The sequence below is a fragment of the Rhodococcus spongiicola genome (genome assembly GCF_004011835.1).
GTDB lineage: Bacteria > Actinomycetota > Actinomycetes > Mycobacteriales > Mycobacteriaceae > Prescottella > Prescottella spongiicola.
In genome coordinates this window covers 1-113,335 of sequence record NZ_RKLN01000006.1, presented here as the reverse complement: position 1 = coordinate 113,335, position 113,335 = coordinate 1, and the positions used below count along the sequence as shown (strand labels likewise).

Sequence of the window (113,335 nt, the reverse complement as noted above, 5' to 3'; positions counted from 1 at the left end):
CGAACCAGAACCCCGAGGACGGCAACGGCAACGACGTGCCGCAGGCGGGAGGCACTCCGCCCCCGCCGCCGGGTGCTTACCCGCCGCCTCCGCCGGGTGGATATCCCCCGCCGCCGGGTGCCTACCCGCCCCCGCCACCGGGTGGATATCCCCCGCCGCCGGGAAACTACCCGCCGCCTCCGCCGGCGTTCGATTCCGGCTACGGCCAGGCGGGCCCCGGAAGCGCCCTCCGCGTCGGCGACGCGATCAAGTACGCCTGGCGCAAGTTCTCAGGCAACCCCGTCCCCTGGGTCGGTCTCTTCGTGATCTTCGTAGTCGTCGAGATCCTGCTCAACGTGGCATTCAGCGGGAATACCTCGGCCGCGGTCGGCCTGGCCGGCTTTCTGATCACCGGGATCGTCGGCATCCTGTTCCAGGCCGCGTTCGTTTCGGGAGCGCTGCAGGAGACGGAGGGCACCAAGCCGTCCATCGGATCGTTCTTCCAGTTCCCCAACGTCGTGGCCGTCATCGTGGCGGCCTTCCTCGTGAGCGTGCTCACCTGGATCGGCTTCTTCTTGTTGATCATCCCTGGCGTGATCGCAGCGTTCCTGACCTGGTGGACGTTGCAGTTCGTCATCGACGGGCACCTGGATCCGATCAAGGCCATCGGGTCCAGCGTCCGCGCGATCGTCTCCAACTTGGGAACGCTGCTGCTGCTCGCCCTCGCACTGGTGGGCCTGAACATCCTGGGTGCTATCCCGCTCGGACTCGGGCTCTTCATCACCATGCCGATCACGATCATCGCGTCCACCTACGCCTACCGCGTCACAGTCGGCGGCCCGACCGCCTAGTCGACCGCTCACTCTCGCGCGATGACCGCTACCGGGCCCTCCCCGGTAGCGGTCATTTCGTGCGAAACGGGCAGAACAGGGTGGCGGGTCAGCGTCACAATGGCGGGAATGCTTGGATGTCGCGGTGACCCAGTCAGTACAGTCTCCGCCCCAGGCGTCCGATCCGGCGTCCTTCGCACACGTCAGCCGCAGCTACTACCCCATGCTGGTGGCGCTGTTCACGGCGACGCTGCTGATCTCCAATATCGCCGCGACCAAGGGTGTCGCATTCCTCGGCGACCAGGATCTCTCACTCGGACCGATCCAGATCCTGCCGCTCTACCTCGACGGGGCCTTCTTCCTCTTCCCCCTCGCGTACATCATCGGGGACATCCTCAGTGAGGTCTACGGCTTCAAGGCCACCCGGCGCGCGATCTACGTCGGTTTCAGCGCACTGCTGCTGGCGGCGCTGAGCTTCTGGATTGCCGGGCAGCTACCGGCGGCCGACTTCTACGAGAACGAGGCCGCGTTCGACGCCGTCACCGGGGTCGTTCCGCGTCTGCTGCTCGCCGGGGTGGCCGGCTACCTCGTCGGCCAGCTCCTCAACTCCGCGGTACTGGTCCGTATCAAGGAACGCACCCGCGAGAAGCACCTGTGGGCTCGTCTCATCGGCTCGACCGTGGTCGGCGAGTTCGCCGACACCCTGATCTTCTGCTCCATCGCCGCCGGCGCGATCGGGATTTCCACCTGGGACGACTTCATCAACTTCGTGATCGTCGGCTTCCTGTGGAAGACGCTCGTAGAAATCCTGGTCCTGCCGGTGACGTATCGGGTGATCGCCTTCGTGAAGAAGCGCGAGCCCAGCTACGCGCCGGTGGAGAACGGCTTGCTGCCGTAGAACCTGCCGAGGGTCTCGAGCTTGTACTCGTCGAAGTAGCCGCCCTCGATGCTCTCACGGATGCGGTCGACGAGACGGATGGTGAACCGCTCGTTGTGGATCGTGCAGAGCGTCGAGGCGAGCATCTCCTTCGCCTTGAACAGGTGGTGGATGTAGGCGCGGCTGTAGTTGGCGCACGTGTAGCAGTCGCACTCGCCGTCGATCGGATCGAAGTCCCTTCGGAACCTCGAGGTGTTGATGTTGAACCGTCCGTCCGGGTGGTAGATCGCGGCGTTGCGGGCCACCCGTGACGGGTTGACGCAGTCGAACGTGTCCGCACCGTTCTCGATCGCTACGAACAAGTCGTCAGGCTCGCTTATGCCGAGCATGTGGCGCGGCTTGTGCTCGGGCAACTCCTCGTTGACCCAACGGACGATGGTCCCGAGGTTCTGCTTCTCGAGCGCACCGCCGATCCCGTAGCCGTCGAAGCCACGTCCACTGACGCCACGGATGGACTCGAGGCCCTTCGCCGCCTGTCGACGCAGGTCTTCGTACTGCGCGCCCTGTACCACCCCGAACAGCGCCTGGTATGGCCGATGCGCACGCTCGGCGGTCAGCTTCTCGTGCTCGGCGATGCACCGCACCGCCCACGCGTGCGTCCGGTCGACGGACTGCTCCTGATATGCGCGGGTGTTGAGGAGGGTGGTCAGTTCGTCGAACGCAAACATGATGTCGGCACCCAACTGGTGCTGGATCTGCATCGACACTTCCGGCGTGAACCGGTGCGGCGAGCCGTCGAGATGCGACTTGAAGGTGACACCGTCGGCATCGACGTGGGCTAGGCGCTGCTTGCCGTCGGCGATGACGTCGTCGGACTGGACGCCGACGGCGTCCATCGCGAGTACCTTCTTGAATCCGACGCCGAGCGACATGACCTGAAAGCCGCCGCTGTCGGTGAAGGTGGGGCCGTCCCAGTTCATGAACTTGCCCAGCCCGCCGGCCTCGTCGACGATGTCCGGTCCCGGCTGTAGATACAGGTGGTACGCATTGGCGAGCACAGCCTGTGCGCCCAGCTCCTTCATCGCTTCGGGCAGCACCGCCTTGACGGTCGCCTTGGTGCCGACGGCGATGAAGGCGGGGGTGCGGATGTCGCCGTGCGGGGTGTGGACGATGCCCGTGCGACCCAAGCGGTCGGGCAGGCGGGTGCCCACCGTGAAGAACGGGTCGGGCGGGGTCGGTACAACATCGCTCACGTGGCCATCGTGTCACACGGGTTTGTCGGCGACGCCGACGCCGGCCTAGCCCCGCTTGCGCGCGGTGAACAGCAGATACTCCCAGTCCATCGCGAACGAACCCGCACCGACATCGTGTTGCCGGGCCAGGTCGACGAGTTCCGCGTCGAGAGCCGCGGCCTTGTCTGCGGCGTCGGCCGTGCCCGCGGCACCCTCGGTGTCGTTCAGGGCCTTGTAGACCGCGATCGTCGGCCCGTAGTTGGTCTTGAAGTAGTCGCGGAACTCCCCCGGGCCGTCGAAGCGGTCCACCCGGACCACATCACGGCGCGCGACGACGTCGGTGACGCGGTCTCCCAGCAGGTCGCGCACATGCGCTTCGTCGCCCCACAGCGGCGGCGGCTGTGCCCCGGGTGGAGGCTGCGGAGCGTACGGTTTCATCACCGCGAGCATTCGGCCGATGAACCCGGTCGGCGTCCAGTTGATCAAACCGATCGTGCCGTTCGGTGCGCAGACTCGCACCATCTCGTCGGCGCTGTCCTGGTGGTGCGGCGCGAACATCACCCCGACACAGGAGGTCACGACGTCGAACTCACCGTCAGCGAATGGCAGCGACTCGGCGTCCGCTTCCCACCATTCGAGGTCGACACCACGCGCGTTGGCCATCTGGCGGCCGACGTCGAAGAGTTCGGGCGTGAGGTCGGAGGCGACCACGTGGGCGCCGGTGAGCGCGGCAGGAATCGCAACGTTGCCGCTCCCGGCGCCCACGTCGAGGACCCTCTGGCCGGCGTGAATCCCGCAGGCTTGGGTCAGGACCGCCCCCAGGTTCGGGATGACATGGGCGGCGACGGCCGGGTAGTCACCCGACGCCCACATGGCGCGCTGTGTGGCCTTGAGGGCGCGGTCGGCCTCACTGGGTGGCACTGGGGTGGGTGGCACTGGTTCCGTCATCTTTCGAGGGTCCGCCGAGGCGGAAGCCGGAACAAGGCACCCCAGGGTGAGCCTCGACGCCCCCGCCTAGTCGCGGGCCAGGTTCGCCGGGAAACCGCCGGTCGCGATGGGCCCCCAGGCATCGATGGTGATGCGGATGAGGCTCTTGTTCTGCCTGCGCATGGCGTCGCGGTATTCGTCCCAGTCGGGGTGCTCACCCGAAATGCAGCGGAAGTACTCGACGAGCGGCTCGAGTGCGTCGGGCATGTCGAGGACTTCCGCCGTGCCGTCGACCTGCACGTAGGCCCCGCCGAAGTCGTCGGAGAGCACGCACACGCTGGCATGAGGATCGCGGCGCGCGTTGACGGCCTTGGCCCGCTCCGGATACGTGGAGACGACGATGCGCCCGTCAGTGTCGAGTCCCGACGTGACCGGAGACATCTGCAGTCCACCGGAGTGTTTTCGGGTGACGAGAATGCTGTGGTGGCGCGGCCGGATGAAGTCGAGCAACCGCTCGCGGGTGACTTGTTCGGCGGTGGCGACAGCCATGGCGCACTCCCATGATCGAGTCGGTACGTGTGCGTCTCCAGCCTATAGACGCGGCGAACCGAGGAAAGCCGACCAACCACGAGACACGCTGGGTTCGACCTTTCCGGACAAACAACGCAATTGCCCTTAGGTTGTTCGGGTGAGGACACTGAGCCACCGAACCCGAACTTTGTTGGTCGCCGTCGCGATTGCGGCAGGAACCACCACCGCCGCGACGCCGGCACAGGCCACATCATCCCTGGCCACATCATCCCTGGCCCCAGCGGAATGCGGCGACTGGCAGGTCGAGACCGTAGCGCAAGGGTTGGAACAGCTCGAGAACCTCGAACCCGACGGTGAGGGCGGGTTCTACCTGTCCGGGGACACGAAGGTCTATCACGTCGACGCCGCGGGACAGGTCCGAACGGTGCTCGACGGAGTGTTCGCCCCGGGTGGCCTGCAGCTGGACGGTTCGACCCTGTTCTTCCTCACCCGGCAGGACGGGAAGTTGTGGAGCCTCGACACCACAACGGATGAGCCGCCGGAGCCGCTGGGCTCCTTCCCGGGGAACGGACTACTGCGTCTGCCCGACGGTGACCTGCTGACGACGTGGGTGGGAACGGAGGGCGGCCCATCGCTCGGGCTGTCCCGTTACGAATCCGGAAAGGTCACGGAAAACTGGGCGACGGTGCCGCGTTCGGAAGGGCTGGCACTCAGCCCTGATCACCAGGCCGTGTACACCGACGATCTGTTCACCGGCCAGATCGTGCGTGTCCCCCTGGACAATCCGAACGAATGGACGGTGGTCGGCAGGCTGCCCGGCTTCCTCCCGGGACCGGACGACCTGACCATGTCGCAGGATGGGATGCTCTACGTCACCGCTCACATCGAGGGTGCGGTCTACCGCTTCGACCCGAATACCGGGGCGTCGTGCGTCGTCGCATCGGGTCTGTCGGGCGGGTGGACCGGGCCGAGTTCGGTGCGCATCGGCCCGAACGGCGATGACTGGGCCCTCTACGTCACCGCCTTCGACGGCACCCTGCGTCGCCTGGTCCCTCCCGCCGGCGTCGACCTTTCTCCCGTAGAGCGCTGACGTCGAAGGATCGTCTGTGCGGAAACCGCCGTGGCTCAGTTGATTTCAGAGTGTGATCACTGTGAAGTTCAATCTCGGCGTCACCACAGTGATCGCAGTCGTGACCGTTGTGACGGTCGGTCAACTGGTGGCGGACGCATCGAATCAAGAAATCAGGGTCGCACTGCTGCTGTGTATTCCATTCGCAGCGGCGGTCATGGTTTGGCGTGCGCAGAACCTGAGTCAGGAACCAGCCGTCTTCGCGGCCGTGACTTACCTAGCGTTCCTCCCGATTCAGGTGATCGCAGTCGCAATCGCAGGCGACTACACCCGGGCGGCAATCGGCGCGGTCGTGTCGCCGATCCTCGCGGCCTTCCTGGTCGGAGATCCGCGAACACGGCGGTGGCTCAATCAGAAGGCTCGATACCCCGGGAACAACCAGCGTGACGCCCAGAAATAGATCGGAGTAGGACGACCAGACCCCATCCAACCCCGATCGAGTGGGCGCAGCCTCGCTCTGCGGTCTCGACCTAGCGGTCATTGCCTAGCGTGGACCGCGTTCGATAGCTTCGAACTGGGGTGTCATCTCTTGGCTACCGCCCGATCTCACCGGTTCTCGTTCGACGCGCACCGGCGTCGGGCGGAGGGCAACTCGCGAACATTTGACTCGCGTCAGTACGTGAAAACTCCGACCAACAAGGGTGGGTGTTCACCATGAACAAAGTCGTAGTGATCAGCGGCGCGTCGTCCGGGATTGGGTTTGCCACACTCGAGAAGCTCATTTCTGAGGGGCATACAGTCTACGGTTCCGGGCGAGCCAAAGAGGATCTGGACAAGATCGAGAAAGCTGGTGGTAGACCACTGGAAATGGAGATGACTGACTATCCGACTCTCGAGAAGGCGGTCGATTCGGTCGTCGAGAATGAAGGCCGTATCGACGTGCTCTTCAACAATGCGGGCTATGGCCTGTACGGAACCGTCGAAGAAACCTCGATCGACAGAGCCAAACATCAGTTCGATGTGAATCTCTTCGGCCTCGCCCGGCTCACGCAGCTGGTTCTGCCCCACATGCGGCGACAGCAATCCGGAACGATCGTCAACACCTCCTCGATGGGCGGGAAGGTATACACGCCGCTTGGCGCTTGGTATCACGCCACCAAGCACGCCGTCGAGGGCTGGTCGGACTGCCTACGTCTGGAACTGAAGCAGTTCGGCATCAATGTCGTCGTTGTCGAACCGGGTGGCATCCAGACAGCGTGGGGCACGGTCGCCGCAGACAATCTTCAGGAGATATCGAGTAAGGGACCGTACAAGGACTTTGGGAAGAAGGTCGCTGACGGCATGCGTGGCAGGTATGAACGACGAGGAGCACTGTCCCCGCCATCCGTTATTGCAGACGTCGTGTCGAAGGCCATCTCTTCCAGCCGACCACGAACGAGATACGTAGCGGGCAAGTACGCAAGGCCGCTGCTGTTTATTCGCAAATACCTTGGCGACAGGGTCTATGACCGCGTAGCCATGTCGGCAGCCTGAGATCGGTGCCAACCTGTACCGGCCGACCGGCGTGCCATCAGCGGAAGGCCGCGTGTCCCGTCAACGCGCGACCGATCGACAGCAGGTGCATCTCGCTGGTGCCCTCGTAGGTGAGCACCGACTCGAGGTTGTTGGCGTGCCGCAGCGGCGAGTATTCGAGCGTGATGCCGTTGGCGCCGAGGATCGTTCGGCACTCCCGCGCGATCGCGATGGCCTCACGCACATTGTTGAGCTTGCCGACGCTGACCTGATCGGGGGTGATCTCGCCGCGGTCCTTGATCCGGCCCAGCTGGATCGCCAGCAGCATGCCCTTGCCGAGCTCGAGGGTCATGTCGGCGAGCTTCTCCTGGGTCAGCTGGTAGCCGGCGAGCGGGCGGTCGAACACCTCGCGGGTCCCGGCGTACTCGATCGCCGTCTCGAGGCTGTCGCGGGCCGCGCCGAGCGCACCGAACACGATGCCGAACCGGGCCTCGTTGAGGCACGACAGCGGCGCGCCGAGCCCGCGCGCCTCCGGAAGTTGCGCCGAGGCCGGTAGCCGGACGCCGTCGAGCACGAGTTCCGACGTCACCGACGCCCGCATCGACAGCTTCCCGTGTACGTTGTTGGCGGTGAATCCCGTTGTGTCCGTGGGGACGAGGAAGCCGCGAATCCCGTCGTCGGTCTGCGCCCACACGGTCGCGACGTCGGCCGTGCTGCCGTTGGTGATCCACATCTTGGTGCCGTCGAGGATCCAGTCGGATCCGTCGCGGCGGGCGCGGGTGCGCATCCCTGCCGGGTTGGAACCGAAGTCCGGTTCAGTGAGTCCGAAGCAGCCGAGCGCCTCACCGGTCGCCAGGCGCGGCAGCCACTCCTGCTTCTGTTCCTCGGACCCGTACCGGTAGATCGAGAACATCGACAGCGACCCCTGCACGGAGACGAAGCTGCGCAAGCCGCTGTCACCAGCCTCGAGTTCGAGGCACGCGAGCCCGTAGCTGACGGCGTTGGTACCTGCGCAGCCGTAACCCTCGAGATGCATCCCGAACAGACCGAGTTCGCCTAGTTCCCGGGCGATCTCGCGGGGCAACGTCGCCGACTCGAACCATTCGGGTAGACGGGGCCGCAGCCGCTGGTCCACCAGCTGCCGAACCGTGCCCTGGATGTCGCGTTCCTGCTCGTCGAGGAGAGCATCGATCCCGAACAGGTCCAACGGATGCATCGTCATCTACTCCACCGCTCCTGCGAATTGGCTGTTGTACAGCTCGAAGTAGGCGCCGCGCCGCTCGAGCAGTTCCTCGTGGTCGCCCTGCTCGACGATCCGGCCGTCCTCCATGACGACGATCAGGTCGGCGTCACGGATCGTGGACAGCCGGTGCGCGATCACGAAGCTCGTGCGGTCACTGCGCAGCACCGCCGTCGCGTGCTGCACCAGCGACTCGGTGCGAGTGTCGACGGAGCTGGTGGCCTCGTCGAGGATCAGGATCGACGGCTGCGCGATGAAGGCGCGTGCAATCGTGATCAGCTGCTTCTCACCGGCACTGACGTTGCTGCCCTCTTCGTCGATGACCGTGTCGTAGCCGTCGGGCAGCATGTGCACGAAGCGGTCGACGTAACTCATCCGGGCGGCCTCGAGCACCTGCTCGTCAGTGGCGTTCGGGTGACCGTAGGCGATGTTGTCCCGGATTGTGCCGCCGAACAGCCACGTGTCCTGCAGGACCATGCCGATGCGCGAGCGCAGATCGTCGCGCGTCATCTGGGAGATGTCGGTGCCGTCGAGGGTGATCCGGCCGCCGTCGACCTCGTAGAAACGCATGATGAGGTTCACCAGCGTGGTCTTGCCGGCACCCGTTGGGCCGACGATCGCGACCATCTGGCCCGGCTCGGCGGTGAGCGAGAGCCCCTCGATGAGCGGGTTCTCCTTGTCGTAGCTGAACTCGACGTCCTCGAACTCGACCCGGCCGCGTGCCTGCGACGGGGTGGCGGCAGGCTCGGGATCCTGCGACTGCTCTTCCTCGTCGAGAACCGCGAATACGCGTTCGGCGGAGGCGATGCCGGACTGCAGCAGGTTCACCATCGAACCGATCTGCGTCAGGGGCTGCGTGAACTGCCGCGAGTACTGGATGAACGCCTGCACGTCGCCAAGGGTCATCGTGCCCGACGCGACCCGCATGCCGCCGATGACGGCGATCGCGACGTAGTTGAGGTTGCCGAGGAACATGATCGTCGGCATCACCGTGCCGGAGATGAACTGGGCCTTGAACCCGGACCGGTACAGCTGCTCGTTCTTCTCCTGGAACGCGGCCTCGACCTCACGGTGACGGCCGTAAGCGGTAACCAGCTGGTGACCGGTGAGGGATTCCTCGACCTGCCCGTTGAGCTCGCCGGTGGTCTTCCACACCATCGCGAAGTGGGGCTTGGACCGCTTCGCGATCTGGGCACCGACCAACGCCGACAGCGGCACCGTGAGCACCGCGATGAGCGCCAACAGCGGCGAGATGGAGATCATCATCGCCAGGATGCCGATGACGCTCAGTACGGCGATCACCAACTGGCTCAGAGTCTGCTGCAGGCTCTGCGAGATGTTGTCGATGTCGTTGGTGACCCGGCTGAGCAGGTCGCCTCGCGAGTTGGAGTCGAAGTAGCGCAGCGGAAGCCGGTGAATCTTGCGTTCGACGTCGTTGCGGAGCTGCCGAACGACCCCCTGCACGATCTTGTTGAGCATGTAGGCCGCCGCCCACGACACCATCGATGACGTGACGTACAGCGCCAGCACCAGCGCGAGCACCTGTCCGATCGCCGAGAAGTCGATTCCGACGCCGGGCACGACGTTCATGCCCGAGACCATGTCGGCGAACTGCGACTGCCCGTCCGCCCGAAGCGCGGCGACCGCCTCGTCCTTCGTGAGCCCCTCGGGCAACTGGCGACCGATGGCGCCGTCGAAAATGATGTTGGTGGCGTGACCGAGCAGCCGTGGGCCGATCACCGAGAGCACGACGCTCGTCGCGGCGAGAACCAGGACGAACACGACGGCCGGGCGGTGCGGGCGCAGGCGTCCGAGCAGACGCTTCATCGACGCGCGGAAGTTCTCGGCCTTGGCGACCGGCGCCGCCGCCCCGCCCGGGATCCGGGGCGCGGTCACAGTGCCTCCTGAACCGAACGCTGGGACTCGACGATCTCGACGTACGTCGGGCACGTTTCGAGGAGCTGTTCGTGGGTTCCGATGCCGACCGTCTGGCCCTCCTCGAGGACCACGATCTGGTCGGCGTCGACGATCGTCGACACCCGCTGGGCCACGATGATCACGCAGGCATCCTCGGTTTCGGGTCGCAGCGCCGCGCGCAGCCGGGCGTCGGTGCTCAGGTCGAGCGCCGAGAAGGAGTCGTCGAACAGGTAGATCGAGGGCCGCCGCACGAGCGCCCGCGCGATCGCCAGCCGCTGCCGCTGACCGCCGGACACCGTCGTACCGCCCTGGGAGACCGGGGTGGCGAGGCCCTCGGGCATGGCGCGGACGAAGTCGGCGGCCTGAGCGATCTCGAGCGCCCGCCACAGCTCCTCGTCGGTGGCATCCGGATTGCCGTAGCGCAGGTTGCTCGCGACGGTTCCGGAGAACAGGAAGGGTGTCTGCGGGACCAGGCCGATGTGCGAGCGCAGCAGTTCGGGATCGAGGGTGCGGACGTCGACCTCGGACACCCTGACGCTTCCGGCGGTGACGTCGATCAGCCGTGGGACGAGTCCGAGCAAGGTGGTCTTGCCCGACCCGGTGGCGCCGATGATCGCGGTGGTCTGGCCGGGTTCCGCGGTGAGTGTGATGCCCCGCAGGACCGGTTCCTCTGCCCCCGGGTACTTGAACTCCACGTCCCGCAGCTCGACGAGCGCAGGACGTTCCATGACGGTCGCCGGCAAGATCGGGCGAAGCACGGACGGCTCGGTGTCGAGAACCTCGGTGATGCGCTCGGCGGACACCGCGGCGCGGGGAGCGAGCATGGCAATCACCGACGCCATCATCACCGACATGAGGATCTGCATGATGTAGCTGAGAATCGCGGTCAGCGAGCCGACGCCCATGTTGCCGGCGTCGATCTCGTGGCCGCCGAACCAGATCACCGCGACACTGGTGAGGTTCGCGATACCCATGACGACCGGGATCATCAGGGCCATCGTGCGTCCGACGCGCAACGCGGTGTCGGTTAGGGCACCGTTGACGGAGTCGAATCGCTGGGCCTCCGAACGCTCCCGGACGAACGCGCGGACCACCCGGATGCCGGTGATCTGCTCGCGCAGGACCCGGTTGACGGCGTCGATTCGGGTCTGCATCGTCCGGAAGAGGGGCACGAGCCTCGCGATGATCAGGGTCATCGCCAGGGCGAGCAGCGGGACACTCACCGCGAGAACCCACGACAGCCCGGCGTCCTGACGGATCGCCATAATGACGCCGCCGATGCACATGATCGGTGCCATCACCAGGATGGTGGCGCTGAGCACCACCATCATCTGCACCTGCTGGACGTCGTTCGTACTGCGGGTGATGAGCGTCGGCGCGCCGAAGCGGCCGAACTCCCGAGACGAGAAGGAGCGCGCACGACCCACGACGGCGCTGCGCACGTCCCGGCCGAAGCCCATCGCGGCGCGAGCGCCGAAGTACACCGAGCCGACGGAGCAGGCGATCTGCACCAACGTCACGAGCAGCATCTTGGCGCCCGCCGCCATGATGTAGCCGGTGTCGCCGACCGCCACGCCGTTGTCGATCAGATCGGCATTGACGCTCGGCAGATACAGCGCTGCGCCGGTGGCCACAAACTGGAGGAGGACAACGCCGGCGAGTTCACGCTTGTATGGCCCCAGATAGGTGCCGAGGAGTCTAATGAGCATCGTTTGCGAAGGTTACCAATCCGAAGAGCGAAACGGAGTGGTCGAGGCCACGACACGGGCCTCGACCACTCCGTTTTCACTGGGTGTTCACTGTCGCGTTCGGGCAGGTGTCACGACACGGTCGCGGGTTCGACTTCGCGCGGCTCCCGCGGCAGCGCCTTGGCCAGCTTCTCGCCTTCGATGTCGACGTTCGGCAGGATCTTGTCGAGCCACCTGGGCAGCCACCACGCCTTGTCCCCCATCAGCGCCATCACCGACGGGATGATCACCATGCGGACGATGAAGGCGTCGAAGAACACGGCGGCCGCGAGCGCGAAGCCCATCGACTTGATGAACGAGTTCGGTTCCGCCATGAAGGCCGCAAACACAGAGATCATGATGATCGCCGCTGCGGTCACGACGCGAGCGCCGTGGCGGAAGCCGATCGCCACCGCGTCCTTGGCGGAAGCTCCGTGGACGTACTCCTCGCGCATGCGGGTCACCAGGAACACCTGGTAGTCCATCGCCAGGCCGAACACCACGCCGATGAGGAAGATCGGCATGAAGCTGACGATCGGCTGCGTGTTGGAGATCAGTCCGCCCCAGCCCTCCTGGAACACGGCGACGGTCGCACCGAACGTCGCGGCGACACTGAGCAGGAAGCCGAGGGTGGCGGTCAGCGGCACCAGCACCGAGCGGAACACCAGCATCAGCAGAACGAACGCGAGCCCGACTACCACCGCGAGATACGGGACGAGTGCCTCCAGCAGACGCTCGGAGACGTCGCCCTCGATCGCGGTCTGGCCCGTCACCCCGTAGTTGACGCCGATCTGATCGTGCAGATCCGCCTCTCCCCCGCGGATGTCGTCGACCAGAGCCATCGTCGACGGGTCGCTCGGGCCGCTGGCTGGAGTGACCAGGATCTGTGCGGTGTCGCCCACCTCGTTGGTCCCGATGACCTGCGCGTTGAGTACGTCGGGCTGTTCGGAAATCTTGGCGACCACCTCACCGAACGCCTCACCCGCGGGCACCGTCGCATCCCGCGCGTCGGCGACGACGAGCAGCGGTCCGTTCTTGCCGGGCCCGAAGCCCTCGCTCACCAGGTCGTACGCCTGACGGGCGCTGGTAGCCGGATCGCCGCTGCCCTCGTTCGGCAGGGCCAGCTCCAACTTTGCCGCGGGGATCGCGAGCACGCCGAGCAACAGCACGCCCACAATGAGACCGATCGCGGGACGGCGAACGATGCCACCGACGTACCGGCGGGCGAACGTCATCCTGTCGTCGTCCCCCTCGGCGTCACGCTGGCTCAACCCGCGGACCCGACCGGCGAAGGCCTTGCGCCCGAACAGGCCCAGAATGCCAGGCAGCAGGGTGAGCGCGATGAGAACCGCGATGAACACTGTGAACGCGGCGGCAGCACCCATGTCGGACAGGAACGGGATGCCGACGACGCGCAGCGCGACGAGCGCGATGATGACCGTCAGGCCGGCGAACACCACTGCCGAGCCCGCGGTCCCGACCGCGCGGCCTGCGGCCTCGGAGCGGTCGTCGGTGAGTGTCAGTTCGTGCTTGAAGCGGGAGACGATGAACAGCGAGTAGTCGATCGCGACGGCGAGACCGATCATGATCGCCAGCGTCGGGGTCATCGAACTGAGGTCCATGAAGCCGGTGGCGAGGGTGATGCCGAGGCTGCCGATCATGATGCCGATGATCGCGGTGATGAGCGGCAGGCCCGCGGCGACGAGCGAACCGAACGTGATCACGAGGACGACCGCGGCGACGCCGATACCGATGAGTTCGGTGACACCGCCCGGCATCTCGGCCTCGCTCGCGGCCGATCCGCTGATCTGAACGTTCAGTCCGGCATCACGGCCGATGTCGGCGGCGGCCTTGATCTGGTCGCGCAGAGCTTGGTCGACGTCGCTGAACTCACCGTCGAAGGGAACCTCGACGTAGCCGACGGTGCGGTCGGCGCTGAGTGGAGACAGCGCCTTCGCGTTTGCGAGCGCGACATCCTCCGGGATGCCCTGCTCCGCCGCGGACTGGGCCGCCATCTGCTGCAGACCCGCGTCGGCGGCGACGGGATCGGTCAGCGCACCAGGCGTTCCCGGTTCACCCTTGGCGCTGGCGCTGACCTTGTCGATGCCGCGGATCTCCGCGATGACCGCGTCCATCGCGGCCTGGTTCTCGGGGGAGTCGAGCGTCTGGCCCTCCGGCGCGGCGAACACGAACCGCGCCGACAGTGAATCCATCGCGCTCTTCTGGTCTGGGAAACGCTCGGTCATCAGGTCCTGCGCCTGCTGCGCCGGTGTACCCGGAATGGAGAAAGTGTCCTTCGTCGGCCCCGACAGGGTGGCCGCGCCGACGCCCATCAGGACCAGGATGGCCAACCAGATGGACAGGACCGTGCCTTTTCGCCGGTAGGCGAATCGACCGATCCGGTAGAGATAGGTGGCCATTTTGGCTCCTTCTTGATCGGGTGGGGTCTAGCGCTGGGGGACTGCGAGGCCTGACCGCAGGTGGTCGAAGGCCTCGTGTACGAGTTGTTCGGGGTTGGCTGCGGTTGATCGGCCGCTCGTCCACAGCTCGAGCGACGCCCTGCAGGCCGCGCCGACGACCATCTGCAGCAGGCTCGGGTAGAGCCCGGAGGCGCCGGTCCGCTCGGCGATGACCTCGTCGAGCATCGGTGTGAGCCGTACGTGCATCTCCACCTTCTTGGCCAGCAGGGTGGGGCTCGATTCGATGAGGTCGGCGAGCGCCTGTATTTCCTCGAGTTGCTGCTCGGAGTCGGTGAGGGCGCGCAGAACGACGTGTTCGAGCGAATCGAGGATGGGCTCGTCGGCAGGACGTTGCCGCAGCGCGTCGGCCCACTCGAGGACCTGAGTCTCGAGATAGTGCAGGACCGCTTCTTCCTTGCTCGAAAAGTAGTTGTGGAAGGTGCGCGTCGAGACCCCTGCCTCGGAGGCGATCAGGTCTGCAGTGACGGACTCGATGCCTCGCTCCTTGGCGAGACGGGCGGCAGCCTCGCTGAGCGCGATGCGCGTCGCCGCCTTCTTACGGTCCCGCAGACCGGGGGTTTCACTCACCCCAACGACGGTACCGAAAGTGCACAGCTCTGCAATCTTGCAGCCGAGTGCATCGTTGTGGGTTTTGCCACATACCGGGAAGGACGTGATGCGCGCCACCGTCAGCGCCGACGCCACGCTCCCGGATCGGCGGTCAATTCGGAGACGAACTCCGGCAGGGCGCCGGCGGCGATGTCGGAGACGGTGACACCCTCGAGCACGGATCGAAGGTTCACGCGGACCGCGATCCACACCTGTTGCAACGACTCAGCCGGGCCGCCGTAGCTGACGTCCTCCGGCCGCTCGCCACGCACCGACGCGAGCGGGCCCTCGACGGTGCGGATGACATCGGCGACGGTGATCTCGTCGGCCGGTCGAGTAAGCCAGTAGCCACCATCCGGACCACGCCTGCTGCTCACGAGTCCTCCGCGGCGTAGATCGGCGAGGACCGACTCGAGGAACTTGTAGGGGATCGACTGTGCGGTCGAGAGCGCCTCCGCCTTGACCAGCGCGGGACCGGCGGCCGCCAACTCGACGAGGGCACGCACTGCGCAGTCCACACGCGCCGTGATGTGCATCCCGCCCCCTCACCGATCCATTGCCGTCTCGCCGAAGACGTTACCGACAGCCGGTTGGTGGGTAGCCCAGGCCAGGCTTCCCGACACCGCGAGGGCGCGGTGGTCAGTGAGTCTGAGTCCTCAGCGGTGCTGGTTCGCTCGTTTGTCCGAGCCCGGGTCAGCCGGGATTCCAGCGAACTCGTCCGAGCGCAATTCGTCGCGCCGTTCCTCGCTGTAGACCATGAGCGTCGAACCGACGAGAGCCAGCACCATGCCGATGGCTCCGTAGATGTTGGGAAGGGTCTGGTAGACGAGCAGGGAGACGACGATGGTCAGTGCCGGCGCCAAGGCATTCGTCGTCGGTGCCACGATCGAGGCCTTACCCCTGCTGAGGGCCATCACGAGGAACAGTGCACCGCAGGCATTGAGCACCTGAGTGACGGCTGTCAAAGCTGGTGCCTGCCAGGGGAATCCGGACGGAATCCCTCCCATGAACGCAATCGCGACCGGGACCAGCATCAACCCGGTGATGGCCATCCATCCGAAGGTTGTGGCGTCGTTGACTCCGATGGTCGCGGCCTTGCGCATGAAGTAGGCCTGCACACCCCAGGCCACACAGATCAGGATGGCGAGGAGGAGCCACGGCCCCGATTCGGCCTCTCCGGTGCCACCGGTGATGCTGAAGAGCACGATGGCCGTCAACGCCGCTACCAGGCCGACGGCGGCGAGCCTCGTGATGCGCTCCCGAAGGAACACCATGGCCATGAACACGGTGACCGCGGGCGAGATGGCGATGATCGGGAAGATCAAGTACGCCGGGCCGTACGAGAGGGCCTTGAACAATATGAGCTGGCCCCCAGCTCCGGTCAGGCCGATGATCAATCCGTACATGGCCGCCGTGCGGCTCGGATCGAACCGTTGACTGCGTAACGCGAAGGCGGCGGGGATGATCATGGTGAAAGCCCAGACCACATAGATCATCTCGTCCGGGTAGCCGTACCTGGTTACCGGAAGCTCGGCGAAGCCGCCCCACAATCCCCAGAACAGGACAAGGAGCGCGGCGTAGAAGATCCAGCTCTGTTGTTTCTTCATCTCAATGTCTTCTCGAACTCGATGTCTTTCTCGATGTCGTCTTTCTCGACGTCGTTCATCCGGTTCGTGCCGAGCCGCGCGAGTGCGCTCCCCGACAGCGGAGCGCCCGCCTGCTTAGCCGCGTACAGAGCCGCACCGACGCCCGGACCGAACAGCGGCTCACGGAGGTCGTACATCGGGTGCAGCTCGTCCAGTGCGTATTCGAATTCCTCACGTATGGCCTCTGCGGTGAATACGCCCCCCGAGTAGGACACGGGTACGAGATCGTCCGCGTCGAAGCCGAGCGCGACGCGTGTGGCATCGACCAGGAGGGCCAGCTCGTCGCAGGCATCGAGCAGAATGTCGCCGGCGACCCGATCTCCCATCGAGTTCGCTTCGACGACGGTCTTCGCCAGGTCGGCGATCGGAGCCCGCCGTCCCTGCCAGCGGTTGAACACGACATCGACCAGTTCGAGATCGCGCTCGATGTGAGCCCGCGCCTTCATAAGGTCGTAGAGCGGTCCGCGTGGGAGCCGCCCGTCGCTCATCCGGGTGAAGGCGTTCAGTCCACGGACTGCTATCCAGTAGGCCGATCCCTCATCGCCGAAGAGCTCTCCCCAGCCGCCGACGCGGTATCCGCGACCGAGCCGTTCCCCGTAGGTCATCGAGCCGGTTCCGCTGATGACGTTGATGCCGTCGGCGCAGGCTAGTGAACCGGCCCAGCCGCAGATCATGTCGTTGTGGCACGAGAAGCGGTCGTGTCCGAGGATCTCTGCCGGCAATGAGTCGAGCCGTTTGATGTCGGAACTGACTTCGCCATAGCTGGGCAGTCCGAAGAAGGCCTGGGAGATATCGCGGGTTTCGATGCCGGCCCTGCGGCAGACGTCGGTGATCCCGTTCGCGAGGACCCGGGAGACCAGCTCGATGCCTTCGGTGAAGTAATAGCATGTCGACGTTTGCGTTTCGGCCAGCAGCAGACCCGTGTCGTCGAGCAGGACGAAGGCGGTCTTGGAGCCACCGCCGTCGACACCCAGATACACCGACTCCATCATCGGATCGCTTTCGCTGAGGCGTTGGCCACGGCCAACGGGTGGATGGTCACACCCTTCACGACCCGGTTGACGTCCCCGGCGGGAAACGGGTTGTCGGGGGTTGTTCCGATGTGCAGGGCGAAGGACAGCCCCAGGAGTTGTGCGACGACCACGTACGCTGCTGCCAGGAAGGAGTCCCCGACACCGGCAACACCTCCCAGGACCCACGCGTCGCCGAGCACGGGCGGGATCGGCTCTGCGGCAACGGCGATCACGTTGTCGGCGCCGCGATCCGCACGCAGTTCGGCGACGATATCGAGGTCGTACTGCCGGGTGTACGGGTCCGACGAGATATAGACGACGACGAGGGTGTGGTCGTCGACAACGGCCTTGGGGCCGTGACGAAACCCGAGTGCGGAATCGTGGTAAGTCACGATCCTTCCAGCAGTGAGCTCGAGCAGCTTGAGGGCCGATTCACGAGCGAGCCCGGCCAGCGGGCCGCTACCGAGGTAGACGACGCGCTCGTACCCGCGTTCCGTGAGCGCAGCGATCCTCCCCTGCCATGTTGTGAGGATGTCTTCCGCGGCGCCGCCGAGTGCCTCGACGAGCGACCGATCGTCGTGGCCCAGAATCAACAGGCACGACAACAACATCGAGGAAAAACTCGATGTCATCGCGAAGCCCTCATCGTTAGCACGGTCGGGCATCAGCACCACCATCGACTGCTCTCGCGTCTGGTGGTCCAGGTAGAGGTCTCCTGTCGGATCGCAGGTCAGGATCAGATGTCTTACCTCACTGAGGCGTTCGTCGGCCAGCCGTGTCGCGGCCACACTCTCGGGGCTCCTGCCGGATCTGGCAATCGAAACCAACAGTGTCGGAACGTCTTCTGCGAAGTACTCCCGTGGGTTCGAGACGATATCCGTCGTCGCCACAGCGTAGACGCGCCGATTGAGTACTCGGGCCAGAGTGGGTGCGGCGATCTGGCCGACGAAGGCCGATGTGCCTGCGCCGGTGATGATCACGCGAAGATCGGCACGCGCGAGCAGTGGGCCGACGAAACCGTCCACGGCTTCGCGGAGCTGCACGGCATCGGCCGCCACCTGCCGCCAAATCTCGGGCTGTTGGACGATTTCGCGGGCCGTTGCCTCCGATCCGGGGACCGCAGGAAGAGCGACGGGTGAGATCGGTGAGCTAGACGGTGAGCTAGACAAGGGCTTCTCCGGTTGTTACGAGTTGGGCGCGGTCGTCGACCGCGGTCGGGAGACATGCGGCGGCGTAGGGCCGCAGCGCGTCGCGGATCTTGTCGCGGACGAGTTCGTGGGGTTCCGGTGCCAGGACACCGGCATGGACTCGGGCGTACTGGTCAGGGAGGAACTGGCTGATCAACGGGAGGGGGATAGAGACGCGCGCGAGGTTCTCGTACAGGCGGTCCACTGCGGCTTCGATCTCCGGATCCGGCCAGTAGTAGCGCAACCGGTCACTGAAGCTGAATCGGCGCGCGATCCGCTGCTCTTCCGGATCGCCGTCGTAGTAGCCCTCCCAGTACTCGGGCCGGGCAAGCATCCGGCGTTCGATGACGTCGATCAGGTGCGACCGGACGTCGGTGGGGACCAGCTCATCCTCAATGAGGGCCAACGCGAAGAGCGCTTCTCTCATCGCGAAGGTCAAGCCGGGTCCGACCTTGAGAATGGCCCAGTGGTCTCCGACGAGTTCGTCGAGCCGTTCGCTGCTCTGATAGTCGGTCGAGTGCGCCTCGAAGACCAGGTTGGGCTGGTCGTCGAGCACGGTGCGCAGCTCGGTGGTCCGGTCGTGGCGGTAGTCGACGACCTGCAAGTGGTCGAATTCGACACCCGGCTGGACGACCATGGCGATGATTCGCGGCCAGACGTGGTCGAGTCCGAATTCACTGAACGCAGCCCGGTGCCGCTCGAGCGTACGACGAGCCGCCTGCGGGCAGGTGGCGGTCAACCCGCCGAGGGTTTCGGCCGACCCTCCCGGGACGGGAACCTCGGTGCCGATGACGTAGAGGATGTCGTCGGTGATCCCTTCTCGCTTCGCGGCGTCCTCGGCGACCCGAAGCAACCGGGCCGTCCGCTCGGCCACCAGGTCGTCGCCGGCGGGCACCGGATCCCCAGCGCAGGACATGCTGCAGTCGAGATGGATCTTCGTGTAACCGGCCGCCACGTATGCCTCGACAAGATCTTCTGCCTTGGCCATGGCCGCCTCCGCCGGCTCTTTCCGCCAGCGGTTCGGTCCGAGATGGTCGCCGCCCAGCACGATTCGATCCCGCGCGAACTCGTTCGCGTCCGCGATCGCGAACACCTTCTCCCGGAAGTCGGCGGGCCGCATTCCGGTGTAGCCGCCGAACTGGTCGACCTGGTTCGACGTGGCCTCGATCAGAACGTAGGTGTCGTCGTCGATCGCCTGTCGAATCGCCGCTTCGAGCACCATCGGGTGCGCCGAGCACACCGAGTAGGTGCCGACCGGCTCTCCCGATTTGTGGCGGCTAACGGTGTTCCACAGATGACCAACCATCATTCCTCCGTGTCCGGGCTGGCTTAGTTGGGCTCGACCGGTGCGCCCACGGAGGACCGACCACCGGTAGCCCACTGTGCAAGCGCCTGCGGGCTCGAGGTTGCTTCGTCCACGACGGCGCACAGGTGTGCGACCGAGTCGCTTATGCTCGACCGGGCGCCATCCAAGTACTTGCGCGGATCCGTGATGTCTGGGTGACCCCCCAGAAACTCCCGAATCTGTTGCGTGAAGCCAATATTCAGTGCAGTACCAACATTGACTTTGCGTATTCCCGCGCGTACGGCCTCGGCGAGCCGGCTGTCGTCGACCCCGGAGGAACCGTGCAGGACGAGCGGAACGGGGACCGACTCGCGTAATTTCTCGATCAGACCGATGTCGATCTGCGCGTCCTTGGTCGTCATCGCGTGCGAACTTCCGACTGCGACCGCCAGTCCGTCCACACAAGTTCTCTCGACGAAGTCACGGGCCTCGATCGGATCGGTGCGAACGCCGGGCGCATGGGCGCCGTCCTTACCGCCGATCTCGCCTAGTTCGGCTTCCACCCAGAGACCGTGTAGATGGGCGTGCTTCGCTGATTCCCTGGTCTGCGCGACGTTGTGGTCGTGGTCGAGACGTGCCGCATCGACCATGATCGAACTGGCACCCAAGTCACGGGCGACGTCGATGGCTCGTTCGGTGAGCGCGAGGTCCTCGAAGTGATCCAGGTGGATCGACAGTTTGGCCGAGGACTGCTCCGCAACCTGGGCGCAGCCGGCCAGGATCGGCTCGATCCGCCCACGGTGGAATCTGACCGCGTTCTCGCTGATCTGGAGTATGGCCCGGGCGCCTGCTCGTTCGACTCCCTCTGCAATCCCCTCCGCGTGCTCGAGGGTGATCACATTGAACCCGACTACCGCGCCACTCGCAGAGACCGCCGATCGGACCAACTCGCTGGTTCTTACAAGGGTCATCGACGATCCGACGTTGACATACGCCTTCCGCTCATATCCGTGGAAGTGAGATGGGCCATGCCACGATGATCGGCCCGACGCGCGTATCGCGCAATATTTCGAGCCATTTGCGTTAAGAATGTGCAAAAATAGTGAGCGTTTTATGATCGTTCGAACTGGAGGGCGGATGTCCAAGCGCAGCTACGCCCAGGCGGACCCTCGCGCCGTCTCGGCGAAACGGTCCGACCGCATGAGAGCAGTGCTGTCCATCATTCACGACAGCGAAAGTGTGTCTCTGCCTGCTCTCGCCCGGGATCTGGGAGTGTCCTCGGCGACGCTGCGCCGAGACCTGGCCGCGCTGGAAGAACAAGGCTTGCTCGTCCGTACCCACGGTGGTGCCCGCGCCCTGGATACGGAAAGCGAACTACCCGTCCGGCTTCGTGATACTCAGTTTCACGAAGCAAAGCGCAGCATCGGCCAACAAGCTGCCGCCATGGTCCCTCCGGGGCCGTACGCGATAGCGCTGAGCGGCGGCACCACCACGGCCGAGCTGGCAAGGGCACTCCGCGGCCGAGCGGAACTGACGATCGTGACGAATGCGCTCACCATCGCCATGGAATGCGCCACGAGCCCGCAGAGCAAGGTGATCATGGCCGGCGGTCTTGTGCGCTCGAAGTCGTTCGAGGCCGTCGGGCCGATCGCAGAGAGCATCTTCCACTCGATAACCGTCGGCACTGCGTTCATCGGTGTGGACGGAATCAGCGCTGACGGCGGCACCACCACTCATGACGAGACCGAGGCCCGAACGAACAATGCGATGGTCACGAACGCACGCCGAGTCGTCGTCGTAGCCGACGGTTCCAAGATCGGGCAGGTCAGGTTCGCGAAGGTGGCAGACCTCGACCAGGTCGACGACCTGATCACCGACCCGAGCGCCGACGCGACGGAGCTCGAACTCATCGAACGGGCGGGGGTCAAGATCCATGTCGTCGAACCCGTCTCGGAACGATGACCGTCCCGGCGGGAGGTCTCGGCTACGCGTCCGGACACCGCCCGGGTCGAGGCGTGTCGTCAGGCACGGGCAAGATTCACCAGGAAATCGACTGTACCGCTGTCGTCGACGGTCACGAATCCCAGTGACGGTGGAGTGATTCCGTAGTCGGTCCAGGTCACGGGAATACTGCCGGACGCGATCAGCGAGTCACCGGAATGCAATACCGTTACGTCCACACTCGCCGGACGCGTCTGCCCCTTGAGGGTCAGCGATCCGTTCGCCGTCACGGTCGTGGCGGTGCCGTCGGCGGGCAGCGCCGTGAGGTCGACCGGGCTGTCGATGGTGAACGACGCGGTCGGGAACGCGGTCACATCCATGACGTTGTTGCGGAACTGACCGTCACGAAGCCCGTTGTCGGTGGCGATGCCGGCGACCTGTACGACGACCTCGGCCGAGGTCATCTTCTGACCGGAGATGTCCACCGACCCGGTGACTTGGTCGGTGCTGCCGACGACATGGACCCGGGCGCCGTTGAGGACCTCGGAGACTCGGTATCCGGCGGCGGTCACGTTCGCCTCAGAACCCGGTGTGACCGTCCACTGCCCGTCCACCGGCCCCGACGCGGCCTGTGCGCCCTCGGTCGAGACGGTTGCTGCTGGGGCGTCGTCCTTGGCGATGAACGTGCCCCAGGCCCAGGGACCCGCGAGCACACCCACAAACACAACGACTACCGCGACACCGATGATCCACCATTTTTTCATCAGCTCAGGGTATGAGCACGCATCCGAAGGCGCCACAATTCACACGATTCGTACAGCAAAGACACAGCGGGCAGTGCGCCCGGTAGCCCAGACGGCAGTGCGCCCGGTAGTGGAACCTAGCCCTGGTCGAAGGTCACGCCGCCCTGCTGCGCGCGTCCACCTCGGTCACCGCGGGATCCTCGGAGATCGCCGGGTCCTCGACCATCAACTCCTCCGGGTCCTCGGCGATCGGATGGGTATGCGCGGCGACCTGTTTGCCACGCCCGAGCACGAGCACGGCGCCCAGGGCCACGACCAGACAGGTGATCGCGCCGAGCAGCAGGCCGGCCCGTCCACCCCACTCCTGGCTGACCCAACCGGCGATGGGGCCTCCGACGGCCGTCGAGCCCAGAAAACCGGTGGACCACAGCGCCATGACGCGGCCACGCATGTGAGGTGCGGCCTCGAGCTGGAGTGTGCTGTTGGAAATCGAGTTGAAGGCAATGCTCACCACTCCGACCACAGCGAGGGCAATCATCTCGAGCCCCAGTGTGGGTGCCGCGGACGCCGCGACAAGTGCGAGACCGAATGCGGCTGCAGTTACGATCAGCGCCCGCGTGCCGGTTCTTCCCCACGTGGCGACGAGCAGTCCGCCGCACACCGCCCCGACACCCATCGCCGCGGTCATGAAGCCGTAAGCCTCGGACCCGGCATTGAAGGTCTGCTCGGCGACGATCGGCAACACCACCTGGAACTCAAAGGCCAGGCAGCCGATCAAGGCCATCATCAGCAGCGGCACAGCGAGGTTCCGATTGCCGCGCACATAGCGCAGCCCCTCGCGCAGCTGACCGCGGGTCCGTTCCGCCGGCGCGGACCGATGCAGCGCAGTGACATCCAGCCGGAGCAGTGACACCACCACCGCCACGAAACTCGCGGCGTTGAGCAGGAAGCAAACCCCCAGGCCACCGGCCGCGATCGTCATACCGGCCACCGCCGGTCCGATGATGCGGGACGCACTCACCAGAGTGGACTGCAGGCTGACGGCGTTGCGCAAATCGTTCGGGCCGACCATCTCGAGCAGGAACGATTGCCGAGCAGGGTTTTCGAAGCACTGGTTGAGGCCGAGCAGGAACGCGAGGACATACACCTGCCACAACTCGACGGTGCCGGTGATCGTCAGCACACCGAGAACCAGCGCCTGCACACCCATGATCGACTGCAGACCGATCATCAAGCGACGCTTGTCCGATCGATCGGCGATCACGCCGCCGTATGGTCCGAGAAGCAGGATCGGCAGGGTCTGCAGGGCGACGACGATACCGATATCGGTGCCCGACCCGGTCAACTCCAGGACGAGCCACGACTGGGCGACTATCTGCATCCAGGTGCCGATGAGCGAGACCGCCTGGCCGCCGATGAACCTCCGGAAGTTGCGATTGGCCAGCGCTGCAAACGTCTGGCGCCCGATAGCCGTCACCGCCATCACGAACGGGCCATGGCCCCGGCCTGACACATCCGATCGGCGAGCGACTCGAGGGCCGGGAGGGCGTCGAGTAGGGCCTGCGTCTTCGTTTCGGGGAGCTGGGTGAGGTATTCGGCAAACAGGCGAGTTCGCTTCTCGCTCAGTTCCGCGTGTAGTGCGATTCCCGCGGAAGTCGCCGAAACGACGACTGCGCGACCGTCCTCAGGGTCCTCGGAACGCTGCAGCAGTCCCGCACCCTCCATCTTGCCGATAGCCCGCGACAGCATCGTCGGGTTGACCGTCTCGATCTCGGCCATCTCACTGGCCCGGATCGGCCCGCGCCGCACTGCCGTCGTGAGGATCGAGAACTGCGTCTTGGTGAGTTCACCGTCGGAGGTCTGCCTGTCGACCTGGCGGGAGATACGGCCGAGCGTGACCCGCAGCCGGGACACCTCGTCGTCGTCGAAGAGGCTCGTCACATCCACCTCCACTCGTGGAAATTAATTGCTTATCGGCAAGCATATACCTAGCGCTATAGGAAGGCGCTAGCGCCCGTTCAGCCGGGCGCGCGTATCAGGTCAGCTTGCCGGCCTTCGAAATCGGCAGCACGCGCTGTTGATTGTCCACCCATTCACGCATGACGACCATCTCCTGTCGGCGCTGCACCGAGTCCCAAGTAGCCATCTCGATGTTGCCGACGAGGTTCTGGCTCTCCTGGACCACCCGTTGACGCTTGGCCAGCATTACCCGGTCTCGAAATCGCCTGACGGAGATCCGCAGATCCTGGACCGCGTCGATCTCGCTCTTGATGACCTCGATCGGCCGCGACACGTCCTCGTCGAGTTCGGCCGGGTCCTCGACGCCGGCCGCGACGAGCCGTTGCTTGAACAGGTGGACTCGGTAGAGGTCGTCGTGGATCCTGCGAGCCACGTCGTCGAGCCTGTCGGGCGTGATCCGTATCGCGCTGACGTCCGTCCCGGCCCATTCGAGGAAGGCTTTGAACAGTGCCACCTCGGTTGCCAAATACACCAGGAGCGCCACCTCGGTGAGCACCTTCGGGTCATCCGGGTACGGCCGGCTCTTCACGCTGAGGAGCTCCCCCTTGATCAGCACCTCGTGCCTGGGGAAGACCCGGAACAACATTTCCAGGTAGACCCAGGGGCTCACCTTCTTGGCGCGGATGCGTCTGATCCCGGACTCGTAGTAGGCGGTCCACTTGCCGTCCTTCGGGATGTCGTACAGGAATACCCGAATCGAATCGCCGTGGGAGAAGGAGACTTCGGACTCCGGTTCGTGGTCGGCGTCCTCCGCCGCGCCGCCCTGGGAGAGATCCTCGACGGCGTCGTCCACCTCGGGATCGGACAGCTCCAACTCCGCCGATGCCGGCACGATCTCGCCCCCTGTGCGCTTGCTCACGGTCGTCATGGCTAGTGCGCTGCCGCGAATGCCTTGACGGGGGCAACCCCGACGCGGCCACGGGTCACCTCGACCGCGAGAATGCTCGTTCCGCTGCCGAAGTCGATACGCCCGCCATCAAGATCATCGATGAATTCGACAACTACCTTCTGCGCCACGTCTTACTCCCGAGGGTCGCCATCCAAGCTGTATCGGAAGCCTACGGGACAACTCTTCACACAATCCGCTACGGATCATCGTTTCCGCGTCGTGAGGTCCTCCGGTTGGCGCACAGGGACGCGCGTCACCGAGGTTCGCGCCGCGCGGCTGCCGGCACCGGCAGCCCCAACGTGTCTCGCAGTGTGTGGCCCGGGTAGGCCGGGCGGAACAGGCCACGCCGCTGCAGCTCCGGCACGACCAGGTCGACGAAGTCGTCGAGCGAATCCGGATACGCCGGGCACATCAGATTGAATCCGCCGCAGGCGCCGGCGACGAACCACTCCTCGATATGGTCGGCGATCGATTCGGGTGTGCCGATCAGGGTGGCGTGGCCGCCTCCGGCGGCTAGGTAGCCGAGCAACTCACGCAAAGTTGGCCGTCGCGTTTCGATGATCCGCTGCACAGTGGTGTAGCGGCCCTGCGGGCCGGTGAACTGCTCGGCGGGTGGCAGGTCGGCGACGACCGCGTCGAGGTCGTGCGCGGTGTAGTCCTGGCCAGTGAAAACGCCGAGTTGAGCGATCGCGGCGTCGGTATCGAGCAGGGAGTCGAGTTCCGCCTTCTTGGCGCGGGCTTCGTCTTCGGTCCGGCCGACGTACGTGACCAGGCCCGGCAGGATCGCGACCGATCGCGGCTCTCGCCCCGCCGCGGCGACGCGGCCGCGTAGGTCGGTGGCGTAGCCGAGCGCCGCGGGCAGGTCCCACGCCACGGAATAGACGGCCTCGGCGTACCGCGCAGCGAGGTTGCGGCCCACCTCGGAGGCGCCCGCCTGGAACAACACGGGCCGACCCTGCGGGCAACGCGGCACCGTGAGCGGGCCGTCCACCCGGAAGTGGGTGCCGCGGTGGTCGATCCGCCGAACGGCATCGGCGTCGAGGAAGCGGCCGCCGGCCCGGTCGACGACGAGCGCACCCTCACCCCAGGAGTCCCACAATGCGATGAGGACCTCGATGAACTCCTCGGCTCGCGCGTATCGCTCGGCGTGAGCTGGCAGGGCGTCGAATCCGTGGTTGCGAGCCTCGTCGTCGAACATCGACGTCACGATGTTCGCCCCCGCGCGTCCGCCGCTGATGTGATCGAGCGAGGCGAGCATGCGAGCGGCATGGAACGGCGTGAAGAAGCTCGCGGAGACCGTGGTGACCAACCCGATCCGCGTGGTGGCACGCGCCATTGCGGACAACGCGGTCAGCGGCTCGAGGAACCAGGTCGTCCCGGCGGTGTACTTCGGATTGACACTGTGCCCATCGGCAAAGAACACCGCGTCGAGGCAGCCCCGCTCGGCGGTGCGCGCCAGTTCCTCGAAAAAGGCGATGTCGCCGATCCGCTCCGCAGGCGAGCCCGGGTGACGCCATGCCGCCGAGTGGTGGCCGACTCCGTAGAGGAACGCGTTGAGGTGAAGGGTGCGCGGAGCCGACATCAGTTCATGACCAACCCGCCGTCGACCACCAGATTCTGTCCGGTCACGGCCCGCGACCAATCGGAAGCGAAGAACAGCACCGCCGCGGCGAACTCCTCGGGGGTGGTGACCTTGCGCAGCGGGGTGGATGCGGCGACCACATCGAACACCGCGTCCGGAGTCGCCGCCGAGGCATCCGTGGTGCGCAGCAGCCCACCGGAGACCATGTTCACGCGGATCCCGTCCGGTCCGAGGTCCGCCGCGAAGGTACGCGTCAGCGACAGCAGCGCCGCCTTGGACGCGGTGTAGTCGTGATATGGAACCACCGGATGCTGGAACAGGTTGGTGCCGATGTTGACGACGGTGCCACCGCCGGCGTCGCGCATACCGGGAAGTGCCGCCTGGATCGTATTCACCGCGCCACCGACGACGCCCTCCAGTTGGGTGGCGAAGTCGCCGTAGCCAATCTCGCCCGCCTTCGCACGCGCGTCGCCGTTGAATGAGTAGTCGGGCAACGCGTTGTTGACCACCGTGGTGATCGGCCGACCGAAGTGCTCCCGGGCCTGAGTGAACAAGGCGGCGACTTGGGTTCGGTCGGTCACGTCGGCCCCGAGAGCGACGGCACGATCCCCGCCGATGTTCTCGGCGAGGGCGTGCGCAGCCTCGCCGCTACGCCGATAGTTGAGAACGACGGCCGCGCCTTCGTCCCCGAACGCGCGCGCAATGTGACGACCGAGACCGCGCCCGGCCCCCGTGACGAGCACAAGCTGGTTCTGCAGTGACATCCTCGTTGACATCCTCGTTCCTTCCCAAATCCGGGAAGGGCGCACGACAGCGACGGGCCGCAGGTCCGTCGCCGGCTCGGCATCCCTTCGCTCGCATGATCGAGATCAGGTTCGACGGGTGTTCTTTCAGCCGCTACCGACACCCCGTGTCGAGTGCTTGCGCCAGGCTACCGGCCCGGACAGGTTGCGTAGCTCGATGAGGGGCAGCGGAAGCTTGCCCCGGCCGGAATCTGGGGGTTGAGGGCACTCCCTACCGACTGGTCCAATCGAATGTCGGCGTGAATGCGTCGAAGTGCACATACGAGACGTCCCAGCGAATGCCGCAGTTCGGTTCACGCACAGTCTTGTTGAGGCTGAGGAGCACCGCGTGAAGCAAGAGCAGCGCGACTAGCGCGCTCGAGCACGCGCTGGTCGCTTCCGACGTTGGGAGGGTTGTGTGAAGAACGCTCTTGTTTGGATCGGCGCGTTGGTGGTTCTGGCGTTCGTGCTGTCGTACTGGAAGTGGATGGTGGCCGCGGCAGTGATCACCGGCCTCGCCTTGGCTTGGTCCAAGTTCGTCGCCTCGTTCCGGCGGCGCCGGCAGAAGGCAGCGTTGGATCGGTGGAACGGGGAAGTTGCCCTCCGGTCAACGTTGGCGGCCCGCGCCAATGCTCAGCATCAGCAATAGTTCACAGATTGGGGACGGCGGCATCCACGGAGAGTTTCGGCCGTCACGAGCGTGCCAGGGCCCGAAGGGGCGCACTCAACTCAGTGGAGAAGAACTCGAAGAACGCGTCCACGTCCGGACCAGCGTTCTGCAGTGTCAGATGATCGACTCCGGCATCGACGTACGCGCGCGCCGCCTCGACGTGTTGCTGCACCTCCGGCCCGCAGGTTATCGCCTCACTGACATCCTCGGGACGAACGAAGGACAACACCGACTCGTAGTCGGCGGTGTTCTTCAGTTCGGTCAGGACGTTCCACCCCAACACGCCGAACTTGAGTAATCGGTGCGCCGATTCGACGGCGGTGTGCTCGTCGCGCGCCCATGACATCGCCAGCGATGCATACTTCGGCCCCGATCCACCGGCTTTCGCGTAGCCCCTCAGCAGTTCGAGTTTCGGTCTTGTCGTGAAGAGACCGTCGCCGAGTTCCGCGGCGAGTCTGACGGATGCCGGACCGCCGGCCGCCACCGCGATCGCCGGAGGCACATCGGGAAGGTCGAAGACGCGCGCCTCATCGAGAGTGAGGTACTTGCCCTCATAGGACTGATTCCCACCAGACCACAGCAGGCGGATGATCTCGATCGATTCGCGCAACATCCGATGCCGGACACGCACCGCCGGCCAGGCTCCACCGACCACGTGCTCGTTGAGCCGCTCTCCCGACCCGACTCCCAGAGTGAAGCGGCCCTCGCTGAGAATGGCCGTGGTCGCCGCGGCCTGCGCGATGATCGCGGGGTGGATTCGGATCGAAGGACAGGTGACGCCCGTGACCAGCCCGATCGTGTTGGTCTTGGCCGCTGCGGCACCCAGCATCGACCACACGAACCCCGAATGTCCGAGGCTGTACAGCCACGGGTGGTAGTGGTCGCTCATATCCACAAAGTCGAAACCGGCTCGCTCCGCCTCCACGGCCTGACGCACAATCTCCTTCGGCTCGAACGCCTCGGTCACCAACTTGTAGCCCACTTGCATGTCGTCATCCCCATCGCTTCATGAGTCGATCGAGTAGCCCACGATCCGTCCAGAGCGGACGTCGGTGATCGCGCGCAGGTACATCCCGATTATCGGCGCGGTGTTCACCGGGGTTTGGTCCACGCGTCAGATGGCGACGACGCCGTGGACGCGATCGAAGACGACCACTCGGCGGCAAGCGATCGCAGCTCTGGATGTCTGTCTCGGCGGATAGTCTCCGTCGAAGGCCGTTGTGCGCCCACCCATTCCGACGAACCTCAGATCCCGGACCCTTTGCCCGACAGGCCGTCGATGAACCGGCGCCGGATCACCGAATGATCGTGGCTGCGTCGTACTGCTGGAGGTCGTACTCAGGTACGTTCGAGAGAGGCGTCTCCCGTGGCGAGGAGACCGTGAACTGCCCCGATGGGTCGAAGTAAGGATCTTCGGATGCCGGATTTCAAGCCCTATTTCAAGCAAGTGCAGTCCCACTACGACCTGTCCGATGACTTCTTCCAGCTGTTCCTCGATCCGAGCATGACCTACAGCTGCGCCTACTTCGAGCGTGAAGACATGACACTCGAGCAAGCGCAGCTGGCCAAGATCGATCTCTCGCTCGGCAAGTGCGACCTGCATCCGGGCATGACGCTGCTCGACATCGGCTGCGGCTGGGGCTCGACGATGCTGCGCGCCCTCGAAAAATACGATGTCAACGTCATCGGTCTCACCCTCAGCGAAAACCAGTACCAACACGCAACCACTCTCCTCCGCTCGAACCCGCGACCTCAGCGGACCGCAGAGGTCCGCCTACAGGGCTGGGAGGATTTCAACGAGCCGGTGGACCGCATCGTCAGCATCGGTGCATTCGAGCACTTCCGCCGTCACCGCTACGACACGTTCTTCGGCAGGTGCCGGGATCTCCTTCCCCCGAATGGACGTATGTTGCTGCACTCGATCGTCGCCTACCAGCGAGGATCCCTGGAGAAGATGGGCATCCCCGTCACCGAGGACTACATTCGCTTTGCCGTTTTCATCGTTCGAGAGATTTTCAGGGGCGCTCAGCTACCCGAACCGCAATGGGTTACCACCCCGGCCGAGCAAGCGGGGTTCGGTGTCGAGCGGATTCAGCCGCTGCAGCCGCACTATGCCCGCACATTGGACCTGTGGGCCGCTGCGCTCGCGGCCCATCATGACGACGCCGTCCGGATCGCCTCGGAAGAGACCTATGAGCGGTACATGAAATACCTGACAGGCGCCGCGGAACAGTTCCGCAGCGGACGTATTGACGTTATGCAGTTCTCCTTGGTCAAGAAGGGGTAAGCGTGAGGCGTGACCACCCTCGATCGTTCGAGGTTCGGCTAGTCGGGCGTGGCACAAGAAAAGCCTCCCACCTGTAATGCAGATGGGAGGCTTTGGCGGTGGCGGAGGGATTCGAACCCTCGGACGGGGGTTACCCGTCACACGCTTTCGAGGCGTGCTCCTTAGGCCGCTCGGACACGCCACCGCCAAAGACTGTACCTAACGTGCCACTGAGACCGAAATCGGCAGGTAGGAGAGTATTTTCCGGTTCGGGATCGTCAGCGCTGATCTTGGAAGAAGCTCTCGAGAAGTCCCGCGCATTCGTCTTCGAGCACCCCGCCGCGCACCTGCGGACGGTGTGTCAGACGCCGATCGCGGACCACGTCCCACAGTGAACCGACGGCACCGGTCTTGGGTTCCCACGCCCCGAACACCACTCGCTTGACGCGGGCGAGTACCAGCGCACCCGCGCACATCGTGCACGGCTCGAGCGTCACCGCGAGTGTGGCGCCCTCGAGCCGCCACCCGTCGCCGTGGATCCGGGCCGCCTCACGCAGGGCCAGGATCTCCGCGTGTGCGGTGGGGTCACCGGAGGCCTCGCGAGCATTCGCGGCACGCGCCAACTCCACTCCGTCCGCATCGAACAAGACCGCGCCGACGGGCACGTCGGCGTCCGAGGCGGCGGCCGCGGCATCCAAAGCGGCGCGGATCATCCGCTCGTCGTCCTGCAGAGTCATGAGTGGTTACCTGACTGTGCCATCGGGGCAGGTCATCGGGGAAGCTTGTCGACCGTGGCCGCGAGCTCCGATTCGAAGCCGCAGCGCTGCGCGATCATAGTCAGCTGCTCGTCCGGGTAGAGGTCGGTCTCGGCCACGATGACCCCCAGCACGGCGTCCGGCAGCCCCAGGTCGGCGAGGACACCGAGGTCGCCCTCCTCCCACGGTTCGATGTCGTCGAGTTCGTCCGGGTCGATGTCGGGGATCTCGATATTCAGGGCTTCGAGGACGTCGGCGGCGATGTCGTAGTCGACGGCGGCGGTCGCGTCGGAGATCAGCAGATGGGTGCCCGTCGGGGCGGGTCGGACGATGACGAAGAACTCGTCGTCGACGTCGAGCAGACCGAACACGGCACCGGAGCTACGCAGCTCGAGCAGTTCCTTCTCGGCAGTTCGCAAGCTCGTCAGTGCCCCATCGGTCAGCGGCGAGCACTTCCAGCGACCGTCCTCACGGACGACGGCGACACCGAAGCCGTCGAGCTTCTCCATCGAACTTGCGGAAGCGCTGTTGTTGTTCGCGCGCTGTGAACCCATGGGCGCAACGGTAGCCCGCTCAGTGCCACTAAAAGAAGTCCCGCGGTCAATGTGCCAAGCTGTTCAGGTGGCTGCCTCCGTTTCCACACCTGACGTCTGCGTTCTCGGCCTGGGCCTGATCGGCGGGTCGCTGCTCCGCGCGGCCGTCGCTGCCGGCCGAAAGGCGTGGGGCTGGAACCGCTCAGCATCGACGGTGGACGCCGCCCGCGCCGAGGGATTCGACGCCGACACCGACCTTTCCGCCGTGCTGCGCCGCGCCGCCGAATCGGAGGCGCTGATCGTCATTGCGGTGCCGATGCCGGCGGTCGACGCGACGCTCGCCGTGATCGCCGAGCACGCGCCCGGCTGCCCGGTCACCGACGTGGTCAGCGTCAAGGCCGAGATGGCCGCGGCCGCCACCAGACACGGTCTGCGAGACCGGTTCGTGGGTGGGCATCCGATGGCGGGGACGTCGGAGTCCGGCTGGCAGGCCGGGGACGTCGATCTGTTCCGGGAAGCGGTGTGGGTCGTGAGCGCGGACGACGGCGTCGACCCCCAGATCTGGTCGCAGGTGGCGCAGCTCGCGCTGGACTGCGGTTCGCTGGTGGTGCCCGCCGAGTCCGCCGAGCACGATGCAGCCGTCGCGCGCATCTCGCACCTCCCGCACTTGCTCGCCGAGGCCCTCGCCCTGTCCGGTGCCGCGGGAGGCGATCTGGCACTGGGCCTCGCGGCGGGCTCGTTCCGCGACGGCACCCGTGTCGCAAGCAGCGCGCCGGACTTGGTGCGAGCGATGTGCGAGGGCAACCGCGACGCCCTGCTGTCGACACTGGACGAGACCCTCGAGGTGCTGAACCGGGCCAGGGCCGATCTCGCCAAGAAGGGCACCCTCGCCGACCTCGTCGAGCCTGGCTACCAGGCTCGACTGCGCTACGAGAACCGCGAGCGCTGGACGATCACCGGCATCGAGCCCGGCTCGGAGAACTGGCTCGAGCGGATGCGCGACGCCGGACGACGCGGAGGAGTGTGGCGACCGTGAACCTGCGCGACATCGCCCGGCAACTGGCCACGAAGGAGACGACGGCCGTCGAGCACGTGCGCGCGACGCTCGATGCTCTCGACGGGCTACGGGGGACGCCGTGGGAGAACCTGGTTGCCGCTCGCGACGATTCCGCGGCACTCGAGGCTGCTGCCCGCGCGGACGAGGCGATCGGCGCCCGTGACTGGATCGGCCCGCTGCACGGGGTCGCGGTGGCGGTGAAGGACAACATCGACGTGGCCGGGATGCCTACACGCTGTGGCAGCGCCGTCCTCGCCGACGCCCCGCCCGCCACGGACGATGCCGGCATCACTACGCAATTGCGGAAGGCCGGTGCGATCGTCGTCGCCAAGACCCACATGCACGAGTTCGGCTACGGGCCAACGGGTGCGGTCAATGCGTGGGGGCCCGCAGCCCATCCACACGACCCGACCCTGATCCCCGGCGGCTCGTCTTCCGGGTCGGCGGCACTGGTCGCGAAGGGCGTCGTACCGCTCGCGTTGGGCACCGACACCGGCTGCAGCGTAAGGACTCCCGCATCCCTGTGCGGCATCCTCGGCATGAAACCGAGCTTCGGTGCGCTACCGACGTCGGGCGTGTTCCCGGGGTCGACGACGTACGACCACGTGGGCCTGCTGGCCGCCGACGTCGTCGACGTGTCGTTGGCGTGGGGTGCGATCCCCGGCATCGCGCACGTGAATACGCCCGTCGCCGGTCTGCGGGTGGGGCGACTACGCGGCGACAACTGGGACATCGCCGATGCGGCCATCGCGGCGGCCGTCGACGCCGCGTGCCGGTCGCTGACCGACGCCGGCGCCGAGGTGATCGACGTCGAACTTCCGGAAACGGAGGAGCTGCTCGCGGCCTACCCGCTCATCACCGGCTCGGAGGCGTACGAGACGCACCGGCAGTGGTTCGAGACCGAACCCGAGCGTTACCAAACACTGACCGCGGCGCTGCTGGCGGCCCAGAAGGACCGTCTCGCCGTCGACTATGTGCATGCCGTCCGCGCGCTCGAACGTTCTCGCCATCGCGCACTTTCGCGGCTACGTGGCGAGCTGGGCTTGGACGCACTGCTCACCGCAACCACGCCCCTGCGCTCGATGACCCAGGAACGGGCCCTGTCGCCGGACCCGGCGGTGGCCCGCACCCCACTGCTGCGGATGTGCATTCCCTTCAACGGTCTCCGCGTCCCGGCGATCTCGGTCCCCGTCACGGTCGACGACCGCGCCCCGGCGGGGGTTCAGGTGGTCGGGCTGCCGACCACCGCGAGCGGGCACGGATCGCATCCGGCCGAATCCGTGGCACTCGCGTGCGCGCTCGCGGTGAGCTGAGGTTTTCCAGGCCGAACCAGGTCCTCGTGCCCTATTGGGCGCTCGAGCCCGCCACTAGGCTCCGACATGGCACAGCGAAGCGACATCGCATGAAGCGATACGGCACAGCGAAGTCGTTTCGGGTTCTGCATGGCCATCGCCGCGACGGCGGGAGGTAGCTGCCGCCGCGCGGCCACACCGACGGATGCGATCGGGGAATGTGCGCTGCATTCACCTCCACGACCACTCACCATGAGCTGACACCACACGAGGTCGTCGAGCTCCTGTCGACCGACGCCCGAAATGGTCTCGGCGATAAGACGGCCCACGAACGATTGGCCCAGTTCGGACCGAACACCTTGCCGAGACCTGCTCGTGCCGGCCTGCTGATGCGGTGGCTGCGACAGTTCCACAACCCGCTGATCTACGTGCTGCTGGTGTGCGGGGCCGTGACCATGGCGATCGGAGAGGTCGTGGACTCGAGCGTCATCTTCGCCGTCGTGATCGTCAATGCGGTAGTCGGCTTCGTCCAGGAGTCGCGGGCCGAGGCGGCACTCGAGGGACTGCGGGCTCTCATTCGCACCGAAGCCCGGGTCGTCCGTGACGGCGAGGTACGGTCCGTGCCCTCCGAGCGGTTGGTGCCCGGCGACCTGGTAGTCGTCGAGGCCGGCGACAGGGTCCCCGCAGACCTGCGGATGGTCACCCTGACCGAGCTCAGCGCCGACGAATCGTCGCTGACCGGTGAATCGGCGCCGGTTTCCAAGAACGAAGTGGCGCTCCCACCGGACACCGCCGTCGCCGACCGCCGCAACATGCTCTACTCGGGCACCCTGGTCACCTCGGGGACAGGTTCCGGTATTGCAGTCGCGACGGGCGCGAACACCGAGCTCGGTGAGATCCACCGTCTCGTCGGTGCCGCCGACACCCTGGCCACACCACTGACTCGAAAGTTGGCGTGGTTCAGTCGAGTTCTCACCGTCGCCATCGTCGCTCTGGCTGCGGTCACCTTCGTGGCCGGGCTGCTGCGCGCTACCGAGGGAACCAACACGTTCACGGCAGCAGTCGCACTCGCGGTTAGTGCCATCCCGGAGGGACTGCCGGCGGCGGTCACCGTGACCCTCGCGATCGGCGTCGGCCGGATGGCGCGGCGACGCGCTGTGGTCCGGCGTCTGCCGGCGGTGGAGACTCTCGGTAGCACGACGGTGGTCTGTTCGGACAAGACCGGCACGCTCACCGAGAACCAGATGACCGTGCAAACGGTGTGGACACCGGGTCTCGCCGTCGATGTGCACGGCTCCGGGTTCGCGCCGGTAGGAGAGATCGTCGACGCCTCCGGGACCCCCGTGGACCCGGATCAGCACCCGGCCCTGCGGTGGACGCTACTGGCCGGATTGCTGTGCAACGACGCCTCCCTACGACGCTCGAAGGACGGGCAATGGTCGGTGGTCGGAGACCCCACGGAGGGGGCGATGGTCGCCGTCGCCGCGAAGGCGGGCTACGACCAGAACCGGACCCTCGCGGACATGCCGCGCACGGGGTCGATTCCGTTCAGCTCGGACCGCTGCTACATGGCGACGCGGCACACCCGCCCCGACGGCCCACCCGTCGTCGTCGTCAAGGGGGCGGTCGAGCAGGTCTTGGCCCTGTGTCGCGGTCGGATGTCAGGGGCCGGCGAAGTGGACCCCCTCGCCGCGGAAGAGATCCTCCAGGCCACCTCGGACCTCGCCGACCAGGGGTTACGTGTGCTCGCGACCGCTGTCCGGGATGACGACCCGACCGATCCCGCCGACCCGGATCCCGACCAGCTGCCCGGAACCTTGGCGTTCACCGGTTTGCAAGCGATGGTCGATCCGCCCCGCGCCTCGGCCGCCGACGCGGTGCGCGCGTGCCAGCGCGCCGGCATCGCGGTGAAGATGATCACGGGCGACCATGCCGCCACTGCCAAGGCGATTGCCGCGCGCATCGGTCTGGCCCCTGCATCCCCCGAAACCGACACGGCATCCCCGAAGGACAACGCGGCATCCCCGAAGGACAACGCGACACTGACCGGCCGCGATCTGGCCGGCATGACGGACGAGGAGTTACCCGAGGCCGCCAACTGGGCATCGGTGTTCGCGCGAGTGTCGCCGCAGCAGAAACTGAGGCTCGTCGAGGCACTGCAGCGCCAGGGGCACGTAACGGCAATGACCGGCGACGGGGTCAACGACGCGCCCGCATTGCGGCGCGCCGACATCGGCATAGCGATGGGGCGCAGCGGGACGGAGGTAGCCAAGGACTCCGCCGACATGGTGCTCACCGACGACGACTTCGCCACGATCGAGGCGGCAGTGGAGGAGGGTCGCGGTGTTTTCGACAACCTCACGAAGTTCATCGCCTGGACCCTTCCGACGAACGTCGGTCAGGGTGGGGTGATCCTGGTCGCGATTCTCGGCGGGCTGACGTTGCCGATCCTGCCGGTGCAGATCCTGTGGATCAACATGACGACCGCGCTCGTGCTGGGCCTCATGCTGGCGTTCGAGCCGAAGGAGCGCGACATCATGGAACGGCCGCCGCGCGATCCGGACCGTCCCCTGTTGACCTCGGCGTTGACGCTGCGGATCCTGCTGGTCTCGACGGTGATGGTGGTCGGGACCTGGTGGCTGTTCCAGTGGGAGCTGTCGATGGGGGCCGAACTCGCCGAGGCACGCACCGCGGCCGTCAACCTCGTCGTGGCCGTGGAGATCGTGTACCTGTTCAGCTGCCGGTCGTTGACCCAGTCGCCGTGGCGGCTGGGATTCCTGACGAATCGGTGGGTGTTGATCGGGGTCGCCGTCCAAGTGGTCGCGCAGGCCGCGATCACCTATCTGCCCAGCGCCAACCTGATATTCGACACGGCGCCGGTCGGGTGGGAGACCTGGATTCGGGTGGCGGCTATCGCCGCTGTAGCCACGGCCATCGTCGCCGTCGACAAGCGTCTGCGGCGCGGCTCGGCAGTGTGACCGGGGCCGGCCCGCCCAGGCTCAGATCCGCTCCGCCAGCCCCTGGTAATCGAGGACGAAGCCGTCCTCGTCGACGGTGATGGACGACGACGACACCGGAGAGAGCACGTGCACACCGTCGGCGCCGCTGCTGTAAGTCAGCGACGCCTCCTGCACCGCCAGGTTGGGCAGGTTGACGTAGACGACGGGCACCTGGAAGTCCTCGGACTCGTTCTGCATACCGAACCGCCGGATCGGCAGGGTGTTGAAGAACGGGCTCAGCACGACGTCGACATCCTTCGCCCCCGCGAACCCGGAGCGCAGGTGGGTGGTGCCGGTCTCGACCATCCAGATGCCTTCCTCGTCTCGGCTGATCGACATGTGCCGCTCCCCCGCCGCCAACGCGGTGCGCAACGACAAGCGCCGGGTCACCCCGACCTCGTCGGTGACGAGGTCATAGGACGCACTGAACGCGGGATGGTCGGAGCACTTGCCACCGATGATGCGTCCGGCCGCCTTGATGCGGTTGCCGTTGAGCTGGACGCGCACGGACTCCATGCGCGGCACAGAACGGGCCCGCCACGTCAGAACGGCAGGCCAGGACGACGCGGTGCTCGGGATGGTCACGGTCTCTACGGTAGGCGACGAACGACGACGAGTCGTGTGGGGGCGGGCGGGACCTGTGCTCGGGAGACGCTCGGACATTTCGGCAGGCTCCGCTGCACGATGCGCCCGAGCCTGCCACGCGACGAGTCCGAGGCTCTGGGTCGACCCTGGGGTCCGACTATTGCGTCCAACTATGGCGTCCGACTATGGGGTCCGAGGACCCTTTACTTCCCCCGACCGCCGTCGCAAGGTTGAGACGTCCCACTCGAGCGGCGCCGCCCGACTCGAGCAGCGCGGACCAGTCCGAACCAGATTGCTGGAACCAGACATTTGGAGGTCGCGACATGACCGAAGGCTGGGGTCGCATCGACAGCCCCTTCGATGACATTTTCGCGAGGTTCTTCGGGTCGGGGCTGTCGTCCCAGCCCCCCGTGCAACGGGTCGACCTCGGACGGCTCCTCGACGACGGTGCCCGGAAGCTGATCGCCACCGCCCGCGACGAAGCCATCGAGTGGGGAAACAGCGAGATCACCCCCGAGCACCTGCTCTATGCCGCGGCGCAGAACGATCCCACCCGCGGCGTGCTGAGCGGCATCAATCTGGATCCGGACGAGATCGCCGCGAAGATGGCCTCACACCTGGACAAGCACGGGACCCCGAAGACCACCCCGGGGGCACCGAGCCTGAGTCCGGCCGCGAAGCTGGCGCTACGGACCGCGCAGCAGCAGGCCAGCGAGTCGGGCCGCAGCTACATCGGCCCGGAACACATCCTCATCGGCATCGCCGCGAACCCCGAGAGCCCGGCCGGCAAGGCCCTGCTGGGCGCGACCCTCGAGGGCGAGAAGGCGGCGATGCCGCCCAGTTCGACGCCCACGCTCGACGAGTACGGGCGTGATCTGACCGCGGAGGCCCGCGCGGGCAATGTCGACCCGGTCGTCGGCCGCGCGCAGGAGGTGGAGCAGACCATCGAGATCCTGTCGCGCCGCCGCAAGAACAACCCGGTGCTGATCGGCGACCCCGGCGTCGGCAAGACCGCCATCGTCGAGGGCCTCGCGCAGCGCATCGTCAACAAGGACGTCCCGTCGACGCTGGCCGATCGTCGCGTCGTCGCGCTCGACCTCGGTTCGCTCGTGGCGGGCACGAAGTACCGCGGCGAGTTCGAGGAACGGCTGACGAAGATCCTCGACGAGATCAAGGCCCACTCCGACGAGCTGATCCTGTTCATCGACGAGTTGCACACCATCGTCGGTGCCGGTGCCGGCGGCGAGGGCGCGATGGACGCCGGGAACCTGCTCAAGCCGGCCCTCGCCCGCGGCGACCTGCACGCGATCGGTGCGACCACGATCGACGAGTACCGCAAGCACATCGAGAAGGACGCCGCCCTCGAGCGGCGCTTCCAGCCGGTGCTGGTCGCGGAACCGTCCGTGGACGAGACCATCGAGATCCTGCGTGGCCTGGTCGACAGCTACGAGGCGCACCACCAGGTCCACTACACCGACGAGGCGCTGGTCGCCGCCGCCGAGCTGTCGGACCGCTACATCACCGACCGATTCATGCCTGACAAGGCGATCGATCTCGTCGACCAGGCGGGCGCCCGTGTGCGGCTGCGGACCCACACCCCCGACGTCGACACCCGTACCGCCGAGGAGCAGCTCGCACGACTCAAGCGGGAGAAGGACTCCGCTGTCGAGCAGGAGGACTACGAGCGCGCCAACGAACTCAAGCGTCAGGTCACCGAGGCCGAGGAACGCCTCGGCGAAACTCCTGACGAGAGCACTCCCGAGGTGACCGTCCTCGACATCGCGCACATCGTTTCGCGCCAGACCGGAATTCCGGTCGCGGAGTTGACGTCCGAGGAACGCGATCGACTCATGCGCCTCGAGGACGTGCTGCATGCCCGCGTCATCGGACAGGACGAGGCCGTCACCGCGGTGGCAGAGGCGGTGCGTCGTTCGCGGGCCGGTCTGTCGGATCCGAACCGTCCAATCGGATCGTTCCTGTTCCTCGGCCCCACCGGCGTCGGCAAGACCGAGACCGCGAAAGCGTTGGCGGAAGCCGTGTTCGGAGACGAGGACCGGATGATCCGGTTCGACATGAGCGAGTTCCAGGAAAAGCACACCGTCTCCAGGCTCGTCGGCGCCCCGCCCGGCTACGTCGGGTACGAGGAGGCCGGACAACTCACCGACAAGGTGCGCCGACAGCCGTACTCGGTGGTGCTGTTCGACGAGGTCGAGAAGGCACACCCGGACGTATTCAACGTCCTCCTCCAGCTACTCGACGACGGCCGTGTCACCGACGCGCAGGGACGCACGGTCGACTTCAAGAACACCATCGTGATCCTCACCAGCAATATCGGCTCCGACCTGATCCTCGGCTCCAAGGCCCAGGACATCGACGAGCTGGTGCCGACGCTCATGGAACGACTGCGGGTGCATTTCCGGCCCGAGTTCCTCAACCGGATCGACGAGACCATCGTGTTCCACCGGCTCGACCAGACGGAGCTGCGGCAGATCATCGAGCTCATCCTCGACGGCACCCGCCGCCAGCTGCGTGCCCAGCACGTCGAGCTCGACATCACCGACGACGCCGTCGACTGGCTCGCCGAGAAGGGCTACCAGCCGGAGTTCGGGGCGCGGCCGCTGCGCCGGACCATCCAGAAGGAGCTCGACAACCGGCTCGCCGGGCTGTTGTTGTCCGGTGAGCTCGAGCCCGACGACACCGTGCGGGTGGCGGCCGACAATGCGGGACTCGAACTCGGCGTGGTGCACCACAACGGCGCCGAGGGATCGCTGCCCAGCGAGCCGTAAGCGACCACACGACCGAACTACGAGCACCCCGGTCGCCGCGGCCGGGGTGTTCGTTCGTGCCGGAACACCGACTTCGCGGAGGACTCGAGTAACGTGCTCGTGTATCTGCGTGAGGAAGGGTGCCGTGACTTCGACCGGGAACATGGTGGGGCTGTTCGCCGGTATCGGCGGGGTGGAGTTGGGCCTGCGCAGCCACGGTTGGGAAACCGAACTGCTGTGCGAGATCGACCCTGGCGCCCAGCAGGTGCTGCGCACCCGGTTCTCCGGCGTCGAACTGCACGGCGACGTCACCCAGCTGCGGTCGTTGCCGCAACGCATCGAACTCGTCGCGGCCGGCTTCCCGTGCCAGGACCTGTCGCAGGCCGGCCGCACCGCCGGGATCACCGGCGCCCGTTCGGGCCTGGTCGACGAGGTGTTCCGTCTGGTCAAACGCAAGAAGGGCCCACGCTGGCTACTGATCGAGAATGTCCCCTTCATGCTGCAACTCGGACGCGGCGCGGCGATGCGGCACATCACGGACGCACTCGAAGATCTCGGCTACACCTGGGCCTACCGCGTGGTGGACGCCCGCGCGTTCGGGCTGCCGCAGCGCCGCCAGCGCGTACTGATGCTCGCCTCGCGCAGTGACGACCCCCGCGAGGTGCTGTTCGGTCAGGACGCCGGCACACCCGACGAGGGCGACCCGTCGCAGTACCCATGTGGCTTCTACTGGACCGAGGGTGTCCGCGGGCTCGGATGGGCCGTCAACGCGGTGCCGACGCTCAAGGGCGGCTCGACCGTCGGCATCGCGTCGCCGCCGGCGGTCCGGCTGCCGTCGGGTGAAATCGTCACCCCCGGCCTGATCGACGCCGAACGCTTGCAAGGCTTCGACCCCGACTGGACCGCCCCCGCCACCGAGGTCACAGGGGTCCGCAACGGCCATCGCTGGAGGCTGGTCGGCAACGCTGTGAGCGTGCGCATGGCCGAGTGGGCGGGCGGGCGCCTCCTCGACCGCATCCCCTACAGCCCCGACCACGAAACCCCGCTCGAGCCCGGCGACCCCTGGCCGAGCGCCGCGTGGGGACGGAACAGACGGGCGTTCCGGGTGCACGAGTCCCACTGGCCGGTCCAAGACGAGTACGAGGACCTCGGCGGCTTCCTCGAGCACTCCCAGCTGCTGTCCGCCCGCGCCACCGCCGGGTTCCTCAGGCGCGCCCGCACCGGCAGCCTGCGCTTCGTCCCCGGCTTCCTCGAGGACGTCGAGAGCCACCTCGACCGGATGGGCGGCCACCCCGAAGCGGTCGCCTGAATCCGGTGCGAGGATGGGGTCGATGCCGTCCACCGATCCTCTGACCAGCGCCCGCATGCGGGCACAGCGCCGACGCGACACCGCACCGGAGATCGCACTGCGCCGTGAACTGCACAGGCGCGGGGCTCGGTTCTTCGTCGACCGCGCACCTCTGCCGGGATTGCGGCGCCGCGCCGATCTCGTCTTCCCGCGACGGCGGGTCGCGGTGTACGTCGACGGCTGCTTCTGGCACAGCTGCCCGCAGCACGCGACGTTCCCCCGGAACAATGCGCAGTGGTGGGCGGACAAACTGGCGGCCAACGTCGCCCGCGACCGTGACACCGACTCCAGACTGGCCGCTGCGGGCTGGCACGTCGTCCGGGTGTGGGAGCACGAGGACCCGGCGGAAGCAGCGGGTCGAGTACAGGCGGCGCTGGCCGCGACCTGAACGGTCTCGAATCGGCTGCTTCGCAGGCGGCGCCGGTGCGCGTTCCCTAGGCTCATTTTCATGAGAATCCTCGTCGCGGGAGCCGGGGGTCTCGTGGGGCTGCCGCTCACCAGAGAACTGATCGCCCGGGGGCACGAGGTGATCGGAACCTCGCGCAACCCCGACACGCGCCCCGAACTACGCCACGCGGGTGCCACCGTCGTGCGGATGGACGCCTTCGACCTCGCGTCGGTCGAACACGCGGTCGTCGAGGCGCGACCGGACGCAGTCATCCATCAACTGACGGATCTGTCGGGGATCGACTTCGAGGCCAACGCGGAACTGCGCATCGTCGGCACCCGCAACCTCGTCGACGCGATGCTCCGCTACGGCGTGCAGCGTCTGATCACTCAGAGCGTCGCATGGCTATACACGGACGGGCGAGGTCCCGCCGATGAGACGGTGCCGCTGCGGGAGGCCACGGGTCCGGGTGCCCGGACCGTCGAGGGCGTCGTCGCGATGGAGCACGCGTCCGCCCAGATCCCGAACCACGTGATTCTCCGCTACGGGAAGCTGTACGGCCCCGGCACTTGGTACTCCCCCGACGGCGACTTCGGTCGTGCCGCCCGCGACGGAGTACTCGCCGGCAACGGCATCGAGAGTTTCCTGCACATCGAGGACGCCATCGCGCCCACCGTCGCCGCTCTCGGCTGGCCCACCGACACCGTCAACGTCGTCGACGACGAGCCTGCGGGCCCCGCCGACTGGCTCCCGGTGTTTTGTCGGTGGGTCGGCGCCCCACAGCCGAAAGGACTCGGTCCTGGAAGGGGCCGCGGGGCGTCGAACGCGAAGGCCCGAGCGCTCGGATGGGTGCCGAGGTACCCGTCCTGGCGGGCGGGCATGTCGGGCTAGCTGCACTGCCCAGGGCCACGAAGCCCGAGCCGCGCTCACAGCACGCAATCCGACCGTGCCGCGATTGTGGCTACCATTGGAGGGAACCTTGCGCATTGTGCCGTCCAGGGAGATGGTCGCCGTGGATCACTCGTCGGAGTCGGAGAAAATCTCGACGCGCGCCAGCGTGGAGCGGCTGGAGAAGCTGCTGCGACGCGACGTGACATGGGTCCCGACGTCGAGCGGGTATCTCGACACCATGGCCGGCGAAACCGTTCCTCCACCGGGGCGGGCTCAGGCCGCGTGGCAGTCCTCTCTCGGTGCAGCCATGTACCAGCGGGCACAACGGGTGATGGCGTCGTTGCAGCGCTTCGGCTCGGTCGCCGACCAGTTGCAGCTGCGGCCGGGGCAAACGGTCGTCGACGTGGGATGTGGGCCCGGCAACGTCACCACCGGCCTGGCTGACGCGGTCGGCCCGCACGGGCTCGCCGTCGGGGTGGATCTCTCGGCGCCCATGTTGACACGGGCAGCCCAGCAGGCTCGCCCGAACATGGGACTCCTCCGCGGCAACGCGACAAACCTGCCCCTACGCGACCACTGCGCCGACGCCACCTGCGCCACGCTGGTGATCATGCTCGTGCCCGAACCGGTCGACGCTCTGAGGGAAATGATCCGGATCGTGGCACCCGGCGGACGGCTACTGGTGATGGTCCCGGCCCTCTCCGTCGGGTCGGGCAATGCGGTCACCGGCCCGATAACGGATCGATTCGTGAGGTTCGCCGGAGCACGGCCATTCACCCCGGACGGGTTGTCCCTCCTGCTCGACCGCCTGGGGTGCGATCACATCCACAGCCACCAGCAGTGCAACATGCTCACCGTGCGGGCCCGGACGGCCTCGGCTCGTGATTCGAAGTCCTCATCGTCGGGGAAGTCGTCATCTTCGGGGAAGTCGTCATCATCGGAACAGGGCAGCAAGTGAACGCGAACGCGTCCCAACCGACTACGCCTCCGAGCCCGAACGACTTCGAAGCGCTCTATCGGGGCGACTACGACGCTCTCAACCTCGCGCTTCAGGCGTCGAGCGGCGCGCCGCATGCCGAGTTTCAGATCGATCGGATTCCGTGGGACATCGGCGAGGTGCAGCCGGTCGTGCGGGACCTCGAGGCCGACGGTCAGATCACGGACGAGGTTCTCGACATCGGCTGCGGGACCGGTGAGAACGCGATGTTCCTCGCGGGGCGCGGATACCGGGTGTGCGGACTCGACGCCGCGCCCGCAGCGATCGAAATCGCTCGTGAACGTGCCCGGCTGCAAGAACTGGACGAGGCCGTCGAATTCGACGTGGCCGATGCCACCGACCTGACCGGATACGCCGACCGGTTCGCGACTGTCATCGACAGCGCTCTCTACCACTGTTTCCCCGAGGAACAGCGCCCCCGCTACGTGGCCGAGGTGTACCGCGCCTGCCGACCCGGCGCTCGGCTTCACGTGGCATGTTTCTCGGACCAGGTTCCCGACGAGTTGCCCGGCCCGTACCGCATCAGCGAAGGCAACCTCCGGAACACGCTCACGAACGCAGGGTGGTCGATCGCACGTCTGGAACGCACCACCTACACGACCGCGACCACCAGACGCGACATCGAACGGCAGCCGGCCACCGCGCTGTCGGCCATCGCCGACCGACTCAGTTTCGACTCCCACGACCGCCTGCTCGCCCCGGCCTGGTTGGCGACGGCCGAACGTCGTTGAACACCATGAACACGGTGGCCCTGGAATTGGTGCCGCCGGAACTGGCAGAGGGCACGGAACGGGCCCTCGAGGAGGGCTGCTCGGCAGCCGAGTTGTGCCGCCTACATGGATTGGTCGAGCATGTCGGGCATGTGATGATCCCGGGGATCATCCCCGAGGACGCGGATCGGCCCGTGCCGATTACCCCCCGAATGGACGTGCTGGACTTCTGGAAAACGATCCGGTCGTCGCTCGGTGCCGTCTCGGGCTTGTGCACCCAGGTGACGGTCTTCCACGACGAACAGCGACTCGACGATCGGGTGCACCGGCTCCGTGATGCCGGCATGGACGGGATCACGTTCGTCGGCAAGCCCCACGGGTTGCCGGCCACCGACGCTCCGGGGGTCACACCCCAGGAGGCGTTGGCACGCTACCGGGAGTCGATTCCGCACCGAGGGGTGGTGTTGATCCCCACCCGCAGGGGCGAACTCGGCAGGTTCGACGCCAAATGCGAACGCGGCGCGAACTTCGCTCTGACCCAGTTGCTGTACTCCGATCGGATCGTGGGCTTCCTGCGGGAATTCGCCGTGCGCACCGATCAGCGACCGGAGATCCTGCTGTCGTTCGGTTTCGTTCCCGGCATGGAGCAGCGTGTGCGCCTGATCGACTGGCTCCTCCACGACGACGGAAACGACCTCGTGGTGCGGGAGCAGGAATTCGTCGCCGGGATCGCGGACGGGTCCTTCCGGCAGCGTCGCGATGCCCTGGTCGACGTGTACCGGCGCGTCCTCGATGGCGTCCACGATCTCGGATTCCCGTTGAGCGTTCATCTCGAGGCTCCCTACGGCGTCTCCGCTGCCGCATGCGAGACCTTCGCCGCGATGCTCGACTACTGGTCACCGCGTACCGAAGGCACCGGCATGCGACCATCGAGCGGAACCCGCCCGCACGCCCCCACCGAGGAGATTCCGTGAGCAGCACCAACGCGCCGCTCGACGTCGAGTTCGCGCGCACCCATCTCGCGTCCCAGCCCTTCAGTGTCCTGCTGGGCGCCCGCCTGGTCACGTTCGACCCATCCGCCGGTGCCGTCCTCGAGATCGACGCCCGCCCGGACCTGCTGCAGCAGAACGGCTTTCTGCACGGTGGCGTGCTCGCCTACGCCGCCGACAATGCGCTCACTTACGCGGCCGGAACCGTCCTGGGCCCGGCGGTCCTCACTGGCGGCATGAGCATCGAGTACCTGCGACCGGCGCAGGGCCACACACTGCGCGCCATCGCGCGGGTCGTGCACTCGGGACGACGCCGCGCCGTGTGCGAGTGCACGTTGGAGATGGTCGCCAACGACGGCAGCACGAGCCTGTGCGCTGTCGCGCAGGGAACCGTTCTCCCCGTGACCGCTTCCTGATCAGATGTCGAAGAACACCGTCTCCGCACCGCCGTCGGGGGTGTTCTGCAGTCGGATGTCGAAGGTGTAGAACGTCTTTCCGCCCCGCTCCGAGCGCGTCGCGACGAGCGTCCGGCGACGGGTTTCCCACTCGATGCTCGCCAAGACCGGGTCGGCCGCGTTGCGCTCGGCCTCGTCGTCGAAGTAGAGGCGGGTGTGCAGGCCGACGTTGATGCCACGCGCGAAGACGACGACGCAGATGTGCGGAGCCTGCACGCGCCCGCCGTCGGCCTCGACCGGCCCCGGCTTGACGGTATGGAACTCGAATACGCCGGAGTCGAAGTCGGCGCCGGTGCGGCCCCACCCGCGGAACGCCGGGTCGACGGCCTTGTCCTGCGGGTCGAGGCGATGGGCGTACTTGCCGGCGGCGTTGGCCTGCCAGATCTCGAGCAAGGCGTCGCGCACGAGGGTGCCGCTGCCGTCGAACACGCTGCCGACGATCGTGATCCGCTCGCCGACGGTGGCGTCGGAGGCGAGGTCGTTTCCGAAGGTGTTCTCGAAGATGTCGAAACCCGCCTGATGCGGTGCGAGCCCGATGTGGACGTACGGCCCACCGGTCTGGGACGGCGTCTCGACCAACCGTGTCACCATCGGGCGCGGAGTGAAGGAGTTGTTGCGTTCGTCGATTCGGCTCATCGCGAAGATCCTGGGACGGTGTTCTCGAAGAAGGTGGCGCGACGTCCGCGGAGGGTGACGTCGAAACGATAGGTGCGGGCGTCGAACGGCACGTGATTGGCCGGGTCCTCCTGCGCGATCAGGCTCCGGACCTGCTCGACGGTGGGGACCGTCCGCACGATGGGGCACCGCTCGATCAGCGGGTCACCCTCGAAGTACAACTGCGTGATCAGGCGCTGGGCCCACCCGTCCGCACTCAGGGACATGTGAATATGCGCCGGACGCCACGAGTTGGTGTTGTTGGGCCACGGGTATGGACCCGGCTTGATCGTGCGGAAGACGTAGTAGCCGTTCCTGTCGGTGAGCATCCGGCCGCAGCCACCGAAGTTGGGGTCGATCGGCGCGAGGTACTGGTCCTTCTTGTGGCGGTAGCGGCCGCCGGAATTGGCCTGCCACACCTCCACCAGGGCGCCGGAGACCGGGTTACCGAACTCGTCGCGCACGTAGCCGTGGACGATGAGGCGTTCACCGATCGGCAGTCCGTCGGTGGCGAAGTTGAGGATCAGGTCGTTGTCCTTGTCCCCCAACTCGTTCGCACCGAATACTGGTCCGGTTACTTCGGAGAGCGTGTTCCGGGGCGAGATCAGGGCACTGCGCGGCGAACGCAGCACGCTGGTCTTGTAGTCGGGGGTCAGCGCCGGCGGGTGCACCGTGAAATCGCGTTCGACAAATTCGCCGATGGTCATGGGGTTCTCCTCGAGCCGATCTCCCGCCACCCTATTTCTGACCTTGGCTTATGTAAATTGACATCTTGTGCCACTTTCCATAACTTGAGGAAATGTCAGAAGGTTTCGTTCCCCCTCCCCCACCGGGGACCGGGGCCCCGGCCCGCTTCCTGCAGCGGATCCGACTGCGTCACCTCACATGCTTCGTCGCGGTGGCGCAGGAACGTCACCTCGGACGTGCAGCGCAACGCCTACACCTGACGCAGCCCGCAGTGACGAAGACCCTCAACGAGCTCGAGGCCCTCGCGAACGTGCGCCTGGTCGACCGCGGACGGCACGGCGCACGCCTGACCCCCGCCGGGGAACGGTTTCTGCGACGCGCGGTCGCGGTCACGGACGCGATGGAGTCCGCGGCAGCGACACTGTCCGGAGTGGGCGCTCCAAGTGCGCCGATCCGGGTCGGCGCGCTACCCACCGTCGCGAGCGTAATACTGCCCAAAGCGATCTCACGGCTGCAGAGCACGCACAAGGACATGGGCGTACGAGTGACCACCGGCTCGAACGCTGTTCTGCTCACCACGCTCCGCGCCGGCGAACTCGACCTCGCAGTCGGACGGATGGCCGAACCCGATGCGCTGCAAGACGTGACCTTCGAACTGCTCTACACCGAGTCGCTGGCACTCGTCGTACGGCCCGGACACCCCCTGACCGCATACGCCGGAACCGCTCCGATGCCTGCCGTTCTCGAGTATCCGATGGTCGTGGCGACTGCGGGGACCGTCCCGCACCACCACACCGAGGTCCTCCTGCAACGGCACGGGTTGTCCCTACCCTCCGGCCGCATCGAGACGCTGGACATCACCCTCGCCCGCACACTGGCCCGAGACGGAGACGCGGTCTGGTTCACGCCGGAACGCGCACCCCAGAGCGATCTCGACGACGGCGCGCTCGTCCGGCTGCCACAACCGACGCCGGGCACCGCGGAACCGGTGGGCGTGTTCCGGCGGGCAACGCCGGATTCGGGCACTGCTGTAGAGGAATTCGCCGGGATCCTGCGGGAACTGGCCGCCACCTGAACCCATCACGGGGCCGTCGATCGCACGGCGTGACACGAGCCGTGGACGCGGGCCGAGATGTCCGAATCCGCCGATGAATCTGTTTCGCGCTACTCTCCATCGACGACAAGGGTGATGCGTGCCGGCGTCCGGCACTGTGCCGAAGGGAATGACGTATGCAGTTCAATCTCGCCGATGTCTTCGAGTCCGTCGCCGAGTCCGTACCCGACCGCGTTGCACTGACGTACGAGGGCCGGAGCCTGACGTACGCGGAATTGAACGCCGAGGCGAACAGGGTCGCGCACCTTCTGACGCAGGCCGGCATCACCCCGGGCGACCATGTTTCGCTGTTCCTGAAGAACAGCATCGAGCACGTCACGTCGATCCTCGGGTCGATCAAGATTCGGGCCGTGCCGGTCAACGTCAACTACCGGTACACGCCTTCCGAGCTCGAGTACATCTTCACCAACTCGGACTCGGTCGCCGTCGTCGTCGAACTTCCTGAGCACCAGCGGGCCCTGGCAGGACTTCTCGACAATTGCCCGCTGATCAGGTCGGTGATCGTCGTCGGTGATCCGGTCGCGGAACTGCTCGACGCCGCGGCCGCGCGATCCATCACAGTGGTGCCGTTCGCGGTTTCTCGTGAACAGACCAGCACCGCGAACTTTCCCGCGCGATCGGGCGACGACCTGTACGTGTTGTACACGGGTGGCACCACCGGGTACCCGAAGGGCGTCATGTGGCGCCATGACGACTTCTTCCGCAAGCCGCTATCCGGCGGCAACCCGTACGGTGAGGAGAAGCGGCAGGATCTCGCGGAAGTCGCGGCTGCGGCAAAGGAATTCCCGGACATGGCCTTCCTCATTGCCGCACCGCTGATGCACGGGGCCGCGTTGTACTCGCTGTTCACCTTCTTCACGCTCGGCGCACGTGTCGTCCTGATGCGCGACTTCGACCCGAGGAAGGTCGTCGAAGGAATCGAGAAGGAATCGCTGCAGGTGATCCTGATCGTCGGCGACGGTATGGGGCTGCCACTCGTGGACGAGATGGAACGCCGCAAGAGCGAGGTCGATTTCAGTTCGCTCTACTCGATCACGTCGGGCGGGGCGATCTGGTCGGTCGGCGTCCGGGAACGGATGCTCGCGGTCAAGTCGGACCTGGTATTGCGGGACAATTTCGGCGCCTCGGAGTCCGGGAACGACGGCTCCTTCACAGTCGACCAGGACGGCAACCTCCGCATGCCGCCCTCCCCCAACATGGTTCTCGTCGACGAAACCCTGAACGAGATCGAACCCGGCTCCGACGAGATCGGGTACATCGCCCGCATCGGCAATGTCCCGCTCGGGTACTACAAGGACGCGGAGAAGACCGCCCGCACCTTCCCGACCCGCGCCGACGGCACCCGCCTGTCGGTTCTCGGTGACATGGGCCGGGTGGAGGCGGATGGCACGATCGTCTTCCTCGGACGCGGTTCGCAGTGCATCAACACCGGAGGCGAGAAGGTCTTCGCGGAGGAGGTCGAGGCGGCGCTGCACGCGCACCCAGCGATCGCCGATGCGCTGGTCGTGCCACGACCTGACGAGCGCATGGGTCAGCAGGTCGCGGCCGTTGTGGCCACCTACGCCGAGGCTCCGGAACTCACCCTGGACGAAATCCAGGAGCACTGCCGGAAGACGTTGGCCGGCTACAAGATTCCGCGGGCAATGGTCGTGGTCGATGCGGTCAAGCGCACCCCGGCAGGCAAGGCGGACTACCGTTGGGCCACCGAGATGGCCTCCGCCTAGGCGGTCACCGCGGGGAAACCCGCGGTCCGGGAGGGCCCGAGTCGGGGCGGTGACTACACGCGTTCGAGCTCCTTTTCGAGAGTGGAGGCGAGACGCATGATCTCACCGGCCGCCGCGATGTTGGCGGCCTTGTCACTCGTGTCGGCGATGCGTTCGGCGAGCCGGCGGATGCGTGCCGCATCGCTCGGTCCCGTCGTGATTCCGTCTGTGTGCGGTCCGTGGTGTTGCACCGGAAATCCTTAGTCGAGTTGGACGTTCGCTCGCTAGGTTAGGCATTCGGGCATTCCACGTAAACCCCGGGTCCAGTATTCGCTTCGGAACTCATCCACAAGCGCGGTGATTCGGGTGCCGATCAGTAGCCGGCGACGGGGTCGATCCGCGCCATGAGGTCTTCGCCGGCAACGAACCGACGCACGTTCTCGGCGACGTGCGCGGCGTAGGCGGGCAAGCGCAGTGCCGGCAGGTTGGAGTCGTGCGGCGTGACGATTGCGTTCGGCAATCCCCACAGCGGATGCCCGTCCGGCAGCGGCTCGGGATCGGTCACGTCGAGACCTGCTCCACCGATGCGGCGGTCACGCAGCACCTCCACCAGGGCCTCTGTGTCGACGAGGGAACCACGAGCGACGTTGATCACCCAGGACTTCGATCCCAGCCGGGACAATTGCTCCCGCCCAACCAAATGCCGGGTCTCCTCCGTGGCCGGCGCCGCGATCACCACGTGGTCCACCGTCGAGAACACCTCGTCGACCCGGTCTGCGGGGACGGCCTCGTCGGCGCCGTCGACGGGACGACCCGAGCGGTTCACGGCCACCGTCGTGGCACCGACCGAAGCGAGCATCGGAATCAGTGCTCGTCCGATCCCGCCGGCGCCGACGATCCCGACGCGCGAGCCGCGCAGGGTTCCGACCAGGCCGAAGAGCTCCCGCTGTCGCCACGTGGTGGCCGCGAGGTGCTCGGGCAGCCCACGAACCCCGGCGAGCAGCATCGCGAACGCGTGCTCGGCAACGGTCGCCGCGTAGGCCCCGGCCGCCGACGTCCACACGATCTCCGGGTGACGTTGGATGACCCCGGCGGCGAACCATTCCTCGACACCCGCCGACGGCAGCTGCACCCATCGGATCGTCTCGGGAACATCGCCGGGAAACGCCGCCGGGTCGTTGCCCGCCCATACGAGGGCGTGGGCATCGGCCAGTGCCGCGGCGTTCGCGCCACCCCGAGTAACGGCCTCCAGCAGCACCGGATGGTTCCTCGGGCCGAGTGCAACAGGGACGAGGGTCATCTCACGCTCTCCTTCTGTAGCGCCGGTCGGCCAGGACACACGGCCTGGCGTGGTCATCGGCCAGGACACACAGCCTGGCTTAGTCACATGATCGTTCTAGGTACGAAGCATGGCCCACACGTTCGGGCCGTCGTCGGGAAGCGTCAGGGTCCCGGTGACCTCGACCCCAGGTGCTGGTAGAACTCGACATTCGCCGGCTTGCAGGTTTCCAGGTATGCCGGACAGCTCTGCGCCTCCGCCGCCTCGATGCCCGGCTGGAGCACGGCTCGTCCCAGGCCCCGGCCTTGCGAGGCAGGGTCGACGCCGACAGAAGCCAAGTACCAGACAGGATCCGACGGGTGCAGCACGACAGTCGCTTCATCAGCGCGTGCATCGATTTCCGCTCGGTCGCCGTGCAGTTCGGCGGCCTTGCCTGCGACCGCCTCGAGTACCAGATCCAACCCGTTCGCTGCCGGGGTGGCCCAAACGGCCACCGCGCTCACGTCGTCCGAGACCCACACTTTTCCGCAGCGCATTCCGACCTCGGTCAGATAGAGACTGTGCAACGAGTGCACGCGATTCCGGTGATCGCGCACATCAACGGTATGTCGGAAGAACGGATAATCGACGAAGGCATGCCCGAGGGTCTCGACGGCCCGGACGATGTCGCACGGTGTTGCTGGCCGGATAGTCGAATCGCTTCTCACGTGCCGCCACGGTACCCCGGCCACGAGCAGATCCCCATCCGATAAATCCCATCCGTCAGCACCGGGAACACCAGTCGATCTCACCGGGTTCCCTGGGTATCCCCCGTGGATCGCCAGGAGTACCCGCGGCCCTTTCGAAAGAGTTCAGTTGATGCCCCGTATACCAGTTCACACGGTCGACAGCGCCCCCGAAGCCAGCGCGGCTACCTTGCAGGCGCTGGCGAACCGCACCGGCAAAGTCCTCAACATTCACGGCGAAATGGCGCACTCCCCGGTCGTGCTCGCCGCCTACTCCGGGATCAGCGACGCCATCGCCAAGCACGGCAGTTTCGACGCGCGCACCCGTGAGGCCATCGCCCTCGCCGTCGGTGCAGTCGACTCGTGCGACTACTGCCAATCCGCCCACACCGTGATGGGAATCGGTGCCGGGCTCAGCGAAGAGCAGACCATCTCAATCCGGCGCGGCGACGACGGTGGCGACAGCAAGCTCGGGCCGTTGCTGGCCGTGGTCCGCGAGGCCACCAGCAACGTCGGCGAGGTCGACGACGCGACCTGGAAGACCGCGCTGGACGCCGGGTGGACCGAAACCGAACTCACCGAAGCGTTCGCCCACATCGCGGTGAATCTGTTCACCAACTACTTCAACCACTACGTGGGCACCGAACTCGACCTTCCCCCAGCTCCCGGCCTGTCGGCGACGTGACCACACGGATTCGGCCGGACGTCGTCGTGTTCGACGTCGTCGAGACGCTCGCATCACTCGATGCGGTGCAGTCACGGCTGAGCCGGCTGCAGCAGCCCACGTGGCTGCTGCAGCGGTGGTTCACCCGGTTGGTGCGCGACGCCATGGCGATCACCGCGGCACACGGCTACCGCACCTTTCTCGACGTCGCCGCCTCCTCGCTGCAGGCCGAGACGCGTGGGACCCTCACCCCCGCCCAGATCGACTTCGCGGTCGCCGGATTCGGCGAACTCACCGCCCAACCGGACGCGGCGGACGCGGTCGACACGGCGAAGCGCGCAGGATTCCGTGTCTTCACCCTCTCCAACGGATCCGAAGCGACAACCCGAGCGTTCCTCGACCGCGCCGGGCTCACACCACAGATCGAAGAAGTTCTCTCAGTCGACGAGGTCAAGGCGTGGAAGCCTGCACCCCCGCCATACGAACTGGCGGTCAGCAGGGCACGGGTACCCGCCGAGCGAGTCGCCCTCGTCGCCGTGCACTCCTGGGACATCCACGGCGCACACCGTGCCGGGTTGACCACAGGCTGGTGCCCGCGACTCGAGACCGTTGCGACCCCCGCGTTCACCGGGGCAGACGTCAGCTCGGACACCCTGCCCGGTGTCATCGACGCCCTGGCCGCCCTACCGCGGTGACCCAGCCACCGGCAACCGGCAACTCGCCCACGATCGAAAGCCAGTCCTGAATCAGCGACGGTTGATTTACGGCAATTGGCCGGGAAGCGGTTCTGCAGGTAGGACTTCCCCCGGGGTGACGGTCCCGGTAGCCGAGAACAATGACAGCCCGAGAATCACTGCGGTGACCAAAGTGATCGCGCCGACCACGACCACATCCCGATCGACCGTGAGAACCATACTGAAGACCGCCAGCGGCACAGCAATGAAGGGATTGAGAAATAGCAGCGGGACGCTCGCCACTGCCGCAATTTGCGTGACCGCGGGCATCCAGGAGGGCGCGGCAGCGGGTGAATCATGCTGCGGATGTTGAGTTTTGGACATCAGACTCCCCCATCACAGCATCGGCGTCGGCGCTTAACGGACCCCCAGTCGCGTACGAACACCCCCAGTCGCGATGAACAAGACCGAGACCGAACAGCCCTCTGAACCTTAAAGGAGAAGATACTAACCGTTTGGACTGCCTTGTGTAGGTTGATACTCGACTTGCACCGGTCCCGATGGCAGGGCCTGGGTAGCTACTTCGAAGGGGAGAAACCTGAAGGTCAAAGGACGGACCGCACTTCTCGGTGCGCTCGTGGTATCCGGGGCTCTTCTGGCAGGTGGCGGGCTGGCGCTGGATGGAGGCGTCAGTACCGAGCTCGAGCGTACGCAGCTCCTGAGCGCAGTCGTCTACGAAGAAAAGGTGCAGGTTCCGGTCGATTCCGCCGCACATGCCAGTCAACGGATGGCCGAATCGGCTGGCCGCACAGTGAGCCCCACAGCCACCGGATGCTGGACAATGCGAGCCGACTACCACGCGAGAGCGGCAGCCGGGAACACCCTCTACACCGCCTGGCATGTCGGGTATTGGTGCTCTGATGGAAACACCATCACCGATGCCCGCACCCTCGACTCTGGAGGGGAGACTCGCACTCCGTACTGGAGCTACGAAGGCCCGATCGATGGCGGTGCGGGCGTATGGCAAAACGAGGCACGCTCGTTCACCAAGCTCCGCTTCGTCCACGGCATCCCAGGGAAATGGCAAATCCAGAGCCCGACGCCGTGTATCCGGGTCATCGGATCGGTGAATGGATCCGGCAAAGGCGACGATCGCTGTTCGGTCGAGTTCTGATCGCACGTGCGTCGATAGCAGTTCGACTCGTAACGACCTCACGCCCTTTGCCGGTACACAAGATGCAGATGCAGCCGGGGGGGTATTGATCGACCGTCCCCTCGGCACGTAGCCAACCAGGAGGGGATATGAGAATCGGCGAAGCGACGAAGCGTGCACTTGTGGGGGCCATCGCTGCGGTCGCGCTCGGTAGTGCAGTGACGGCACCAGCGGGCGCGGCTACAGATCCGCCGGGCTCGAGCGCCGCGGGTGGTTCTCTCGGTAGCGTCGCACCGCCCGAGGCGATGACCACGCAGACTCTGATCGCAGCCCGGAACGCCGGGCTCCCGATCTACGAAGCGGTCGTCACCAACGAGTACTCCGCCCCGAAATCGATGTTCGAACTGACCGAGTACCGGCGGGTGTACGACATCGACGCACTTAGTTCGCCCACGGTGAAGTTCGTGGGCCTTGGTGCCGTCGCCCCGGACACCTTCTGGGTGATACCCCGCGGCTTCCGCAGCACTTCGATCCTCGTCAACCTGCACGAGACCTGGCAGGACAACGTCTCATTCCCGTTGATGAGGTGGGACGAAACGACGCTGAAGTTCGTCAACAGTCCGCTCGTGCAACTGCCGGACGGCGGCCCCAGCATCGGCATCGCACGGATCACGGACGCGGACGAGAGCGACTCGGGTTCCAGCTGACTGAGGTTCCGGGATGGGGGTTCCGGGATGGGGGTCCCGGGACGGGCTGACCCCAGTGCCGGAGCCAATTGCTTCGCCCACCCGAAGCTGCTCCGGCCCTTCTTCGTTCGGCGTGTGCTCGACCGATCCCGTCGCGATCCGCGGCGAGGACACCGGGCGGCCAGCGTCGCGTTCTTCACCGCGATTGTTTTCCAGTCACCACTGACCGATTTACGACCGGAATACCAACCATTAGCAAATAGAGACTGGAATACACGCAGATAGCACCATATTGTGACTGATATGACATCATGGGCGAACGAAGCTGCCAGGCGGATCGGCAAGGCGATCAAGGACGCGCGCGGCGATGAACGCACCGCGCAATGGCTGGCAGATCGAACGCGAGACCTCGGACACCCGATCTCCCGCACGGCGTTCTCCGAGTACGAAACGGGGAAGCGGAAGACGATGCCCGTCACCGACCTCGTTGTCATTGCGCGTGCGCTGAACGTGCCACCGATACAGCTCCTGTACCCGGCACTGCCGGATGGTCAGGTGGAGGCTTGGCCGGGCCACGAGACCCGCTCGATACTTGCGGCCCGGTGGTTCTCGGGAGAAATTCGAGCCAACGAGACGAGCGACTACCTCACGGGCAACTCGCCCAGCGAGGACGAGGCGCAGGCCGCGAACAGTGAACTGATCCAACGGTCAAGACAGCTGGAGGAGTATCGTTCGCGGCTGGTCGGATGGGCCACGTCCAACGCTGGGTACGAACTGGAACAAGCTCGGAGATCTCGAGACGAGGCGGCTGTCCAACTCGCTGAGGGCATGCTCGAACGCGCCAAGGCGGCAGATCGAGATATGCGCGAGTATGTCGTTCAGCTCATGGCCGCAATGATCAGCCGCGGAATGAAGGTCGAGCCCCAGGAAGGCTATGACTCGATCTACTGGGAGGCTTCAGAACGTGCTCGTGCTGCCAGGCAGGGTGGCGACGCCTGAGCAGCGGCTTCCCTCGGCACAGAGGCGCGCACTCGCGAGATACAAAAAGCCCCAGGCGATTCGACCGTCGACAACGGTGCAGCACCTGGGGCTTTGCGTGCGCCCGAAGGGATTCGAACCCCTAACCTTCTGATCCGTAGTCAGATGCTCTATCCGTTGAGCTACGGGCGCATGTTCAAACGATGTTCAATTGTCGCTGGACTAGTGAGAACCAGCTTGGCGGAGGCGAGAGGATTTGAACCTCCGGTCCCCTATAAAGGGACAACTCATTAGCAGTGAGTCCCATTCGGCCGCTCTGGCACGCCTCCTTGGGGGGCCGGCCCTTTCGAACCGCCGAGCGAAACAGTACACAGAGTTGGCCGAGAAACGCAAAACTACTGTTCAGCGTCTCATGTCCGGCGAGTCACCGGAGGTTCGCGTCGAACCAGTTGAAGATCCGGCGCTGCGCATCAAGGATGGCGATGACGAGCGGATCGTCGTCTGCGGCGCCCGGCTCCGGCACCGGCGGCTCGTCGGCCCGGTGCGCAAGTCCGGCGTAGCTGACGATGTTTGTGGCGACCTCGGCGTGCGCGACCGCCTCTCGGAGCAAGTCGACGTGCGCGGGCGGAGTGCGGGGGTCGTCGGCTCCGTATAGCGCGAGCCAGGGTGCTTTCAGCGCCGGGGCCGCCTCGACGAGGGTTGGGGTATCGGCGGTGAGCTTGTGGACGATGCCGTGTGCAGAGACACTCACTACCGCCCCGACCGGCCGGTTGGTGGCGACGAGCATCGCAGCACTGCCCGCGTCGTCGAATCCGAGGACGCCGACGCAGTCGGGATAGATGCCACGGTCGACGAGCCAGTCGAAGGTGGCGTCGAAGTCGTCGAAGAGGTTCTGACCGAACACTTCGGCGTCGCTGTGCGCAGGTTCGCGATGGAACAAGTGTGGCGCGACTACTAGCCATCCCTCCGCGGCGAGCGAGCCCATCAACTCGATCAGGGCGTCGGTGAACACGCGTGACTCGTGCAACACCACGATCCCGCCGCGCGCATGCCGCTCCGGCTCGACGGCGGTGAGCGGCACCCGTGGTCGCGCCTGGGGGTCGGAGCCATCAGCGCGCAGAGTCACACTGGCCCGGAGGATTCCCGGCATGCATCAACCTTGTCACGACCACGTCGTGAACGCACGTGCTCACAGGGCGCATAATCGCAATCGTGACCCCTGTGACCCGTGTGACCCGCGCAGACCTCGATTCCATCCCGACCTACGTGCCCGGCCGCAGTTCTCCGCGGGCGATCAAGTTGGCGAGCAACGAATCGACGCAGGGGCCGCTGCCCGGTGTCGCGCAGGCCATCGCCGACGCCGCCGCGACCGCGAACCGCTATCCCGACAACACCTCGGCCGCGCTGGTCCGGGCGCTGTCCGAGTCATTGAATGTGCCGTCGGAGAACATCGCGACCGGCTGCGGGTCTGTGGGTCTCTGCCAGGAACTGGTGCAGATCGCCTGTAAGGACGGAGACGAGGTGATCTATGCGTGGCGCTCGTTCGAGGCCTACCCGGTCGTGACGAAGGTCGCCGGGGCGACACCCATCCCGGTTCCACTGACCGCCGAGCACCGTCACGACCTGGATGCGATGCTGGCGGCGATCACCGACCGCACCCGACTGATCTTCGTATGCACCCCCAACAACCCCACGGGAACTGCACTGGGTAGCGAGGAACTCGAGCGGTTCCTCAACGCGGTGCCCGCGAACATCGTTGTCGCACTAGACGAGGCGTACTTCGAGTACAACCGCTCCGGTGTCGACGGCATCGAACTGGCGCGCACTCGTCCGAACGTGGTCGTACTTCGCACGTTCTCCAAGGCATACGGACTGGCGGGGATCCGAGTCGGCTACGCGGTGGCCGATCCGGCGATCATCACGGCATTGGCGAAGGTGCACACGACGTTCAGTGTCAACGCGGTGGCACAGGCGGCGGCAATCGCCTGCCTGAGCGCTCGCGACGAGCTGTTGCAGCGCACGCATGGCGTCGTCGCCGAGCGTGACCGCGTCCGCGATGCTCTGCTCGCCGCCGGCTACGACGTTCCGGTCACCGAGGCCAACTTCGTGTGGTTGCCGCTGCGGGACCGGTCCGGCGCGTACGGCCAGGCGAGCGCCGACGCCGGAGTGCTGATCCGCCCCTACGGCGCCGATGGCGTCCGCGTCACGATCGGCGACCCGCACGAGAACGATGCATTCTTGGCGTTCGCGACGTCTCAGGCGGCGCTTCAGTTGGCCGGGATCCCCACCCCGTAGCCGAACCACTGCCGACCGCCCCGCGCGTGCGCCCGGACCGCGTCACACCCCGAGCGAGCGCGCGAGGGTCGGCCACGCCTCGTGCAGATCGTCCTGCCAGTACGGCCACGAGTGCGTTCCATACGGGCGGTACAGATAGGTCGCCGGGATGCCGAGCTGGTCGAGGCGCTGCTGAAACAGCTGCGTGCACCAGTTGGACACAATCTCGAGCGGCCCGCCGATGACGACCTTCTCGATCATGTCCGGTGCCCCGACCTCGTAGGGACCGGGAAGGCCATTGCCAGTGGACACGAAAATGTCCTTGCCGCGCAGGCTCTCCGCGTTCACGGTTGGATCGTGTTCCAGCCAGGCCGGACCACCGGGCGGTCCCCACATGTTGTCGGGGTTGCCGCCTCTCGACGCGACCGTGCCTCGCACCGCGAGCTCGGATTCGAGTCGCGTGGTGTCCATGCAGCCGCTGAAGGCGGCGACCCCGGTGTAGAGGTCAGGGTTGCGGGTGATGAGCGTCATCGCGCCCTGTGCCCCCATGGACAGTCCGGCGATCGCGTTCACCCCGTTGCCGTGGAACTGGCCATCGATGATCGGGGGCAGCTCACGCGTCAGGAAGGTTTCCCACTGGTTCTCGCCGAGAACCGGGTCGGCTTGGACCCAATCGGTGTAGTAACTCGCGAGCCCGCCGATCGGCAGCACCACGTTGACGCTCTTGTCGGCGAAGAACTCGACGACGTCGGTCATCTGCGTCCAGGTGCTCTCCTGGTAGTCGGACTCGGACCCGGCGTTGACGCCGTCGAGCAGGTACAGGGACGGTCGGGGCCCGTTGCCCTTCGGGTGCAGGATCTGCACTTGCACCACCCTGCCCATCGCGGGCGAATCCACGAACACGGCGGTGCGCTGCTCGGTCAACTCGACCACACGGTCGACAACGGCCGCGTTCTCCTCGACCTGCTGCGTGACCACCCACGGCGCCGATTGCGCCACAGCCGCGGGTCCAAGTATCGCCAGTGCGGACACTAGTCCCGCGACAACGGCCGATCGCCGCCCCATTTACTCCTCCGGTCTCCCCCCGAATATCGGTTCGAGCCCACTGTGTTCGAGCCCACATCGAGAACACAGTACGGAAGGTTCGATGCAAACGGAGGGAACTGGACAAATTTCAAGCGAGCGACCGTTCAAGACTGTCCTATACCCGCTGGCAGGAGCGTTTCTGAGACGTCGGTGTGAGTTTGTCTACCATCTGCCCGCGCGCGTCGGGTTCGGCGGCTCTCGCCGCTGCCCTGTTCGCAGCGCTGACGCGATGACCGCCGGGGGTCCTGTCCTACCCGAGTGGTAGGACTGTCAGGTTCTGCACGCCGTGGTCAGAGCGCGGCGTGCAGCGGGAGCAGAAGCGATACCGGGGGGAAGGAAACATGCGGGTGGAATCATCGGCCACAACACAGGCATGGGCGGACAAGCACGGGTTCGGACCCGTGACGGCGTGGGATCCGAAATGGCTATCGAGCCCCGCACGCTCGGGCGGTCCGGCAGAACTGCGGGGGCTGTACTTGGTGCAGTTCTCCACGGGTGCGGTGTACATCGGGATCTCCACGGTCGACTGCGCGAGCCGCCTGCGCACACACGGCCAACGGTGGGAGGACATCGCCGCAGTGCGGCTCATGCCGCTCGACGGAACCAGCACCGAACTGCGGCGCCGGGAGCGAGGCTTGGTACACGCCGCCGAGAAGAACGGGATCGTGGTCCGTAACCGTGAACACGCGCTCAGGTTCGAGGGAGTCTCCTCGCTCGACCGCATCGTCGACGTCGAACAGCAAGCAGATTGGGTCGAGGACCCCGCCGGCATGAACGCCGCCGACGACGGCGAACCGGTGCAGCTTCCGGCCTCGCAAATTGAGGCATACGCCGACCGCTACGCGCGATTGATGAAGCGGCCCGACCACCACCGACTTACCGACGCGCTGGGCACCTACCTTCGCCACACCATGCCCTTCCCGGCCAGGACCGAAGCTTCGTTCTGGTCCGTCAGCTGCTACCCGACCACCGACAAGACCCGGATCATGTGCGTCACGGTCAACTGGATGGAGACGTTCGTCCTGCTCGACCGCGGCGACGACATCGAGGCGTGGATTTTCGTCGACAGGAACGAACTGCCCTCCAACCCGATCGCCCGCCGCTGGTTCCTGCGTCGGCGCGGGATCCGCCGTGGCTATCGCCGGCACCCGACCGGCGGTGTGCACCAGATGCACCTGCGGGTGCGAGGACACGACACCCTCGCCAACATGCTGGCCGACACGGCGCTCACCCGGGCCGCGGCCTCGTTCAACCTCGACCTGATGCGCAAGGGAACCTGCTCGCAAACCCGTTCTCACTGTGCGCAATTGGCGGACGCAGCCCTGTCCGGGAGCCAGGCATGACGACCGAACCCTGGCTCGACCCACAGCCCCGAGCCTGGGTCCGCGCCACCCACCGCACCAGCAGTGGCGACACCCTGGCCTGTGAGGTCGTCGAGGACACATTCGCCCTCGACGGCGGTGGCGTGATCAGCATCGACGACAGGATCGACGAGCAGAGTGAACCGTTGTTCACGCCGCTGCCCGACGACACCCCTGACACCTGGTTCCCGGCGAAATGGCTTCAAATGCACCAGGTCAGTGCGCACGCCCAGGTCACCTTTCTGATCGAAGGCCCCGAGCGCCGGTGGATCAATGAACAGACGTGCGGCACACGCCTCGCAACCACGGAACCGGGCGCCGACGACGGCTGAGACGCCCTGCTGAGGCGCGCTGCCAGTCTCGTCCGCCCTGGGCTTGAGACCTCGTCGGTGCTGGGGCGTAAATCGTTGCGCAGGTTGATCTGCGGCTGCCCGTATCTCCGCAAGTAGTGTGAGTGGGTGAGCTTCGTCCACCGAACCAGATGAGTGGAGTCACCCCGAATGCCCACGAAGATCATTCTCGACTGCGACCCGGGACACGACGACGCCGTCGCGATCTTGCTCGCTCACGGCAACCCCGAGATCGAGCTACTCGCCGTCACTACCGTCGCCGGTAACCAGACCCTGCCGAAGGTCACGAGGAACGCGCTCGTCGTTGCCCGCGTCGCCGGGATCGCGGACGTCCCGTTCGCCGCCGGTGCCGAGCGGCCACTGATTCGTGAGCCTGCGACTGCCCCGAACATTCACGGCGAATCCGGCCTCGACGGCCCGGCACTCCCCGAGCCGACGATCGAACTCGACACGCGTCACGCCGTCGACCTGATCATCGAGACGATCATGACCCACGAGCACGGCACGGTGACCCTGGTGGCGACGGCGTGCTTGACGAACCTCGCGCTCGCCGCGCGCAAGGAACCGAGAATCGTCGACCGGGTCCAGAGGGTCGTCCTGATGGGCGGCGGCGTCCATGTCGGCAACCGGACCCCGGTCGCCGAGTTCAACATCCTCGTCGACCCCGAGGCCGCGCACATCGTCTTCAGCGCCGGATGGCCGGTCGTCATGGTCGGCCTCGACCTCACCCATCAAGCCCTCGCCACCCCGGAGGTTCGACACGCGATCGCCGCCGTCGGTACCGGACCAGCACGGTTCGTCGGTGCGCTCCTCGACTTCTACGGACAGAGATACAGGGACACGCAGGGTTTCGGGGCTCCCCCCGTGCACGACCCGTGCGCCGTGGCGCATGTCATCGACCCGACGATCGTCCGCGCCGTGCCGGTCCCGATCTCGATCGAAACCACCGGCACCCTCACCCTCGGCATGACGGTCGCGGACTTCCGCGCCCCGGCGCCCGACGACTGTCGAACATCCGCCGCCCTCGAACTAGACCATGAGCGCTTCTGGGGGCTGGTCGTCGACGCGCTCGAGCGGATCGGCGACCCGGAGAGCTGAGCGTCAGGCCTGAAGGCCGGCCTCGACCTCGAGGATGATGTTGATCTGGTCGCCGACGACGGCTCCGCCGCCCTCGAGCGGCATGTCGAGGCTGATACCGAAGTCCTTGCGGTTGAGAGTGGTCTTGGCCTCGAAGCCGGCGACTGGGCCGTGCCCCATACCAGGGTTGACACCGTAGAACTCGGCGGCGAGCTCGACCGGCTTGGTCACCCCGTGCAGCGTGAACTCGCCCTCGACGACATAGTTCGGACCGGCGGCACGCACACCGGTGGAGACGAACGTGGCCGTCGGGAACTGCTCGACGTCGAAGAAGTCGGCGGACCTGATGTGGCCGTCGCGCTGCTCGCTGTTGGTGTCGATGGACGCCACCTGGATCTCGGCCCGCACGGAGGGGGTGCCGTCCTCGGCGACCGTGATCGTGCCCGAGAAGTCGTCGAAGCGGCCGCGCACCTTGCTCACCACCAGGTGCCGGACCACGAAGCCGACGGTCGAGTGAACGGGATCGATGGCCCAGGTGCCGGAAGTAAAACCAGGAAGGCCGAGAACGGTGGTCATGTGAACTCCCTGAGGGAAACAGTCGAATGTTCGTCTGCAACGCTCACACCGCCGCCGCCGTTCCGCAAGGTGACGCCGACGTCGGTCGCATAACGTTCCCGGCTTGTGTCCCGCACACGGAGCGAGTTCCTTCAGATGTGCACGGCCACACGGGTTGCAAGACGGCGAAGTCCTTCTGCAGTCGTGCTGTCGGTTTCGACGGTGTACGCGATCGGTTCCGGAATCCAGCTCAGCCTGATCATCAGGTCCTGAAGAGACTGCGCACCAATAGGCCAACGGGTAGTTACGTCGTCGACCGCGTAACTCCCCTGCGCCCACCCCTTGGCGTAGTCGACCCACTCCCGCAGGCCGACCGTGAGCACGACCTCTGCTTTGCACACGTAGTTGATACGCGAAAGAGATTCTCTGACGAAATCCGCCGGTGAGTCCGCCGGGAGGTCGCGCTGCCGGAAGGTTTCACCGGTTGCTCGCACCTCGGTCATTCTGTCGGCACGAAACGTGCGCCAACCCTCCTTGTGACGGTCCCAGCAAACGACGAACCACGCGCGTTCCGAGGGCACCAGCGCGACCGGTTCGACGCTTCGCTCCTCTGCTGGGCGATCCGGCGTGGTGTATGCGAAGTTCACCACCTCACGATCCCGGCAGGCCAGCGCCAGAGCACCGACGGCATCTGCGGTCGGAGCGACTCTCCCCGGATTGAGCGGAGTCACGTGCTCGGCGACAGCAGATACCCTGGCTCGTAGCCGTGCAGGCAGTATCTGTTCGAACTTTGCAATTGCAGTCGTCGTTGTGGTCTGTCCGTCGACCAGCCCCTCCGCAGCCGCCACGCGAAGGCTCGCGGCAATCGCGACAGCCTCCAAGTCGTTGAAGACGAGGGGCGGCAACGAACTGCCCGCGACCAGCCTGTAGCCGCCGTACCGACCCCTGACAGCCTCGACCTGGTAACCCATCTCGCGGACACGCTCCACGTAACGACGGAGGGTTCGCGGCGTCATGTCGAGACGTTTTGCCAACTCTGGACCGGCCCACTGCCGATGTGTCTGCAGCAAACCGAGCAGCTCGAGTACGAGCTCGCTTGTTGTCTTCGCCGACATTCCGCAGCCATACCCCCTCTACCTGAATCCACAGACGAAAGTGCCGATCGTCGAGTGTCGAACTGGAAACAGCACCTTCACCTAGGATGACTTGTGTTTACACACAAGACTTTTACCAGCTCGACCTGGTAGTTCGGATCGCATGGCAGCTACGTGAGCGCCTCCGTCGTCGTGCTCGACGAGTGCTCGACCTCGAGTGCGACGTTGCCACGGTACTTACCGCAGATGAGATCCTTCAGCGCTGTCGGGGCATCCGTGATGGGACCCTTCAAGCTGGTATGCGGGAAGACGAGCTTTCCTTCTGAGAGCCACATTCCGAAATGAGTCGCCCAGTTCTGAATCTGCTCCGGCGTATGGAGTGTGGCGAACGGAAAGATACTGAGATTCTTGGTGATTGCGGTCATCAGATTCAGTCGCGGCCAAGCATCTGCGTCCTTGGATACCTGGCTCGACAGTGCTCCGCACAGTGCAAAACGTGCGTTCGGCTTCGCCGCGCGGATCGCTGCCTCGAACTGATCCCCGCCTACGTTGTCGAAGAAGACATCTATGCCGTCCGGCGCTAAGGCATTGATGTTCTCGACCAAATCTCCGGTCTTGTAGTTGAAGGCCCCATCGAAGTGCAGTTCCTCCACTAGATAGCGAACCTTCTCGTCTGTGCCTGCGCTGCCGATGACATTGGCGGCGCCTCGGATCTTCGCAATCTGGCCCGCAAGGGACCCCACGCCTCCGGCTGCGCCGGACACGTAGACAACATCCCCTGGTCCGGCCTTGGCGACATCTGCCATTCCGTAGTAGGCAGTGACACCTTGGTTCAGATAGTAGGCGGGACTGGGGACGACATTCCGATCAAGCTTGGTCAACTCCTCGGGCTTGGCAACCTGATACTCGCTCCAACCGGTGAATGCGAAGACCAAATCGCCTTCCACGAAGTCCGCAGACCGTGACTCGAGCACCGTTCCGACAACGGCACCGCCCACTGTGTCCCCCAGCTGGTACGGCGGCAACGGGATCTGTGCATCAGCACGCATGAGATCCGTGAACGCCGGCACCACCTGGACGAAGTCGACGCGGATGAATACCTCGTCCTCCCCGATGTCCTTGGTTTCGACGGTGCTGACTGTGAACTGACGGTCCGCTACTTCACTGACGAGATGCTCGGCGAGAGCGATGCGCTCGTACTCTTTACGGGCTACTGGAGCGGTTGCCACGACGGTCCTTTCATGGGGAATCGGTACAACCAGGAAGTTAGAACGGCAGTAGGTCCCTCAATGTCCTGTATGAACTAGATCACATCAATTCAGTCGGTCGTGCGATCTCATCGCCGGGATACCCGCCAGTGTGGGACGCGACCATCGCGGGCTGATTTGAGATCTCCCCGGATCAGTCTGGGGATTATCGGAACAATCCTGGGAGAGGCCCGAACCATGTCCAACACTGCTTGCCTGCCGGCGCGTCGCATGACCCGCCGGGCCACCGCCGGGCTCGCCAGGCGAGGTCGGGCACGCAGCCGGCTTGGATCACCCCCGGCCATGGCCTGCTTCAGGGCCTCTTCGACGGCTGAGGGGTCGTTCCACATGTTCCGAAACACCACGGTCCCTTGTGGATCGATCACATAAATGACGTTGGGCATGCCCCCATAGGCTTTGTGAACCTGGCCGTCGAGGGTATCGATGAGAATGCGGCGTCCTTCCCGCTCCTCCTGACGCAACAAGTTCGCTGCGGCTGTCTTATCGGCGAGACAGCGATGGGGGCCGACGTTCTCACCGGGGTGGGCTTCGCGGATATAGAGCACCAGGAACGCGACCTCCGGAAACCGGTACGCGAGCGCGTTCATCGTCGTGATGCCCTTTCCGAACATCGGGCAAGTGGCACAACCGGTTTCCAGGACCACGAACCGGCTGCGGAAGTCAGACAGCGCCACCTCGGCTCCGTCGATGTCGGTGACGCGGAAATCCGGTGCCGGATCGCCGATCTTCGGGCCGCCGAATTCCTGGTGCAGCGGATATTCGCTCGGGTCGAAACGTCTGTAGTTATAGATCAGAGCGGCCTCCAGGGCTGGAGAAGGCTTCGCGCTGCTGGTTTCCTGTGCGCTCGGCGACGCCGAATCAGATGTGGTCATCGTTTCTCCTTCCAGTTTGTTCGAACACCCCAATTCCTAAGATCCAAGAGAGCTTTCAAATGCGCTCACCGGGGCAAGGGTTAGTCGATACGTGCAGCGTGCACGGCCCAGAACGGCATATGCACCAGATGGTTTTCCAGCAACGGCCCGATGGATCGGAGTTGCTCCAGGACGGGCCGCATCCGCTCTGCCCACTCCTCGTTGCTGATCAATTCGGACATCTTGGCAAAGGCCTCGGGGGCGAAGCGGGCTTGGTAGGTGGTGGTCCCCAGGTAGTCGATGCGCCAGCCCGACGCCGGAAGTACCCGCGCGAAGTTCTCGGCTGGCAACCCTTGAAACTGTAGACCGTTGACGTTGTGGCAGCCGACCTCGAACATGTACAGTCGCGCTCCGGGTTTGGTGGCCCGGTGCAAGGCCCGCGCATACCGTTCCTGGGTCTCTTCGTCTTCCTCGAAGGTGTGGTAGAAGGCACTGTCGACGACGGTGTCGAACCGATTCTCGAGTCCCTCGAGCGCCGTCGCGTCGGCCACCCGAAAGTCCACCGTCACCCCGGCCGTCTGCGCGTTGCGTCTGGCCTGTTCGATCGCCGCGGACGAAGCGTCAATACCTGTGGCCGAGTATCCCTTCGACGCGTAGTAGATCGCATGATGGCCCGGCCCGGTCCCCGGATCGAGCACCTCGCCGCGCACGGCGCCGTAGGCCACCAACTCCTGCACCACGGGCTGCGGGCCGCCGATATCCCACGGCGTCAACGGTGCCCCTCCGTCTGTCGTCTGCCCGCTGCGATACAGCGCGTCAAAATCTGGTCGTTGAGAAGACATCTTTCCTACTCCTCAGTGTCTTGTTCATTACCGATTCGCGTCGTCGGACGCGGTCTGGACAATTCGATTGAGAACCCCAATCCTCTAGATCCAAGCAAGTTTTCAAATGCGCTAGCCGGGGCAAGGACTACTCGATACGCACAGCGTGCACGGCCCAGAACGGCGCATGCACCAGGTGGTTTTCCAGCAGCGGCCCGATGGCTCGGAGTTGCTCCATGACAGGCCCCATCCGCTCTGCCCACTCCTCTAACCACTCCGGGTTGCTGATCAATGCGGACATCTTGGCAAAGGCCTCGGGGGCGAAGCGGGCTTGGTAGGTGGTGGTCCCCAGGTAGTCGATGCGCCAGCCCGACGCCGGAAGTACCCGCGCGAAGTTCTCGGCTGGCAACCCTTGAAACTGTAGACCGTTGACGTTGTGGCAGCCGACCTCGAACATGTACAGTCGCGCTCCGGGTTTGGTGGCCCGGTGCAAGGCCCGCGCATACCGTTCCTGGGTCTCTTCGTCTTCCTCGAAGGTGTGGTAGAAGGCACTGTCGACGACGGTGTCGAACCGATTCTCGAGTCCCTCGAGCGCCGTCGCGTCGGCCACCCGAAAGTCCACCGTCACCCCGGCCGTCTGCGCGTTGCGTCTGGCCTGTTCGATCGCCGCGGACGAAGCGTCAATACCTGTGGCCGAGTATCCCTTCGACGCGTAGTAGATCGCATGATGGCCCGGCCCGGTCCCCGGATCGAGCACCTCGCCGCGCACGGCGCCGTAGGCCACCAACTCCTGCACCACGGGCTGCGGGCCGCCGATATCCCACGGCGTCAACGTTGCTTCTCCGTCTGTCGTCTGCCCGCTGCGGTACAGCACGTCAAAATCTGGTCGTTGAGAACTAGACATAATCCCTACTCCTCAGTGTCTGTTCACTACTTGTTCGCGCCGTCGGACGCGGTCTGATCACCCTCGTCGGGGTGCGTTTGCTTTTGTGAAAGCTCATGACTTGCCCTGCAACGGTGAGGGTTCAACGGCGTCTCAGCCAGTACCAGGTGCCGGCGATGGCGCGGCGCAACATGAACCGCTCGAGGATGAAATCTTTGCGCTCGAAACGTTCAACGGTGAAGTCGCGGCTGAACGCATCGGAGATCTTTTCGGGTTTGATGCGGAGGGTCTCCCACATCATCAACGGCGTTCCCGCCTCGGTGACCCCCGCCAACTCGGCGACATAGATGGGTTTGGCGGCGTCGGGCAGTGAGTGATAGCAGCCCATGTCCAGCACGAGGTCGATGGGTTTGCCGATCTCCAGCTGCGAGAGTTCGGTCGCGTCACCCTCCAGGAAGGCGGCCCCGTCAATGCCATCAGCAGCACGCCGCGCACGCTGGATGGCGGTGGCCGAGAAGTCGACCCCCGTGGCCCGCCAGCCATGCTTGGCCAGGTAGATCACGTTGGTGCCGGTCCCACAGCCGACATCGAGTGCGTGCCCGGGTGGCAGTGCATCCTCGCCTTCGACGGCGTCGCGCAGTTGGTCAGGGGGCGGGGTGTCCCACATCGGCCGGCCGAGCCGGTAGATCGTGTCGAACACGGCGTGGCGCCAACTCATGGTCGGCCCCCTCTTGGTCGATCGGTGGGTGACTGAGCTCGCCGAGCAGGTAGCGCTGCAGTGTCGCTCCCAGATCGGCGGCGACGAGCTCGCGGGGATGGGAAGCCAGCGGTTCGATCCCGACGATGTAGCGCGCCAACGTCAGACCGATCGTCTGTGACATCACCAGCCCGGCCCGGTAGTCGGCGTGATCGGCGTCCAAACGCTCGGCGATGGGGACGACGAGATTTCGCGTGAGGAACTCTCGCACCAGCCGCGCGGCTTCGGGTTCGGACGTCGCAGCGCGGATCATCCCAACGATGGGTCGGCGACGAACCTCGTCGTCGAGGATGTCGAGCACGAAGGTGGCCAACCGCACCCCGGCGCTATCGGGCTCACCGCTGGTGACGTGATCGATCAGCACTCTCGGGTCGATCGGCAATTCGACCACGGCCATGAAGAGATCGAGCTTGCTGCCGAAGTAGTGACTCACCAGAGCCGGGTCCACTCCGGCCTCAATGGCGACCTGTCGCATCGAGGTGCGGTCATAACCCAGCTTCGCGAACTGCTTTCGGGCGGTGTTCTCGATGAGGGCCCGGGTGGTGTTGGGTCCTGGACGGCGCCCGGTGTGCTTGGCAGGACGTTTCACGTCTCAACCTCTCTGAACCACCGAATTCACTATATACAGAATTCAGCATACGCCGAGTTCTTACGTAATGCCCGTGATGAATCCGAGCGCAATAAGAGGGCAGGAGTCGCGACGATCTGGACGAAGCAGGGAGTGCCCCCGAGCAGGCTCGAACATTGGCAAGTGTGGCCCCGCCCGAGCTTCAACGCGAAGGTCCCGGAACTGGAGCCCAGTTCCAGATCAGAGTGGCCCTCGAAGCCGGGGGCCAGAGACGGATGGCCGCCCACCCGGGGCGGGTGGGCGGCCATCCCGTGCGGTGAACCTTGTCGCTCAGAGCAGCCCGGTCAGCCGAGTGAGCCGAGGCTGCCGCGTGACGGCTGTGCGTCGTCGATCGCGATCACTATTCGCAAGTTGACCCGAGAGCCTCCAGTGAGCCGAGGCTGCCCACTCCCCCGAGTAACGCACTTCCAAGCTCGAGTGACATTTCCACATCGGGCTCGGGCGGTGACCATGCCTGGCCGATCGCGATCACCCTGATATTGCCTCTGAAGAAGACGTACGCCTGGGTGCCGTCGGGCGTGATCCTTATCTTCGATGGGTAGTAGACATGGGGATGGTCATGGTCGGGGAGGAAAGGGTCAAAGTGGCACCTGCTGGGGGCGGGGAGTTCGACACGCTCGATGACGGCGTCCGTGGCGGTGTCTTTCACTACCACCGAATTTTCTCCGGGGAAGTAGGCGCGGGTGCCGTCGGGGGTGATCTCCCCGTTGTACGGCGGGAAGACCGGGACCGCATCGGTGAGCGTGTTGGTGGCGGTATCGATCACCGACACCGTGTCGTCGTAGTAGTGGGTGACGCGGACGAGGCCGCCGTCGGGGGTGATCGCCACCCAATACGGGTCGTCGGCGACATCGATGGTGGCGATGACGGTGTTGGTGGCGGTGTCGATCACCGACACCGTCTCGTTGACGGCGCTGGCGACGTAGGCGCGGGTGCCGTCGGGAGTGATGGCCAGGTCGCGCCCCCCTTCGATGGCGATGGTGGTGGAGACGGTGTTGGTGGCGGTGTCGATCACCGACACCGAGTCGTCGAGCTGGCTGACGACGTACACCTGGGTGCCGTCCGGGGTGATATCCACTTCCCCCGGGAACCAGCCGACGTCGATGGTGGTCGTCACCCTGTTGGTGGAGGTATCGATCACGTCGAGCACGTCGTCGCTGTTGTCCAAGGCGTAGACGCGGGCGCTGTCGGGGGTGATCACGTAGTCGATGTAGGAGCCCGGGATGGTTTTGGTGAAGGTGTCGGCTTGCGCGGTCGGGGCAGCGGTGAGCATGAGCCCTGCCGCCACGGCGGCGGTGACTCCCGCCGCGTACCGGCGCCGGGTGCGGGTCCCCGAGCCGGGGGTACCCCGGCGGCGGGACGGGTCAACACTGATGTGGTGCATCGTGATTGGACTCCTTCGATCCAGGACAGCACTTCCGGTGGGTGCCGGCGTCGCTGCGGTCTCGGGGGCGTAAGAAGACGAGAATGAAAAACCGAATAGTCCCCCCCGATTCGGTTCCATACCGGACATAACGGCGCAGCCCGGGAAAGCGTTACAGAGTGCGCAAACGCACGAGATGTGGCGTGCGGTGCGAGTCAGCCAGTCGAGCGACCGTCGAAGCCCGGGAAAGATACGGACGGCCGCCCACCCCGGGCGGGTGGACGGCCGTTCCGTGCGGTGGAGCGTGTCGGTCAGGACAACGGCCAGTCCAATGAACCAAGGCTGCCAAGTAGCGACTGTGCGTCGTCGATCGCGATCACCGACACAGCAGACGGCAACGACCTACGACCAGAAAAACTGGAACCATTGACGGCGACGTACGCATGGGTGCCGTCGGGGGTGATCGCCACCGCATTCGCCGATGGTGCCGACGAAGTGGTCCACTGGTAGCGGCCAAGCGTAGTGGTGGTGGTAACCCTGTTGGTGGTCGTGTCGATCACCGACACCTTGGTGCCGTTGGTGACGTAGGCGCGGGCGCCGTCGGGGGTGATCGCGACGTCGGACGGGCGGGCGCCGACCGCGACAGTATCGACAACGGTATTGGTGGCGGTGTCGATCACCGACACCGTGGTGCCCTCGTAAGGGGTGACGTAGGCGCGGGTGCCATCCGGCGCAATCGCCAACTCCCTTGCCTCGAAGCCGTCGTCGGGGACCGCGACGGTATCGACGACGGTGTTGGCGGTGGTGTCGATCACAGACACCTTGCCCCCGTTGGCAACGTAGGCGCGGGTGCCATCGGGCGTGATCTCCAGGTCGTACGACCAACCACCGACCGGGACAGTGGTGGTGACGGTGTTGGTGGTCGTGTCGATCACAGACACCTTGTTTCCGTTGGCGACGTAGGCGCGGGTGCCATCGGGCGTGATCGCCACCTTCTGCGGTTCGGCGCCGACGGCGATGGTGTCGGTGACGGCGTTGGTGGTGGTGTCGATCACCGACACCGAGTCGTCATAGCTGGTGGGAATGTAGGCGCGGGTGCCGTCGGGGGTGAACGCCACCTTGCCCGGATCGTTGCGAACGACGAAGGTGCTACTGACGGTGTTGGTGGCGGTGTCGATCACCGACAACGTGTTGCGACCAGCGTGGGTGACGTAGGCGCGGGTGCCGTCGGGGGTGATCGTGACTTCTTCCGGCCAGCCTGTGACCTCGATAGTGTCGGTAACGGTGTCGGCGTGAGCGGCCGGGGCGCCCGTGAGCATCAGCCCGGCCGCCAGGGCGGCGGTGAATCCCGCCGCGTACCGGCGCCGGGCGCGGTACGCGTCAACACTGTTGTGTGGCATCGTGATCGGACTCCTTCAATCAAGAACAGGGCGCCGGTGGGCACCGGCGATGCTGCGGTCTCGGGGACACGGAAAGACAAGAATGGAACCGAGCAGTCCCCCAATTCGGCTCCATACCGGACATACCGGACATACCGATGCAGGCCGCGGAAGTGTTACACAGTGCGCGAGCGCACGAGACGTGGCGTGCCATGCAAGTCAGCCGGTCAGGCACTCGGGTGCCCCAAGGTCGCTCCGCACGACTTGCGGCACACAGCGGCATCGCTGACCGTGCCAGCGAGCGTGTGTGCTCGAAGCAGATTGATCGTGTGCTGTGAAAATCCCAAGCGATTCCCACCCACCTGTTTAGCGTCAGCAAGACCCCCGGTAGAGAAAATTAGCCCCTCACCTGCGATGACAGGTGAGGGGCTTCGGCGGAAGCGTGAGGTGGACGATCCAGCCAGTCGAGAGGCCTTCGAAGCCCGGGAAAGACGGATGGCCGCCCAACGGGGCGGTGGACGGCCATTCCATGCAGTGGAGCCTGTCGGTCAGAACAGTTCGCCCAGTGAGCCGAGGCTGCCGAGTGACGACTGCCCCTGGCCGATCCCGATCACAGACACCAGTCGCCGTCGAATTGGGTGACGTAGACGAGGGTGCCGTCGGGCGAGATCGCAAGGTTGAGCGGCCACCCCTGTCCGGGCCACAGCCACCTCTTGCTGACCGTGACGGTCTCGACGACGGTGTTCGTGGTGGTGTCGACCACCGACACCGTGCCGCGACCGAGGGTGACGTAGGCGTGGGTGCCGTTCGGGGAGATCGCCAGGTCGTACGGGCTTGGGCCTAGGTCGATGGTGTCAGTGACGGTGTTGGTGGTGGTGTCGATCACCGACACCTGGCCGTTGCCGGCGCCGTGGCTGACGTAGGCGCAGGTGCCGTCGGGGGTGAAGGCCAGATGGTGCGGGCGGTCGCCGACCCTGATGGTGTCTATGACCGTGTCGGCGTGGTCGGCCGGGCCAGCGTGGGCGGCAGTGAGCATGAGCCCAGGCCGCCACGGCGGCGGTGACTCCCGCCGCGTACCGGCGCCGGGCGCGGGGCCCCGAGCCGGGGGTACCCCGGCGTCGGAACAGGTCAACACTGGTGTGGTGCATCGTGATTGGACTCCTTCGATCCAGGACAGGACGCCGGTGGGTGCCGGCGTCGCTGCGGTCTCGGGGACGCGGAAAGACAAGAATGGAAACCGAATAGTCCCCCCGATTCGGTTTCATACCGGACATACCGGTATAGACCGGGAGAGCGTGACAGGGCACACAAACGCATGGGATGCGGCGGGCCGTGCGAGTCAGCGATTCCCACCCACTTGGTCAGCATCAGCAGGAGTCCCCGCTCGAGAAAAATAGCCCCTCACCTGTGGTGACAGGTGAGGGGCGTCGGCGGAAGCGGAGGGATTTGAACCCCCGGTCGCTTTCACGACGCTCGCTTTCAAGGCGAGTGCATTCGGCCGCTCTGCCACGCTTCCGTGGCGAATCCTAACCGCAGTGGTCGCCGCTGGGGAAACCGATTAGTCGACTCCGCGGTCGCCGATGGCGCCGTCGACCTTGTCGAACACCTCGGCGAGGACCTTCAACTCCGTCGTGTCCAGCAGGTCGATGAGGTAGTTGCGTACCCCGGCGACGTGGGTGGGAGCGGCTTCGGCGAGCCGGCGCCGACCCTCGTCGGTGATGACGGCGAGCACGCCGCGGCCGTCCTCGACGCACTGGCCGCGCTCGACCATGCCCTCGTTCTCCATGCGCCGGATCTGGTGGGTGAGCCGGCTGCGCGACGACAGCACGCCGTCGGCGAGGTCACTCATCCGCAGCGCCCCGTCCAGCGACTCCGACAGCATCGCGAGGATCCGGTACTCGGCCAGGGAAATGTCGTGTGCGGACTGCAACTCACGATTCAGCACGTCCATCAGTCGCTGACTGCCATCGATGAAGCCGCGCCACGCGCGCATTTCCTCGGCACCGAGCCACGCCACCCCGGCACCCGCGGTTTCTCGAGCACGTGCAATCACGTATGCATCGTAGTGCTACATGGTCTCCCGACAGAACGCTATCTCCCAACAGAACGCAGCACGCTCGCATCGATCTCGGCGACGCCGGACAGACCGGCCAACCCCATCGTGACGTCCAGGTCCGCCAACAGCATTCGCAGCGCATGCCGGACACCGTCGGCGCCTGCGAGCCCCAGCCCGTAGACCCATGGTCGCCCGTACAGCACCGCGTCGGCCCCGAGGGCGAGTGCGATCAACACGTCTGCGCCGCAGCGAATTCCGGAGTCCAGGAGCACGGTCGCCCGGTCCTTGACCGCCGCGGCGACGGGCCCGAGGGCATCGAGTGCGGCGATCGCACCGTCGACCTGACGGCCGCCGTGGTTGCTGACGACCACGCCATCGGCGCCCGCGTCGACGACGGCTCGTGCGTCGTCCTCGTGGAGGACGCCCTTCACCAGAACGGGGAGACCGGTCCATTCGCGGATCTTCGTGATGTCCGACGCCTGCAGCGTGTGGTTGCCGAACAGCGACGCCCACGTGAGCACCGCCATCTGCATCGCCTCGGGACCGTCCTCCGGCGCAGTCGCCAACTTCGAGCGGAACACCGGATCCGACAGGTAGTTCGCGATGCCCTGTGCCCGCAGGAACGGGAGATGTCCGAGTTCGAGATCTCTTGGCCGCCAGCCCAGTCCCGGAGTGTCGACGGTGACGACGATCGCCTTCGCGCCGGCCTTCGCGGCGCGCTGCACCAGCGACTGCGCCAACTCGTCGTCGGCCGGCCAGTACAGCTGGTACCACCAGCTATCGCCCGAGACGGCCCCGACGTCCTCGATCGTCGACGACGCGGCGGTCGAGAGCACCGACCCGACACCCAGGTCGGCAGCCACCTGGCCGACGATCGTCTCCCCCCGGTCGCGCACCAGGTCGAGCACCCCGATCGGGGCGGTGAGCACCGGTGCCGCGAGCCGGGTGCCCAGGATCTCGACACTGAGGTCGCGGGCGTCGGGAGCGGTGGTGCCGCGCAGCATCCGAGGCACGAGCGCGTGCCGGGAGAAGGCGTCGAGGTTCGCCGCCGCGGTGCGCTCGGTGGACGCGCTGCCGGCGATGTAGGCGTACGCCTCCGCTGTCAGCTCCTCCCGCGCACGCGCCTCGAGACCGGCAGCGGTCATCGGCAGGTCCGGGAGCGTCCCCGAGAGGCCGGTGAAATAGATTTCGTTCTGCATATTGCCGAAAATGGTCACGCGGTGACGCTAGCGCGACGGACTAGCGTCGGGGGCATGTACGCGATCACGATTTCCGGGCCCGGTGGGCCCGAAGTGATGTCCTGGACCGAGGTTCCCGATCCGACACCCGGGCCCGGCGAGGTCGTCCTCGACGTGGCCGCGACGGCCGTCAACCGCGCCGACCTGCTGCAGCGCCGCGGCCTGTATCCGCCGCCACCCGGCGCGAGCGACATCCTCGGCCTCGAGTGTTCCGGTGTGATCGCCGAAATCGGACGGGACGTCCGCGGCTGGCGGGTCGGCGACCGTGTGGCGGCGCTGCTCGCCGGCGGCGGCTACGCCGAGAAGGTCGCCGTCCCGGCCACGCAACTCCTGCCGGTCCCCGAAGGGATGGATCTGCGGGCGGCGGCGGCACTGCCCGAGGTGGCGTGCACCGTGTGGTCGAACCTGGTCATGGAGTGCGGCCTGCGCGCGGGCCGGGTGCTCCTGGTCCACGGCGGCGGGGGCGGCATCGGCACCCACGCCGTCCAGGTCGGCAGGGCCCTCGGCGCCCGCGTCGCGGTCACCGCCGGATCCGCCGCCAAACTCGAGCGGTGCGCCGAACTCGGTGCCGAGATCCTGATCAACTACCGCGAGTCGGACTTCGTCGAGGTGCTGTGCGAGGCCACCGGCGGCCACGGCGCCGACGTAATCCTCGACAACATGGGCGCGTCGTACCTCGACCGCAACATCGACGCCCTCGCACCCGACGGCCAGCTGGTGATCATCGGCATGCAGGGCGGCTTCGCCGGCGAACTGAACATCGCCAAGCTGCTCGCCAAGCGGGGCCGGATACTCGCGACCGGGCTGCGGGGACGTCCCGTGAAGGGCCCGTCGAGCAAGGCCGCGGTGATCGCCGCGGTCCGCGACAAGCTGTGGCCGCTGGTCCGCGACGGCATCGTCCAGCCGATCGTGCACGCGGAATTGCCGATCACCGAGGCGCGGACGGCGCACGAGATGCTCGACTCCCCCGACGTCGTCGGGAAGCTGGTCCTCGCGGTCGCGGAGGACTGACCGGGCCGGACGGGTTCAGCTCAGCGACGACAGGTGCTTGACGAGCTGGTCGATCTCGTACCGGGTGGTGTACGGCGCGAGGCCGATGGTGATCGCGCCGCCCTCGTCGTTGACGCCCAGCGCGTCGAGCAGGCGACCACCGACCCCGGGGCCGCTGAAGGTCGCGATCCGGTTGTCCGCGAGATGTGCGGCCACCTTGTCGGCGGTCATGCCGGCGACGGTGAAGCTCAGCGTGGGCACCCGAATCGGCGACCGCCCGATGACCGTCACCAGCGGCAGCGCATCGAGAGAGCGCATCAGGTATTCGAACAGCTGGTCGTGGTAGTCCTGCAGCGAGCTGATGGACGTCTCGAGACGCTGGCGTCGGGTTCCCGTCGCGGTCTCCTCGAGCCCGGCCAGGAAGTCGATCGAGGTGGTCAGCCCGGCGAGCAGCGCGAACTGGTGGCCGCCGACCTCCAGTCGTTCGGGGCCACGGGCGTGCGGGTTGAGCGACATCGACGGAATTCGCTCCAGCATCGTCGGATCGCGGAACACCAGTGCACCGACCTGTGGGCCACCCCACGACGTCGCATTGACGGCGACGACGTCGGCACCGAGCTCTCCGACGTCGACGTGCGCGTAGGGCGCGGCGCCGATCGCGTCGACGACGATCAGGCCCCCGACCTCGTGGATGCAGTCGGCCGCGGCGCGCACCGCCGGCGCCGATCCGACGATCGACGACGCCGCGGTGAGCGCCACCAGCCGCGTCGTCGGCTCGACCAGTTCTGTGAACTGCCAGCTCGGCAGCTCGCACGTCTCGATCTCCACCTCGGCCCACCGGACGCGCGCGCCGTACCGGCTTGCGACCCGCAGCCATGGGGCGATGTTGGCTTCCTCGTCGAGACGAGACAGCACCAGCCCGGTCCCGAGCCCGAGCCGGGAGCTGAGCGATTCGGCCAGCCACGCCAGCAGTACCGCCCGGTCGGAGCCCAACACGACACCCGCGGGGTCGCCGCCGACGAGGTCGGCTACCGCCTCACGCGCGGCGGTGACGATCCCGGCGCTGCGTTGCGAGGACAGGTGACGACCCGTCGACGAGGACGAGGACGAGGACGCCCGGAAGGCCGTGGATACGGATCGCGACACAGCATCGGGGATCTGCATTCCGGCTTGCGGGTCGAGGTGGACCCATCCATCGCCCAGCGACGGGATCAGTCCACGTACCCGGGCAACGTCATAAGCCATGTCGGACACTCTAGGTCCCGATGTCAACACCAGGCGATCCAGAACCGGCCCTGAGACAGGCGTTGGCACATGCCGTTTCCGGGTCGAACGACCCACCCTCGGCAGCCCGCCGCCGGAACATAGAAAATGGAGTTATGACGCAACCGGACAACGAACGCGTGCTCGTGATCGGCCCCGACGGCCGCCCAGTCCCCATTGCCCACGGCGGGGACCGCGCCGAGAGCCCACAGGCTGCGCCCGAAGCCGGAACCGAGCAGGACGATCAGGACGCGCTCACCGACATGGTGGAGCAGCCGGCGAAGGTCATGCGCATCGGCACGATGATCAAACAGCTGCTCGAGGAGGTACGTGCCGCGCCGCTCGACGACGCCAGCCGCACGCGGCTGAAGGAGATCCACAAGTCGTCGGTGCGGGAGCTCGAGCAGGGCCTGGCGCCCGAGCTGCGCGAGGAACTCGAGCGGCTCACGCTGCCCTTCAAGGACGACACAGTGCCGACGGACGCGGAACTGCGGATCGCGCAGGCCCAGCTGGTGGGCTGGCTCGAGGGCTTGTTCCACGGCATCCAGACGGCGCTGTTCGCCCAGCAGATGGCGGCGCGCGCGCAACTCGAGCAGATACGTCAGGGCGCCCTCCCGCCCGGAATGGGTATAGGACGAGTGCAGGGACCGGACGACGGCCCGTCGTCCGGCACCGGCCAGTACCTCTAGACCCAGGCCAACCCGGTCAGGCGGGTCGGTCCCCGTCCGGACGGTAGGCTCGGAACCCGTGTCAGCAGCAGCCTTGGATCACCAGCCGGCGTCGGACGGCGAGACCGGCCACGCCGTGTCCGACTCGCAGACGTTCCGTCGCGCGTTCCAGGACCTGCGGGACGGGTTCGCGCAGCGGGAGCTGTGGCTCAATCTCGGCTGGCAGGACATCAAGCAGCGCTACCGCCGTTCGGTGATCGGCCCGTTCTGGATCACGATCGCCACCGGCGTGCAGGCGACCGCGATGGGCATTCTGTATTCGGCGCTGTTGAACATCCCCCTCCAGGAGTTCCTGCCGTACGTCACCGTGGGCCTGATCGTATGGGCGCTGATCAGCGCGTCGATCCTCGAGGGCTCCGAGGTGTTCATCGCCAACGAGGGGCTGATCAAGCAGCTGCCGTCGGCGCTGAGCGTGCACGTGTACCGGCTGGTGTGGCGGCAGATCCTGCTGCTGGCGCACAACCTGTTGATCTACGTGATCCTGCTGGTCGCGTTCGGGGTGTGGCGACACCTGAGCTGGACATCTCTGACGGCGATTCCCGCGTTCGGCCTGCTGATACTCAACGCGCTGTGGGTGTCGATCGTCTTCGGCATCTTCGCCACCCGCTACCGCGACATCGCACCGATCCTCGGAAGCCTGACCCTGCTGCTGTTCGTGCTGACCCCGATCATGTGGTCCACCCAGGCGCTCGAGGCGCAGGGTGAGGAGGTCGCCAGGCGGGCCAAGATCGCGGAACTGAATCCGCTGTTCCACTTCCTCGACATCGTGCGCGCGCCGATGATCGGACAAGATCAGGATGCCTACCACTGGTACATCGTGCTGGGCTTCACCGTCTTCGGCTGGGCGCTCGCGCTGTACGCACTCCGCAAGTACCGGGCCCGAGTGGCCTACTGGGTCTAAGGGGGCCACGTCGTGTCGGACATGACCAGCAAGGTGAGCATCGAGACCCGCGGCGCCTGCGTCGACTTCCCGATCTTCGACGCCAAGTCGCGGTCGCTGAAGAAGGCGTTCCTCGGGAAGGCCGGCGGCGCGATCGGCCGCAACAATTCCGACGTCGTCGTGGTCGAGGCACTGCGCGACATCACACTCTCGCTCGAGGAGGGCGACCGCGTCGGTCTGGTCGGCCACAACGGCGCCGGCAAGTCGACGCTGCTGCGACTGCTGTCGGGCATCTACGAGCCCACCCGTGGCAGCGCCCGCGTCCGTGGCCGCGTGGCACCGGTCTTCGACCTCGGTGTCGGCATGGACCCCGAGATCTCCGGGTACGAGAACATCATCATCCGCGGGCTGTTCCTGGGGCAGACCCGCAAGCAGATGATGGCGAAGATGGACGAGATCGCCGAGTTCACCGAGCTCGGCGAGTACCTGAACATGCCGCTGCGCACCTACTCGACTGGCATGCGGGTGCGCGTGGCGATGGGCGTGGTCACCAGCATCGACCCCGAGATCCTGCTGCTCGACGAGGGTATCGGCGCGGTCGACGCGGAGTTCATGAAGAAGGCCCGCACCCGCCTGCAGAAGCTCGTCGAGCGCTCCGGCATCCTGGTGTTCGCCAGCCACTCCAACGAGTTCCTCGCGCAGCTGTGCGACAGCGCGATGTGGATCGATCACGGCCAGGTGCGCATGCGCGGCGGCATCGAGGACGTCGTGCGCGCGTACGAGGGCGACGACGCCGCCGACCACGTGCGCCAGGTGATCGAAGACCTGGACAAGGAGCCATCCGAGCAGACCGGCCGGGGGCGGGCCTCGTGACCGAGCAGTTAGGGGTTGGCCCCGCTGTGGCGACGGTCATCGGCGTCGTCGTCACCCACAAGCGGCGCGAACTGCTGGCCCAGTCGCTGAAGGTGCTCGCCGGGCAGACCCGACCGCTCGACCATCTCATCGTCGTGGACAACGCCGACGAGCCCAGCGTCCGCGAACTCGTCGAGAGCGCGGAAGTCCCCACCACCTATCTGGGGTCCAAGCACAATCTCGGCGGCGCCGGCGGATTCGCACTCGGCATCCTGTACGCGCTCTCGCTAGGCGCAGACTGGGTGTGGCTGGCCGACGACGACGGCCACCCCGAGGGCCCCGAGGTTCTCGCAACACTGCTGGCGTGCGCGAGGCGGCACGGCCTCGCCGAGGTCTCCCCCGTCGTGTGCGACATCGACGACCCGGACCGGCTCGCGTTCCCGCTGCGCCGCGGCCTCGAGTGGAGACGGTGGCGCTCCGAACTGGGCGACGACGACCTGCTGCCCGGCATCGCCTCCCTGTTCAACGGGGCGCTGTTCTCCGCGGCCGCCATCGACGCCGTCGGCGTACCGGACCTGCGCCTGTTCGTGCGCGGTGACGAGGTCGAGGTGCACCGCCGCCTGGTCCGCTCCGGGCTGCCGTTCGGTACGTGCCTACAGACCGCGTACGTGCACCCCGACGGCGCCGACGAGTTCAAGCCCATACTCGGCGGGCGGATGCACACCCAGTACCCGGACAACGAGACCAAGCGGTTCTTCACCTACCGCAACCGCGGGTACCTGATGTCCCAGCCGGGGATGCGCAAGCTGCTGCCTCAGGAGTACGCACGCTTCGGCTGGTACTTCCTCGTCAGCCGGCGCGACCCGAAGGGGCTTCTCGAATGGCTGCGGCTGCAGAAATTGGGGCGACGGGAGCGGTTCGAGCGGCCCTGAGGAAGTCCCCTCGTCTGTTCCGTAACCGTAGCGTGCTCAGCTCTGACACAGATCGGTCGCGCCCGTCGGCTTTACCCAGACACCTCCCACCGAACCCTGGCAGCATGGGAACGGAGTCGACGTTCGCACATGGGAGGGGAACAAACATGTTCGATCGGTTCCGCAAGTCGGCCAGGCTCAAAATCCAGCGAGCGGTCGCGGAGGTGATCCGCGAGTCCGACCGCAAGGCGCGGATCGAGCAGGAGAACAGACACGACCAGTTGCTGGCCGAACTGTCTGCGAACAACGGCGAGATGCTCCGCATGCTCAACGAGATCGCCGAGGCGCGCGGGCAGGTGGCCTCGGTCAGCGAACGCCTGAACGAACTCGAGCAGCGCACCCGGCGCGACATCACTCACGCGCTCGACATCCGCGCCACCGACGAGAGTGCCCAGTTCGTGCTCGACCACATGCCGAAGGCGCCGGTGTTCTGGCATCCGCACGACACCCTGCGCCACGGCCTGGAGCTGGTGAAGGTCGACGGCCTGGCTCTGGAGTTCGGCGTCGGGAACGGCACCACGCTGCGAATCGCCAGCGATTCACTGCGCCCCACCGGGCACGAGGTGTGGGGCTTCGACGTTTGGTCGGGCCTGCCGGAGGCGTGGCGCACCGGGTTCCCCGCGGGCGAGTTCGCACAGAACTCGCTGCCGTCGGTGCCCGGCGCACAGTTGGTATCCGGGCTGTTCGAGAACACCCTGCCCAGCTTCCTCGCCGACCATCCGGGCCCCGTCGCGTTCGTCCACCTCGACGCCGACCTGTACTCGTCGACGCGCACGGTGCTCGATCTCGTCGGCGATCGTCTCGTGTCCGGATCGGTGCTCGTGTTCGACGAGTACTTCAACTACCCGGGCTGGCAGAACCACGAGCACCGCGCCTGGAGCGAGTTCGTCACCCGCACCGGCATCCGCTTCGACTACCTCGCATACACCGCCAACCACGAGCAGGTCGTCGTCCGCATTCGCGAATAGCTGTCCGCGAAAAGCTTTGCCCCACACTAATTCTCGTACAGGTGGGCCCAGTTCTCGCGGCTCGTCAGCTGCGGGAACGCCTGCCGGTAGGCCTCGGCCACAGCCGGTGCCTCCGTGCGGAACCGCTTCATGACCGCGACGAGGCGCCTGGTCATTTCCGAGGCCAGTTCCCGATCGAATCGCCGCTCGCGCATCCCGGACTGCGATGCGTCGGTGACGAACACGTGCGCGAAACGCCCCACGTGCCACCACTGTGCGTCCTCGAACGAGATCGACACCGGGCCGGGCTCGAGTCGACCCCGGGCCTGGGTCACCACTCGCTTCGCGAGGATCGCGTCCTCGAGGGCCGGGTTCGGCGGCGGATCCGCCCGTCGCACTGCTACCGGAGGCAACTCAGAGGCTCGACGAGTGACGGTCTCCGCGAACCGCTTTCGCTCCGCGTTGATCGAAGCCAACGCAGCCTGTCCACCGTCGGCGAGAGCTTCCGGGCCTTCGAGGAAACCCTCGATCGCGCGCAACTGGGTGTGCGCCAATCCGTATTGCAGGCTGACGATGGACCGACTGATGTCCCGCGAGAGGTTCTTCACGAGCGCCGACGACGCGAACCCCGGATCGAGCGCGGCAGTGATCAGGCCATTGCGGGTGCTGAAGTAGTGGGCAAAACCGTCGACGTCCTTCCAGTAGAAGTCGGCGTGCCACACCGCAGCGCCGGGCAGGGTGATCGTCGGGATCCCCGCACGCCCGCACCGTAGCCCGAATTCCACATCGTCCCACTGGAAGAAGACCGGCAGCGGCAGCCCGACCCGGCGCACGGCCTCGGCCGGGATCAGGCAGGACCACCACCCGTTGTATTCGGTGTCGACCCGGCGTTCCGGCAGCGACTTCAGGAGATTGTGGTTGTGGGTACTGAACTTCTCCGTGGCCAGACCACGTCGCAGATTCGTCAGGTCCACCCGCTCGGCGTTCGCCAACAAGTAGTTGGGGCTGTAGAGGAACAGCATCTCGGCGCCGACGAGCGCGGGCCGCGTGGTGCAGTTCGCGAAGGCACCGAGCCGCAGCACGGTCTCCGGCTCGCACAGGATGTCGTCGTCCATGAGGATCACGTCGGTGTCGTCGCCGGACGCCGACACCTCGAACAGCCCGCGCGTGAACCCTCCGGCGCCACCGAGATTCGGCTGGCGCAGGTAGTGCAGCCGATCACCGAACGTGGGCACGACCTTTCGGAACAGCTCGCGGTCCTCGACCGGGTCGGTGCCCTGATCGACCACGTAGACGGCGTCGAGTTGGTCGACCACGCGGGTGTCGGACGCCAACGCGGCCACCGTGTTCGCGCAGTCGTCGGCGCGGTTGAACGTGCAGATCGCGATAGCGAGGGGACGCGGCGGCGCCGCGGCCTCGACACTCCACTCGATCCGGTCGAACGTCACCTCGGCGTCGAGGGCCTCGAACTCGAGCCACAGCGAACCGCCGTCGACGAACTGATCGAGGCCACTGGTCAGCGTGACGGTGCCCTGACCGTCGGGAGTGCTGGCCGCGACGATGCGACGGTGACCGCCGATGTCGGACGCGACGAGCAGCACCCGGCACGACGTGGTGGACAGGACGCGCACGCTTGCGGTGACCTCTGTCGCGGTCGTCCACCGCTGCCAGTAGCTGGCCGGGAACCGCCCGAAAAAGGTGTTGGTGTGCGCCTTGGCGCCGGCATGCAGGTTCAGCGAGAAGCGGTCACGGGTCGAGCCGCCCTTTTCGACGACCGCGTACAGCTCCTCGTTGGCGACCGGTGATGTCCCGGTGAACAGAGTGCGTTGGGCTACGAGCCGATCGGCGGTCTCGTTTTCAGGCAGGGGTCGGGTGCCGGGCGAGTTCGCAGGATCCACACCGGGCAGGGTATCGCGGACCGACCCCCCGGCATGCCCCGTGCCCTATCTGTCCGATGAGCGGGCGCCTGCGGCGGCGGACGCCGCAGACCGCAACGCGGAGCGGCGACGGCGCAGCGACCACAGGCCCTTCGCCATCCGCACCACGTCGCCGGCGGAGATGCGGCTCGCATGCGCGCGGTGCTCGCCGCTGAGCCGGATCGGGACCTCCACCGGGCGGATGCCGGCAGACTCGACCGCGTAGTCCAACTCGGTGGTGAACAAGAACCCGGACTCGACCAAGTGCGGGACCAGGGCACGCAGCAAATCGCCGTCGACCAGGAACGTGCCCTGCGGGTCTCCGGTACGGGTACCGAGGATCACCCGGCGCAAGATCGCGAAGCTCCGTGTCATCACCGCCCGCGGCAGGCCCCGGTCGGCGACCGAGTTGGGGTGGGCCTTGGAACCGATCACGACGGCAGGCCGCCGGCCGGTCTCCCGCTCCACACGATCGGCACCGTCGACGTCGTCGAAGCCGAACGGCAGGTCGTCGGCGGTGAGCAGCACCCGCGACCCGCGCGAGGCGAGCGCGCCGGCGCGGAGGGCGTTGCCCATGCCCTTGTCACTGCGCATCGGAACGAAGGACACACCCGCGGTGTCCCACCCGTCGGCGATGGCTGCACAAATCGCGGGGGTGTCGTCCGTCGAGCCGTTCTCCACGGCGATGATCTCGACGGACTGCCCCCGGAATCGCTCGGCGAACCGGCGAACCGTCACCTCGAGGACCGTGCCCGAGTTGTGCGCCGGGATCACGATTGACAGGGCGACGTCGCTCTCGGGCTCGCCCTCGCCGCCATCGGAGCCCACGCTGCGATCAGAGTTCGTCCGCACCCGATGACCTCCGCCCCCACTCGATGTGCCTTCTCGATGTGCCCTGCGAACCGCGGCGGAATACTACGCTCCGACGACAGGGATATTGCCGCTTCGCGATCCGTCCGCCGACGAAAGCCTGCCGTGAGACCTGACCTGCCGCTCGCCGAACGTGTGACGCCGCCGATTGTGCTCGCCGTGCTCGTCGCGGCGGTAGCGGCGATCCCGCTGGTGTCGAATCGGTGGTTCTACTACTGGGACGACAGCGCGGCCGCGTTCGCGCCGGGCTGGTACACGATCGGCGAGCGACTGCTGTCGGGATCGTGGCCGACGCTGCTGCCGGAAATGTGGGCGGGTGGCAACATCACCGCCGAGGCGCTGTACGGCACCTACAACCCGGTGCTGCTCGCGGAGTCGATCCTCGTCGCCACCGTGCCGGATCTGGCAGTCGGCATGACGCTGGTCAAGATGCAGTTCCTGGCGCTGCTCGCGGTCGGCGTCTACGTCCTCGCCCGCCAGTACGGAGCGACCCGGTCGATGGCGTTCGTGGCCGGGTTCGCGATGCCGTTCGCCGGCTACACGCTCTACTTCGACGCCTCGACCTGGGCGTCGGGTCTGATCGCGTTCGCATGGATCCCGCACGTGTGGTGGTCGGCCCGCGCGAGCGCCTTGGGGCGGGTCAATCCGCTGGTACCGATCCTGTTCGGCGTCCTGGCGATGACGAGCGGCAACCCGTACGGCGCGATAGCGGTCGGCGTCGTGTACCTGGCGGTGATCGCCGAATGCGTTGCGGTGCGGTTGTATCCCGGCATCCGGTCCCTGGTGGTGAGCGGAGCGGCGATCCTGATGATGTCATCGATCGTCTACCTGCCCCTGGCGTTCACAACGGGCGTCTCGGTGCGCACCCAGACCGGGGTCCGCAACGACGACGCCCTGCGGCCGGATCTCGGGGACCTGTTGAACCTCTCGGCACTGTCGAACCAGCCGTACCTGCCGATCTTCGACACCCCGGCGGCGACGGTGCCCCTGGTGTACCTGGTGTGGTTCCTGGTGCCGCTCGCGCCGTGGATCCGCTGGGGATCGCTGCGGCGCCTCGGCCGCGCCGGCGTGTCGCTCGCCGTGTTCGGCGGCATCTACCTGGTGCTGCTGCTGGGCCCGTCGGACCTGTGGCTGTTCCGCTGGCCCGCACGCCTCATCGAGTACGGGCAGCTGCCCGTGCTGGTGGTCGCCGCCGTCGCCTTGTCGGCCGGGCTGGCACGCGACCGCTGGAGGCGGCGACTGGGTATCAGCGCCGGGCTGGTGCTGCTCCAGTTCTACCTGTCGTGGGCGAACATTCCCGACGACATCGGCATCCACCTCGCGGCCCTTGCGATCACGGTAGCGCTCACCTCCATCGCGTTGATCGTGTCGGCCCGTGCACCTCGCCTGCTCGCCGGGACGCTCGCGGCAGGAGTCGTCGTGGCGCTGGCCGCGCAGACCAACCTGTGGTTCACCGGCAACTACAACGTCACGCCGTGGAAGTTCCCGAGTCAGGTAGCTTCCCTCCGGGACCACTTCGGAGACCGTTATCCCGGCACGACGTTCGTTATCGCGGACCGCGAGAACATCAGTGAGGACGACCCCACCGGGCAGTGGGACGACATCCTGTTCGGCAGCCTGTACCAGCCGGCGGGCGTGCGCGCGGTCAACAACTACGCGGGCATCGGCTTCGATTCGTTCGTCGAGGCCCTCTGCATCAACTACTACGGCGGCGTCGAATGCCCCGACGGGGTCAGCCGTCTGCGCGCCGAGTCGCCGGGCACCGGGGTGTCCTGGCTCGACGCGATGCGCATCGACACCGTCGTCGTGCAGAACAGCGGACCGTACGGCGCGACACAGGCACTCGACGCTCTACCGGCCGACGAGTGGAGCGTGCGTGCCGAGCGCGTCGTCACCGTCGGAACCCGCACCGCCGCGAGGCCGTGGCCGGACGGTCGGCTGTCCGCCGCCACACCGGGTCTCGAAATCACCGGGGACCGCGCTTCGACCGACACCCGAGAAACTGTCACCTACACCGGTTCCGGCACAGCCACTTTCGCGCTGCTCGCCTGGCCCGGATGGACGGCAACCGCGGACGGAGAGGCGGTTGACATCATCGCCAGCCCCGGTGGACTGTTGCAGGTCGAGCTACCGGACAGCGGCAATGGCGAGTCGATGCTCACGCTCGAATTCACCCCACCCGGAACCACTCTGGGGCTGGGCCTTGCCGGGGCTGGGCTGGTCCTCGCGCTCGCGCAGGGGGTGTGGTTCGCGGTGTGGACCCGACGTCGTCCAGTCGCAAACGCTTGACCTGCGATTGAGGGAAGCCAGAACCCTTGTCGGCGAGTACTGTAGGTCGAGGGTGTACGGTACCGCTGGTATCCAGTCGGTGCCGAAGCCACTGCTCAGCAGCTGAGCGAGATCCACGAACTCCGCGTGTGGGGATCTTGAATATGACCGACAAAGACATCGACAAGAACACTGCGATGCTTGTCATCGATATGCAGAAGGAAAGCAAGTACGGCATCGACGGCCTGCAGGAGGCCTTGGACGCCACCGAGTCACTGCTCGACAAATGTCGATCGCTATCGATTCCGATCATCTACACAAGACACGTCGGCAGAGCGGACAAACTGGGACTGGTAAGTAATGATGTTCTCGATTCCGACGGAAGACCGGTCTTCTATCGATCCGACACCCCGGACTTCGAGGTAATCGATCAGGTCCAGCCCAGGCTCGGCGACGTCGTCATCGACAAGTACCGATGGAGCGGATTTTACGAGACTCCCCTGGATCTCCTGCTCCGCACGGAAAAGATCGAGACTTTGATCGTCGTCGGCTTCGTTACCGACGGCTGCGTCCTCACGACGGTGTTCGACGCTTTTGCGCGAAACTACGACGTCGTGCTGGTCAAAGATGCGTGTGCGGCCACCAATTCGGGGGCGCACAAGTCGGCCGTGTTGACCATGGGCAATTGGGTGTACGGCATCGAAATCATCGATTCGCACGAACTACTCAAGAAGCTGAAAGGGTCTCCCTACGCGTCCTGGAAGTCTACCGCGCCCGATCTTCTCGCGTACTCGAGCGACAGACTGGACGAATGTTACGCATCACTATCGGGGGAATCCAAGAAAGTAGCAACCGATGGCCGATAACATCGTTACCAGCTCCGACGAATATTTGTCCGAAGATCTTTCCAGACTCGATCAGATGGGGTTGTTAGCCCTGGCTATCGCCCCCATCGTCCTGTCGCTCTGGTGGCATCTTTCGCAAGTGGCCCTGACGTGAGAGCGGAATCCTCCGCCTCGGCACCCCTACCAAAATCAGCTCGCTACGCAGGTTTCCTTTCGATATTTTGGCTGTGGGCCGGGGGGAACGTCCTCCTTACAAATTTCATCTCCGGATCCTCCTACAGCATCGGGCTCGGGTTCTGGAACATGCTGGTCGTCACCGTAGCCGGCTTCATGCTCGGATACGCTTTCTGCTCGTGGAACTCGCAGCGTAGCGCCAGGTACGGCGTCGACGAGATCGTGTCGCTGCGCCCCGCCTTCGGTCACCGCGGCTCGTCCTACGGGACATTGCTTCTCGTCTGCATCAACTTTGGGTGGGTCGGAATTCTGGCGTCGCTGGCGGGCACGGCAGCTCATCTCGTTGCCAGCGGGCAAGGAGTGAGCTTCGAAGGCGACTACTACGTCTATGCGATCGGTGCCGGTATCGCTCTGCCTCTGCTGATCATCACATTCAGTCAGAAGGCTGCCTTCATCGTGTCCCGGTTCGCAGTGCCGGTTCTCGTTTTCTTTGTTCTGTACATAGTCTTCAGATTAATAAATGATGGAAATATGGCCGCCATCATCCGCCATCCTGGCGACGGCAGCGCGGGGTGGGCGGACGCGTTCGAAATAGTCTTTGCATTTTCGATATCGTGGTTCCCGTACCTCGGTTCCTGGAACCGATTCTCCAAGACAGAGAAGTCGAGCTTCTGGGGGACATATCTCGGATTGCTGTTGACCGGAGTGATGTTCGCCGTAGTGGGCGGTATGGCCACACTAGCGACCGGTGAAATAGATCCCGCCCTCTGGGCCAATCAGCTCGACCTGGGGTTGGTGTCGTTGCTGATAATCATTCTTGGGACCGTGACCGCGGTAACCCACCTACTGGGTTCCGGATCGGCGGGAATTCTGAGCACCTTCCCCCGCACCAACTATCGAGTAGTTTGCCTTTTGGTGACCACACCGTCCATCATCTTCGTCTTCGGCTCGTCACTGCAAGAGCTTTTCAATATCCTTCTCGTATTCATCGGTTTGCTCGTGGGACCCTACTGGGCCGTCGCTCTGGCCGATTATTTCTTCCTTCGCAAGCAAAAGTTCGACGTGAGGGCATGCTACGACAGGTTCGGACCGTACTGGTATGTCCGCGGATTCAATCCGTTCGCCTTCGCGAGCACTCTGGTCGGGATGATCGTGTGGCTGTTCCTCGGCGGCTGGCTGAGCGGGTTTTCGGTCCTGACGTTCTCTGCAGGACAGAACGTTTTCAACTACGTGACGGCCACCCTGCCGGCGATGGCCGTTTCCGGCCTGGCCTATTACGTGTTGGGTAAGACCGTCGTCCCGCGGTTGGGCATGGGCGGCTACAAGCCGGTAGTCGGCGCCCACGTAGCGACCATGGTTCCGGCGAAGTCCTGACAAGACGACTGAGCGGGCGAACCGGACCCGTCGGAAATTTCCGAATTGCCCCTCTCTGCGCTGGATTCCCTGCCATACTCGGCGCTCATCGCCCTCCGGCGGAGCGCAGATCGTAGGCGGGCATGTCCCGCAGAGGGGAGTCCATTCAAGTGGCCGACGTAACCCGTCCTGGGCGCCGCGCAGTGCTGCGGGCACTTGCCGCCAGCCCTCTGCTGCTGATTCCAATGCCTTCTGTCGCAGCTGCATCGACCTCGAGACCATCGGCCCCGAGCATCGGCAGTAGCGACGTTCTCGCTGGCAGCTTGGGTTGGAGTGACCTCGACACCACGTTTGCGCCCGACTGGATGGCTGCCCTTCCCGACACGTCGAACCCGACGACGCTGTCCTTGCCGGGCACCCACGACACGATGGCCTTCAGCGCGTCATTCATCGGCGCCACTCAGGATTTCGACCTGGCCACCCAGCTTCGCGCCGGAATCCGGGTGCTCGACATCCGCACCCGGCACATCCGGGATGCGTTCACGATCCACCACGGACTCGAGTACCTGCACGCAAACTTCACCGGCGTCGTACGAACTGTCGCCGACTTCCTGCGTGAGAATCCGAGCGAGACCGTGTTCATGAGGATGGCGTCGGAGTACAGAGAAACCGAGAACACCCGTTCGTACGAGGACACGCTGGACTGGTACATCCACGAGAACCCCGATACTCGTGACCTCCTGGCCGAATACCTGTGGACCCCGCCCGCCGGCTATGACGGCCGGATCCCGGACCTCGGCGCGACCCGCGGCATGGTCGTCATCCTGCAGAGCTTCACGGCCACCGGTGTCTACGGGCCCCGCTGGGGCGGCTCCGACATGGACATCCAGGACGACTACACAATTCCCAGCCTCGCCGCGATCGAGACGAAGTGGTCGAAGGTCCGTACACAGTTCGAGCGCGCCGCGCAGGGCCCCGCAGAGACAATGTTCGTCAACGGCCTGAATGCAACCAGTGGAGAGGACCTCATAGCGGTAGCCCGTGGCGTGTGGCCGATCAGCATCGCCAAGGGCGCCCCGGGCTTCACCGGAATCGTGCCTCGAACGGAGGACTACCTGCGCGAGAACGGAACTGGCCGCACGGGCGTGGTGATGATGGACTTCCCGAGTGCCGCGGTGGTCGAGGCGATCATCGCCCGCAACTTCAGTTGACAGCCGACACCGTCGCGTCGTGGACCGCTCGGTGCGCAGGCAGGATCGATGCCCGCTCGGCCACGACGTCGCCAGTACCGTCGAGCAGTCCGACGAAATGGGCGAACTGCGCCACGAGCGGCTCCTCGCCGTATCGGACCGTCGGGATCTCGATGATGGTCTGCTGGTGGTAGCCGCCGCCGTCAGGGACGAGATCGTCGTCGACGTGCCGGTAGACGGTGATGTCACGGCGCAGCAGGTCGATCTCGATGAGGCGTTCGGCCTCTAGTAGAGACAGCTGCCGGATCTTGCGTTGGCTGATCCTGCTCGCGGAAATGGTTGCCACGGAACCAGATTCGAAGCGCATGATTGCGTCGGCACTGTCCTCAGCACGGTTCTCGATCGAGATCGGGTGGAAGTAGCCGAACTCGGCACACGTATGCACCGGCTCCGAGCCGACGAATCCGATCGCCAGGTCCAGGTCGTGGATCAACAGGTCGGTCCCGACACCGGTCGGAATGCGAGAAACGAACGGCGAGTGACGCATTCCGGTGACCTGCCATACCTTGCCCACGAACTCGCGGACAGTACGCACTGCGGGGTTGAAGCGCTCCAGCAGGCCACACATCAGTGGCACGTCCGCACGTGCCGACCGCTCGACCACGTCGAGGCTCTGCTCGTAGGTCGCGGCGAGCGGCTTCTCGACGAGCACCGGCTTGCCGAGATCGAGGACGCGACGGGCGAGATCGTAGTGCGCCGGCGTGGCCGCAGCGATCACGGCAGCGTCGACTCCGGCGAGGTCGGTGAAGTCCGGCGCCCACTCGGCGCCGCACCGCTCGGAAACTGCCCGTCCCCGTTCGGCGCTCGGCTCGACGACCAGGGAGAGGTCGGCCAACGTCGACTGAGACAGCACCCGTGCGTGCAACGACCCCATCTTTCCGGTGCCGATCAGGGCGATCTTCGGTCTGCTCATCCCCGCGCCCCCATCGCGCCGCGCGCGGCGGCGATGATCTGGTCCACCTCGGACTCCGACAGGCGGGCGTGGACGGGGATGCTCAGGCACCGCGCCGCGACCGAAGTCGCGACGGGGGTGTCCTCGAGTACGACGCGGGGGTGCTCGCGGTAGCACTCGTAGTCGTACACCGCCCTCGGGTAGTAGATGCCGCTGCCGACCCCCCTGTCGGCCAGCCGCGCTGCAAGCGTGTCGCGGTCTATCGGCGCGTCGTCGTCCAGCAGCAGCGTGAACTGGTGCCACACATGCTCGCGGTTCGGCATCACGCTCGGCAGGCGCAAGCCGGCGACGTCCTTCAGGCCCGCCTGCAACGCCTCGGCGTTGCGTCGGCGGGCCGCGAGCTGCTCCGGGTACGACGCGAGCTGCGGCAACGCGAGGCTGGCCTGCAGGTCGGTCATCCGGTAGTTGTGACCCGCCATCTCGTACGCGTAGCGGTCGCGCATTCCCTGGTTGCGCAGCACCCGCAGGCGGTCCGCGAGCGTGTCGTCGTCGGTGGTGATCATGCCGCCCTCGGCGCTGGTGAGGTTCTTCGTCGCATAGAACGAGAAACAACCGACACCGAAGCTGCCGGCGCCGCGCCCGTCGAACGTCGCGCCGTGCGCCTGGGAAGCGTCCTCGACGACCGACAGCCCGCGTCGGTCGGCGAGGGGCATCAGCGACGCCATGTCCGCGGTCTGGCCGTACAGATGCACCGGAAGCAGGGCCCTGGTCCGGTCGGTGATGCGTTCGGCCGTCACGGCCGGGTCGAGGTTGAAGTCGGCTTCGGTGATGTCGGCGAACCGGGCGGTAGCACCGGCATCGAGGATCGAGTTGAGCGTGGCGCCGAACGTGAACGGGCTGGTCAGGACCTCGTCTCCGGGCTGGAGGTCGAGCACCTGCAAAGCCCCGGTCAGCGCGGTGGTGCCGTTGTTGACGGCCACTGCGTGGCGGACACCGACCAGTGCCGCGAACTCGTCCTCGAACCGTTCGACCTTGGGCCCCTGGGCGACGACCCCTGACCGCAGGGTGTCAAGCACCTCTTGTTCTACGTCTTCTCCGAAAGCGATGCTCGAGATTGCAATCACCGAACGCCCCCTCCCGATAGATTCAGAGATTCAGTTCACAACACCTCGACGACGTTCGGAAGCAACTGCCTGAGCGTAGCCAAATATCGTCCCCCGTCACCGGGAAAGGACTCGAGTCGGACATGTCGATCGGACCGCACTGTCACATCCACCCGACCGCCGTTATCGGGGACGGCGTCACCGTCGGGGCAGACGTCACCGTCGGCCCACACGCGGTCCTCACCGGGCCTCTGACCATCGGTGATCGGTGCTGGATCGGCGCGAGCGTGGTCATTGGTGCGCCCCCGGAGATCCTCGGCGCCGCCCACCCGGATTCGTGGCGCGAACCGGCACCGCACCGCGGCATCGTCATCGGTCCCGGTACTACGATCCGAGAGTTCTCGACGATCCACCAGGGCAGCGAGCGGGCTACGACCGTCGGCGCCGGATGCTTCGTCATGAACCGGGTGTCCGTGGAACACGACGTGCAGATCGGCGACCGGTGCGTGATCGCCGCCGGTTCGACGTTCGCCGGCCATGTCAGTGTCGGTGACGGCGCGAACATCGGCATGCACACCGTGGTGCACCAGCACCGCATCGTCGGGGCGGGTGTGGTCACCGGGATGGGAACCGTCGTCGTCAAGGACGTCCCGCCGTACGCGAAGGCGTTCGGCAACCCGGTGGCGCTGCGGGGCGTCAATCGCATCGGGATGAGCCGATCAGGCATCGGGGACGCCGACATCGACGCAGTCGCGCGACTGTATGCGACCGGGGGTGGCGGCGCCGTTCCGCCGTCCCTCGCAGCGGCTTTCGCGTGGTGGCGCGAGCGCGCTACCAATCCGCTCACCTTTCCGGTCACCGCATGACTGGTTAGCCATGACCAGGCCGTCACGTAGCCGAGACCGGCGTGAGTGGTGGACAGGCCCTTTCGGTGCAGGAGGCGTCCGGCCTGGTCGAGAGCGCCGATGTTGGCGAGGTAGTGCAGGTGGGGTGTGTATCCGGTGGCGTCATTGAGGGACACGGCGTCATGGAGGGACACTCGTGCTCCTTGGGGTCAGGGGGTGGTGTTCGGGGCGCGGCGGGGGACGCTTGCTGCCGCGACGAGGGCTGCGAGGAGTGCGATGGCGCCGAGGACGAGGTAGCCACGGGCGTAGCTGCCGGTCACCGACAGCACGGGGAACGCGTAGTAGAGGATTCCCCAGCTGGTGATTTCCGTCAGGCACAGGATCGCCAGGACCCGCCGTAGGCCGGCCGCGGGGAGCGTGTCGGCCTGCGGCGGGGCCTGCGCGTCCGTCATCTGGCTATCGAGAACCGTCAGAAGCGGTCAGAGTCACCAGTTCCGCTTCCGGCGGGCCGCAGCAGCCACCCTCGGCAGCGTCGGCGTCCGGGTCGTCGAACAACCCCGCGCCACCGCAGACGCCGGTCTCCGGCAGCACCAACTCGACCCGCGCGGCGGACTCGTGGTCGCCGGCGATGGCCGCGGCGATGCTGCGGACCTGTTCGTAGCCGGTCATCGCCAGGAACGTCGGTGCGCGGCCGTAGCTCTTCATCCCGGCCAGGTAGAAGCCGGGCTCGGGGTGGCTCAGTTCGTTGACACCGTGCGGGTAGACGGTGCCGCAGGAGTGCACGTTCGGGTCGATCAGCGGGGCCAACTCTGTCGGGGCCTGCAGGACCGCGTCGAGGCCGAGGCGAATCTCGGACAGGAAGGACAGCTCGGGGCGGAATCCGGTGAGCACCACGACGCGGTCGACGTCGTCGATCCGCTGTCCGGAGTCGGCGATCAGCGCAACCCGACCCTGTTCTGCGGGTTCGACGGCGGCGGTGCGGAAACCGGTGACGACGTTCAGCAGGCCCTCGTCGACCGCCTTCTTCGCTTCGAGGCCCAATGCGCCGCGGGCGGGCAGTTGATCGGCCTCGCCGCCGCCGAACTTCGAGGCGACGTCGCCGCGGCGCAGCAGCCAGGTGATGCGGGTGCCGGGTGCCTCCTGTTCGAGATCGGCGAGGGCAACGATCGCGCTCAGTGCCGAGTGTCCGCTGCCGGCGATAACGATGTGCTTGCCCGCGTACTGGGCGCGCACGGCCGGATCGGCGAGGTCCGGGACGCGGTAGGCGATGGCCGCGGCGGCGGCCCTCTCACCGGGGGCGCGCAGGCCTTCCCCGCCGAGCGGGTTCGGGGTGCCCCAGGTTCCGGAGGCGTCGATGACCGCCTGGGCGAACACGCGTTCCTCGGAGCCGTCGGCGCGGCGGATGTGCACCGATAGCGGCTCGGTGTCGCGGCCGGCGTCGACGACGCGGTCGCGGCCGCGGCGGGCGACGCCGATGACCTCCGCCCCGTACTGGACGGCATCACCGAGCGCGGCGCCGAGCGGCACGAGGTAGTCAGTGGCCCACTGTCGCCCTGTCGGGTAGGCGTCGTCGTCCGGTGCCTGCCAGCCGGTCTGGTCGAGCAGACGACGTGCGGCGGGGGCGATGACCTCCGACCAGCGGGAGAACAGCCGCACATGGTTCCACTCGGCCACAGCGGGGCCTGCGCGCAGGCCCCGCTCGAAGACCAGCGGGGTCAACTGGCGTTCGCGCAGTTCTGCGGCGGCGGCCAGACCGATGGGTCCGGCACCGATCACGACGACGGGCAAGTCGTTCATCATTCGACCTTTCATCGATGTTCTTCGATCAATGCCAAAGTATCGATGAACGTCGATGAATGCAACCATCGATGTGGATCGATATACTTTCGTCATGGCTACTTCCCCTGGTTCCGTCGAGGACCTCGTCCCGCCCCGCGCCGGTGCCCCGCACCCATCGGGGGGACTGCCGGCGGATGACGCAGCCACCTATGCGGGCTGGTTCGCGTGCCTGGCCGAGCCGACTCGTGTTCGACTCCTCCACGAGGTCGCGAGCGCGCCCGCTGGGGTCAGCGTCGGGGAGCTGACGGCGCGGCTGGGTATCGGCCAGTCGACCGTCTCGCACCACGTCCGCAAGCTCGCAGAAGTCGGCTTCGTGACCGTCCACAAGGACGGCACCAGCTCGGTCGTAGTCGTGAATCCGTCGTGCTGCACGGGGTTGCCGAGCGCGGCCGACGCCGTCATGGGGGTGCTCACGCAACGTCCGTGCTGTCCGGACGATGTCCCCGACGACGTGACCGTTCGACCGATGACCGACGAGGATTGGCCTGCCGTGCGGCGCATCTACGGCGACGGCATCGCCACTGGTCTCGCCACGTTCGTCACCGAAGTGCCACCACGCAAGACGTTGGACGCCCGGTGGCTCGCAGCTCAGCGATGGGTGGCTGAGATCGACGGCACCGTCGTCGGGTGGGCCGCCCTGGCTTCGGCGTCGTCACACGAGTACTACCGCGGCGTCGCGGAGAACATGGTCTGTGTCGCCGACGGCTGGCATGGCCGCGGTGTCGGGAAGGCCCTGCTCCGGAAGCAGGTGATCGCCTCGGACAAGGCCGGCCTGTGGACCCTGCAGGCCTCGGTCTTCCCGGAGAACCGGGCCGCGATCACGCTGTACCACTCTGCCGGCTTCCGCACTGTCGGTGTCCGCGAACGCATCGCCCAGCTCGACGGCGAGTGGCGTGACACCGTCCTGCTCGAGAGGCGGTCCACTGCCGAGGCCGTCACCAGCTGCGCAGGGTGCTGACACCGTGACAATCACGGGCGTCGGGTAACTCGGGCACCAACACGACGTCTCCGTTGGCGGAGCTTCCTCCTCCCCGTTGCTATGGTCGGGAAGCACCGATCTGAGGTCGAGAAGCACCTGGTCGAGAAGCACCTCCGGATCACGCGAGGAGCGAAACTCGAATGACGTCCGACACCGATTCCGTCGCCGACCGACCGGCGCCACCGACCGGCAGGCGAAGCCTGCTGGTCAACGGATTGCGGGTCGCGGTGACCGTCGCGATCGTCTTGGCGATCGGTTTCGCGGTGAAGTCCCAGTGGACCGAGGTGCGCGGAACTATCCGCGACCTCCAGTGGTGGTCGATGGCCGCTTCCACGGTGTTCATCTTTCTCGGCATGGGTGCGGCGATCCGGGCCTGGCAGCACACGCTCGGTGCGCTCGAGCATCCGATTCCCGCGTTCGACGCCGCCCGCTGCTATCTCGTCGGCCAACTCGGCAAGTACCTGCCGGGAAGCGTCTGGGCGTTCGTGCTGCAGGGCGAGCTGGCACGCCGGGCGGGCGTGTCCGGGGCGGCCGCATTCGTCGCCGTGCTCGTCACCGCCGGCTTGAGCACGACGTCAGCGCTGATGGTGGGCTTGCTGGGGCTGCCGGCGCTCTTCCAGATCGGCACACCGGCAGCGGTCGCGGTGATCGCTCTTGTGCCGATCGCGCTCGTCTGTGCGTACCCGCCGACGCTGACCCGGCTCGTGAATTTCGCACTCGGGCTGCTGCGCCGCGCGCCGCTGCAACGCCCGCTGACAATGCACAAAGTCGGGCTGGCGCTGGTCTGGTGCTCGATCAGCTGGGTCGCCTACGGCGTGCATCTGTGGCTGCTCGCCTCGACGTTCGGCGGCTTCGGCACTGACCGACTGATCGCCTCGATCGGCGCGATCTCGCTGGCGATGTGCGCGGGGTTGCTCGTCTTCGTCATCCCGTCGGGCATCGGCGTCCGCGAGGCGGTCATCGTGGCGGCGCTCGCACCTGTCACCGACGCCGGGACCGCCCTCGTGCTTGCGCTCACGTCGCGACTGCTTTTCACGCTGTGCGAGGTGTTCGCCGGCGGCGTCGCGGCGGGCGCGGGATCCCGGTCCCTTCGGAATGCGCTCGTGCACGAGCAGTCGCGGGTGCCGCACGCCCGCAAGGCGTATCAGCACTGAAGTCGGCCGCTTCTCGATCGAACACCGGTCGATCAGCTGAGTGTGCCGATGCCCAGCGAGCCCGCGGCCAACGAGCCGATCCCGGTCTTCATCGATCCGTAGGTGAATGACCCGGTGTTCATCGAGCCGATGTTGCCCGAGCCGGTGTTGGCCGAGCCCACGTTTCCGGAGCCGGTGTTCGCGGACCCGACGTTGCCCGAGCCGGTGTTGGCCGAGCCCACGTTGTCGGAGCCGGTGTTGGCCGAGCCCACGTTTCCGGAGCCGGTGTTGTCGGGGCCGACGTTGTTCCAGTCGATGCTGCCCCAGTCGATCGTGGCGAGGGCGAGGCCGGTCAGCCCGGCCGAGGCGGCGGAGCCGATAACCCCGGCCTGCAGTTCGGCGGGGCCGACGAAGCCGACACTGACCGCGTCCTGACATGGCACCGGCAACTCCAGATCCGGAGCGGCCGCTGCGGTGAGGTTGGCGAGCAACCCTTCCAATTGCACTGGCGAGCACGCCGGGGCACCCGCGACGGGATCGGCGGCGGCATTCCCGATGAACCCGACTGTCAACACCGCGAAAGCGGATGCGAACACGAGGGTCCGGCGCACGTTCTGAACACTGCGGTGTGAACTGTTCAGCGATTCGGCCCCCATGCGAGCGCCCCCTCCGGTTCGACGACCGAGCGACAGATCCCGACACGAATGCTCGTCACGCTACCGCGACGAGACCGTCGACATGGCCGGTTCGGTGCCTACGCCCCTGCTGGGACTACTGCCCGGTGCGCGAGTATCCCGCTTCAGTCGCCGACTTCGTCGGGCGCCACCACTTCTCGTTGTCGCCGTACCACTGCACGGTCGCCTCGAGGCCGCTGCGCAGGGATCGGTACCGCGGCTCCCATCCGAGTTCGGACCGCAGCAGCGTCGAGTCGATCGCGTAGCGAAGGTCGTGTCCGGGCCGGTCGGGGACGAAATCGAAGTCGTCGGGGTCCTTGCCGAAGATCTCGAGCAGCATCGCGACAACGGTGCGGTTGTCGACCTCGCCGTCCGCGCCGATCAGATACGTCTCCCCGATCCGTCCGCGTTCGAGCACCGTCCATACCGCGCGATTGTGGTCGTCGACGTGGATCCAGTCCCGCACATTGTGGCCCTGCCCGTACAACCTCGGGCGGACACCGTCGAGCAGGTTCGTGATCTGCCGCGGAACGAACTTCTCGACATGCTGGAACGGACCGTAATTGTTGGAGCAGTTCGACAGCGTCGCCCTGATCCCGAACGACCGCGTCCACGCCCGCACCAGCATGTCGCTCGATGCCTTCGTCGACGAATACGGGCTCGATGGGTTGTAAGCGGTGGACTCGGTGAACCGCGCCGGGTCGTCGAGTTCGAGGTCGCCGTACACCTCGTCGGTGGAGATGTGGTGGTAGCGCACGTCGTGCTCACGGACGGCCTGCAGCAACGCGAAAGTGCCCACGACGTTGGTACGCACGAAAGGCCACGGGTCGGCGAGTGAATTGTCGTTGTGGGACTCGGCCGCGAAGTGCACGACGGCGTCGGAATCCGCGACCAGGCGGTCGACCACCGCCGCGTCGGCGACGTCGCCGTGCACGAAGTCGATCCGGTCGGCGACAGCATCCAGCGAAGCCCGGTTGCCGGCATATGTCAGCGCGTCGAGCACGGTCACACGAACGTCGGGTCGTTCCGCGACGGTTTGGTGGACGAAGTTGGCGCCGATGAACCCGGCGCCGCCGGTAACGAGCAGCCTCATGTGGACAAACAGTACTCACGACGTCGGTGCCGGGGGCTATCGTTTGCTCCGGCTCGATCCACTACATATCTCGATACATACCTCGATCCACTACATACCTCGATCTACTACATACACGGAGGCTGCATGTCCCACCCCGGCCCTGAGGGCTACCCGTCGACCCCCGGTGAAAATCAGGCACCGTCCCCGCAGCACCCTCAACCAGGCGCCTGGCCAGCGGGGTATCCGACCGGCCCTGCCCAGTACGGTCCTGTACCCGTTGCCGTGCCGGCGTACCGACCCGCGCTGATCGCGGCACTCGTCGCGACGGTCGGCGTCATGATCGGCAGCGTCGGACCTTGGGTGACGATCTTCGGGTTCAGTGCCAACGGCACCGAGGGCGATGGCGTGATCACCCTGATCCTCGGTGCGGCGGCGGCAGCAGCCCTCGGCGTCCTACTGGCTCGAAACGCCCCACCACGGTTCGGCATTCAGTGGACCGGTACGGCCGTCGGTGTGATCGGCCTGGCAATCGCGATCTACGACATGGTCAACGTGTCCTCGGAGCAGGAGGAGTTCTTCGGGCAAATGATCGGACCCAGCATCGGATGGGGACTCTGGCTGCTCCTGCTGTCCTCGATCGCGCTGTGCGTGACTGCGACCATCGCGGCAATCCAGATGCGTAACCGCTAGACCAGAAGCGGGTCCTCGCACTCCGCCGCGCTCACGCGGGTACGCGTGAAACACTGCACTACATGCGCGGAATCATTCTGGCCGGCGGTACGGGCAGCCGGCTGCACCCGATCACACAGGGTGTGAGCAAGCAGCTGGTGCCCGTCTACGACAAGCCGATGATCTACTACCCGCTGTCGACGCTGATGCTCGCCGGGATCCGCGACATCCTCGTCATCACGACACCGAGGGACGCCGACCAGTTCCGTCACCTGCTCGGCGACGGCTCGCGGTTCGGGATCTCGCTGAGCTACCAGATGCAGCACGAGCCCAACGGTCTCGCGCAGGCGTTCGTGCTGGGCGCCAACCACATCCGCTCGGATTCGGTCGCATTGGTGTTGGGCGACAACATCTTCTACGGCCCGGGGTTGGGCACGACGCTCAGCCGCTTCCACGACATCAAAGGCGGCGCGGTGTTCGGCTACTGGGTGTCCGATCCCGGCGCGTACGGCGTCATCGAATTCGACGACGCGGGCACCGCGATCTCGCTCGAGGAGAAGCCGGCGGCACCGCGATCGAACTACGCGGTGCCGGGGCTGTACTTCTACGACAACGACGTCGTCTCGATCGCGCGCGACCTGAAGCCGTCGGAGCGTGGCGAGTACGAGATCACCGACGTCAACCGCACGTACCTCGCCGCCGGCCGGCTGCAGGTGGAGGTGCTGCCGCGCGGTACGGCGTGGCTCGACACCGGGACGTTCGACTCGCTGCTCGACGCGTCGAACTTCGTGCGCACCATCGAGCAACGGCAGGGCCTGAAGATCGGAGTCCCCGAGGAGGTCGCCTGGCGGCGCGGGTTCATCACCGACGACGAACTGCGCGAGCGCGCTGAACCGCTGGTCAAGTCCGGTTACGGCACGTATCTGCTGGAGCTGCTCGAGCGCGGCAGTCAGTGGTGACCATGGAGTATCGGGGGTTGAAGGTTCCGGGGGCGTGGGAGATCACGCCCCGCCAGTTGGGCGATCGCCGGGGGGTGTTCCTGGAATGGTTCAAGGAACCCAGCTTCTCGGCCGCGGTCGGCCGCACCCTCGATCTGCAGCAGGCCAACTGCTCGGTGTCCGCGGCAGGGGTGCTGCGCGGTATCCACTTCGCGGACACACCACCCGGGCAGGCCAAGTACGTGACATGCGCAAAAGGGGCGGTCCTCGACGTCGTCGTCGATTTGCGGGCGGGGTCCCCGACGTTCGGGCAGTGGGATTCCGTGCTCCTCGACGACGTCGACCGTCGAGCGGTCTTCATCTCCGAGGGCCTCGGGCACGCGTTCCTCTCGCTCGAGGACGGCTCGACGGTGATGTACCTGTGCTCGACGGGCTACGACCCCGAACGCGAACACGAGGTGAGCCCGTTGGACCCGGACATCGGCATCGACTGGCCGACCGTCGGCCGCGACGGCCGCACGCTGCAGTGGACGCTGTCCGACAAGGACCTCGCCGCGCCGCGCCTCCAGCAGGCGCTCGACTCGGGCCTGCTCCCCCGCTACCGGGAGGGAATCGACTGAGCTGATGCGAATGGGGGGGATGACCCGAGCGGGCGCTGCGATTGCAGCGCTGACAGCGGCGGGTCTAGCCCTCGCGGCGATTCCTCTCGAACACGGCACGCTCGACGCGACACCGCCCCCGGTGAGCTCTGTCATCGAGCCTGCGCCCCCACCGCGTACCCCGCTGGCCGCGGAGGAACTCACAAGCCGGGTCGTCCCCACGATCGTCACGCTGACGGCCCGCACCGAATTGGGCACGACGGCGGGCACCGGGATCGTGATGCGCTCCGACGGCAACGGCAACGCACTCGTGCTCACCAATCACCATGTCATTGACGGGGGCACCGGAATCACAGCAACCAGCATGTATGACCGATCGACGTACGCCGTCGAGGTCGTCGGCTACGACAGTTTTCGGGACCTGGCAGTGCTGCGACTGCCCGGGGCCGCGCGTCTGCCCGTCGCCGCGCTGGCACCGTCGGGGTCGGTAAGAGTCGGCGATCCGGTCACCGCGATCGGGAATGCGGACGGTAACGGGATCCCGTTGTCCGCGACGGGCGCCGTCACCGGGGTCGGGGTGAGCGTGACTACCCGCAACACCACCGACAACTCTCGCAACAAGCTGTCGAACCTCATCGAGATCGACGCCAATGTTCGGCCCGGAGACTCCGGCGGGCCACTCGTCGACGCATTCGGCGAGGTCGTCGGCGTCAACAGCGCCGGCAACGCCGCCGAACCCGGAGACGAGGCGCCACCCGACCCCAAGTCGTATGCCATCCCGATCGAAGACGCGACAGCCCTCGTCGACGAGGTGTTGTCGGGTCGAGCGTCACCGACCGTCCATATCGGACCCACCCCGCTGCTCGGGGTGACGGTCAGCGACCACCGGGCCGTGCGATCGCGGGCAGGGTCCGGCGCCGAGGTGATTCACGTCGATTTCCGCGGCCCGGCCGACGGCGTCGGACTCGTCCGCGGCGACGTCATCGTCGAGTTCGACGGGGTCCCGATCCGGTCGGCATCGGACCTGACGATCCGGATGATCGCGCTGCATCCCGGCGACCGGGTGGAGCTGCGGTGGATCGACGCCACCGGCCGGTCACGCTCTGGTTCGCTGGTGCTGCAGGAGGGCCCGCCGCGCTGACGACTACGCGCCGAGGCCCAGCCTGTCGGCCAACCGCTGCAGGTAGGCGACGACCTGCTCTTCCTCGGCTTCGGGCATGCCGAACAGCGCCTCGGTCACGCCGAGGTCTTCCCAGCGGGCGAGCTTGTCAGCGTCCCGCTTGCTGGCCAGGGCGACGATCTCGGGCTGCCCGGCACGACCGGCCTCGGCCCAGATCCTTTGCAGCAGGACGATGCCGTCCTCGATGTCCTCATCCCTCGGCGTCGTGATCCAGCCGTCGGCCGAGCGGGCGATCCACGCGAACGTCTTCTCCGACGCGCCTGCGCCGACGAGCACCGGCGGGCACGGCTGCTGGATCGGTTTGGGCCACGCCCAGCTCGGACTGAACTTCACGAACTGCCCGTCGTACGACGCCTCCTCCTGCGTCCACAGCGCCTGCATCGCCTCGAGATACTCACGCAGCGCGCTGCGGCGCTTCTTGGGGTCGACGCCGTGGTCGGCGAGTTCCTCTGCGTTCCAGCCGTAGCCGACGCCGAGCGTCACCCGCCCTCCGGACAGGTGATCGAGCGACGCGATCGCCTTTGCCAGGGAGATGGGGTCGTGCTCGAGCACAAGCGCGACCGACGTGCCGAGACGGATACGCGAGGTCACCGACGCAGCGGTACTCAGGGAGACCCACGGATCGAGCATGCGCGAGTAGCGTTCGGGCAGCTCAGTGGAGTCGGTACCGGGGTACTTCGACACCCGCTCGACCGGGATGTGGGTGTGTTCGGGCACGTAGAACGTGTCGAACCCACACTCCTCGGCGGCCCGAGCGGCCGCCGCGGGGGTGATTCCTCGGTCACTGGTGAAAAGGGTGACTCCGTGACGCACGATCTGGCTCCTCCAGGTTGATCGGTGCCAGAAATGTAACCCTTTCAACCACGGATCGGGAGGGGTTCGGACCGGTGTGCAGACGATCAGTGGATCTTGAAGATGACCGCACGTTGGACGACGAAGTTGATGACAGTCGCGGTCCCCTGGGCAACGACGAACGCGAGCGGCACACGCCACCAATCGTCCGGGAACACTTGGTACATCACCTGATTGAGACCCACCTGCACCGAGAACGTGAGCGCATAGAGTACGACTACCGCAACGAAACGCGCCCGACTCGGCTCGGCTTTGAACGTCCAGCGGCGGTTGATCAGGTAGGCGGTGGTGGTGCCGGCGACGAAGCTGATCGACTTGGCGATCGGTACCGGAAGGCCCAGCAACAGAAGCAACACATATAGGCCGAAATCCACGACCGCTGAGACGCCGCCGGTGAGAACGAACCGCACGATCTGCGTCTTCAGATCCAGCGCCGCGTCCGCGATGGAATCGGTGACCGGGATCTCGACCGGCAGCGGCGCGTGGGGATCGTCAGCGTGGGGGGTTCCGGTCACGCAACGAGAGTAGGCGACCACCCGTGAAGGTTGTGGATCGGCACACTCGACCCGCGGCGCGCCCAGTATCGCCAGGTAACCTCATAGCCGATGTCCACGACAGCAGACAAGACGGCTCACGAGCCGCTCCCCACGCAGACCCGCACCCTCACCGGATGGGGACGCACCGCGCCGACCACCGCACAGGTGCTGTCCACCCCCGATGTCGAGGTGATCGCCGCAGCGGTCGCCCAGGTGGCGGAGCAGAACGAGTCGAAACCGTCGCACCTGCGACGCGGCGTCATCGCGCGCGGCCTGGGCCGCTCGTACGGCGACCCGGCACAAAACGCCGGCGGACTCGTCGTCGACATGAACGCGCTGAAGCGGATCCACAGCGTCGACGCCGGCACCCGACTGATAAAGGTCGATGCCGGCGTGAACCTGGATCAGCTCATGCGGGCGGCACTGCCGTTCGGCCTGTGGGTTCCGGTGCTGCCAGGCACCCGGCAGGTGACGGTCGGCGGCGCCATCGCCTCCGACATCCACGGCAAGAACCATCACAGTGCCGGCAGCTTCGGCAACCACGTGCGCTCAATGAAGCTGCTCACCGCGGACGGTCAGATCCGCACCCTCACCCCGGCGGGCCGGAACTCGAAACTGTTCTGGGCCACGGTCGGCGGCATGGGGCTGACGGGCATCATCCTCGAGGCCACCATCGAGATGACGCCGACCGAGACCGCGTACTTCATCGCGGACGGCGACGTCACCAACACCCTCGACGAGACGATCGCGTTGCACAGCGACGGCAGCGAGGCCAACTACGACTACTCGAGTGCGTGGTTCGACGCCATCGCCCCCGAGCCCAAGCTGGGCCGTGCCGCGGTCTCGCGCGGCAGCCTCGCGAAGCTGGACCAGTTGCCGAAGAAGCTGCAGAAGAACCCGCTGAAGTTCGACGCGCCCACGCTGCTGACCCTGCCGGACGTATTCCCGAACGGTCTGGCCAACAAGTTCAACTTCTCCATGATCGGCGAGCTCTGGTTCCGTAAGGCGGGCAACTACCGTGGCAAGGTGCAGAACCTCACGCAGTTCTACCACCCGCTCGACATGTTCGGTGAGTGGAACCGCGCCTATGGCTCCAACGGTTTCCTCCAGTACCAGTTCGTGGTTCCGCCGGAGGCGGTGCGCGAGTTCAAGCAGATCATCCGCGATATCCAGGCATCGGGACACTACTCGTTCCTGAACGTGTTCAAGCTTTTCGGTGAGGGCAACAAGGCGCCGTTGAGCTTCCCGATGGCCGGCTGGAACATCTGCGTCGACTTCCGGATCAAGCCGGGCCTCAACGAGTTCGTGACCGAACTCGACAAGCGCGTGCTCGAGTTCGGCGGCCGCCTGTACACCGCGAAGGACTCACGGACCACGGCTGAGACGTTCCACGCCATGTACCCGCGGATAGGCGAGTGGATCAAGGTTCGCCGATCCGTAGACCCCACAGGCGTTTTCGCCTCCGACATGTCCAGAAGGCTCGAACTGCAATGACCGCAATGACTGCAATCTCGATGGAGGCGTAACTCGGTGATCAACGCTGTGGGCAATCCCCAGACCCTGCTGCTGCTCGGTGGCACGTCCGAGATCGGCCTGGCGATCTGCGAGGAGTACCTGAAGAAGGCCCCGCTGCGCGTGATTCTCGCTGCGCTGCCGAACGATCCGGGCCGCGATGCCGCCGTCGCCCAGATGAAGGCCGCGGGCGCCACGCAGGTCGACGTGATCGACTTCGACGCGCTGGACACCGACAGCCACCCGAAGGTGATCGACGAGGCGTGGGCACTCGCGTCAGGTACAGCCTCCGCGGGTGACGTGGACATCGCGATCGTTGCCTTCGGCCTCGACGGCGACGCCGAAGAACTGTGGCAGAACCAGCGCAAGGCCGTCCAGGTCGCCGGCGTCAACTACACCGCCGCCGTCTCCGTCGGCGTGCTGATCGGCGAGAAGATGAAGGCACAGGGGTTCGGCCGTATCGTCGCGATGTCGTCGGTGGCCGGCGAGCGCGTCAAGCGCGCCAACTTCGTGTACGGCTCCACCAAGGCCGGCCTCGACGGCTTCTACCTCGGTCTGGGCGAGGCCCTGGCGCCGTTCGGCCCCAAGGTCACCGTCGTGCGGCCCGGTCAGGTCCGCACCCGGTTCAGCGCGCACGTGGACGAAGCCCCGCTGACGGTCGACAAGAACATTGTCGCCGCGCTCGCGGTGTCCGCATCGGACAAGGGCAAGGAAATCGTCTGGGCCCCTGGTCAATTCCGCTTCGTGATGATGGCGCTTCGCCACGTCCCGCGCGCGATCTTCCGCAAGCTGCCGGTCTAGGCCGACCACGGTCGACCCCGACCGGACCGCTTCCGGAAGCTCCCTTGCCGCGCTCCCTCGTGCCGTTCGCTCAGTCCGCGAAAGCCGAGGGAGTCGCGGCCCAGGCGGCGAGGACCGCCCGGATACCCGTGACCAGCGCCAGTGGCTGGTCGATCATCGTGTGGTGGCCGGCGTCGGGGATCTCGGTGACGATGGCCGACGCACCGAACCGCGGCCGCATCTTCTCCATCAGTTCATCCGAGATGATGCCGCGCTGGGCCCGGAAGTACGCGACCGGGCAGCGGGCCTGCGCGACGGCCATGATGTCGCTGCCGGACCTGGCGAACATGGCGGGGTCGAACTTCCACGACCAACCACCCTCGACGGCCGCCAGCGACGTCTCGGCGATGTGTTCCCGCACGCACGGCACCGCGGCCTCCTGCGGCGGCACGAACCGGAACCGCGCGAGCGCCTCCTCCCTGGTGGGGTAGACCTTCTTCGGCCCGAACGCGGCCTTGACCCGGGCCGCCTCCTCCTCCGGGGTGCGCTCACGGATCGGCGAGTCGATGATCTGCACACCGGCCAGCTCGTCGCCGTACAGATGCGCCGCGACGAACGAGACGAGGCCGCCCATGCTGTGTCCCACCAGCACCGGCGCGCCGTCTATGCCGGACGCCGCCGCCACCGCCTTCACCTCGCGCGACCATTGGTCCAGCGAATAGCGCTCGCGGGCGCCGCTGTCGCCGTGACCGCTGAGATCGAGGGCAACGACCCGGTGGTCGTCCGCCAGTTGCGGCCCGATGTGGTCCCACCAGTGCGAATGCGCCGCACCACCGTGCACCAGCACCAGGCCGGGCCTGGCCGGCTCACCCCATGCCCGGAATCGGATGTCGACGCCCTCGACCTCGACAACCCCGGTCTCCACCGGGACGGCCAGTGCCTCACGGAACCACTGAGGCGGTGCCTCACGAAACCCCTGAGGCGGTGCCTCACGAAACCCCTGAGGCGGTGCCTCACGGAACCGCTGAGGCGGTGCCTCACGGAACCGCTGAGGCGGTGCCTCACGGAACCGTTGGGGTGTCTGAGCCTGCTCGTCTGTCATTCCTCGAACCTAACGAAGGCCTCAAACCTCCTGGAGCCGGGTCCCGAGGCCATACCCAAGTAAGCTCACTCCGTGTCGCAACCAGGTACAGCGCCCCTCGTAGCGTCGCGCGTCTCCCCTGCCCGACTGGCCGGTGGGACCGCGGCCGAGATGATCGTCGCGGCCGTCGTCGGCGCGGTCGTCTCCGCGGTGGGGCTGTATGCCTTCGGTCAGGTGTCCTGGCCGGCGTTCCCATCGTCGAATGTGACGCATGCCGTCACGACCGTCGGCCAGGTCGTGACGATAGCCGTGCTCGCACTGTGCGTCGTCCTCTACCGCGCCCGACGATGGATCCGCACGGCAACCGTGCTGTCGTGGGCGGCTGTGTCGGGGTTCGTGACGGTGACGCTCGGCATGCCGCTGAGCGCGACCAAGCTTTACCTGCACGGCATTTCGGTCGACCAGGAGTTCCGCACCGAATACCTCACCCGGCTCACCGATTCCGCTGTCCTGCATGACATGACGTACGCGGATCTGCCCCCCTACTACCCGGCGGGCTGGTTCTGGATCGGTGGACGCGTCGCCAACCTGCTCGGCATGGAGGGCTGGGAGACCTACAAGCCCTACGCGATCGGCTCGATAGCCGTAGCTGCGGTCCTGGCTCTGGTGTTGTGGAACAAGCTGATTCGTGCCGACTGGGCCGTCGTCGTGGCACTCGCGACGGCAGCACTCGTGGTCGCGTACGGTTCGGCCGAGCCGTACGGCGCCGTCGTCGCGATTCTCATCCCCCCGGTGCTGGTGCTGGCGTGGGGCGGGCTGCACCGGCCGGACAACACCGGGCGAGGCGGCTGGGGTGCGATCGTCGGCACCGGCGTGTTCCTGGGTGTCGCGGCGGCCTTCTACACCCTGTACCTGGGATTCGCCGCCTTCGCGGTGACGCTCATGGCTCTGGTAGCAGCCACTCTGGCGATCCGGGCGCAGGGATCGTGGCGGGCGGCAGTCGATCCCCTCCTACGACTCGCCGTGGCCGCGGCAATCGCAGTCGCCATCGCCCTCACCGTCTGGCTGCCGTACCTGCTCCAGGCACTGCAGGGATCGCCGGCCGACAGCGGAACTGCAACGCATTACCTGCCCGACGCCGGTGCGCGCCTACCGCTTCCGATGTTCCAGTTCTCGCTCGCCGGGGGGCTGTGCCTGCTCGGCACGATCTGGCTGGTCAGCCGCGCGATGACGTCGCGGCGTGCACAGGCGCTCGGGATCGGCGTGATCGCCGTCTATTTGTGGTCGCTGCTGTCGATGTCGTTGACCGCAGTGGGCGCCACTTTGCTGTCCTTCCGCCTCGAACCGGTGCTGATCCTGTTGCTCGGCACCGCGGGCGTGTTCGGCTTCTTCGAGTTCTCCCGCTGGATCGTGCTCGCCACGAGCGAGAACCCGCGGGTGAAGGCGTCGATCATCGTGATCGGGCTCGCCGGGCTGCTGGCCTTCGCCCAGAACATCCCCAATGTGCTCGCGAGCGACATCACCGTCGCCTACACCGACACCGACGGCGACGGCGTCCGTGCCGACAAGCGGCCGCCGGGCGCGGCCGCTTACTACGCCGACGTGGACCGGATCATCACGGAGCTCCGCCCCGGCGAGCGCCATGACACCGTCATCCTCACCTCGGACTCCAGCTTCCTCAGCTTCTACCCGTACTACGGATTCCAGGCGCTGACGTCGCACTACGCGAACCCGCTCGCGCACTTCAGACAGCGAGCGGAGGCGATCGAGACCTGGACCGAGTTCGAAACGCCGGACCAGCTCATCGCCGCCCTCGACGAAGCGCCCTGGCGCCCACCGGATGTATTCCTGCTCCGCAAGAGCGCTGACGGGTACACCCTCCGGCTCGCCGAGGACGTCTATCCCAACCATCCGAACGTCCGCCGCTACACCGTCACGTTCCCGGCGGAACTGTTCGACGATCCGCGGTTCACGATCGACGAGGTGGGACCGTTCGTGGTGGTGACCCGCGTCGGCTGACTCGGGCCAGGTTCGACGCCGAATCACACGTCGAGGCCCGCGGCGGCCGCGAGTGCGTCGACCACCCAGCGTTCGTAGTCCTCTGGGCTCCAACCCCGTTCGTCGATGAGCAGGGTGTGGGTTTCGGGGGACAGCAGCGCAAGCCCGACATCGACGATGCGGTCGACGTCGACGCGGTCGAGCTTCTCGGCGAGGACGGTCGCCAGGTGCCGCAGCCCCGTCTCGGTTTGCTCGCAGGTGGTAGCCCACAGCTGTGCGACCTCGGGGTCGGCACCGGCCGCGGCCCGCACCGCGAGCAGCACGGGTGCCGCCCGGTCGAGGATCAGACGCGCACCGTGGACCTGAATACGCAATTGGGACAACGGGTCCGGCTCCGCGATCGCCTCGGCCACCCACGGTCGCGCCAGTGTCGGAATCGGCTCATCGTCGCCGGCGATCGAGGTGTCGAGGAGGGCGGCGAGCACGCTGCGTTTGTTGCCGAACACGAAGTACACGGTTTGCACAGCGACGCCCGCCTCGCCGGCGATGGCCTTGATGGTGGTCGACGCGTAGCCGGTCGTGGTGAAAAGGGTGCCCGCGGCAGCAAGGATCTTGTGCCGCGCTGGGATCTTGTCGTCCTCGATGTGCGTTGCCACTCCATGAACTCTAGCTCTAGAGTGACGCACTAGAGTATTGCTTTAGTTTGCTGGAGAGGCGGTCGGTGTGACGGAATCGGTATTGGTCCTCGGTGGCTACGGTGCGGTGGGTACCGAGCTGGTCGAGCGGCTGCGAACGTTGGGCATCGGAGCCCTGGCCGCGGGCCGCGACCGTACGCGCGCGGATCGGGTAGTCGATGTGACCGACCCCGCCTCACTGACCACCGCGTTGGAGGGCGTGTCGGCGGTGGTGAACTGCACCGGCACCGAGGACCCGGCTGTGGCGGCGACCGTTGCCGGGCAAGGGATCCCATTCGTGGACATCACCTCGACCATCGAATACGTCCGACAGCTCGAGCAGATCGACGGCCCGGTGCTGGTCGGCGTCGGGATCGCGCCCGGGATCACCAGCCTCCTCGCGGTCGAGGCAGCGCGGGGCGGCGGACCGGTGGACGTGGTGATCGGCTTCGGGGCGGGCGAGGGCGGCGGGCCTGCCGGCGCGGCGTGGATGTACGGGCTGTTCGGCAAGCACTTCACGGACCCGGACGGGTCGCGGGTGCGGAACTACACCCGTCCCAAGCGCTTCGAGCTTCCCGAGGAGGCCGGCTACCCCCGATTCCCCGCACTTCGGGCGGACTTCGCTGACCAGTACCAACTCACCGCGACTCTCGATGTGCCTGTACGAAGCTACCTTCGGACCGATTCCAAGCTCGCAACGATCGGGTTGGCCGCGCTCACGTGGATCCCACGGGTCGCGGCATTGCTCCCGGACGGCGACATGCCCGGCGGTGACCGCTGGGTGGTCGCGGCGCACGGTGCTTCCGGGCGTAGTCACTGGGCAACAGCCCCCGGCCAATCCCGTTCGACGGCGGCCGTCGCCGCAGAGGCCGTTCGGCACCTTCTGCGCAGCCCGATCGATTCGCCGACCTGGCTACACGAGTGGAGGAAGCTCGACGACCTGCGGGAGGCGCTCGAAGGCACCGGCGTCGAGTTCGGCACCGGAATGGCGACCCCAACTCGGTAGTGAAACCCGTGGGCGCCCCCGGCCCTGAGCGCGGGCGGCGCCGGCGGGCGTTGGATACCCCACGCGACACTTTGACTCCTCATGGACCCGCGTTACTCTAGTTGCGTGCACACGCAGCTACCTACTCCAGATGCTTCTCTCGGAGGCAGGGCGAGTGTCGCCTGGTCACAGGTGGCGGTGTTCGCCTCTGCGGTCGACTCGAGCCTGGACAAATGGCTGGCCGATACCTACCGGCTCGGGCTGACGGAGTTCCGCGCGCTGACCTTCCTGAGCCAAGCGTCGGACAAGGAATTGCGTGTCAACGACCTCGCGCAGTGCGTCGGGTTGAATCCCAGCTCGGCGACGCGCCTGGTCAGTCGACTGGAGGCGAAGGAGCTCGCCCGCCGCGACGTCTGCGAGGACGACGGCCGCGGCGTCTACGCCGTGATCGAGCAACATGGAGAGGCGCTGTTGAAAGAGGTCCGCACCTCCTACGAGGTCCGCGTCCAAGAACTGCTGAGCCGCCCCGCAGTCCACTTTCCCCACCTGGATGCCCGTCTCATCGCCGCCGCCCTGACAGAGGTGGGCGCCCTCGTCACACCCTGACCTCGTAGGCCAGGACTCCGGCGGCGTCTTCTTGTCGCGTATCTATCTGCATGTACAGACAGGTATATTCCACGAGATCGAAAGGCACACCATCATGAGCTGGCTCTACCTGGGCATCGCAGTCATCTTCGAGATCGCCGTCGGTATCTCCGCCGACAAGGCACAAGGATTCACCAAGCTCTGGTGGACCATCGCCACCCTCGTCACCGGCGGCATCGGCACGTTCTTTCTCAGCCTGGCCCTGCTCACCTTCGATGTCGGCGTCGGCTACGCCATCTGGACCTCCGTCGCGGGCGTCGGAATCGTCATCGTCGGCGCCCTCTTCCTCTCCCAGCGCCTGAACTGGAAGAAGCTCCTCGGCATCGTCGTCGTCATCGCCGGCGTCGTCGGCCTCAATCTCGCCGGCGGTGCCTGATGCCCCTTGCTCATCCCACTAATGGCTTCATCCCACTACCGCGAAAGGACATCTTCCCGATGACCGCCACACAGCAGAACACCACCCTCTCCGGCACCGAGAAGAAGGCCGGCCCCTGGGTGGCCCTGCTCCTCGCCGGAGCGTTCGAGATCGGCTACGCCCTCAGCGTCAACGGCAGCGAAGGCTTCACGAACCTCGCCTGGTCGAGCGTCGCGATCATCTTCTTCCTGTTCACCCTGTTCTTCCTCAGCGTCGCCCTGAAGAAGATCGACGTCGGCATCGGCTACGCCGTCTGGGCGGGCATCGGCGCCGTCGGAGCGGCCTTGCTCGGCCCGGTCTTCTTCGAAGAATCCCTCACCATGCTCAAAGCCTTCTGGCTTGCCGTGATCATCGCGGGGGTCGTGTGGCTCAAGCTCGCCGAGAGCCCCCAACACGAGAGGTCTCGGGCCGCGAACTGAACCATGCCCGTCGCCTGCGGTGTCGGGGTGTGGGTATGCCGAAGGCCCCCACCGTGTTTGGTGGGGGCCTTCGGGAACGGGTGTTCGGCGGTGTCCTACTCTCCCACACCCTGTCGGGTGCAGTACCATCGGCGCTGGAGGGCTTAGCTTC

At 66.2% G+C, this 113,335-nt stretch carries 114 protein-coding genes, 4 tRNA genes and 1 riboswitch (1 of these 119 cut by a window edge); of the genes, 55 read left to right on the top strand and 63 right to left on the bottom strand.

Translation table 11 applies throughout. The features are described 5' to 3' along the window. Positions 1-830 carry the 3' portion of a DUF2189 domain-containing protein gene (locus tag EF834_RS16110; RefSeq protein WP_127948356.1) on the top strand. The gene continues 22 nt to the left of window position 1, outside the view, so only the last 830 of its 852 coding nucleotides appear in the window; its start codon lies beyond the left edge, outside the window; its stop codon occupies positions 828-830. 124 nt (positions 831-954) lie between these two features. Continuing rightward, positions 955-1,707, top strand: a complete 753-nt coding sequence (locus tag EF834_RS16105; RefSeq protein ID WP_206615309.1) for a queuosine precursor transporter — start codon at positions 955-957, stop codon at positions 1,705-1,707. Here the strand turns inward: EF834_RS16105 and tgt are convergent. The 3 genes from tgt to EF834_RS16090 all read right to left on the bottom strand — a co-directional run bounded on the left by tgt (position 1,674) and on the right by EF834_RS16090 (position 4,394). After that, positions 1,674-2,939 (bottom strand): tRNA guanosine(34) transglycosylase Tgt, encoded by a 1,266-nt coding sequence (gene tgt / locus EF834_RS16100; RefSeq protein WP_127948240.1) that lies wholly within the window; start codon positions 2,937-2,939, stop codon positions 1,674-1,676. The genes EF834_RS16105 and tgt overlap by 34 nt on opposite strands. 45 nt (positions 2,940-2,984) lie before the next feature. Beyond that, on the bottom strand, positions 2,985-3,866 hold the full coding sequence (locus EF834_RS16095; protein ID WP_206615308.1) for a class I SAM-dependent methyltransferase: 882 nt from the start codon (positions 3,864-3,866) through the stop codon (positions 2,985-2,987). A gap of 66 nt (positions 3,867-3,932) precedes the next feature. Beyond that, on the bottom strand, positions 3,933-4,394 hold the full coding sequence (locus EF834_RS16090) for a PPOX class F420-dependent oxidoreductase (RefSeq protein WP_127948239.1): 462 nt from the start codon (positions 4,392-4,394) through the stop codon (positions 3,933-3,935). A gap of 139 nt (positions 4,395-4,533) precedes the next feature. Between EF834_RS16090 and EF834_RS16085 the strand changes: the two genes are divergently transcribed. The 3 genes from EF834_RS16085 (at position 4,534) to EF834_RS16075 (ending at position 6,978) form a co-directional block, all read left to right on the top strand. Continuing rightward, positions 4,534-5,466 carry an SMP-30/gluconolactonase/LRE family protein gene (locus tag EF834_RS16085; protein WP_127948238.1) on the top strand — a complete coding sequence of 311 codons (933 nt, stop codon included), beginning with the start codon at positions 4,534-4,536 and terminating at the stop codon, positions 5,464-5,466. Between the two features lie 52 nt (positions 5,467-5,518). Further along, positions 5,519-5,905: a hypothetical protein gene (locus tag EF834_RS16080; protein ID WP_164874161.1), complete on the top strand. Its 387-nt coding sequence runs from the start codon at positions 5,519-5,521 to the stop codon at positions 5,903-5,905. Positions 5,906-6,159: 254 nt separating this feature from the next. Next, positions 6,160-6,978 carry an oxidoreductase gene (locus EF834_RS16075; protein ID WP_127948236.1) on the top strand — a complete coding sequence of 273 codons (819 nt, stop codon included), beginning with the start codon at positions 6,160-6,162 and terminating at the stop codon, positions 6,976-6,978. Positions 6,979-7,015: 37 nt separating this feature from the next. On the opposite strand, the gene EF834_RS16070 is transcribed toward EF834_RS16075, so the two are convergent. The 11 genes from EF834_RS16070 to EF834_RS16020 all read right to left on the bottom strand — a co-directional run bounded on the left by EF834_RS16070 (position 7,016) and on the right by EF834_RS16020 (position 21,011). Next, positions 7,016-8,179 (bottom strand): acyl-CoA dehydrogenase family protein, encoded by a 1,164-nt coding sequence (locus EF834_RS16070; RefSeq protein WP_127948235.1) that lies wholly within the window; start codon positions 8,177-8,179, stop codon positions 7,016-7,018. Beyond that, the gene (locus EF834_RS16065; protein ID WP_127948353.1) at positions 8,180-10,024 is read right to left on the bottom strand and encodes an ABC transporter ATP-binding protein; all 1,845 of its coding nucleotides are present in this window, start codon (positions 10,022-10,024) and stop codon (positions 8,180-8,182) included. Between the two features lie 65 nt (positions 10,025-10,089). Then, positions 10,090-11,823, bottom strand: a complete 1,734-nt coding sequence (locus tag EF834_RS16060; RefSeq protein WP_127948234.1) for an ABC transporter ATP-binding protein — start codon at positions 11,821-11,823, stop codon at positions 10,090-10,092. Between the two features lie 110 nt (positions 11,824-11,933). Next, the gene (locus tag EF834_RS16055) at positions 11,934-14,261 is read right to left on the bottom strand and encodes an MMPL family transporter (RefSeq protein ID WP_127948233.1); all 2,328 of its coding nucleotides are present in this window, start codon (positions 14,259-14,261) and stop codon (positions 11,934-11,936) included. A 27-nt stretch (positions 14,262-14,288) separates the two neighbouring features. After that, positions 14,289-14,888, bottom strand: a complete 600-nt coding sequence (locus tag EF834_RS16050) for a TetR/AcrR family transcriptional regulator (protein WP_127948232.1) — start codon at positions 14,886-14,888, stop codon at positions 14,289-14,291. A 101-nt stretch (positions 14,889-14,989) separates the two neighbouring features. Continuing rightward, positions 14,990-15,445 (bottom strand): RrF2 family transcriptional regulator, encoded by a 456-nt coding sequence (locus tag EF834_RS16045; RefSeq protein WP_127948231.1) that lies wholly within the window; start codon positions 15,443-15,445, stop codon positions 14,990-14,992. A gap of 120 nt (positions 15,446-15,565) precedes the next feature. Then, positions 15,566-16,516, bottom strand: a complete 951-nt coding sequence (locus EF834_RS16040) for a DMT family transporter (RefSeq protein WP_127948230.1) — start codon at positions 16,514-16,516, stop codon at positions 15,566-15,568. Continuing rightward, on the bottom strand, positions 16,513-17,547 hold the full coding sequence (locus EF834_RS16035; protein WP_127948229.1) for an N-acetylglucosamine kinase: 1,035 nt from the start codon (positions 17,545-17,547) through the stop codon (positions 16,513-16,515). Before EF834_RS16035 ends, EF834_RS16040 begins: the two co-directional genes overlap by 4 nt. Further along, complete coding sequence (locus tag EF834_RS16030) at positions 17,544-18,626, bottom strand: SIS domain-containing protein (protein ID WP_235871254.1); 1,083 nt, start codon at positions 18,624-18,626, stop codon at positions 17,544-17,546. The genes EF834_RS16035 and EF834_RS16030 overlap by 4 nt, the downstream gene beginning before the upstream one ends. A 103-nt stretch (positions 18,627-18,729) precedes the next feature. Beyond that, positions 18,730-20,061 (bottom strand): D-tagatose-bisphosphate aldolase, class II, non-catalytic subunit, encoded by a 1,332-nt coding sequence (locus EF834_RS16025; RefSeq protein ID WP_127948228.1) that lies wholly within the window; start codon positions 20,059-20,061, stop codon positions 18,730-18,732. Between the two features lie 23 nt (positions 20,062-20,084). After that, positions 20,085-21,011 (bottom strand): class II fructose-bisphosphate aldolase, encoded by a 927-nt coding sequence (locus tag EF834_RS16020; protein ID WP_127948227.1) that lies wholly within the window; start codon positions 21,009-21,011, stop codon positions 20,085-20,087. A 166-nt stretch (positions 21,012-21,177) separates the two neighbouring features. Here EF834_RS16020 and EF834_RS16015 point away from each other — a divergent pair, with 166 nt between their 5' ends. Continuing rightward, positions 21,178-22,002 carry a DeoR/GlpR family DNA-binding transcription regulator gene (locus tag EF834_RS16015; protein WP_127948351.1) on the top strand — a complete coding sequence of 275 codons (825 nt, stop codon included), beginning with the start codon at positions 21,178-21,180 and terminating at the stop codon, positions 22,000-22,002. A gap of 59 nt (positions 22,003-22,061) precedes the next feature. On the opposite strand, the gene EF834_RS16010 is transcribed toward EF834_RS16015, so the two are convergent. The 7 genes from EF834_RS16010 to EF834_RS15985 form a co-directional block, all read right to left on the bottom strand. Further along, the gene (locus EF834_RS16010; RefSeq protein ID WP_206615306.1) at positions 22,062-22,745 is read right to left on the bottom strand and encodes a YceI family protein; all 684 of its coding nucleotides are present in this window, start codon (positions 22,743-22,745) and stop codon (positions 22,062-22,064) included. 133 nt (positions 22,746-22,878) lie between these two features. Then, on the bottom strand, positions 22,879-24,207 hold the full coding sequence (locus tag EF834_RS16005; protein ID WP_206615312.1) for an MFS transporter: 1,329 nt from the start codon (positions 24,205-24,207) through the stop codon (positions 22,879-22,881). Then, positions 24,207-24,665 carry a MarR family winged helix-turn-helix transcriptional regulator gene (locus tag EF834_RS16000; RefSeq protein WP_127948226.1) on the bottom strand — a complete coding sequence of 153 codons (459 nt, stop codon included), beginning with the start codon at positions 24,663-24,665 and terminating at the stop codon, positions 24,207-24,209. The genes EF834_RS16005 and EF834_RS16000 overlap by 1 nt, the downstream gene beginning before the upstream one ends. Before the next feature lie 94 nt (positions 24,666-24,759). Continuing rightward, positions 24,760-25,602 carry a hypothetical protein gene (locus EF834_RS15995; RefSeq protein ID WP_235871253.1) on the bottom strand — a complete coding sequence of 281 codons (843 nt, stop codon included), beginning with the start codon at positions 25,600-25,602 and terminating at the stop codon, positions 24,760-24,762. An 11-nt stretch (positions 25,603-25,613) separates the two neighbouring features. Further along, positions 25,614-25,760: a hypothetical protein gene (locus EF834_RS18250; RefSeq protein WP_164874160.1), complete on the bottom strand. Its 147-nt coding sequence runs from the start codon at positions 25,758-25,760 to the stop codon at positions 25,614-25,616. Between the two features lie 125 nt (positions 25,761-25,885). Next, on the bottom strand, positions 25,886-27,214 hold the full coding sequence (locus tag EF834_RS15990; RefSeq protein WP_127948225.1) for an LLM class flavin-dependent oxidoreductase: 1,329 nt from the start codon (positions 27,212-27,214) through the stop codon (positions 25,886-25,888). Beyond that, entirely contained in the window at positions 27,214-27,978 is a 765-nt protein-coding gene (locus tag EF834_RS15985; protein ID WP_127948224.1) for a 3-oxoacyl-ACP reductase, read from the bottom strand. The genes EF834_RS15990 and EF834_RS15985 overlap by 1 nt, the downstream gene beginning before the upstream one ends. 65 nt (positions 27,979-28,043) lie before the next feature. Beyond that, positions 28,044-28,135: riboswitch (TPP riboswitch) on the bottom strand. Positions 28,136-28,414: 279 nt separating this feature from the next. On the opposite strand from EF834_RS15985, the gene EF834_RS15980 reads away from it, so the two are divergent. Next, entirely contained in the window at positions 28,415-28,645 is a 231-nt protein-coding gene (locus EF834_RS15980; protein WP_127948223.1) for a hypothetical protein, read from the top strand. Positions 28,646-28,688: 43 nt separating this feature from the next. Here the strand turns inward: EF834_RS15980 and EF834_RS15975 are convergent, their stop codons facing one another. Next, entirely contained in the window at positions 28,689-29,654 is a 966-nt protein-coding gene (locus EF834_RS15975; RefSeq protein WP_127948222.1) for a TIGR03557 family F420-dependent LLM class oxidoreductase, read from the bottom strand. A 429-nt stretch (positions 29,655-30,083) separates the two neighbouring features. On the opposite strand from EF834_RS15975, the gene EF834_RS15970 reads away from it, so the two are divergent. Then, a complete protein-coding gene (locus EF834_RS15970) occupies positions 30,084-30,953 on the top strand; it encodes a cyclopropane mycolic acid synthase family methyltransferase (protein WP_127948221.1) in 870 nt (289 codons plus the stop codon). A 93-nt stretch (positions 30,954-31,046) separates the two neighbouring features. Here the strand turns inward: EF834_RS15970 and EF834_RS15965 are convergent. The 3 genes from EF834_RS15965 to EF834_RS15955 all read right to left on the bottom strand — a co-directional run bounded on the left by EF834_RS15965 (position 31,047) and on the right by EF834_RS15955 (position 32,241). Further along, positions 31,047-31,137: transfer RNA gene (locus tag EF834_RS15965), tRNA-Ser, on the bottom strand. A gap of 73 nt (positions 31,138-31,210) precedes the next feature. Next, positions 31,211-31,669 (bottom strand): nucleoside deaminase, encoded by a 459-nt coding sequence (locus EF834_RS15960; RefSeq protein ID WP_127948220.1) that lies wholly within the window; start codon positions 31,667-31,669, stop codon positions 31,211-31,213. Positions 31,670-31,701: 32 nt separating this feature from the next. After that, a complete protein-coding gene (locus tag EF834_RS15955) occupies positions 31,702-32,241 on the bottom strand; it encodes a tRNA adenosine deaminase-associated protein (RefSeq protein WP_127948219.1) in 540 nt (179 codons plus the stop codon). A 49-nt stretch (positions 32,242-32,290) separates the two neighbouring features. Here EF834_RS15955 and EF834_RS15950 point away from each other — a divergent pair, with 49 nt between their 5' ends. The 3 genes from EF834_RS15950 to EF834_RS15940 all read left to right on the top strand — a co-directional run bounded on the left by EF834_RS15950 (position 32,291) and on the right by EF834_RS15940 (position 37,547). Continuing rightward, complete coding sequence (locus EF834_RS15950) at positions 32,291-33,256, top strand: prephenate dehydrogenase (protein ID WP_127948218.1); 966 nt, start codon at positions 32,291-32,293, stop codon at positions 33,254-33,256. Further along, positions 33,244-34,590, top strand: a complete 1,347-nt coding sequence (locus EF834_RS15945) for an amidase (protein WP_127948217.1) — start codon at positions 33,244-33,246, stop codon at positions 34,588-34,590. Before EF834_RS15950 ends, EF834_RS15945 begins: the two co-directional genes overlap by 13 nt. A 197-nt stretch (positions 34,591-34,787) precedes the next feature. After that, complete coding sequence (locus EF834_RS15940) at positions 34,788-37,547, top strand: HAD-IC family P-type ATPase (RefSeq protein ID WP_127948216.1); 2,760 nt, start codon at positions 34,788-34,790, stop codon at positions 37,545-37,547. 21 nt (positions 37,548-37,568) lie between these two features. On the opposite strand, the gene EF834_RS15935 is transcribed toward EF834_RS15940, so the two are convergent. Then, entirely contained in the window at positions 37,569-38,153 is a 585-nt protein-coding gene (locus tag EF834_RS15935; protein WP_206615305.1) for a putative glycolipid-binding domain-containing protein, read from the bottom strand. Positions 38,154-38,476: 323 nt separating this feature from the next. Between EF834_RS15935 and EF834_RS15930 the strand changes: the two genes are divergently transcribed. The 8 genes from EF834_RS15930 (at position 38,477) to EF834_RS15895 (ending at position 46,657) form a co-directional block, all read left to right on the top strand. Next, positions 38,477-40,939, top strand: a complete 2,463-nt coding sequence (locus EF834_RS15930; protein ID WP_127948214.1) for an ATP-dependent Clp protease ATP-binding subunit — start codon at positions 38,477-38,479, stop codon at positions 40,937-40,939. Between the two features lie 124 nt (positions 40,940-41,063). After that, positions 41,064-42,227: a DNA cytosine methyltransferase gene (dcm, locus tag EF834_RS15925; protein WP_127948213.1), complete on the top strand. Its 1,164-nt coding sequence runs from the start codon at positions 41,064-41,066 to the stop codon at positions 42,225-42,227. Between the two features lie 22 nt (positions 42,228-42,249). After that, positions 42,250-42,654: a very short patch repair endonuclease gene (locus EF834_RS15920; protein WP_127948212.1), complete on the top strand. Its 405-nt coding sequence runs from the start codon at positions 42,250-42,252 to the stop codon at positions 42,652-42,654. A 60-nt stretch (positions 42,655-42,714) separates the two neighbouring features. Continuing rightward, positions 42,715-43,545 (top strand): NAD-dependent epimerase/dehydratase family protein, encoded by an 831-nt coding sequence (locus tag EF834_RS15915; protein WP_127948211.1) that lies wholly within the window; start codon positions 42,715-42,717, stop codon positions 43,543-43,545. Positions 43,546-43,666: 121 nt separating this feature from the next. Then, positions 43,667-44,503, top strand: a complete 837-nt coding sequence (locus tag EF834_RS15910; RefSeq protein WP_164874159.1) for a class I SAM-dependent methyltransferase — start codon at positions 43,667-43,669, stop codon at positions 44,501-44,503. Then, positions 44,500-45,273, top strand: a complete 774-nt coding sequence (locus tag EF834_RS15905; protein ID WP_127948209.1) for a class I SAM-dependent methyltransferase — start codon at positions 44,500-44,502, stop codon at positions 45,271-45,273. Before EF834_RS15910 ends, EF834_RS15905 begins: the two co-directional genes overlap by 4 nt. Before the next feature lie 5 nt (positions 45,274-45,278). Continuing rightward, complete coding sequence (locus EF834_RS15900; protein WP_206615304.1) at positions 45,279-46,226, top strand: mycobacterial-type methylenetetrahydrofolate reductase; 948 nt, start codon at positions 45,279-45,281, stop codon at positions 46,224-46,226. Further along, positions 46,223-46,657: a PaaI family thioesterase gene (locus EF834_RS15895; RefSeq protein ID WP_235871252.1), complete on the top strand. Its 435-nt coding sequence runs from the start codon at positions 46,223-46,225 to the stop codon at positions 46,655-46,657. The genes EF834_RS15900 and EF834_RS15895 overlap by 4 nt, the downstream gene beginning before the upstream one ends. Here the strand turns inward: EF834_RS15895 and pcaG are convergent, their stop codons facing one another. Then, positions 46,658-47,332, bottom strand: a complete 675-nt coding sequence (gene pcaG, locus EF834_RS15890; protein WP_235871251.1) for a protocatechuate 3,4-dioxygenase subunit alpha — start codon at positions 47,330-47,332, stop codon at positions 46,658-46,660. It lies immediately after the preceding gene. Beyond that, the gene (gene pcaH, locus EF834_RS15885) at positions 47,329-48,057 is read right to left on the bottom strand and encodes a protocatechuate 3,4-dioxygenase subunit beta (protein WP_127948207.1); all 729 of its coding nucleotides are present in this window, start codon (positions 48,055-48,057) and stop codon (positions 47,329-47,331) included. The genes pcaG and pcaH overlap by 4 nt, the downstream gene beginning before the upstream one ends. A 92-nt stretch (positions 48,058-48,149) precedes the next feature. Here pcaH and EF834_RS15880 point away from each other — a divergent pair, with 92 nt between their 5' ends. Then, the gene (locus EF834_RS15880) at positions 48,150-49,112 is read left to right on the top strand and encodes a LysR substrate-binding domain-containing protein (protein ID WP_127948206.1); all 963 of its coding nucleotides are present in this window, start codon (positions 48,150-48,152) and stop codon (positions 49,110-49,112) included. A 155-nt stretch (positions 49,113-49,267) separates the two neighbouring features. Continuing rightward, positions 49,268-50,875 (top strand): acyl-CoA synthetase, encoded by a 1,608-nt coding sequence (locus tag EF834_RS15875; RefSeq protein WP_127948205.1) that lies wholly within the window; start codon positions 49,268-49,270, stop codon positions 50,873-50,875. Positions 50,876-50,928: 53 nt separating this feature from the next. Here EF834_RS15875 and EF834_RS18245 read toward each other — a convergent pair whose 3' ends face one another. From EF834_RS18245 to EF834_RS15865, 3 genes are all read right to left on the bottom strand, one after another. Beyond that, on the bottom strand, positions 50,929-51,105 hold the full coding sequence (locus tag EF834_RS18245) for a hypothetical protein (protein ID WP_164874158.1): 177 nt from the start codon (positions 51,103-51,105) through the stop codon (positions 50,929-50,931). A gap of 122 nt (positions 51,106-51,227) precedes the next feature. Further along, the gene (locus EF834_RS15870; protein ID WP_127948204.1) at positions 51,228-52,154 is read right to left on the bottom strand and encodes a D-isomer specific 2-hydroxyacid dehydrogenase family protein; all 927 of its coding nucleotides are present in this window, start codon (positions 52,152-52,154) and stop codon (positions 51,228-51,230) included. A 143-nt stretch (positions 52,155-52,297) separates the two neighbouring features. Then, the gene (locus EF834_RS15865; protein WP_328590562.1) at positions 52,298-52,840 is read right to left on the bottom strand and encodes a GNAT family N-acetyltransferase; all 543 of its coding nucleotides are present in this window, start codon (positions 52,838-52,840) and stop codon (positions 52,298-52,300) included. A 151-nt stretch (positions 52,841-52,991) separates the two neighbouring features. Here EF834_RS15865 and EF834_RS15860 point away from each other — a divergent pair, with 151 nt between their 5' ends. Together EF834_RS15860 and EF834_RS15855 are read left to right on the top strand one after the other, a co-directional pair. Then, positions 52,992-53,543, top strand: a complete 552-nt coding sequence (locus tag EF834_RS15860) for a carboxymuconolactone decarboxylase family protein (RefSeq protein ID WP_127948203.1) — start codon at positions 52,992-52,994, stop codon at positions 53,541-53,543. Beyond that, positions 53,540-54,217: a haloacid dehalogenase type II gene (locus EF834_RS15855; protein ID WP_164874157.1), complete on the top strand. Its 678-nt coding sequence runs from the start codon at positions 53,540-53,542 to the stop codon at positions 54,215-54,217. The genes EF834_RS15860 and EF834_RS15855 overlap by 4 nt, the downstream gene beginning before the upstream one ends. 66 nt (positions 54,218-54,283) lie before the next feature. On the opposite strand, the gene EF834_RS15850 is transcribed toward EF834_RS15855, so the two are convergent. Next, complete coding sequence (locus tag EF834_RS15850) at positions 54,284-54,499, bottom strand: hypothetical protein (protein ID WP_164874156.1); 216 nt, start codon at positions 54,497-54,499, stop codon at positions 54,284-54,286. Positions 54,500-54,833: 334 nt separating this feature from the next. Here EF834_RS15850 and EF834_RS18240 point away from each other — a divergent pair, with 334 nt between their 5' ends. From EF834_RS18240 to EF834_RS15835, 3 genes are all read left to right on the top strand, one after another. Beyond that, the gene (locus EF834_RS18240; RefSeq protein ID WP_164874155.1) at positions 54,834-55,370 is read left to right on the top strand and encodes a hypothetical protein; all 537 of its coding nucleotides are present in this window, start codon (positions 54,834-54,836) and stop codon (positions 55,368-55,370) included. Between the two features lie 128 nt (positions 55,371-55,498). Then, positions 55,499-56,056 carry a hypothetical protein gene (locus tag EF834_RS15840; RefSeq protein WP_127948199.1) on the top strand — a complete coding sequence of 186 codons (558 nt, stop codon included), beginning with the start codon at positions 55,499-55,501 and terminating at the stop codon, positions 56,054-56,056. A gap of 282 nt (positions 56,057-56,338) precedes the next feature. Further along, positions 56,339-57,034, top strand: a complete 696-nt coding sequence (locus tag EF834_RS15835) for a hypothetical protein (protein WP_127948198.1) — start codon at positions 56,339-56,341, stop codon at positions 57,032-57,034. Positions 57,035-57,132: 98 nt separating this feature from the next. Here the strand turns inward: EF834_RS15835 and EF834_RS15830 are convergent. From EF834_RS15830 to EF834_RS15820, 3 genes are all read right to left on the bottom strand, one after another. Next, positions 57,133-57,205 (bottom strand) — tRNA-Arg (locus EF834_RS15830). A 46-nt stretch (positions 57,206-57,251) separates the two neighbouring features. Beyond that, a tRNA-Ser gene (locus EF834_RS15825) sits at positions 57,252-57,342 on the bottom strand. A 95-nt stretch (positions 57,343-57,437) separates the two neighbouring features. Then, positions 57,438-58,163: a dienelactone hydrolase family protein gene (locus EF834_RS15820; RefSeq protein WP_127948197.1), complete on the bottom strand. Its 726-nt coding sequence runs from the start codon at positions 58,161-58,163 to the stop codon at positions 57,438-57,440. Between the two features lie 71 nt (positions 58,164-58,234). Between EF834_RS15820 and hisC the strand changes: the two genes are divergently transcribed. Then, positions 58,235-59,308, top strand: coding sequence for a histidinol-phosphate transaminase (hisC, locus tag EF834_RS15815; RefSeq protein WP_127948196.1), 1,074 nt, complete (start codon positions 58,235-58,237; stop codon positions 59,306-59,308). Between the two features lie 42 nt (positions 59,309-59,350). Here hisC and EF834_RS15810 read toward each other — a convergent pair whose 3' ends face one another. Next, on the bottom strand, positions 59,351-60,352 hold the full coding sequence (locus EF834_RS15810) for an alpha/beta hydrolase (RefSeq protein WP_127948195.1): 1,002 nt from the start codon (positions 60,350-60,352) through the stop codon (positions 59,351-59,353). Positions 60,353-60,720: 368 nt separating this feature from the next. On the opposite strand from EF834_RS15810, the gene EF834_RS15805 reads away from it, so the two are divergent. From EF834_RS15805 to uriH, 3 genes are all read left to right on the top strand, one after another. Then, the gene (locus EF834_RS15805) at positions 60,721-61,716 is read left to right on the top strand and encodes a hypothetical protein (protein ID WP_127948194.1); all 996 of its coding nucleotides are present in this window, start codon (positions 60,721-60,723) and stop codon (positions 61,714-61,716) included. Beyond that, positions 61,713-62,066: a hypothetical protein gene (locus tag EF834_RS15800; RefSeq protein WP_127948193.1), complete on the top strand. Its 354-nt coding sequence runs from the start codon at positions 61,713-61,715 to the stop codon at positions 62,064-62,066. Before EF834_RS15805 ends, EF834_RS15800 begins: the two co-directional genes overlap by 4 nt. 168 nt (positions 62,067-62,234) lie before the next feature. Continuing rightward, complete coding sequence (uriH, locus tag EF834_RS15795; protein WP_127948192.1) at positions 62,235-63,182, top strand: uridine-preferring nucleoside hydrolase UriH; 948 nt, start codon at positions 62,235-62,237, stop codon at positions 63,180-63,182. A gap of 3 nt (positions 63,183-63,185) precedes the next feature. On the opposite strand, the gene EF834_RS15790 is transcribed toward uriH, so the two are convergent. The 14 genes from EF834_RS15790 to EF834_RS15725 form a co-directional block, all read right to left on the bottom strand. Beyond that, positions 63,186-63,737: a YceI family protein gene (locus EF834_RS15790; protein ID WP_127948191.1), complete on the bottom strand. Its 552-nt coding sequence runs from the start codon at positions 63,735-63,737 to the stop codon at positions 63,186-63,188. Positions 63,738-63,868: 131 nt separating this feature from the next. Beyond that, complete coding sequence (locus EF834_RS15785) at positions 63,869-64,831, bottom strand: helix-turn-helix transcriptional regulator (protein WP_127948190.1); 963 nt, start codon at positions 64,829-64,831, stop codon at positions 63,869-63,871. Positions 64,832-64,980: 149 nt separating this feature from the next. Next, positions 64,981-66,039, bottom strand: coding sequence for an MDR family NADP-dependent oxidoreductase (locus EF834_RS15780; protein WP_206615303.1), 1,059 nt, complete (start codon positions 66,037-66,039; stop codon positions 64,981-64,983). A gap of 107 nt (positions 66,040-66,146) precedes the next feature. After that, positions 66,147-66,950, bottom strand: coding sequence for a TlpA family protein disulfide reductase (locus EF834_RS15775; RefSeq protein WP_127948189.1), 804 nt, complete (start codon positions 66,948-66,950; stop codon positions 66,147-66,149). Positions 66,951-67,030: 80 nt separating this feature from the next. Next, positions 67,031-67,771 (bottom strand): class I SAM-dependent methyltransferase, encoded by a 741-nt coding sequence (locus EF834_RS15770; RefSeq protein ID WP_127948188.1) that lies wholly within the window; start codon positions 67,769-67,771, stop codon positions 67,031-67,033. A gap of 127 nt (positions 67,772-67,898) precedes the next feature. Next, positions 67,899-68,654 (bottom strand): methyltransferase domain-containing protein, encoded by a 756-nt coding sequence (locus EF834_RS15765; protein WP_127948187.1) that lies wholly within the window; start codon positions 68,652-68,654, stop codon positions 67,899-67,901. A gap of 121 nt (positions 68,655-68,775) precedes the next feature. After that, positions 68,776-69,333: a class I SAM-dependent methyltransferase gene (locus EF834_RS15760; RefSeq protein WP_164874154.1), complete on the bottom strand. Its 558-nt coding sequence runs from the start codon at positions 69,331-69,333 to the stop codon at positions 68,776-68,778. Continuing rightward, complete coding sequence (locus EF834_RS15755) at positions 69,278-69,979, bottom strand: TetR/AcrR family transcriptional regulator (RefSeq protein WP_127948185.1); 702 nt, start codon at positions 69,977-69,979, stop codon at positions 69,278-69,280. Before EF834_RS15755 ends, EF834_RS15760 begins: the two co-directional genes overlap by 56 nt. Before the next feature lie 379 nt (positions 69,980-70,358). Next, positions 70,359-71,402, bottom strand: a complete 1,044-nt coding sequence (locus EF834_RS15750) for a beta-propeller fold lactonase family protein (RefSeq protein WP_164874153.1) — start codon at positions 71,400-71,402, stop codon at positions 70,359-70,361. A 290-nt stretch (positions 71,403-71,692) separates the two neighbouring features. Then, on the bottom strand, positions 71,693-72,781 hold the full coding sequence (locus EF834_RS15745) for a beta-propeller fold lactonase family protein (protein WP_127948183.1): 1,089 nt from the start codon (positions 72,779-72,781) through the stop codon (positions 71,693-71,695). 589 nt (positions 72,782-73,370) lie between these two features. Further along, the gene (locus EF834_RS15740) at positions 73,371-73,796 is read right to left on the bottom strand and encodes a YncE family protein (protein WP_127948182.1); all 426 of its coding nucleotides are present in this window, start codon (positions 73,794-73,796) and stop codon (positions 73,371-73,373) included. Positions 73,797-74,191: 395 nt separating this feature from the next. Further along, positions 74,192-74,276, bottom strand: a tRNA-Ser gene (locus EF834_RS15735). A gap of 42 nt (positions 74,277-74,318) precedes the next feature. After that, positions 74,319-74,753, bottom strand: a complete 435-nt coding sequence (locus tag EF834_RS15730; protein ID WP_127948346.1) for a MarR family winged helix-turn-helix transcriptional regulator — start codon at positions 74,751-74,753, stop codon at positions 74,319-74,321. A 98-nt stretch (positions 74,754-74,851) separates the two neighbouring features. Next, positions 74,852-76,015 carry an alpha-hydroxy-acid oxidizing protein gene (locus EF834_RS15725; RefSeq protein ID WP_127948345.1) on the bottom strand — a complete coding sequence of 388 codons (1,164 nt, stop codon included), beginning with the start codon at positions 76,013-76,015 and terminating at the stop codon, positions 74,852-74,854. 54 nt (positions 76,016-76,069) lie between these two features. Here EF834_RS15725 and EF834_RS15720 point away from each other — a divergent pair, with 54 nt between their 5' ends. Further along, positions 76,070-77,065, top strand: a complete 996-nt coding sequence (locus tag EF834_RS15720) for an NAD(P)H-quinone oxidoreductase (RefSeq protein WP_127948181.1) — start codon at positions 76,070-76,072, stop codon at positions 77,063-77,065. 15 nt (positions 77,066-77,080) lie between these two features. On the opposite strand, the gene EF834_RS15715 is transcribed toward EF834_RS15720, so the two are convergent. After that, a complete protein-coding gene (locus EF834_RS15715) occupies positions 77,081-78,289 on the bottom strand; it encodes a cysteine desulfurase-like protein (RefSeq protein ID WP_127948180.1) in 1,209 nt (402 codons plus the stop codon). A gap of 134 nt (positions 78,290-78,423) precedes the next feature. On the opposite strand from EF834_RS15715, the gene EF834_RS15710 reads away from it, so the two are divergent. The 5 genes from EF834_RS15710 (at position 78,424) to EF834_RS15690 (ending at position 82,706) form a co-directional block, all read left to right on the top strand. Beyond that, positions 78,424-78,996 carry a bacterial proteasome activator family protein gene (locus tag EF834_RS15710; RefSeq protein ID WP_127948179.1) on the top strand — a complete coding sequence of 191 codons (573 nt, stop codon included), beginning with the start codon at positions 78,424-78,426 and terminating at the stop codon, positions 78,994-78,996. A 58-nt stretch (positions 78,997-79,054) separates the two neighbouring features. Beyond that, positions 79,055-79,936: a galactan export ABC transporter permease subunit Wzm/RfbD gene (gene wzm, locus EF834_RS15705; protein ID WP_127948178.1), complete on the top strand. Its 882-nt coding sequence runs from the start codon at positions 79,055-79,057 to the stop codon at positions 79,934-79,936. Between the two features lie 21 nt (positions 79,937-79,957). Next, the gene (wzt, locus tag EF834_RS15700) at positions 79,958-80,788 is read left to right on the top strand and encodes a galactan export ABC transporter ATP-binding subunit Wzt/RfbE (protein WP_127948177.1); all 831 of its coding nucleotides are present in this window, start codon (positions 79,958-79,960) and stop codon (positions 80,786-80,788) included. A gap of 26 nt (positions 80,789-80,814) precedes the next feature. Next, a complete protein-coding gene (gene glfT1, locus EF834_RS15695; RefSeq protein ID WP_127948344.1) occupies positions 80,815-81,699 on the top strand; it encodes a galactofuranosyltransferase GlfT1 in 885 nt (294 codons plus the stop codon). Between the two features lie 146 nt (positions 81,700-81,845). After that, positions 81,846-82,706, top strand: coding sequence for a class I SAM-dependent methyltransferase (locus EF834_RS15690; protein ID WP_127948176.1), 861 nt, complete (start codon positions 81,846-81,848; stop codon positions 82,704-82,706). 26 nt (positions 82,707-82,732) lie between these two features. On the opposite strand, the gene EF834_RS15685 is transcribed toward EF834_RS15690, so the two are convergent. Then, positions 82,733-84,583, bottom strand: a complete 1,851-nt coding sequence (locus tag EF834_RS15685; protein ID WP_206615302.1) for a glycosyltransferase — start codon at positions 84,581-84,583, stop codon at positions 82,733-82,735. Between the two features lie 45 nt (positions 84,584-84,628). Beyond that, entirely contained in the window at positions 84,629-85,429 is an 801-nt protein-coding gene (locus EF834_RS15680; RefSeq protein WP_127948343.1) for a glycosyltransferase, read from the bottom strand. Positions 85,430-85,576: 147 nt separating this feature from the next. On the opposite strand from EF834_RS15680, the gene EF834_RS15675 reads away from it, so the two are divergent. The 5 genes from EF834_RS15675 (at position 85,577) to EF834_RS15660 (ending at position 91,322) form a co-directional block, all read left to right on the top strand. After that, positions 85,577-87,760, top strand: coding sequence for a hypothetical protein (locus EF834_RS15675; RefSeq protein ID WP_127948174.1), 2,184 nt, complete (start codon positions 85,577-85,579; stop codon positions 87,758-87,760). A gap of 143 nt (positions 87,761-87,903) precedes the next feature. Then, positions 87,904-88,605 (top strand): cysteine hydrolase family protein, encoded by a 702-nt coding sequence (locus EF834_RS15670; RefSeq protein ID WP_127948173.1) that lies wholly within the window; start codon positions 87,904-87,906, stop codon positions 88,603-88,605. Continuing rightward, positions 88,595-88,738, top strand: coding sequence for a hypothetical protein (locus EF834_RS18235; protein ID WP_164874152.1), 144 nt, complete (start codon positions 88,595-88,597; stop codon positions 88,736-88,738). Before EF834_RS15670 ends, EF834_RS18235 begins: the two co-directional genes overlap by 11 nt. Continuing rightward, positions 88,708-90,132, top strand: a complete 1,425-nt coding sequence (locus EF834_RS15665) for a purine-cytosine permease family protein (protein WP_328590561.1) — start codon at positions 88,708-88,710, stop codon at positions 90,130-90,132. The genes EF834_RS18235 and EF834_RS15665 overlap by 31 nt, the downstream gene beginning before the upstream one ends. Positions 90,133-90,434: 302 nt before the next feature. Beyond that, positions 90,435-91,322, top strand: coding sequence for a phosphatidylinositol-specific phospholipase C (locus EF834_RS15660; RefSeq protein WP_235871250.1), 888 nt, complete (start codon positions 90,435-90,437; stop codon positions 91,320-91,322). On the opposite strand, the gene EF834_RS15655 is transcribed toward EF834_RS15660, so the two are convergent. Next, a complete protein-coding gene (locus EF834_RS15655) occupies positions 91,315-92,274 on the bottom strand; it encodes a Gfo/Idh/MocA family protein (RefSeq protein WP_127948170.1) in 960 nt (319 codons plus the stop codon). The two genes, EF834_RS15660 and EF834_RS15655, sit on opposite strands and share 8 nt — an antisense overlap. Beyond that, complete coding sequence (locus tag EF834_RS15650; protein ID WP_127948169.1) at positions 92,271-93,377, bottom strand: DegT/DnrJ/EryC1/StrS family aminotransferase; 1,107 nt, start codon at positions 93,375-93,377, stop codon at positions 92,271-92,273. Before EF834_RS15650 ends, EF834_RS15655 begins: the two co-directional genes overlap by 4 nt. 122 nt (positions 93,378-93,499) lie before the next feature. Here EF834_RS15650 and EF834_RS15645 point away from each other — a divergent pair, with 122 nt between their 5' ends. Next, the gene (locus EF834_RS15645; RefSeq protein ID WP_127948168.1) at positions 93,500-94,222 is read left to right on the top strand and encodes a DapH/DapD/GlmU-related protein; all 723 of its coding nucleotides are present in this window, start codon (positions 93,500-93,502) and stop codon (positions 94,220-94,222) included. A 188-nt stretch (positions 94,223-94,410) separates the two neighbouring features. Here the strand turns inward: EF834_RS15645 and EF834_RS18755 are convergent, their stop codons facing one another. Together EF834_RS18755 and EF834_RS15630 are read right to left on the bottom strand one after the other, a co-directional pair. Further along, the gene (locus tag EF834_RS18755; protein WP_408014523.1) at positions 94,411-94,653 is read right to left on the bottom strand and encodes a hypothetical protein; all 243 of its coding nucleotides are present in this window, start codon (positions 94,651-94,653) and stop codon (positions 94,411-94,413) included. 4 nt (positions 94,654-94,657) lie between these two features. Continuing rightward, positions 94,658-95,998, bottom strand: a complete 1,341-nt coding sequence (locus EF834_RS15630; protein WP_127948167.1) for an FAD-dependent oxidoreductase — start codon at positions 95,996-95,998, stop codon at positions 94,658-94,660. Between the two features lie 94 nt (positions 95,999-96,092). Between EF834_RS15630 and EF834_RS15625 the strand changes: the two genes are divergently transcribed. Both EF834_RS15625 and EF834_RS15620 read left to right on the top strand, forming a co-directional pair. Then, entirely contained in the window at positions 96,093-96,998 is a 906-nt protein-coding gene (locus EF834_RS15625; protein ID WP_235871249.1) for a helix-turn-helix domain-containing GNAT family N-acetyltransferase, read from the top strand. 161 nt (positions 96,999-97,159) lie between these two features. Continuing rightward, positions 97,160-98,173, top strand: a complete 1,014-nt coding sequence (locus EF834_RS15620) for a lysylphosphatidylglycerol synthase transmembrane domain-containing protein (protein ID WP_127948165.1) — start codon at positions 97,160-97,162, stop codon at positions 98,171-98,173. A 32-nt stretch (positions 98,174-98,205) separates the two neighbouring features. Here the strand turns inward: EF834_RS15620 and EF834_RS15615 are convergent, their stop codons facing one another. Further along, complete coding sequence (locus EF834_RS15615) at positions 98,206-98,763, bottom strand: pentapeptide repeat-containing protein (protein WP_235871248.1); 558 nt, start codon at positions 98,761-98,763, stop codon at positions 98,206-98,208. A 160-nt stretch (positions 98,764-98,923) separates the two neighbouring features. After that, entirely contained in the window at positions 98,924-99,919 is a 996-nt protein-coding gene (gene rfbB / locus EF834_RS15610; protein ID WP_127948164.1) for a dTDP-glucose 4,6-dehydratase, read from the bottom strand. Between the two features lie 126 nt (positions 99,920-100,045). Here rfbB and EF834_RS15605 point away from each other — a divergent pair, with 126 nt between their 5' ends. The 4 genes from EF834_RS15605 (at position 100,046) to EF834_RS15590 (ending at position 103,248) form a co-directional block, all read left to right on the top strand. Next, positions 100,046-100,591 (top strand): hypothetical protein, encoded by a 546-nt coding sequence (locus EF834_RS15605; protein WP_235871247.1) that lies wholly within the window; start codon positions 100,046-100,048, stop codon positions 100,589-100,591. Between the two features lie 62 nt (positions 100,592-100,653). After that, a complete protein-coding gene (gene rfbA / locus EF834_RS15600; protein ID WP_127948162.1) occupies positions 100,654-101,529 on the top strand; it encodes a glucose-1-phosphate thymidylyltransferase RfbA in 876 nt (291 codons plus the stop codon). A gap of 2 nt (positions 101,530-101,531) precedes the next feature. Further along, on the top strand, positions 101,532-102,128 hold the full coding sequence (locus EF834_RS15595) for a dTDP-4-dehydrorhamnose 3,5-epimerase family protein (protein WP_127948161.1): 597 nt from the start codon (positions 101,532-101,534) through the stop codon (positions 102,126-102,128). A 19-nt stretch (positions 102,129-102,147) separates the two neighbouring features. After that, a complete protein-coding gene (locus EF834_RS15590; RefSeq protein WP_235871246.1) occupies positions 102,148-103,248 on the top strand; it encodes a S1C family serine protease in 1,101 nt (366 codons plus the stop codon). Between the two features lie 3 nt (positions 103,249-103,251). On the opposite strand, the gene EF834_RS15585 is transcribed toward EF834_RS15590, so the two are convergent. Beyond that, positions 103,252-104,100 (bottom strand): LLM class F420-dependent oxidoreductase, encoded by an 849-nt coding sequence (locus tag EF834_RS15585; RefSeq protein WP_127948159.1) that lies wholly within the window; start codon positions 104,098-104,100, stop codon positions 103,252-103,254. Between the two features lie 86 nt (positions 104,101-104,186). Further along, positions 104,187-104,654, bottom strand: coding sequence for a GtrA family protein (locus EF834_RS15580; protein WP_328590560.1), 468 nt, complete (start codon positions 104,652-104,654; stop codon positions 104,187-104,189). 90 nt (positions 104,655-104,744) lie between these two features. Between EF834_RS15580 and EF834_RS15575 the strand changes: the two genes are divergently transcribed. Together EF834_RS15575 and EF834_RS15570 are read left to right on the top strand one after the other, a co-directional pair. Then, positions 104,745-106,169: an FAD-binding oxidoreductase gene (locus tag EF834_RS15575; protein WP_127948158.1), complete on the top strand. Its 1,425-nt coding sequence runs from the start codon at positions 104,745-104,747 to the stop codon at positions 106,167-106,169. 36 nt (positions 106,170-106,205) lie between these two features. After that, complete coding sequence (locus EF834_RS15570) at positions 106,206-106,988, top strand: decaprenylphospho-beta-D-erythro-pentofuranosid-2-ulose 2-reductase (RefSeq protein ID WP_127948157.1); 783 nt, start codon at positions 106,206-106,208, stop codon at positions 106,986-106,988. Between the two features lie 70 nt (positions 106,989-107,058). Here EF834_RS15570 and EF834_RS15565 read toward each other — a convergent pair whose 3' ends face one another. After that, entirely contained in the window at positions 107,059-108,069 is a 1,011-nt protein-coding gene (locus tag EF834_RS15565; protein WP_127948156.1) for an alpha/beta fold hydrolase, read from the bottom strand. Positions 108,070-108,219: 150 nt separating this feature from the next. On the opposite strand from EF834_RS15565, the gene EF834_RS15560 reads away from it, so the two are divergent. Continuing rightward, the gene (locus EF834_RS15560; RefSeq protein ID WP_127948340.1) at positions 108,220-110,067 is read left to right on the top strand and encodes a galactan 5-O-arabinofuranosyltransferase; all 1,848 of its coding nucleotides are present in this window, start codon (positions 108,220-108,222) and stop codon (positions 110,065-110,067) included. Positions 110,068-110,090: 23 nt separating this feature from the next. On the opposite strand, the gene EF834_RS15555 is transcribed toward EF834_RS15560, so the two are convergent. Further along, complete coding sequence (locus EF834_RS15555) at positions 110,091-110,702, bottom strand: TetR/AcrR family transcriptional regulator (RefSeq protein WP_235871245.1); 612 nt, start codon at positions 110,700-110,702, stop codon at positions 110,091-110,093. 67 nt (positions 110,703-110,769) lie between these two features. Between EF834_RS15555 and EF834_RS15550 the strand changes: the two genes are divergently transcribed. The 4 genes from EF834_RS15550 to EF834_RS15535 all read left to right on the top strand — a co-directional run bounded on the left by EF834_RS15550 (position 110,770) and on the right by EF834_RS15535 (position 113,184). Beyond that, entirely contained in the window at positions 110,770-111,726 is a 957-nt protein-coding gene (locus EF834_RS15550) for an NAD-dependent epimerase/dehydratase family protein (protein WP_127948155.1), read from the top strand. A gap of 171 nt (positions 111,727-111,897) precedes the next feature. Continuing rightward, positions 111,898-112,311 (top strand): MarR family winged helix-turn-helix transcriptional regulator, encoded by a 414-nt coding sequence (locus tag EF834_RS15545; RefSeq protein WP_235871244.1) that lies wholly within the window; start codon positions 111,898-111,900, stop codon positions 112,309-112,311. Between the two features lie 94 nt (positions 112,312-112,405). Next, positions 112,406-112,726 carry a DMT family transporter gene (locus EF834_RS15540; protein ID WP_127948153.1) on the top strand — a complete coding sequence of 107 codons (321 nt, stop codon included), beginning with the start codon at positions 112,406-112,408 and terminating at the stop codon, positions 112,724-112,726. Between the two features lie 59 nt (positions 112,727-112,785). Next, on the top strand, positions 112,786-113,184 hold the full coding sequence (locus EF834_RS15535; protein WP_127948152.1) for a DMT family transporter: 399 nt from the start codon (positions 112,786-112,788) through the stop codon (positions 113,182-113,184). The last annotated feature ends 151 nt before the right edge of the window (positions 113,185-113,335 follow it).

Bases quoted from the DNA above. Each gene is read 5' to 3' on its own strand.
- EF834_RS16095 (WP_206615308.1), bottom strand. From the start codon at position 3,866: ATGACGGAACCAGTGCCACCCACCCCAGTGCCACCCAGTGAGGCCGAC.
- EF834_RS16090 (WP_127948239.1), bottom strand. From the start codon at position 4,394: ATGGCTGTCGCCACCGCCGAACAAGTCACCCGCGAGCGGTTGCTCGAC.
- EF834_RS16075 (WP_127948236.1), top strand. From the start codon at position 6,160: ATGAACAAAGTCGTAGTGATCAGCGGCGCGTCGTCCGGGATTGGGTTT.
- EF834_RS16070 (WP_127948235.1), bottom strand. From the start codon at position 8,179: ATGACGATGCATCCGTTGGACCTGTTCGGGATCGATGCTCTCCTCGAC.
- EF834_RS16065 (WP_127948353.1), bottom strand. From the start codon at position 10,024: ATGAAGCGTCTGCTCGGACGCCTGCGCCCGCACCGCCCGGCCGTCGTG.
- EF834_RS16060 (WP_127948234.1), bottom strand. From the start codon at position 11,823: ATGCTCATTAGACTCCTCGGCACCTATCTGGGGCCATACAAGCGTGAA.
- EF834_RS16055 (WP_127948233.1), bottom strand. From the start codon at position 14,261: ATGGCCACCTATCTCTACCGGATCGGTCGATTCGCCTACCGGCGAAAA.
- EF834_RS16045 (WP_127948231.1), bottom strand. From the start codon at position 15,445: ATGCACATCACGGCGCGTGTGGACTGCGCAGTGCGTGCCCTCGTCGAG.
- EF834_RS16040 (WP_127948230.1), bottom strand. From the start codon at position 16,516: ATGAAGAAACAACAGAGCTGGATCTTCTACGCCGCGCTCCTTGTCCTG.
- EF834_RS16035 (WP_127948229.1), bottom strand. From the start codon at position 17,547: ATGATGGAGTCGGTGTATCTGGGTGTCGACGGCGGTGGCTCCAAGACC.
- EF834_RS16025 (WP_127948228.1), bottom strand. From the start codon at position 20,061: ATGGTTGGTCATCTGTGGAACACCGTTAGCCGCCACAAATCGGGAGAG.
- EF834_RS16020 (WP_127948227.1), bottom strand. From the start codon at position 21,011: ATGACCCTTGTAAGAACCAGCGAGTTGGTCCGATCGGCGGTCTCTGCG.
- EF834_RS16015 (WP_127948351.1), top strand. From the start codon at position 21,178: ATGTCCAAGCGCAGCTACGCCCAGGCGGACCCTCGCGCCGTCTCGGCG.
- EF834_RS16010 (WP_206615306.1), bottom strand. From the start codon at position 22,745: ATGAAAAAATGGTGGATCATCGGTGTCGCGGTAGTCGTTGTGTTTGTG.
- EF834_RS16005 (WP_206615312.1), bottom strand. From the start codon at position 24,207: ATGGCGGTGACGGCTATCGGGCGCCAGACGTTTGCAGCGCTGGCCAAT.
- EF834_RS15990 (WP_127948225.1), bottom strand. From the start codon at position 27,214: ATGTCGGCTCCGCGCACCCTTCACCTCAACGCGTTCCTCTACGGAGTC.
- EF834_RS15985 (WP_127948224.1), bottom strand. From the start codon at position 27,978: ATGTCACTGCAGAACCAGCTTGTGCTCGTCACGGGGGCCGGGCGCGGT.
- EF834_RS15975 (WP_127948222.1), bottom strand. From the start codon at position 29,654: ATGCAAGTGGGCTACAAGTTGGTGACCGAGGCGTTCGAGCCGAAGGAG.
- EF834_RS15970 (WP_127948221.1), top strand. From the start codon at position 30,084: ATGCCGGATTTCAAGCCCTATTTCAAGCAAGTGCAGTCCCACTACGAC.
- EF834_RS15960 (WP_127948220.1), bottom strand. From the start codon at position 31,669: ATGACTCTGCAGGACGACGAGCGGATGATCCGCGCCGCTTTGGATGCC.
- EF834_RS15955 (WP_127948219.1), bottom strand. From the start codon at position 32,241: ATGGGTTCACAGCGCGCGAACAACAACAGCGCTTCCGCAAGTTCGATG.
- EF834_RS15950 (WP_127948218.1), top strand. From the start codon at position 32,291: ATGTGCCAAGCTGTTCAGGTGGCTGCCTCCGTTTCCACACCTGACGTC.
- EF834_RS15940 (WP_127948216.1), top strand. From the start codon at position 34,788: ATGTGCGCTGCATTCACCTCCACGACCACTCACCATGAGCTGACACCA.
- EF834_RS15930 (WP_127948214.1), top strand. From the start codon at position 38,477: ATGACCGAAGGCTGGGGTCGCATCGACAGCCCCTTCGATGACATTTTC.
- EF834_RS15920 (WP_127948212.1), top strand. From the start codon at position 42,250: ATGCCGTCCACCGATCCTCTGACCAGCGCCCGCATGCGGGCACAGCGC.
- EF834_RS15915 (WP_127948211.1), top strand. From the start codon at position 42,715: ATGAGAATCCTCGTCGCGGGAGCCGGGGGTCTCGTGGGGCTGCCGCTC.
- EF834_RS15900 (WP_206615304.1), top strand. From the start codon at position 45,279: ATGAACACGGTGGCCCTGGAATTGGTGCCGCCGGAACTGGCAGAGGGC.
- pcaG (WP_235871251.1), bottom strand. From the start codon at position 47,332: ATGAGCCGAATCGACGAACGCAACAACTCCTTCACTCCGCGCCCGATG.
- pcaH (WP_127948207.1), bottom strand. From the start codon at position 48,057: ATGACCATCGGCGAATTTGTCGAACGCGATTTCACGGTGCACCCGCCG.
- EF834_RS15880 (WP_127948206.1), top strand. From the start codon at position 48,150: ATGTCAGAAGGTTTCGTTCCCCCTCCCCCACCGGGGACCGGGGCCCCG.
- EF834_RS15875 (WP_127948205.1), top strand. From the start codon at position 49,268: ATGCAGTTCAATCTCGCCGATGTCTTCGAGTCCGTCGCCGAGTCCGTA.
- EF834_RS15870 (WP_127948204.1), bottom strand. From the start codon at position 52,154: ATGACCCTCGTCCCTGTTGCACTCGGCCCGAGGAACCATCCGGTGCTG.
- EF834_RS15860 (WP_127948203.1), top strand. From the start codon at position 52,992: ATGCCCCGTATACCAGTTCACACGGTCGACAGCGCCCCCGAAGCCAGC.
- EF834_RS15840 (WP_127948199.1), top strand. From the start codon at position 55,499: ATGAGAATCGGCGAAGCGACGAAGCGTGCACTTGTGGGGGCCATCGCT.
- EF834_RS15835 (WP_127948198.1), top strand. From the start codon at position 56,339: ATGACATCATGGGCGAACGAAGCTGCCAGGCGGATCGGCAAGGCGATC.
- EF834_RS15820 (WP_127948197.1), bottom strand. From the start codon at position 58,163: ATGCCGGGAATCCTCCGGGCCAGTGTGACTCTGCGCGCTGATGGCTCC.
- EF834_RS15810 (WP_127948195.1), bottom strand. From the start codon at position 60,352: ATGGGGCGGCGATCGGCCGTTGTCGCGGGACTAGTGTCCGCACTGGCG.
- EF834_RS15800 (WP_127948193.1), top strand. From the start codon at position 61,713: ATGACGACCGAACCCTGGCTCGACCCACAGCCCCGAGCCTGGGTCCGC.
- uriH (WP_127948192.1), top strand. From the start codon at position 62,235: ATGCCCACGAAGATCATTCTCGACTGCGACCCGGGACACGACGACGCC.
- EF834_RS15790 (WP_127948191.1), bottom strand. From the start codon at position 63,737: ATGACCACCGTTCTCGGCCTTCCTGGTTTTACTTCCGGCACCTGGGCC.
- EF834_RS15785 (WP_127948190.1), bottom strand. From the start codon at position 64,831: ATGTCGGCGAAGACAACAAGCGAGCTCGTACTCGAGCTGCTCGGTTTG.
- EF834_RS15775 (WP_127948189.1), bottom strand. From the start codon at position 66,950: ATGACCACATCTGATTCGGCGTCGCCGAGCGCACAGGAAACCAGCAGC.
- EF834_RS15770 (WP_127948188.1), bottom strand. From the start codon at position 67,771: ATGTCTTCTCAACGACCAGATTTTGACGCGCTGTATCGCAGCGGGCAG.
- EF834_RS15765 (WP_127948187.1), bottom strand. From the start codon at position 68,654: ATGTCTAGTTCTCAACGACCAGATTTTGACGTGCTGTACCGCAGCGGG.
- EF834_RS15750 (WP_164874153.1), bottom strand. From the start codon at position 71,402: ATGCACCACATCAGTGTTGACCCGTCCCGCCGCCGGGGTACCCCCGGC.
- EF834_RS15745 (WP_127948183.1), bottom strand. From the start codon at position 72,781: ATGCCACACAACAGTGTTGACGCGTACCGCGCCCGGCGCCGGTACGCG.
- EF834_RS15740 (WP_127948182.1), bottom strand. From the start codon at position 73,796: ATGCTCACTGCCGCCCACGCTGGCCCGGCCGACCACGCCGACACGGTC.
- EF834_RS15730 (WP_127948346.1), bottom strand. From the start codon at position 74,753: ATGCGCGCGTGGCGCGGCTTCATCGATGGCAGTCAGCGACTGATGGAC.
- EF834_RS15725 (WP_127948345.1), bottom strand. From the start codon at position 76,015: ATGCAGAACGAAATCTATTTCACCGGCCTCTCGGGGACGCTCCCGGAC.
- EF834_RS15720 (WP_127948181.1), top strand. From the start codon at position 76,070: ATGTACGCGATCACGATTTCCGGGCCCGGTGGGCCCGAAGTGATGTCC.
- EF834_RS15715 (WP_127948180.1), bottom strand. From the start codon at position 78,289: ATGGCTTATGACGTTGCCCGGGTACGTGGACTGATCCCGTCGCTGGGC.
- EF834_RS15710 (WP_127948179.1), top strand. From the start codon at position 78,424: ATGACGCAACCGGACAACGAACGCGTGCTCGTGATCGGCCCCGACGGC.
- wzt (WP_127948177.1), top strand. From the start codon at position 79,958: ATGACCAGCAAGGTGAGCATCGAGACCCGCGGCGCCTGCGTCGACTTC.
- EF834_RS15690 (WP_127948176.1), top strand. From the start codon at position 81,846: ATGTTCGATCGGTTCCGCAAGTCGGCCAGGCTCAAAATCCAGCGAGCG.
- EF834_RS15670 (WP_127948173.1), top strand. From the start codon at position 87,904: ATGACCGACAAAGACATCGACAAGAACACTGCGATGCTTGTCATCGAT.
- EF834_RS18235 (WP_164874152.1), top strand. From the start codon at position 88,595: ATGGCCGATAACATCGTTACCAGCTCCGACGAATATTTGTCCGAAGAT.
- EF834_RS15655 (WP_127948170.1), bottom strand. From the start codon at position 92,274: ATGAGCAGACCGAAGATCGCCCTGATCGGCACCGGAAAGATGGGGTCG.
- EF834_RS15645 (WP_127948168.1), top strand. From the start codon at position 93,500: ATGTCGATCGGACCGCACTGTCACATCCACCCGACCGCCGTTATCGGG.
- EF834_RS18755 (WP_408014523.1), bottom strand. From the start codon at position 94,653: ATGACGGACGCGCAGGCCCCGCCGCAGGCCGACACGCTCCCCGCGGCC.
- EF834_RS15630 (WP_127948167.1), bottom strand. From the start codon at position 95,998: ATGAACGACTTGCCCGTCGTCGTGATCGGTGCCGGACCCATCGGTCTG.
- EF834_RS15625 (WP_235871249.1), top strand. From the start codon at position 96,093: ATGGCTACTTCCCCTGGTTCCGTCGAGGACCTCGTCCCGCCCCGCGCC.
- EF834_RS15620 (WP_127948165.1), top strand. From the start codon at position 97,160: ATGACGTCCGACACCGATTCCGTCGCCGACCGACCGGCGCCACCGACC.
- rfbB (WP_127948164.1), bottom strand. From the start codon at position 99,919: ATGAGGCTGCTCGTTACCGGCGGCGCCGGGTTCATCGGCGCCAACTTC.
- EF834_RS15605 (WP_235871247.1), top strand. From the start codon at position 100,046: ATGTCCCACCCCGGCCCTGAGGGCTACCCGTCGACCCCCGGTGAAAAT.
- rfbA (WP_127948162.1), top strand. From the start codon at position 100,654: ATGCGCGGAATCATTCTGGCCGGCGGTACGGGCAGCCGGCTGCACCCG.
- EF834_RS15595 (WP_127948161.1), top strand. From the start codon at position 101,532: ATGGAGTATCGGGGGTTGAAGGTTCCGGGGGCGTGGGAGATCACGCCC.
- EF834_RS15590 (WP_235871246.1), top strand. From the start codon at position 102,148: ATGACCCGAGCGGGCGCTGCGATTGCAGCGCTGACAGCGGCGGGTCTA.
- EF834_RS15575 (WP_127948158.1), top strand. From the start codon at position 104,745: ATGTCCACGACAGCAGACAAGACGGCTCACGAGCCGCTCCCCACGCAG.
- EF834_RS15565 (WP_127948156.1), bottom strand. From the start codon at position 108,069: ATGACAGACGAGCAGGCTCAGACACCCCAACGGTTCCGTGAGGCACCG.
- EF834_RS15560 (WP_127948340.1), top strand. From the start codon at position 108,220: ATGATCGTCGCGGCCGTCGTCGGCGCGGTCGTCTCCGCGGTGGGGCTG.
- EF834_RS15540 (WP_127948153.1), top strand. From the start codon at position 112,406: ATGAGCTGGCTCTACCTGGGCATCGCAGTCATCTTCGAGATCGCCGTC.
- EF834_RS15535 (WP_127948152.1), top strand. From the start codon at position 112,786: ATGACCGCCACACAGCAGAACACCACCCTCTCCGGCACCGAGAAGAAG.